The organism is Epibacterium sp. MM17-32 (assembly GCF_022348205.1).
Classification (GTDB): Bacteria; Pseudomonadota; Alphaproteobacteria; order Rhodobacterales; family Rhodobacteraceae; genus Epibacterium.
The window spans coordinates 1-115,343 of sequence record NZ_JAKRFC010000012.1 but is presented as its reverse complement, the minus strand read 5'-3'; the positions used below and the strand labels follow the sequence as shown (position 1 = coordinate 115,343).

Annotated in this window: 101 protein-coding genes and 3 tRNA genes (1 of these 104 running past the window's edge); 56 read left to right on the top strand and 48 right to left on the bottom strand. The window is 65.0% G+C overall.

Features of this window, described 5'->3' with window-relative positions:
• Positions 1 to 14, top strand: the 3' portion of a protein-coding gene (locus MHM88_RS17585; protein ID WP_239367902.1) for an iron-containing alcohol dehydrogenase. Its footprint begins 1,132 nt before the window's first position; only the last 14 of its 1,146 coding nucleotides appear in the window; its start codon lies beyond the left edge, outside the window; it ends in the stop codon at positions 12 to 14.
• Positions 15 to 77: 63 nt separating this feature from the next.
• Here the strand turns inward: MHM88_RS17585 and MHM88_RS17580 are convergent, their stop codons facing one another.
• Both MHM88_RS17580 and MHM88_RS17575 read right to left on the bottom strand, forming a co-directional pair.
• Complete coding sequence (locus tag MHM88_RS17580; protein WP_239367900.1) at positions 78 to 1,085, bottom strand: LacI family DNA-binding transcriptional regulator; 1,008 nt, start codon at positions 1,083 to 1,085, stop codon at positions 78 to 80.
• Positions 1,086 to 1,220: 135 nt separating this feature from the next.
• Positions 1,221 to 2,246 (bottom strand): LacI family DNA-binding transcriptional regulator, encoded by a 1,026-nt coding sequence (locus MHM88_RS17575; protein ID WP_370645780.1) that lies wholly within the window; start codon positions 2,244 to 2,246, stop codon positions 1,221 to 1,223.
• Between the two features lie 124 nt (positions 2,247 to 2,370).
• Between MHM88_RS17575 and MHM88_RS17570 the strand changes: the two genes are divergently transcribed.
• The 6 genes from MHM88_RS17570 (at position 2,371) to MHM88_RS17545 (ending at position 7,146) form a co-directional block, all read left to right on the top strand.
• Positions 2,371 to 2,447: transfer RNA gene (locus MHM88_RS17570), tRNA-Arg, on the top strand.
• 321 nt (positions 2,448 to 2,768) lie between these two features.
• A complete protein-coding gene (locus MHM88_RS17565) occupies positions 2,769 to 3,257 on the top strand; it encodes a hypothetical protein (protein ID WP_239367898.1) in 489 nt (162 codons plus the stop codon).
• A 444-nt stretch (positions 3,258 to 3,701) separates the two neighbouring features.
• Positions 3,702 to 4,664, top strand: coding sequence for a DMT family transporter (locus MHM88_RS17560; protein WP_239325092.1), 963 nt, complete (start codon positions 3,702 to 3,704; stop codon positions 4,662 to 4,664).
• 15 nt (positions 4,665 to 4,679) lie between these two features.
• A complete protein-coding gene (locus MHM88_RS17555; protein WP_239325090.1) occupies positions 4,680 to 5,300 on the top strand; it encodes an HAD family phosphatase in 621 nt (206 codons plus the stop codon).
• Positions 5,297 to 6,214: an ornithine cyclodeaminase family protein gene (locus MHM88_RS17550; protein ID WP_239367896.1), complete on the top strand. Its 918-nt coding sequence runs from the start codon at positions 5,297 to 5,299 to the stop codon at positions 6,212 to 6,214. Before MHM88_RS17555 ends, MHM88_RS17550 begins: the two co-directional genes overlap by 4 nt.
• A complete protein-coding gene (locus tag MHM88_RS17545) occupies positions 6,211 to 7,146 on the top strand; it encodes an alpha/beta fold hydrolase (protein ID WP_239367894.1) in 936 nt (311 codons plus the stop codon). The genes MHM88_RS17550 and MHM88_RS17545 overlap by 4 nt, the downstream gene beginning before the upstream one ends.
• A 38-nt stretch (positions 7,147 to 7,184) precedes the next feature.
• On the opposite strand, the gene MHM88_RS17540 is transcribed toward MHM88_RS17545, so the two are convergent.
• Positions 7,185 to 8,423 carry an MFS transporter gene (locus MHM88_RS17540; RefSeq protein WP_239367892.1) on the bottom strand — a complete coding sequence of 413 codons (1,239 nt, stop codon included), beginning with the start codon at positions 8,421 to 8,423 and terminating at the stop codon, positions 7,185 to 7,187.
• A gap of 165 nt (positions 8,424 to 8,588) precedes the next feature.
• Here MHM88_RS17540 and zapE point away from each other — a divergent pair, with 165 nt between their 5' ends.
• Complete coding sequence (zapE, locus tag MHM88_RS17535) at positions 8,589 to 9,659, top strand: cell division protein ZapE (protein ID WP_239367890.1); 1,071 nt, start codon at positions 8,589 to 8,591, stop codon at positions 9,657 to 9,659.
• 78 nt (positions 9,660 to 9,737) lie between these two features.
• Here zapE and MHM88_RS17530 read toward each other — a convergent pair whose 3' ends face one another.
• From MHM88_RS17530 to MHM88_RS17515, 4 genes are all read right to left on the bottom strand, one after another.
• The gene (locus tag MHM88_RS17530; protein ID WP_239367888.1) at positions 9,738 to 11,009 is read right to left on the bottom strand and encodes a folylpolyglutamate synthase/dihydrofolate synthase family protein; all 1,272 of its coding nucleotides are present in this window, start codon (positions 11,007 to 11,009) and stop codon (positions 9,738 to 9,740) included.
• A gap of 149 nt (positions 11,010 to 11,158) precedes the next feature.
• Positions 11,159 to 12,121 (bottom strand): acetyl-CoA carboxylase, carboxyltransferase subunit beta, encoded by a 963-nt coding sequence (gene accD / locus MHM88_RS17525; RefSeq protein WP_239367886.1) that lies wholly within the window; start codon positions 12,119 to 12,121, stop codon positions 11,159 to 11,161.
• 63 nt (positions 12,122 to 12,184) lie between these two features.
• Positions 12,185 to 13,066, bottom strand: a complete 882-nt coding sequence (locus tag MHM88_RS17520) for a CPBP family intramembrane glutamic endopeptidase (RefSeq protein ID WP_239367884.1) — start codon at positions 13,064 to 13,066, stop codon at positions 12,185 to 12,187.
• 83 nt (positions 13,067 to 13,149) lie between these two features.
• Positions 13,150 to 16,209: an ABC transporter transmembrane domain-containing protein gene (locus MHM88_RS17515; RefSeq protein ID WP_239367882.1), complete on the bottom strand. Its 3,060-nt coding sequence runs from the start codon at positions 16,207 to 16,209 to the stop codon at positions 13,150 to 13,152.
• A 387-nt stretch (positions 16,210 to 16,596) separates the two neighbouring features.
• On the opposite strand from MHM88_RS17515, the gene MHM88_RS17510 reads away from it, so the two are divergent.
• From MHM88_RS17510 to MHM88_RS17500, 3 genes are all read left to right on the top strand, one after another.
• Entirely contained in the window at positions 16,597 to 17,421 is an 825-nt protein-coding gene (locus MHM88_RS17510) for a hypothetical protein (protein WP_239367880.1), read from the top strand.
• A 121-nt stretch (positions 17,422 to 17,542) separates the two neighbouring features.
• Positions 17,543 to 18,304, top strand: a complete 762-nt coding sequence (locus tag MHM88_RS17505; protein WP_239367878.1) for a DUF6478 family protein — start codon at positions 17,543 to 17,545, stop codon at positions 18,302 to 18,304.
• Positions 18,305 to 18,386: 82 nt separating this feature from the next.
• A complete protein-coding gene (locus tag MHM88_RS17500) occupies positions 18,387 to 18,764 on the top strand; it encodes a hypothetical protein (RefSeq protein WP_239367876.1) in 378 nt (125 codons plus the stop codon).
• A gap of 157 nt (positions 18,765 to 18,921) precedes the next feature.
• Here the strand turns inward: MHM88_RS17500 and MHM88_RS17495 are convergent, their stop codons facing one another.
• The 4 genes from MHM88_RS17495 to gpmI form a co-directional block, all read right to left on the bottom strand.
• On the bottom strand, positions 18,922 to 19,983 hold the full coding sequence (locus tag MHM88_RS17495) for a bifunctional transcriptional activator/DNA repair enzyme AdaA (RefSeq protein WP_239367874.1): 1,062 nt from the start codon (positions 19,981 to 19,983) through the stop codon (positions 18,922 to 18,924).
• A gap of 765 nt (positions 19,984 to 20,748) precedes the next feature.
• Positions 20,749 to 22,086, bottom strand: coding sequence for a S41 family peptidase (locus MHM88_RS17490; RefSeq protein WP_239367872.1), 1,338 nt, complete (start codon positions 22,084 to 22,086; stop codon positions 20,749 to 20,751).
• Between the two features lie 7 nt (positions 22,087 to 22,093).
• The gene (locus MHM88_RS17485) at positions 22,094 to 23,245 is read right to left on the bottom strand and encodes a murein hydrolase activator EnvC (RefSeq protein WP_370687508.1); all 1,152 of its coding nucleotides are present in this window, start codon (positions 23,243 to 23,245) and stop codon (positions 22,094 to 22,096) included.
• A complete protein-coding gene (gene gpmI / locus MHM88_RS17480; protein ID WP_239367870.1) occupies positions 23,242 to 24,762 on the bottom strand; it encodes a 2,3-bisphosphoglycerate-independent phosphoglycerate mutase in 1,521 nt (506 codons plus the stop codon). Before gpmI ends, MHM88_RS17485 begins: the two co-directional genes overlap by 4 nt.
• Before the next feature lie 328 nt (positions 24,763 to 25,090).
• Between gpmI and MHM88_RS17475 the strand changes: the two genes are divergently transcribed.
• Entirely contained in the window at positions 25,091 to 25,552 is a 462-nt protein-coding gene (locus tag MHM88_RS17475) for a DUF1203 domain-containing protein (RefSeq protein WP_239367868.1), read from the top strand.
• Between the two features lie 5 nt (positions 25,553 to 25,557).
• Here MHM88_RS17475 and MHM88_RS17470 read toward each other — a convergent pair whose 3' ends face one another.
• From MHM88_RS17470 to MHM88_RS17460, 3 genes are all read right to left on the bottom strand, one after another.
• Positions 25,558 to 26,181, bottom strand: a complete 624-nt coding sequence (locus MHM88_RS17470) for a LysE family translocator (RefSeq protein WP_239367866.1) — start codon at positions 26,179 to 26,181, stop codon at positions 25,558 to 25,560.
• 120 nt (positions 26,182 to 26,301) lie between these two features.
• Positions 26,302 to 26,772 (bottom strand): GNAT family N-acetyltransferase, encoded by a 471-nt coding sequence (locus tag MHM88_RS17465; RefSeq protein ID WP_239367864.1) that lies wholly within the window; start codon positions 26,770 to 26,772, stop codon positions 26,302 to 26,304.
• The gene (locus MHM88_RS17460) at positions 26,772 to 27,701 is read right to left on the bottom strand and encodes an ABC transporter ATP-binding protein (RefSeq protein ID WP_239367862.1); all 930 of its coding nucleotides are present in this window, start codon (positions 27,699 to 27,701) and stop codon (positions 26,772 to 26,774) included. Before MHM88_RS17460 ends, MHM88_RS17465 begins: the two co-directional genes overlap by 1 nt.
• Before the next feature lie 70 nt (positions 27,702 to 27,771).
• Between MHM88_RS17460 and MHM88_RS17455 the strand changes: the two genes are divergently transcribed.
• The 4 genes from MHM88_RS17455 (at position 27,772) to MHM88_RS17440 (ending at position 31,873) form a co-directional block, all read left to right on the top strand.
• Positions 27,772 to 27,954 carry a zinc-finger domain-containing protein gene (locus tag MHM88_RS17455; protein ID WP_005679955.1) on the top strand — a complete coding sequence of 61 codons (183 nt, stop codon included), beginning with the start codon at positions 27,772 to 27,774 and terminating at the stop codon, positions 27,952 to 27,954.
• A gap of 53 nt (positions 27,955 to 28,007) precedes the next feature.
• Positions 28,008 to 28,493, top strand: coding sequence for a flavodoxin family protein (locus MHM88_RS17450; RefSeq protein ID WP_239367860.1), 486 nt, complete (start codon positions 28,008 to 28,010; stop codon positions 28,491 to 28,493).
• A gap of 217 nt (positions 28,494 to 28,710) precedes the next feature.
• Positions 28,711 to 31,518, top strand: coding sequence for a DNA polymerase I (polA, locus tag MHM88_RS17445; protein WP_239367858.1), 2,808 nt, complete (start codon positions 28,711 to 28,713; stop codon positions 31,516 to 31,518).
• A 91-nt stretch (positions 31,519 to 31,609) separates the two neighbouring features.
• On the top strand, positions 31,610 to 31,873 hold the full coding sequence (locus tag MHM88_RS17440) for a hypothetical protein (RefSeq protein ID WP_239367856.1): 264 nt from the start codon (positions 31,610 to 31,612) through the stop codon (positions 31,871 to 31,873).
• A 204-nt stretch (positions 31,874 to 32,077) separates the two neighbouring features.
• Here MHM88_RS17440 and MHM88_RS17435 read toward each other — a convergent pair whose 3' ends face one another.
• A complete protein-coding gene (locus MHM88_RS17435) occupies positions 32,078 to 32,845 on the bottom strand; it encodes a hydroxypyruvate isomerase family protein (RefSeq protein WP_239367854.1) in 768 nt (255 codons plus the stop codon).
• A gap of 278 nt (positions 32,846 to 33,123) precedes the next feature.
• The gene (locus MHM88_RS17430) at positions 33,124 to 33,705 is read right to left on the bottom strand and encodes a DUF1285 domain-containing protein (protein ID WP_239367852.1); all 582 of its coding nucleotides are present in this window, start codon (positions 33,703 to 33,705) and stop codon (positions 33,124 to 33,126) included.
• Between the two features lie 64 nt (positions 33,706 to 33,769).
• Here MHM88_RS17430 and MHM88_RS17425 point away from each other — a divergent pair, with 64 nt between their 5' ends.
• Genes MHM88_RS17425 through MHM88_RS17410 form a run of 4 tightly spaced genes read left to right on the top strand, consistent with a single transcriptional unit; the run spans position 33,770 to position 40,574 of the window.
• A complete protein-coding gene (locus MHM88_RS17425; protein ID WP_239325053.1) occupies positions 33,770 to 34,777 on the top strand; it encodes a MoxR family ATPase in 1,008 nt (335 codons plus the stop codon).
• Positions 34,774 to 35,682 (top strand): DUF58 domain-containing protein, encoded by a 909-nt coding sequence (locus MHM88_RS17420; RefSeq protein ID WP_239367850.1) that lies wholly within the window; start codon positions 34,774 to 34,776, stop codon positions 35,680 to 35,682. The genes MHM88_RS17425 and MHM88_RS17420 overlap by 4 nt, the downstream gene beginning before the upstream one ends.
• Positions 35,679 to 38,486, top strand: coding sequence for a DUF4159 domain-containing protein (locus MHM88_RS17415; protein WP_239367848.1), 2,808 nt, complete (start codon positions 35,679 to 35,681; stop codon positions 38,484 to 38,486). The genes MHM88_RS17420 and MHM88_RS17415 overlap by 4 nt, the downstream gene beginning before the upstream one ends.
• Before the next feature lie 45 nt (positions 38,487 to 38,531).
• A complete protein-coding gene (locus MHM88_RS17410; RefSeq protein WP_239367846.1) occupies positions 38,532 to 40,574 on the top strand; it encodes a hypothetical protein in 2,043 nt (680 codons plus the stop codon).
• A gap of 276 nt (positions 40,575 to 40,850) precedes the next feature.
• Here the strand turns inward: MHM88_RS17410 and MHM88_RS17405 are convergent, their stop codons facing one another.
• From MHM88_RS17405 to MHM88_RS17395, 3 genes are read right to left on the bottom strand one after another with little or no spacing between them, the layout of a single operon-like run.
• Positions 40,851 to 41,705 carry a 2-keto-4-pentenoate hydratase gene (locus MHM88_RS17405; protein ID WP_239367844.1) on the bottom strand — a complete coding sequence of 285 codons (855 nt, stop codon included), beginning with the start codon at positions 41,703 to 41,705 and terminating at the stop codon, positions 40,851 to 40,853.
• 39 nt (positions 41,706 to 41,744) lie between these two features.
• Entirely contained in the window at positions 41,745 to 43,928 is a 2,184-nt protein-coding gene (gene pbpC / locus MHM88_RS17400; RefSeq protein WP_239367842.1) for a penicillin-binding protein 1C, read from the bottom strand.
• The gene (locus tag MHM88_RS17395) at positions 43,925 to 49,372 is read right to left on the bottom strand and encodes an alpha-2-macroglobulin family protein (protein WP_370687507.1); all 5,448 of its coding nucleotides are present in this window, start codon (positions 49,370 to 49,372) and stop codon (positions 43,925 to 43,927) included. The genes pbpC and MHM88_RS17395 overlap by 4 nt, the downstream gene beginning before the upstream one ends.
• A gap of 150 nt (positions 49,373 to 49,522) precedes the next feature.
• Between MHM88_RS17395 and MHM88_RS17390 the strand changes: the two genes are divergently transcribed.
• A complete protein-coding gene (locus MHM88_RS17390; RefSeq protein ID WP_239367840.1) occupies positions 49,523 to 51,784 on the top strand; it encodes a response regulator in 2,262 nt (753 codons plus the stop codon).
• A gap of 57 nt (positions 51,785 to 51,841) precedes the next feature.
• On the opposite strand, the gene yaaA is transcribed toward MHM88_RS17390, so the two are convergent.
• The 3 genes from yaaA to MHM88_RS17375 form a co-directional block, all read right to left on the bottom strand.
• Positions 51,842 to 52,606, bottom strand: coding sequence for a peroxide stress protein YaaA (gene yaaA / locus MHM88_RS17385; RefSeq protein ID WP_239367838.1), 765 nt, complete (start codon positions 52,604 to 52,606; stop codon positions 51,842 to 51,844).
• Positions 52,607 to 52,636: 30 nt separating this feature from the next.
• Positions 52,637 to 54,676 (bottom strand): DNA helicase RecQ, encoded by a 2,040-nt coding sequence (recQ, locus tag MHM88_RS17380; protein ID WP_239367836.1) that lies wholly within the window; start codon positions 54,674 to 54,676, stop codon positions 52,637 to 52,639.
• A 106-nt stretch (positions 54,677 to 54,782) separates the two neighbouring features.
• Positions 54,783 to 55,070, bottom strand: coding sequence for a YggT family protein (locus tag MHM88_RS17375; RefSeq protein ID WP_239325024.1), 288 nt, complete (start codon positions 55,068 to 55,070; stop codon positions 54,783 to 54,785).
• A 133-nt stretch (positions 55,071 to 55,203) separates the two neighbouring features.
• Here MHM88_RS17375 and MHM88_RS17370 point away from each other — a divergent pair, with 133 nt between their 5' ends.
• From MHM88_RS17370 to MHM88_RS17320, 11 genes are all read left to right on the top strand, one after another.
• The gene (locus tag MHM88_RS17370) at positions 55,204 to 55,782 is read left to right on the top strand and encodes an acyl-CoA thioesterase (protein ID WP_239367834.1); all 579 of its coding nucleotides are present in this window, start codon (positions 55,204 to 55,206) and stop codon (positions 55,780 to 55,782) included.
• Between the two features lie 49 nt (positions 55,783 to 55,831).
• A complete protein-coding gene (locus tag MHM88_RS17365; RefSeq protein ID WP_239367832.1) occupies positions 55,832 to 57,217 on the top strand; it encodes an MFS transporter in 1,386 nt (461 codons plus the stop codon).
• Positions 57,214 to 58,137 carry a penicillin-insensitive murein endopeptidase gene (gene mepA, locus MHM88_RS17360; RefSeq protein ID WP_239367830.1) on the top strand — a complete coding sequence of 308 codons (924 nt, stop codon included), beginning with the start codon at positions 57,214 to 57,216 and terminating at the stop codon, positions 58,135 to 58,137. The genes MHM88_RS17365 and mepA overlap by 4 nt, the downstream gene beginning before the upstream one ends.
• Entirely contained in the window at positions 58,110 to 59,039 is a 930-nt protein-coding gene (locus tag MHM88_RS17355; protein ID WP_239367828.1) for an esterase-like activity of phytase family protein, read from the top strand. Before mepA ends, MHM88_RS17355 begins: the two co-directional genes overlap by 28 nt.
• A gap of 132 nt (positions 59,040 to 59,171) precedes the next feature.
• On the top strand, positions 59,172 to 59,804 hold the full coding sequence (locus tag MHM88_RS17350) for a queuosine precursor transporter (protein ID WP_239367826.1): 633 nt from the start codon (positions 59,172 to 59,174) through the stop codon (positions 59,802 to 59,804).
• Positions 59,805 to 60,277: 473 nt separating this feature from the next.
• On the top strand, positions 60,278 to 60,697 hold the full coding sequence (arfB, locus tag MHM88_RS17345) for an alternative ribosome rescue aminoacyl-tRNA hydrolase ArfB (RefSeq protein ID WP_239367824.1): 420 nt from the start codon (positions 60,278 to 60,280) through the stop codon (positions 60,695 to 60,697).
• 82 nt (positions 60,698 to 60,779) lie between these two features.
• Positions 60,780 to 61,526 carry an SDR family oxidoreductase gene (locus MHM88_RS17340; protein ID WP_239367822.1) on the top strand — a complete coding sequence of 249 codons (747 nt, stop codon included), beginning with the start codon at positions 60,780 to 60,782 and terminating at the stop codon, positions 61,524 to 61,526.
• A gap of 85 nt (positions 61,527 to 61,611) precedes the next feature.
• On the top strand, positions 61,612 to 62,631 hold the full coding sequence (locus MHM88_RS17335) for a P1 family peptidase (RefSeq protein ID WP_239367820.1): 1,020 nt from the start codon (positions 61,612 to 61,614) through the stop codon (positions 62,629 to 62,631).
• 147 nt (positions 62,632 to 62,778) lie between these two features.
• Positions 62,779 to 63,234, top strand: a complete 456-nt coding sequence (locus MHM88_RS17330) for a cytochrome c family protein (protein WP_239367818.1) — start codon at positions 62,779 to 62,781, stop codon at positions 63,232 to 63,234.
• A 177-nt stretch (positions 63,235 to 63,411) separates the two neighbouring features.
• A complete protein-coding gene (gene idi, locus MHM88_RS17325) occupies positions 63,412 to 63,966 on the top strand; it encodes an isopentenyl-diphosphate Delta-isomerase (protein ID WP_239324994.1) in 555 nt (184 codons plus the stop codon).
• Between the two features lie 60 nt (positions 63,967 to 64,026).
• A complete protein-coding gene (locus tag MHM88_RS17320) occupies positions 64,027 to 65,283 on the top strand; it encodes a flavin-dependent oxidoreductase (RefSeq protein ID WP_239367816.1) in 1,257 nt (418 codons plus the stop codon).
• A 118-nt stretch (positions 65,284 to 65,401) separates the two neighbouring features.
• Here MHM88_RS17320 and glpK read toward each other — a convergent pair whose 3' ends face one another.
• The 3 genes from glpK to panB form a co-directional block, all read right to left on the bottom strand.
• Positions 65,402 to 66,886, bottom strand: coding sequence for a glycerol kinase GlpK (glpK, locus tag MHM88_RS17315; protein ID WP_239367814.1), 1,485 nt, complete (start codon positions 66,884 to 66,886; stop codon positions 65,402 to 65,404).
• Positions 66,887 to 67,003: 117 nt separating this feature from the next.
• A complete protein-coding gene (panC, locus tag MHM88_RS17310) occupies positions 67,004 to 67,846 on the bottom strand; it encodes a pantoate--beta-alanine ligase (protein WP_239367812.1) in 843 nt (280 codons plus the stop codon).
• Positions 67,847 to 67,861: 15 nt separating this feature from the next.
• Positions 67,862 to 68,692, bottom strand: coding sequence for a 3-methyl-2-oxobutanoate hydroxymethyltransferase (panB, locus tag MHM88_RS17305; RefSeq protein ID WP_239367810.1), 831 nt, complete (start codon positions 68,690 to 68,692; stop codon positions 67,862 to 67,864).
• Between the two features lie 225 nt (positions 68,693 to 68,917).
• Here panB and MHM88_RS17300 point away from each other — a divergent pair, with 225 nt between their 5' ends.
• The gene (locus MHM88_RS17300) at positions 68,918 to 70,396 is read left to right on the top strand and encodes an ABC transporter substrate-binding protein (protein ID WP_239367808.1); all 1,479 of its coding nucleotides are present in this window, start codon (positions 68,918 to 68,920) and stop codon (positions 70,394 to 70,396) included.
• Between the two features lie 174 nt (positions 70,397 to 70,570).
• Here the strand turns inward: MHM88_RS17300 and MHM88_RS17295 are convergent, their stop codons facing one another.
• Positions 70,571 to 71,713, bottom strand: a complete 1,143-nt coding sequence (locus tag MHM88_RS17295) for an acetoin utilization protein AcuC (protein ID WP_239367806.1) — start codon at positions 71,711 to 71,713, stop codon at positions 70,571 to 70,573.
• 109 nt (positions 71,714 to 71,822) lie between these two features.
• Between MHM88_RS17295 and MHM88_RS17290 the strand changes: the two genes are divergently transcribed.
• The 5 genes from MHM88_RS17290 (at position 71,823) to MHM88_RS17270 (ending at position 77,237) form a co-directional block, all read left to right on the top strand.
• Positions 71,823 to 72,770 carry an ABC transporter permease gene (locus MHM88_RS17290; RefSeq protein WP_239324980.1) on the top strand — a complete coding sequence of 316 codons (948 nt, stop codon included), beginning with the start codon at positions 71,823 to 71,825 and terminating at the stop codon, positions 72,768 to 72,770.
• A 124-nt stretch (positions 72,771 to 72,894) separates the two neighbouring features.
• On the top strand, positions 72,895 to 73,710 hold the full coding sequence (locus tag MHM88_RS17285) for an ABC transporter permease (protein ID WP_065323419.1): 816 nt from the start codon (positions 72,895 to 72,897) through the stop codon (positions 73,708 to 73,710).
• Positions 73,707 to 75,317, top strand: a complete 1,611-nt coding sequence (locus MHM88_RS17280; RefSeq protein ID WP_239367804.1) for an ABC transporter ATP-binding protein — start codon at positions 73,707 to 73,709, stop codon at positions 75,315 to 75,317. The genes MHM88_RS17285 and MHM88_RS17280 overlap by 4 nt, the downstream gene beginning before the upstream one ends.
• Positions 75,314 to 75,787, top strand: a complete 474-nt coding sequence (locus MHM88_RS17275) for a GNAT family N-acetyltransferase (RefSeq protein ID WP_239367802.1) — start codon at positions 75,314 to 75,316, stop codon at positions 75,785 to 75,787. Before MHM88_RS17280 ends, MHM88_RS17275 begins: the two co-directional genes overlap by 4 nt.
• A complete protein-coding gene (locus tag MHM88_RS17270) occupies positions 75,780 to 77,237 on the top strand; it encodes an aldehyde dehydrogenase family protein (RefSeq protein WP_239367800.1) in 1,458 nt (485 codons plus the stop codon). The genes MHM88_RS17275 and MHM88_RS17270 overlap by 8 nt, the downstream gene beginning before the upstream one ends.
• 94 nt (positions 77,238 to 77,331) lie before the next feature.
• Here MHM88_RS17270 and pncB read toward each other — a convergent pair whose 3' ends face one another.
• The 3 genes from pncB to pncA form a co-directional block, all read right to left on the bottom strand.
• Positions 77,332 to 78,621 carry a nicotinate phosphoribosyltransferase gene (pncB, locus tag MHM88_RS17265; protein ID WP_239367798.1) on the bottom strand — a complete coding sequence of 430 codons (1,290 nt, stop codon included), beginning with the start codon at positions 78,619 to 78,621 and terminating at the stop codon, positions 77,332 to 77,334.
• A gap of 63 nt (positions 78,622 to 78,684) precedes the next feature.
• Positions 78,685 to 80,955, bottom strand: a complete 2,271-nt coding sequence (locus MHM88_RS17260; RefSeq protein ID WP_239367796.1) for a PAS domain-containing sensor histidine kinase — start codon at positions 80,953 to 80,955, stop codon at positions 78,685 to 78,687.
• 86 nt (positions 80,956 to 81,041) lie between these two features.
• The gene (gene pncA, locus MHM88_RS17255; RefSeq protein ID WP_239367794.1) at positions 81,042 to 81,635 is read right to left on the bottom strand and encodes a bifunctional nicotinamidase/pyrazinamidase; all 594 of its coding nucleotides are present in this window, start codon (positions 81,633 to 81,635) and stop codon (positions 81,042 to 81,044) included.
• A gap of 204 nt (positions 81,636 to 81,839) precedes the next feature.
• Between pncA and MHM88_RS17250 the strand changes: the two genes are divergently transcribed.
• Entirely contained in the window at positions 81,840 to 82,733 is an 894-nt protein-coding gene (locus MHM88_RS17250; protein WP_239367792.1) for a rhodanese-related sulfurtransferase, read from the top strand.
• A 30-nt stretch (positions 82,734 to 82,763) separates the two neighbouring features.
• Here the strand turns inward: MHM88_RS17250 and MHM88_RS17245 are convergent, their stop codons facing one another.
• The 4 genes from MHM88_RS17245 to MHM88_RS17230 form a co-directional block, all read right to left on the bottom strand.
• Entirely contained in the window at positions 82,764 to 83,597 is an 834-nt protein-coding gene (locus tag MHM88_RS17245; RefSeq protein ID WP_305037634.1) for a metal ABC transporter permease, read from the bottom strand.
• Complete coding sequence (locus MHM88_RS17240) at positions 83,597 to 84,457, bottom strand: metal ABC transporter permease (RefSeq protein ID WP_239367790.1); 861 nt, start codon at positions 84,455 to 84,457, stop codon at positions 83,597 to 83,599. Before MHM88_RS17240 ends, MHM88_RS17245 begins: the two co-directional genes overlap by 1 nt.
• Positions 84,454 to 85,341 (bottom strand): manganese/iron ABC transporter ATP-binding protein, encoded by an 888-nt coding sequence (locus tag MHM88_RS17235; protein ID WP_305037633.1) that lies wholly within the window; start codon positions 85,339 to 85,341, stop codon positions 84,454 to 84,456. The genes MHM88_RS17240 and MHM88_RS17235 overlap by 4 nt, the downstream gene beginning before the upstream one ends.
• 93 nt (positions 85,342 to 85,434) lie before the next feature.
• Positions 85,435 to 86,298: a metal ABC transporter substrate-binding protein gene (locus MHM88_RS17230; protein ID WP_239325132.1), complete on the bottom strand. Its 864-nt coding sequence runs from the start codon at positions 86,296 to 86,298 to the stop codon at positions 85,435 to 85,437.
• 434 nt (positions 86,299 to 86,732) lie between these two features.
• On the opposite strand from MHM88_RS17230, the gene MHM88_RS17225 reads away from it, so the two are divergent.
• The 9 genes from MHM88_RS17225 (at position 86,733) to MHM88_RS17185 (ending at position 91,500) form a co-directional block, all read left to right on the top strand.
• On the top strand, positions 86,733 to 87,143 hold the full coding sequence (locus tag MHM88_RS17225; RefSeq protein WP_239324964.1) for a Fur family transcriptional regulator: 411 nt from the start codon (positions 86,733 to 86,735) through the stop codon (positions 87,141 to 87,143).
• Entirely contained in the window at positions 87,136 to 87,630 is a 495-nt protein-coding gene (locus MHM88_RS17220; protein WP_239367788.1) for a hypothetical protein, read from the top strand. The genes MHM88_RS17225 and MHM88_RS17220 overlap by 8 nt, the downstream gene beginning before the upstream one ends.
• Before the next feature lie 109 nt (positions 87,631 to 87,739).
• Complete coding sequence (locus MHM88_RS17215) at positions 87,740 to 88,618, top strand: carbon-nitrogen hydrolase family protein (RefSeq protein ID WP_239367786.1); 879 nt, start codon at positions 87,740 to 87,742, stop codon at positions 88,616 to 88,618.
• 83 nt (positions 88,619 to 88,701) lie between these two features.
• Positions 88,702 to 88,920, top strand: a complete 219-nt coding sequence (infA, locus tag MHM88_RS17210; RefSeq protein ID WP_005620785.1) for a translation initiation factor IF-1 — start codon at positions 88,702 to 88,704, stop codon at positions 88,918 to 88,920.
• Positions 88,921 to 89,064: 144 nt separating this feature from the next.
• The gene (locus tag MHM88_RS17205) at positions 89,065 to 89,646 is read left to right on the top strand and encodes a nucleoside triphosphate pyrophosphatase (protein ID WP_239367784.1); all 582 of its coding nucleotides are present in this window, start codon (positions 89,065 to 89,067) and stop codon (positions 89,644 to 89,646) included.
• Complete coding sequence (locus MHM88_RS17200) at positions 89,643 to 90,665, top strand: ribonuclease E/G (protein WP_239367782.1); 1,023 nt, start codon at positions 89,643 to 89,645, stop codon at positions 90,663 to 90,665. Before MHM88_RS17205 ends, MHM88_RS17200 begins: the two co-directional genes overlap by 4 nt.
• Entirely contained in the window at positions 90,662 to 90,844 is a 183-nt protein-coding gene (locus MHM88_RS17195) for a DNA gyrase inhibitor YacG (RefSeq protein WP_239324955.1), read from the top strand. Before MHM88_RS17200 ends, MHM88_RS17195 begins: the two co-directional genes overlap by 4 nt.
• Positions 90,845 to 90,925: 81 nt before the next feature.
• A tRNA-Phe gene (locus MHM88_RS17190) sits at positions 90,926 to 91,000 on the top strand.
• A gap of 164 nt (positions 91,001 to 91,164) precedes the next feature.
• Positions 91,165 to 91,500, top strand: coding sequence for an Arm DNA-binding domain-containing protein (locus tag MHM88_RS17185; protein ID WP_239367780.1), 336 nt, complete (start codon positions 91,165 to 91,167; stop codon positions 91,498 to 91,500).
• A gap of 401 nt (positions 91,501 to 91,901) precedes the next feature.
• On the opposite strand, the gene MHM88_RS17180 is transcribed toward MHM88_RS17185, so the two are convergent.
• The 4 genes from MHM88_RS17180 to xylF all read right to left on the bottom strand — a co-directional run bounded on the left by MHM88_RS17180 (position 91,902) and on the right by xylF (position 95,341).
• Positions 91,902 to 91,977: transfer RNA gene (locus tag MHM88_RS17180), tRNA-Thr, on the bottom strand.
• A gap of 171 nt (positions 91,978 to 92,148) precedes the next feature.
• Complete coding sequence (locus MHM88_RS17175) at positions 92,149 to 92,931, bottom strand: ATP-binding cassette domain-containing protein (protein ID WP_239367778.1); 783 nt, start codon at positions 92,929 to 92,931, stop codon at positions 92,149 to 92,151.
• Positions 92,931 to 94,229, bottom strand: a complete 1,299-nt coding sequence (locus MHM88_RS17170; RefSeq protein ID WP_239322372.1) for a sugar ABC transporter permease — start codon at positions 94,227 to 94,229, stop codon at positions 92,931 to 92,933. The genes MHM88_RS17175 and MHM88_RS17170 overlap by 1 nt, the downstream gene beginning before the upstream one ends.
• 83 nt (positions 94,230 to 94,312) lie before the next feature.
• The gene (gene xylF / locus MHM88_RS17165) at positions 94,313 to 95,341 is read right to left on the bottom strand and encodes a D-xylose ABC transporter substrate-binding protein (protein ID WP_239322371.1); all 1,029 of its coding nucleotides are present in this window, start codon (positions 95,339 to 95,341) and stop codon (positions 94,313 to 94,315) included.
• A gap of 187 nt (positions 95,342 to 95,528) precedes the next feature.
• On the opposite strand from xylF, the gene MHM88_RS17160 reads away from it, so the two are divergent.
• On the top strand, positions 95,529 to 96,743 hold the full coding sequence (locus MHM88_RS17160) for an ROK family transcriptional regulator (protein ID WP_239322370.1): 1,215 nt from the start codon (positions 95,529 to 95,531) through the stop codon (positions 96,741 to 96,743).
• Complete coding sequence (locus MHM88_RS17155) at positions 96,730 to 98,262, top strand: CRTAC1 family protein (protein WP_239367776.1); 1,533 nt, start codon at positions 96,730 to 96,732, stop codon at positions 98,260 to 98,262. Before MHM88_RS17160 ends, MHM88_RS17155 begins: the two co-directional genes overlap by 14 nt.
• 6 nt (positions 98,263 to 98,268) lie before the next feature.
• Here the strand turns inward: MHM88_RS17155 and MHM88_RS17150 are convergent, their stop codons facing one another.
• Genes MHM88_RS17150 through xylB form a run of 4 tightly spaced genes read right to left on the bottom strand, consistent with a single transcriptional unit; the run spans position 98,269 to position 103,342 of the window.
• The gene (locus tag MHM88_RS17150) at positions 98,269 to 99,576 is read right to left on the bottom strand and encodes a cytochrome-c peroxidase (protein ID WP_239367774.1); all 1,308 of its coding nucleotides are present in this window, start codon (positions 99,574 to 99,576) and stop codon (positions 98,269 to 98,271) included.
• Positions 99,576 to 100,583 carry an aldose epimerase family protein gene (locus tag MHM88_RS17145; RefSeq protein WP_239367772.1) on the bottom strand — a complete coding sequence of 336 codons (1,008 nt, stop codon included), beginning with the start codon at positions 100,581 to 100,583 and terminating at the stop codon, positions 99,576 to 99,578. The genes MHM88_RS17150 and MHM88_RS17145 overlap by 1 nt, the downstream gene beginning before the upstream one ends.
• A complete protein-coding gene (xylA, locus tag MHM88_RS17140) occupies positions 100,584 to 101,894 on the bottom strand; it encodes a xylose isomerase (protein ID WP_239367770.1) in 1,311 nt (436 codons plus the stop codon). It abuts the gene before it with no gap.
• On the bottom strand, positions 101,891 to 103,342 hold the full coding sequence (gene xylB, locus MHM88_RS17135; RefSeq protein ID WP_239367768.1) for a xylulokinase: 1,452 nt from the start codon (positions 103,340 to 103,342) through the stop codon (positions 101,891 to 101,893). Before xylB ends, xylA begins: the two co-directional genes overlap by 4 nt.
• A 264-nt stretch (positions 103,343 to 103,606) precedes the next feature.
• On the opposite strand from xylB, the gene MHM88_RS17130 reads away from it, so the two are divergent.
• The 6 genes from MHM88_RS17130 (at position 103,607) to MHM88_RS17105 (ending at position 107,512) form a co-directional block, all read left to right on the top strand.
• Complete coding sequence (locus tag MHM88_RS17130) at positions 103,607 to 104,221, top strand: ribonuclease H-like domain-containing protein (protein WP_239367766.1); 615 nt, start codon at positions 103,607 to 103,609, stop codon at positions 104,219 to 104,221.
• 61 nt (positions 104,222 to 104,282) lie between these two features.
• On the top strand, positions 104,283 to 104,882 hold the full coding sequence (gene lptC, locus MHM88_RS17125) for an LPS export ABC transporter periplasmic protein LptC (RefSeq protein ID WP_239322363.1): 600 nt from the start codon (positions 104,283 to 104,285) through the stop codon (positions 104,880 to 104,882).
• A gap of 3 nt (positions 104,883 to 104,885) precedes the next feature.
• Positions 104,886 to 105,383, top strand: a complete 498-nt coding sequence (locus MHM88_RS17120) for an LptA/OstA family protein (protein WP_239367764.1) — start codon at positions 104,886 to 104,888, stop codon at positions 105,381 to 105,383.
• Positions 105,383 to 106,141, top strand: a complete 759-nt coding sequence (gene lptB / locus MHM88_RS17115) for an LPS export ABC transporter ATP-binding protein (RefSeq protein WP_239322361.1) — start codon at positions 105,383 to 105,385, stop codon at positions 106,139 to 106,141. Before MHM88_RS17120 ends, lptB begins: the two co-directional genes overlap by 1 nt.
• Positions 106,142 to 106,419: 278 nt before the next feature.
• A complete protein-coding gene (gene hpf, locus MHM88_RS17110; RefSeq protein ID WP_239322360.1) occupies positions 106,420 to 106,983 on the top strand; it encodes a ribosome hibernation-promoting factor, HPF/YfiA family in 564 nt (187 codons plus the stop codon).
• A gap of 64 nt (positions 106,984 to 107,047) precedes the next feature.
• Positions 107,048 to 107,512 (top strand): PTS sugar transporter subunit IIA, encoded by a 465-nt coding sequence (locus MHM88_RS17105; protein WP_239367762.1) that lies wholly within the window; start codon positions 107,048 to 107,050, stop codon positions 107,510 to 107,512.
• 143 nt (positions 107,513 to 107,655) lie between these two features.
• Here MHM88_RS17105 and MHM88_RS17100 read toward each other — a convergent pair whose 3' ends face one another.
• From MHM88_RS17100 to MHM88_RS17070, 7 genes are all read right to left on the bottom strand, one after another.
• Positions 107,656 to 108,375: a hypothetical protein gene (locus tag MHM88_RS17100; RefSeq protein WP_239367760.1), complete on the bottom strand. Its 720-nt coding sequence runs from the start codon at positions 108,373 to 108,375 to the stop codon at positions 107,656 to 107,658.
• 83 nt (positions 108,376 to 108,458) lie between these two features.
• Positions 108,459 to 109,886, bottom strand: a complete 1,428-nt coding sequence (locus tag MHM88_RS17095) for a sulfotransferase family 2 domain-containing protein (RefSeq protein ID WP_239367758.1) — start codon at positions 109,884 to 109,886, stop codon at positions 108,459 to 108,461.
• A gap of 6 nt (positions 109,887 to 109,892) precedes the next feature.
• Complete coding sequence (locus tag MHM88_RS17090) at positions 109,893 to 111,590, bottom strand: beta-1,6-N-acetylglucosaminyltransferase (RefSeq protein WP_239367756.1); 1,698 nt, start codon at positions 111,588 to 111,590, stop codon at positions 109,893 to 109,895.
• A complete protein-coding gene (locus tag MHM88_RS17085) occupies positions 111,587 to 112,573 on the bottom strand; it encodes a glycosyltransferase family 2 protein (RefSeq protein WP_239322355.1) in 987 nt (328 codons plus the stop codon). Before MHM88_RS17085 ends, MHM88_RS17090 begins: the two co-directional genes overlap by 4 nt.
• A 167-nt stretch (positions 112,574 to 112,740) precedes the next feature.
• A complete protein-coding gene (locus MHM88_RS17080) occupies positions 112,741 to 113,781 on the bottom strand; it encodes a glycosyltransferase family 2 protein (RefSeq protein ID WP_239367755.1) in 1,041 nt (346 codons plus the stop codon).
• Position 113,782: 1 nt separating this feature from the next.
• Positions 113,783 to 114,766, bottom strand: coding sequence for a UDP-glucose 4-epimerase GalE (gene galE, locus MHM88_RS17075; RefSeq protein WP_239322353.1), 984 nt, complete (start codon positions 114,764 to 114,766; stop codon positions 113,783 to 113,785).
• Positions 114,767 to 114,871: 105 nt separating this feature from the next.
• A partial coding sequence (locus MHM88_RS17070; protein WP_255734732.1) for a UTP--glucose-1-phosphate uridylyltransferase occupies positions 114,872 to 115,343 on the bottom strand: 472 nt, incomplete at its 5' end.

Genomic DNA, 115,343 nt, shown 5'->3' with positions numbered 1-115,343 from the left:
AAGCTGCACTCTGACTCAACAATCGGTCCCCGAACACCGATGCGACGGTCGCACTGCCTGTCAGTGCGGCCGTTTTTTCAAGGTGCGATCCGGGCGACGCTGCCGCGCTCGATCAGCTCCACCCCGATGGTCTCGGAGGGGCCGGTCAGGCTGCCCGCGTCAATCATGTCGAGCAACAACCGCGCTGCGCGGCCGCCGATCTCGCTGCGCCGTTGTTGGATGGTGGTCAGCGGCGGCGACAGATGGCCGGCGACTTCGATATTGTCAAAGCCCACCAGCGACACATCCTCCGGCACCCGGAGACCGCGATGCTGCACCGCCCCCATAAAGCCGATGGCCATTTCATCCGACGCGCAGAACACAGCACTGGGGCGATCTGTCAGCCCCAGCCACGCCTGCGCGGCCGCCGCGCCGGATTCCATGCTGAAATCGCCCTCAAAGATCCAGGCGGCGCGCGTCTGCGCGCCCTGCGCCTTGATGGCAGCATGAAACCCGTCAAGCCGCGTCTGCGACAGGCAGTTCCCCTGCGGCCCGGTGATGTGGCCAATCCGACGATGCCCCATGCCGACCAGATACGCCACGGCAAGCGCCCCGCCCCCGGCATTGTCGCTCCGCACCGACGGCAGATCTTCCTGCATCCACTCGCAAGCCAGCACGACAGGCGGGCGCGCGGGGCGTGTCAGCGGCGCGGCAGAGAGGGTGCCATCCAGCAGGACAATGCCATCGGCCAGCCCCGACCGCAGGTAATGGGTCAGCCGCCCCTCCGGATCCGGTTCCGCCCGGGTGTCCGCCACCAGAAGCCCGTAACCGGCCTGCCGAAACACCGCACTCATCCCGGCCAGGATCTGTGAAAAGAACGGATTGGCCAGGTTCGGCAACAGCGCGATCACGCTCCCGGTCCGCTGTCGGCGCAGGTTGGAGGCGGTGGCGTTGACCCGGTAGCCGGTCCGCTCCACCGCTGACAGCACCGCCTCTCGCGTCGCCTTGGCCACCACCGACGGTTTCGACAAGGTGCGGCTGACGGTGGCCGTGGACACCCCGGCCGCGACCGCGACATCCTGAATGGTGGCGCTCTTCCTGACCATGACCCGACCTTCCGAGGGGCGCTGGAATGCCCCAACGGCACCGGCCCGTAAACGATTGCGCCTTCAGATCCGTGCACGCCGCGTCTCTGCCGCCGGTTCGGGCCAACCCGCCCGAGGGCGCGGCCCCGCCCCGGATCAGCGGCGCTTGAGCGTATCCCCGTAGGAAATCGTCGGGGTCAGCGTGACGTGTTTTTCCACGTCGGCATCGGGCTGTTCCAGCTGCGCCGCAATGATCTGCGCCGCCTTCATACCGATCTCCTGCCGGCAGGCATCCATGGTCGCCAGCTGCCGCGGCAGCCCCGCCAGCAGCTCCACCCCGTTAAAGCCCGCAAGACCGATCTGCCCTGGCACATCAATGCCCTGGTCCAGCAGGTGCAACAGCCCGCCAGCGCCGATCATATCGTTGGAATAATAGAGGAAATCCAGCTCGGGCGAGCGTTCCAGCATGGCCTGCGTCATCTCACGCCCCTTCGCCAGGGCAGAGCCCCCGGAGTAGAATTCGCGATCCTCGATCTCGATCCCCTCCTTGGCGAGCGCCTCGGTAAAGCCCTCGAACCGTTTGCGCGCCCGGTGGTCGAGCGGCATTTTCGTGCCCATGAACCCGATATGGCTATAGCCGGCTTTGAGGATCGCCTTGGCCATTTCACGGCCCGCGCGGCGATGGGAAATGCCCACCATCGCATCCACCGGCTTGCCGTCGGTGTCCATGATCTCCACCACCGGAATGCCCGCCGCCGCCAGCATGGCGCGCGCCGGATCGGTGTGTTCAAGCCCGGCGATGATCACCCCGGAGGGCCGCCAGGACAGCATCTCATAAAGAACTTTTTCTTCTTTTTCAGGTTGATAGTCGGTAACGCCGACCACCGGTTGCAGCTCGGTATCCTCCAGCACCCGGTTGATGCCCGTCAGCACCTCGGGAAACACCATATTGGACAGCGACGGAATGATGACCGCCACCAGATTGACCCGTTTGGAGGCCAGCGCGCCGGCGATCTTGTTGGGCACGTAGCCCAGCTCCTTGGCCGCCTCCAGCACCTTTTGCCGGGTCTTTTCCGAGACATCACCCCGGTTTCGAAGAACACGGCTGACAGTCATTTCCGATACGCCGGTGGCATCTGAAACATCACGCAGCGTCAGCGGACGCTTGGAGTCGTTGGTCACGTGCTTGGCCTCTTTGCTTTGTTGCCTTGAGGTTAGCCAGTCCCGCCGGAGGACACAATGGCTCTTGGACGGCCCCACGTGGCGCTTGAGGTTGCAGGGTCGATTTGCTATCGCCCCTTTGGATGGCCCCGTGGCTCAACTGGATAGAGCAGCCCCCTCCTAAGGGGCAGGTTGCAGGTTCGAACCCTGCCGGGGTCGCCAACACCTTGCTGACGGCCAATGCCCCATCTGCTTGCACATTCTGGCGGTTTTCATGCGCACACCCTGTGAAGGGCTTTTTGCGCTGACGCAGTGTGGGGCTCGGATTTTCTCTGGCAATTGCGCAGAGTTGGAGTGAAGCGCGAAGCTGACTTTCACGCTCTGCGCGGCGAATGCATCAAATGAGACCAAAGTGCCGAATGCTGCGCGATGAACCAACGTCCGCTCCTCTGGCTGCGGGTGAAAACTGGCATTGGTCGCTGCTTGATCTCCTGTTGTCGTATCGTAGAGTGCGCGCATCACTACGAGAATTGAGGATTTACTTTGGACCGAAAATTAATCTGGCACGAGATTAGCCGAGTCCTTTTAAAAATGATGCCAATGGGCAGAACCGCCAACGACATTCTCGTCTTGGTAAGCAAAGTGAATTCTTCGCAAAGGGATCTCGATCAGCAGGTTGAAGAGGCGGTAGAAGCACTAACAACGTCTACTCAATTGATCTCAAATCTCGAGTCCTCGCTTGAGCAACGGGCCAAAAAACTCAACGAACTCAAGGAGGAATATCAGCGGGTCTCAAGCCTTGCAGAGTTGACCAAGGAGCAAGGAGACGCGGTTGCAAAGACCCTTGAGCAAACGTTAGGTAAAGGCCAAAGCCGCGAACGATGGATCGCTTTTGCGATAAATATCATTGCCGGTCTTATTATTTTCGTTCTGGGTGTATTTCTATCGGATTGGGTTCAGGAGTTACCCGGCAAGTTCGGCTTCGGAGAAGATACGGTTCAAGCGGATATCCCAGAGAACGATATCGAATGAAGCGTGACGGCACTGGAGACTAAAGTGTCAGAATTTACCTGGGACTCGTAATGCACCTTCGCTGCAGTGGAGAACCCGCCATAGCTTGGGTGTTTCTGTCTTCAGCGAAGAAGTCCATTCCTGACCTCGCCAAATCGTCAATGCAGACCTTAGCCAGCTCGTAGCGAATTCTCACTTGTCCGCTGAGCGACCATTCACGACGGACAAGATCAATGCCTCCACACATCCGATCAGTGCGTGCTTATGCGTCATTGGCAATGCCCGTTTGACCCAAGACCGCGCGGGCGCTGGTGTCCGTGCGGTCTTGCGACATCAGGATAAGCGGCCAAGACCGGCCGCGTTCGGCGCGTCTCTCTCGGTACATCCGACAAAATTGTACCTTTGTGTCATTATGATTGCCCCCGCGGCACGCATCGGCGACAACCGCCGGGGAGGCACGCGCGGATGAGCACATCTTTGGTCAATTCCAATGTCCTGGGCATTCTCGCCGCGATTGGTGCCGCGGTTGCCTTCTCCGTCATCGATGTCACCTTCAAGTTCCTCTCCGAAGGCTATCCGCTCTATCAGGTGGTGTTCATCCGCTCTGCGGTGGCGCTGGTGCTCCTGATGGCGATCATCGTGCCCATGGAAGGCGGCTACCGGATCCTGCGCACGCAAAACCTGCGCCTGCATCTGATGCGGGTGGCGGCTGTGGCCTTTGCCAACCTGTCGTTCTTTTCCGGCCTGGCGGTGCTGCCGCTGGCCGAGGCGGTCGCCATCGCCTTTGCCACGCCGCTGATCGTGACCCTGCTGTCGATCCTGTTCCTGAAGGAACGTGTCGGCCCCTGGCGCTGGGGCGCTGTGGTGGTGGGGTTCAGCGGCATCCTGGTGATCGTGAAACCCGGCGCCGATGCGTTTCAGCCCTATGCGCTGCTGCCGTTCTTCGGGTCCTGCGGCTATGCCACCCTGCATGTGCTGACCCGACGGGCCGGCGGTTCGGACAAGGCGGCGACGCTGTCGTTCTACCCCAACATGGGCTTTCTGGTGATCAGCGCGCTGGCCGGAGTGATCTTTGGCCATGGCAGCTGGGCCACCGGTCACCCGATCACCGATGTGGTGCTCAAACCCTGGGCCTGGCCGCAGGGGGTTGAGTGGGGCATCTTTGCCATCGCCGGGGTCTCCGGCGCCATTGGCGGCTATCTGGTCGGGCAGGCGTACCGGCTCTGCGAGGCCGGATTGGTCGCCCCGTTTGAATATATCGCCATGCCGCTGGCTGTGGTTTGGGGGGTACTGGTGTTTGCCGAATGGCCCGATGCGTCGGTCTGGCTCGGCTCGGCCTTGATTATCGGCGCCGGGCTTGTTTCTCTCTGGCGTGAGACCCGCACCCCCGGCCCGCCGCCACGCCCGCGGCCCCGTTCCTCCGGCTAGAAAGGCCAATAGATCATGCCCGTAACCGCCGTCGTCTTTGATATTGGCCGTGTCCTTCTTGAGTGGGAGCCGGAGCGCTTCTTTGACCGCCTGATCGGAGAACCCCGCCGCACCGCGCTGTTCAAGGAGGTCGACCTGCATGGCGCCAACCTCGATGTGGACCGTGGCCACCCGTTCCGCGACACCATCTACGGGCTGGCGGAGAAACACCCGGAGTGGGCCGAGGAGATCCGCCACTGGCACGACAGCTGGATCGAGATGGCCAGCCCCGAGATCCCCCATTCGGTGCGCCTGCTGCGGGCGCTCAAGGCCCGGGGCGTGCCGGTCTATGCGCTGACGAATTTCGGCGCCGAGACCTTTGTGATCGCCCAGACCCATTACCCGTTCCTGCGCGAATTCGATCAGGCCTTTGTGTCGGCGCATCTGCGCTGCATCAAACCGGATGCGGAGATCTACGCGCATCTGGAACAGGGCACCGGACGCCGCCCGGAGGAGCTGTTGTTCACCGATGACCGGCCCGAAAACATCACCGCCGCCGCGGTGCGCGGCTGGAAAACCCATCTGTTCGACCGCCCCGAGACCTGGGCCGCACGGCTGGTGGAAGAAGGACTTCTGACCGAAGAGGAGGCACAATGAGCCTGACGCAGATCAGCTTTGACGACGGCGAGGCGCTGCTGGACTGGCGGGCGCTGACGGAGGCGCTGGCCGAGGGGCACAGCTGCCCCAAGGCCGAGGTGGACGACACTTTCCTCTATCGGGGCAAGGATACGCTGCTGTCGCGCTCGGCCTGGATCGACGGGCTTGGGATCGCGGTCAAGACGGCGATGATCTTTCCCGACAACCCGACCCGCGACCTGCCGATGATCAACGGCGCGGTGACCCTGTTTGATGATGCCACCGGCCAGCCCGAGGCGCTGGTGGATTTCCACCTGGTGACCAAGTGGAAGACCGCCGGCGACAGCCTTCTGGGCGCGCGCCGTCTGGCCAACCCGGAGGCGCAAGAGATCCTGATCGTCGGCGCCGGCACCGTGGCCGGCAGCCTGATCGAGGCCTTTTCCGCCGTGTGGACGCAGGCGCGGATCCGGATCTGGAACCGCACCACCGCCAAGGCCGAGGCGCTGGCAGCGGACTATCCCGGCGTCACCGTCGCCACCGATCTGGAACAGGCCGTTGGCGCGGCCGACATCATCCTGACCTGCACCATGTCGACAGACCCGGTGATCCGCGGCGACTGGCTGCGCCCGGGCCAGCATCTCAACATGATCGGCGCCTATCGCCCGGACATGCGCGAGGCCGATGACGCCGCACTTGCGCGCGCGCAGATCTATTGCGACAGTTTCGACACCACCCTCGACCATATCGGCGAGTTCAAGATCCCGCTGGACTCGGGCGCGCTGCAGCGTGCCGACGTGCTGGCCGATTTCTATGGTCTTGCGGACTTTCCGACCTATGATCCTTCTGCAATCACGCTTTTCAAAAACGGCGGCGGCGCGCATCTGGACCTGATGACCAGCCGCCATATTCTGGACCTCTGGACCCGCTCTGCATGATCTGGCTGCTTGTTGTTGCCATTCTCATTGTCGGCTTCCTGTTCCTGCCCTCGGTGCAGGAAACCCTGCGCAAGCCGCTGACCGACTCGATGCGCCGCTTTGCCCCCGGCCGCTTTGCCGAGCTGAGCCAGGGGCAGACCCATTATCGCTGGATCGGTCCCGAACGCGGCCCGGTGGCGGTCTGCGTGCATGGGATCACCACCCCCTCCGAAGGGTTTGCCGGCCTGGCGGAGCAGCTGGGCAACATGGGCTACCGGGTGCTGCTCTATGATCTCTACGGGCGCGGCTTGTCGGATCATGCCACCGGCCCGCAGGATCGCGCCTTCTTTCACCAGCAGTTGCAGGATCTGCTGGCCCATGAAGGCGTGGTCGAGGATTTCATCCTGATCGGCTACTCCGCCGGGGGCTGCATCGCCACCTCCTTTGCCGCCGAGAACCTGCCGCGGGTGCGGCAGCTGATCCTGATCGCCTCGGTCGGCCTGCATGCGCCGCGCACGCCGGTGGCCAGCTTCATGGAGCGCCGCCCCGGGTTGCAGGACCTGATCCTGCGCTGGACCTATCCGATGGCGGCCCGGCGCTATATCAAGAGCCACCTGAGCGACCCGCGCAGCCCGTCAACGGTGATCCGGGCGCAGAGCGCACAGACCCGCCGCCGCGGGTTCTTTCCCGCCAATCTGGCGGCGATGCGCGGCATCCTGCGCTGCGACTTTGCCCCGGAACACCGGCTGTTTCACCGCCAGGGGCTGCCGGTTCTGGCGATCTGGGGGGGCGAGGACAAGATCATCCCCGGGCATGTGATCGGGCGGCTGGCCGAGATCAACCGCTCCGCCAAACAGGCCGTCGTGGAGGGGGCCGGCCACGGGGTGGTCTACACCCACCCGGCCGAGGTCGCCGAAATCATCGCCGAGAACCAGCGCGGCGGTTTGGCCTGAGGCGGCACACCGCCGACGCTGCGGCCTTCCCGTCCCGATCAGGCCGCCGCCTGCTGCAACGGGCGCTCGCGCACCGGCAGATGCACAATGGCGCTGAAGGCCCCGACGCCGACACCGATCCACCAGACCATCGTGTAGTCGCCGTAGATGTCGTACATCCGCCCGCCCAGCCAGACGCCGAGGAAGCCGCCGATCTGGTGGCTGAGGAACACGATACCGTAGAGCGTGCCCATGTAGCGCAGCCCGTAGATATGGGCGACCAGACCGGAGGTCAGCGGCACGGTCGCCAGCCACAGCGCGCCCATCGCCACCGAGAACAGGATCACTGACAGGGGCGTGATCGGCAGCAGGATAAAGGCCCCCGCCACAATCGTGCGCGCGGTATAGATCCCCGCCAACAGGTATTTCTTGGAATAGTGCTTGCCCGCCCAGCCTGCCAGCAGCGTGCCGCCCACATTAGCCAGACCGATCAGCGAGATCGACACCGCCCCCAGCGCCGAGGTGGTGGTGATCCCCAGCCCATGCAGCATGCCGCCCGGCATGATCGGGCCGCACATCTCGGTGACAAAGGCCGGAAAATGCGCGGTGACAAAGGCCAGCTGATAGCCGCAAGAGAAAAAGCCGAGGAAAATCAGCGTGTAAGACGGATCGCGAAAGGCTTTCTTGAGGATCGCACCCATGCTCTCTTCCAGTTCCGCCTTGCCGGCGGAGACCGGCGCGCGCATCAGCGGCAGCGACAGGATCAGCGCCAGCACCACGCCGGCAAAGACCAGGAACACCGACTGCCAGGACATCAGCCCCAGCATGTATTCCGCCGTCGGCGCGCCAAAGATCTGCCCCGCCGAACCCGCTGCGGTGACGATCGCCAGCGACATGGAGCGGTTCTCGTCCGAGCTGGCACGCCCCACCACCGCCAGCACCACGCCAAAGCCCGTGCCCGCAACGCCAAAGCCCACCAGCCATTCATAGGCCTGCATTTCAAACGGCGTGGTGGCGCCCGCGCTCAGCACCAGACCGGCGGCATAGACCACCGCGCCGATGATGATCGCCTTGCGGTCGCCGATCTTCTCGGCAACGGCGCCAAAGATCGGCTGGCCGATGCCCCAGGCCAGGTTCTGGATCGCGATGGCGAGCGAAAATTCGCTCCGGAGCCAGCCAAAATCCTCGGCGATCGGGATCTGGAACACCCCGAAGGAGGCGCGCACCGCAAAGCTCACCATGATGATCAGACAGCCCACCAGCAGGACGGGGGTGAACAAGGGGGCTGGACGGTCCATGGGCGCGCTCTCCGGCTGTGTCATTGCGCCGCAAGTGTTCCCATTCGCACGCGGGCGTCAATTCAGGAGTTTTGTGTGCATACATAAATAAAATTGAACCATCGGGTTCAGCCAGCGGACGGCTGCGGCTTTCCTTTGCAAAATCATCCGGCTATGGCTGGGGGCATGACTCATATGACCGACCTCTATCAGGCCCGTGTAGACAGTGGGCAGATCCAGCCCGACCCCGCACAAGAGGCGGTCCTGCCGGAGTTTGACCGCATCGCCGACGGCCTGCGCGCCGAGCCGGTCAAGCGCGGCCTGTTCCGCAAGGCGGTGCGCCCGGAGGTCAGGGGGCTTTATCTGTGGGGCGGTGTCGGGCGCGGCAAGTCGATGCTGATGGATCTCTTTGTCGAGAGCCTTGATGACATCCCCAGCCGCCGGGTGCATTTCCATGCCTTCATGCAGGAGATCCACGCCAGGATGCACCGCGCCCGCGAGGCCGGCACCGAGGACGCGCTGGCGCCGGTGGTGGCGGATGTGGTGGCCTCGGTGCGGCTCCTGGCGTTTGACGAGATGCAGATCACCGACATCACCGATGCGATGATTGTCGGCCGGCTGTTCGAGGCGCTGTTCGAGGCCGGCGTGGTGGTGGTGACCACCTCCAACCGGGTGCCGGATGATCTCTACAAGGACGGGCTGAACCGGCAGCTGTTCCTGCCCTTCATCGACCTCATCAAGGACAGGATGCAGGTGCATGAGATGGTCAGCCCGAAGGACTATCGACAGGACCGTCTGACTGGCTCTCGGGTCTATTTCACGCCGCTGAACGCCGACACCCGCGCCGAGATGGAAGAGATCTGGCGCGATCTCACTGGCGGTGCGGCGGAGCCATTGGTGCTGACCGTCAAGGGACGCGAGGTGACCCTACCCGCCTATCGCAACGGGGTGGCGCGGGCGACGTTTTATAACCTCTGCGGCACCATGCTGGGGCCGGGCGACTACCTCGCGGTGGCCGATGCGGTCAAGGTTCTGGTGCTGGAGAACATCCCCAGCCTTGGGCGCAACAACTTCAACGAGGCCAAACGCTTTGTGACATTGATCGACGCGCTTTACGAGGCCCGCGTGCGATTGATCTGCTCGGCGGCGGCAGAGCCGGAGTTCCTCTATATGGAGGGCGATGGCGCCTTTGAATTCGAACGCACCGCCTCGCGCCTGCGGGAGATGCAGGACAAGGACTGGGGGCGCGCGGCCTGACACCGGGGAGGGGGCGCTGCCCCCGGCCCTTTGGGCCTCCCCCGAGATATTTATGAAAAGATGAAGGCGCGGTGCGCTTTAGCCGTTTTCGCGCAGGATATTGCCCGCGAGGTAGAGCGAGCCGCAGATCAGCACCCGGCAATCGGGATCGCGGGCCAGGATCGCACTCAGCGCCGCCGCAACACTCTCGGCCTCCTGCGCTGCAAGCCCGACGGAGGCCGCCGCCGCCGCGGTGTCTGCCGCGCTGAGCGTTGCCGCTTCGCCGGGGATCGACACTGCGGTCAGACTGTCGGCCCGGGCTGCAAGGGGGCGCATATAGCCGGTCACATCCTTGGTGTTGAGCATGCCGCAGATCAGATGCGTCGGGCGTTTGGGCAGCTGGGCCAGCACATCGGCGAGCGCAATGCCTGCGGCGGCGTTGTGACCGCCATCGAGCCACAGTTCGGCCGCGCCTGCGGCCGCGACCAGCGGGCCGGTTTTGAGGCGCTGCATGCGGGCGGGCCATTCGGCGCCGGTCATCGCCGCCTCGCAGGCGGTCTCATCCGCGCCGAGGTGACGCAGCACTGCCAGTGCGGCGCCTGCGTTCTGCACCTGATGCGCGCCCATCAGGTTGGGCAGCGGCAGGTCCAGCAGGCCGCGTTCGTCCTGATAGACCAGACGGCCGCGTTCCTCGTGGACGTGCCAGTGCTGACCATAGGCGATCAGGGGCGCGCCAAGGCGCATCGCGGTGTCCTCGATGACCTCCATCGCCTCGTCGGGTTGCGGACCGACCACCACGGGCATGCCGCGCTTGATGATGCCCGCCTTCTCGCCTGCGATCTTGGCCAGCGTGTTGCCGAGGAATTGTTCATGGTCGATGGAAATCGGCGTAATCACCGAAACCTCGGGGGTGATAACATTGGTGGCGTCCAGACGCCCGCCGAGACCGACCTCCAGCAGGGTGTAATCCGCAGAGGTGCGCGAAAACGCCAAGAGCCCCGCCACGGTGGTGATCTCGAAATAGGTGATCGTCTCGTCGCCATTGGCGCTGTAGCACTCGTCGAGCACCTGCGTCAGGTGATCCTCGGAGATCAGATCCCCCGCCAGACGGATGCGTTCGTGAAAGCGGGCCAGATGCGGCGAAGTATAGGCGTGCACCGATTTGCCCATGCCCTCAAGCCCGGCGCGGATCATCGCCTGGGTGGAGCCTTTGCCATTGGTGCCCGCGATATGGATCACCGGCGGCAGTTTGTCCTGCGGGTTGTCCAGCGCCGCCAAGAGACGCCAGACCCGGTCCAGCGTCAGGTCGATGATCTTGGGATGCAGCGCCATCATGCGGGCGAGAATGGCGTCGGAGGTCTGTTCGGTCATCGGACGTGATCCAGTCTGATCACGGAGCCAGGCGGTGCCATATGCGATGAGGGCAGCGCCCGTCCCGTCGGGGTGGAAGCGAAGCGCCCGCCTCGATTGGGGCGGGCGCTGCCCGACCTTCGGTCAGGCAAAACTCATAATGAAGGGGCTCAGGCGTTTTTGTCTTCGCCCGATGCGTCCTCCTCGGGCGCTTTTTCGTCTTTTTCGCCCCCTTCGGCCTGCGGCTCAGGCTCCGGGGCGGGCAGATCGCCGTGCACCTGCGGCGGCATGTCCATCAGCATGCGGATGATGGTGATCAGCTCCTCGCGCATCTCGGTGCGCGGGGTCACCCGGTCCAGCATGCCATGGTCCAGCAGGTATTCGGCGCGCTGGAAGCCCTCGGGCAGTTTTTCGCGGATGGTCTGCTCGATCACCCGCGGCCCGGCAAAACAAATGAGCGCGTTGGGTTCGGAGATATGCACATCGCCCAACATCGCATAGGACGCGGTCACACCGCCGGTGGTCGGATGGGTGAGCACCACGATATAGGGCAGGCCCGCCTCTTTGAGCATCTCGATCGCAACGGTGGTGCGCGGCATCTGCATCAGCGACAGGATGCCCTCCTGCATGCGTGCGCCACCTGCGGCGGAGAACAGCACCAGCGGGCGGCCCAGTTTCACGGCTTCTTCGGCGGCGGCGATGATGGCGTTGCCGACATACATGCCCATGGAGCCGCCCATGAAGGAGAAATCCTGCGCGGTGGCGACGATCGGCGTGCGCCCGATTTCACCGGTGGCGACCAGCATCGCCTCTTTTTCGCCGGTGTTTTTCTGCGCCGCGCGCATCCGGTCGGGATAGCGTTTCTGGTCGCGGAACTTGAGCGGATCGGCAACCGGTTCCGGGACCTTCACCTCGGCAAAGATGCCACCGTCGAACAGCGCCTCGAACCGCGCCCGCGGGGTGATATGCATGTGGTGGCCGCAGTTGGTGCAGACGTTCTGATTGTCGGTCAACTCGCGGTGAAACAGCATGGTGCCGCATTCGTCGCATTTCTTCCACAGGTTCTCGGGGACTTCCCGGCGCGAGAAGATCGAGTTGATCCTGGGGCGGACGTAGTTGGTGATCCAGTTCATCTATTGGCCTCTGCCTGATTGGCGGTTGGAACCCCAGATAAGGCGAGTTTGCGTCAATTGCAATCAGGCCCTGATCGCAACCCGCGCCGCAAGCCACGTGACAAGGAGCACCATCAGGTCCACCAGCAGCCAGGGGCGCAGCGCCGCCACGTCATCCATTGCAAAGGGGTGCAGATAGAGCGCCAGCCCGTTGAGGCTGGAGGGCGAGGCCACCACCAGCAGGGACCAGACGTTGTTGATGAAATGCACCGCGATCGCCGGGCCGAGACTGCCGGCCCGCGCGGTCAGATCCGCCATCAGCATGCCATAGAGGGTGGCGCTCGCCACGATGAGCCAGGCATTGTCCCCGGCCTCCTGCGGCATGTAGTGGCCCATGCCAAACAGGAGCGAGGGCAGGAGCAGCCAGACCAGCGGGCTCCGGAACCGGGCGGCGAGCCCCTGCTGAAGATAGCCGCGAAACAGGATTTCCTCGGCGCTGACCTGGATCAGCACCAGCACCAGCGACAGCGGCAACAACAGCAGCCAGCGTCCAAACGTCAGCTGCGCCACCACCGGTTCGCCCATGTCGTAGGGTGGCAGCACCACCACGACGCAGACCAGCACCAGCAGGATACGCACCACCTGCCACCACTGCCGGAGCACCCGATCCCGCGGCCCCACCAGAGAGCCAAGACTGCGCCCGTGCAGCATCTGCAACACCAGCCCCACGGCAATGATGGCATAGAGGAAATTGCCCAGCAGCACCGCCATCCCGGCGGCATCATTGCCACCAAACAGATCCGCGTCGCCGGTCAGCGCCAGCACCGCCGGCAGCACCAGCAGGTCCGACAGCAGCCCCAGCGCAAACCAGGTCACGATCACCAGCACAACGCCGACCGCCAGACGCCAGAGCTCCGGCATCTTGCGGGCGTCCTGCAGCAGGATCTCGTGGGGGTGATAGCGCATTGCGGGCGGTCCTTCGGCGTTTTGCCCCTTGTAAGCGAGCCGGGCGCGCCTGACCAGCATCCCGCGCCCGAGTGGGATCAGCCCTAGCGCTGCGCGCTGTCGTCGGGTTGCGGCCCCGTCCGCGCCGCCTGCAAGGCGACGGCGGCGCTCGACAGATGTCCGGAGACCGTTTTCAGCAATTGCACCGCCACCGAGACATCGCTCTCGATCACGGTGCAATATTCCTCGGCCCCGATGCGCAGGAACACGCAGTCCTCGACCGCCAGCAGGTCGAGCTGGCGCGGCTCGCCGGTGATCACCGCCAGATCCCCGATCAGCCGCCCGGGGCCGATCTCGTCGAGCTGGCTGCCGTCTTCGGGGAATTGCAGCGCCGCACGGCCGGACAGGCACAGGTAGACCGCATCGCCCTCGGCGCCGGCGCGGAACACCGCAGTGCCCGTCGGCACCTGCACCCAGGCGGCGGAAAAGGCCAGCAGGCGCTGATTGCGGGGATCCAGTCGCGCAAACAGATCGACATCGCCGATCACCGCTAGCTTGCGATCAAAATCGCCGCCCTGTTCTGCCGTCTCGGGCCAGGGCGCAGCCACGCCCTCCTGCCCGTCCAGCCGCCCGTCCGTCAGCTCCAGATACATGTCATAGCGCGAGGGGTTCTCGAAATGGTCTTCGAGGTGGATCATCGTGGTCTTGGGCAGGAGCGCCTGCAACCGGGTGCGGGTCTTCAGCCGGTTGTCGGCGTCATGGCTGGCCAGCACGTGATCGAGGATCAGGATATCGGGCCGCTTGATCGCCGCCCGGGTAAAGGCGGCGCGTTCGCGGAACACCGGCTCCAGCAAGGCGCCGCCCAGCCCGGTCGGCAGGTCGTAGATCATCAGCGCCAGCCGCGCCTTCAGATCGTGGTCGGCCATCACCTCGGCCACCACATCCTCCACCGCCTGCGCGCGGGCACCCGCGTGGATCGACACCCGGCCAAACAGCGCGTTTTCCAGCACCGTCAGCTTGCGGGCGTATTCTTCGGAGCGCAGGCGGCGATAGACCCCGGCGCAGTCCGACAGCAGCAGATCGCCGCGCCGCGCCCGGATTTCGAGGATGCGATCCTTGTAGGCGCGCGGCAGACCGGCGCCGATCTGCTCTTCGGTCAGCAGGAAGGGCAGCGTGCACAACAGCGCATTGTCTTCGCGCCCCAGCGTGCCGCCGCCGGTGTGGTGATCGGCCGCGCGGGTGATGCGGGCATAGAGATCCTCGTCCAGCCCCAGCCGCCGGAACAGCGGGTGCGAGGTGTCGCCCTTGCCAAAGGTCCGTTGCAGCGTGTCGATCAGCGCCAGGCTGATGTCGCGGGTCTCCGCCTCCAGCCCCTCGGCCCGCAGTACCCGCTGAAACGGGCCGTCGGGATCGGTGAACAGCTCTGTCGGCACCGGCTGCACCGGAAAGGCGAACATCATGTTCTCGGCCAGCGGCAGCGTGGGATTGTAGCGCTCCGGCAGGAAGCGATAGACCACATCCCCCAGCCCCTGCGCCGCCAGCCGGGCGGCGATGCGGGGCCGCAGGGCGGTGATCTGCGCCTCCAGCGCGCGGTGATGATCCATCAGCCGGGCATGCAGGGTGCGGTGAAACAGCTGGCCGTCGATGCCCATCGCCTCCACCAGCTGGAACCACCAGTCGCGCAGCCCGTCCTCAGAGCCGAGCCCGGCCAGATCCGGGTTCACCCAATCCGCATGCAGCGGATCGGCGCTGTTGCCCGCCCGCACCGCCTCGGCGCGGCTCAGCAGTTGCAGCTCCGGCGCGGTGGCGCGGGGCCGGTTGCGCAGCGGCATCAGCACATTGTCCCCCAGCGAGCCGTCAAACAGATAGGGCCCGCTGAAGGCATAGCCGATGCGGCTGGCGATCACCCCCTGGTGCAGCTCCGCCAGGGGGCGCCCGGCCACGATGACCTCGCCCCGCGCCGGCAGCACCTCGCGGGTCAGAAGCTGCGCCAGCGCCTGACGCTCCGCCGCCGAGGTGCTCTGGATCGCCACCTGCGCGCCCGCCGGGATGGTCAGCGAGAGCCCGTCCAGGATCGGCTTGCCCTCGCCATCGCGGACGGTGACATCGCGCAGCTCGATCGCGCCGCGCAGATGCGGCAGGCTCCGGGGTTCGCCCTCGAACAGCGCCGCGTCGAGCATCCCGGGCGGGGCGAATTTCTCGCGCATGACCTGCCAGCGCAGCGACATGTCCTGCACCTGGTTGTAATAGGTCAGCAGCTCTTTCCACGGGGCCGACAGATCCTTGTAGGCCGCCAGCGCCGCCACCAGCGCGCCCACGGTGATCTCGCCCCGGATCGCCAGCAGGCCGCCCACCGAATAAAAGAAGAACGGCGTCAGATGGCCGATCAGGTTGTTGAGGAACTTCATGAAGAACTTTTTCATGAAGATGCGGCGGCGGATCTCGAACAGGCGGCCCAGCCGGTTGGAGACCTGCGCCAGCCGGTAGCGCCAGCCGCCGTTGCTGCGCAGGTCGGACAGCCCGGCGGCGGTCTCGCCGATCTCGGCAGAGAGCGCGCGCAGCTCGACGATCCGGTCCTTGTTGAGGAGGTTGATCTGGCGTTGCAGCATCGGGATCAGCCAGGCCTGCAACGGGATCAGCGCCACCGAGGCCAGCCCGAACCAGACGCTCTGCACAAACAGGAACGCCACGATGGTCAGCATCTGCCCGGCCTGAAACACCGGCTGCGCCACCGCATCCCCCATCAGCCCGCCCATCGGCTCTGATTCGGAGGTGATGAGCGACACCATCTCCCCCTGCGAGGTGGTGCGGAAGTGGCCCGAGGGGAACCGCATCATCCGCGCGATCATCTGATAGCGCAGGCGCCGCAGCAGCCGCTCCGACAGGATACCCTTGAGCGTGTTGAGCCGCATCTTCATCAGGCCGCTGGCCAGCACCGCCGCCAGGAAGGTGAAGCACAGCACCAGCAGATAGGACTCGGAACTCAGCCGCCACCCCCAGAGCATGATCCAGTCGCTCGGCGCGCCGATGGCATCGTTGACGATCCGCTTGGGCAGCTCCAACGTCGCATAGAGAAACGGAAAACTCAGCAGCGTCAGGACCAGCAGACCGAGTTGCTGGCGCTTGGAATAGCGCCAGATAAAGGCAAACAGGCTTGGCTCCACAGCCTATGTCCTTTCTGTCGGTCCGGGCCGCCCTGGTGACCGGAGCCCCCGGGCGGCAAGAGCGGCGCGGCGGTTCGCGCGTATGGGGGCGTCTGGTGCACAGGGCGCCGTCAAGGCGCGTGAGGTAAGCGTGATACCGCCACAATTCAAGCCTCGCCCGGTCACGCCTCCTTTATCCTTGTTCCGCCACGGTGCTGGGTTTAGAACTTTTGGGCAGTATTCAGCCGTGTATATATCCTTTGATCAGGGGTCTGATCCATCGATTTGTCGGGCTGAAGCAGGCTTGCACGCAGGCCATCACACACAGGTGGAACCACAGGCGAAAGCCTGCGCGACACCACGGGCGACACCATAGGCGGCACAGGCGCAGATCACGAAGGGCAGACCGTGAGGCAGACAATCGCACAGACCCTGGCGGCCGCCGGCCGCATCCGGCGCGGGATCGCCCGCAGCAGATGGGGCGGTCTCGGCGCGCTTTGCCTTGTGCTGGTCGCACCGTTGCTGCTGGCGGGCTGCATGCAGGGCAACCGGCTCGCCTTTGCGCCGCCGGGAGAGGACATCTCCCGCCCCGGCAGCGGCCGTGGTCGCGCGCTCACCGCGGTGTTCGGCGACGGGCAGCTGATCCTCGCCGCGCCCAGCGGGTTCTGTTTCGACGCGCAGATGGAGAAGCACACCGCCACCGGCGGCTTTGCGTTGCTGGCCGATTGCGCGCGCATGAGCACCTTTGGCCGCTTTCGCGGCGCCGAGGGCGCAATGCTGACCGCCACCGTCGGCGCCGTGGCCGCCAACACCCCCGCCCCCTCGGCCGAAGCCCTGCGCGCCGCCTTCACCACCAGCCGCCGCACCGCCCGGGTGCTGGAAACCCGCAGCGACCGCGATCTGCCGCTGGTGAAACTGCATATGGACGGCCATTCCGCAGAGGGCGCCAGCGGCACCCATTGGCGCGGTGCCTTTGTGGTGCACGGGCATCTGGTGTCGGTTGCGCTCTATGCGCCGGATGGCAGCACCTACCTCGGAGAGAAGGGCGCCCGGCTGATCCGCGAATTCGTGCGCGCCTCGCGCAATGCCACCCGCCTGGCGGAGACCACCACCCCGGCGGCCCCCGGCGAGTCGGCGCCGGAGCAGACCGCACGGCCCCTGTCGCGTCCGGGGGACACCGCGCCCGTCGCGACCGCCTCCGCAGCTGCGGCTCCGCAGCGCTCGGACGGCTGAACAGCCGTCACGGCGCGCCTCAGAAACACCTTTGTCTCCGGTGGCTAGTCCGTTAATATGGCGGACAAATCCGGGCGAACATCCCGGGCAGACACGCGAGAACGCGAGCCGTGGGGGCAGGATGGGCAGACTTCTGGAGCAGCTGTTGAATGCAGGCGCGCTGCGGCGCTGGCGCAGTGCGGTGCGACAGGCCCCGGGCGCGCCATTGCCGCTCCTGCGCCAGCAGCGCAACGCCGCCCGGCAGCTGCGCGCCCAGCTCGACCAGCTGATCCACATCGCCGACGGGCGCCTGGCGCTGCCGCGTGTCGGCTCCAGCGCCTTTGCCCGCCCGCATGGAACCGACTGGTCCTGGCGCCCCGAGCTCTGGCGCGGCCCCTTGCCGGTGGTGGGGGTGTCCTCGGTGCCCAGCAAGACCCGCCTCGGCCACGAGATCCAGATGTTTCACGACTGTGCCATCTCGGAACTGACCCTGCGCCAGCTGCGCAACACGCGGGAGGAGGACCTGGCGCCCTTTGGCCTGCGGATGGATGTGTTCCAGTTCGATGGGTCGTTTCTGTCGCTTGTCATCGACCTGCCGGCAGAGGCGACGCGCGGGCTGACGCGGCAGCATCTGGTGCGCATGGATTGTATCGTCGAAAGCGAAAAGCCGATCGAGATCTTCGCCCGCCTCAACATCAAGCACGGCCCCAATACCGAACAACTGGTCCGCGAACTGCCGCCGGGCGAGAAAAACATGACGGTGGAATACGATCTGGCCTATTCGCGGCTGAACGAAAAGCGGATCGAGAAAGCCTGGCTCGACCTGATCTTCGAAGCCCCCGACCTGAACCAAGTGGTGCTGCGGGATGTGACCTTCGCCCGTTTCCGCCGCGCCAACCTCTGAGGTCTGCCCCGGCCCCGTCTGCCACCTGCCCCAGCCCCGTTTGCCACCCGCCCCTGCCCTGTCCCAATCCCAGGAGATCCCCATGAGCGCCCTCAACCTACGCAAGATCCGTTTCCGCTCCGGCGTCTGGGAGGGCCAGATCGAGAACGCGCCGCACGGCGGGCCCCGGCCGCAGATCGCCGTGCGCTATCTCGACCGCGAGGTTGCCGATGTGGCGCTGACCGAGGCGGAGACGCCGGGATGCTGGACCCTGTCCATTCCGATCCCGACCGAAGCCGTGGGCGATGGTGTGCAGAGCTTTGTCATCTATGAGGCCGGCTCGGATGAGAAACTGGGCGATTTCACCCTGATCGCGGGCGAGCCGCTGGTGGATGACCTGCGGGCCGAGGTGGAGCTGCTGCGCGCGGAGCTGGACATGCTGAAACGCGCCTTCCGCCGCCATTGTCTGGAAACCACCTGACGGACCTGAGGTCATTCAACGCGCAAGGCCAGTCCAGAGGTATTGCGAGCCCTGACGGGCCCGCCGAGGGGCGCGCGCCGGGCCAAAGGCCCGGCGCGCGCGGGTCCGACCGCACAGGTCGGAAGCCCCTTCTGACACCAGGGAAACGGGGAGCGGCCTAGGCGGCGGATGTGCTCAGGCTGCGTTCGATCTCGATCAGGCGCTGCTTGCGCCACAGGCCGCCACCATAGCCGGTCAATGCGCCGTCGGCCCCCAGCACCCGGTGACAGGGGATCATCACCGCGATCTGGTTGGCCCCATTGGCACGGGCCACCGCGCGGCTGGACCCGGGGCGCCCCAGTGCCTTGGCCAACTGGCCGTAACTGCGGGTCTCTCCGGCGGGGATCTCGCGCAGGGCGCGCCAGACCTCCGCTTCGAAGCCGGTGCCGTGATAGGCCAGCGGCGTCTCAAACCGCGCCGCCTGACCCGCGAAATAGGCCGCAAGCTCCTCCGCCGCCTGGTCGATCACCGCCGGGCGGCCAAAGCCGATCCCGCCGGGGTGGCGCTTTTGCAGCTTTGCCACCTCGCGCGGCAGCGCCTTGCGATCGGCAAATTCCAGCAGGTGCAACCGATGCTGGCAGGCCACCGCCACCATCGCCCCCAGCGGCGTGTCGATCCAGTCGGCCAGCAGCTGCGCGTCCTTGCGAAACGCGCCCGGCGCCACCCCGACCAACCGTGCAAAGGCGGCGCGAAAGGCGCTTGGGCTCTCGAAACCGGCATCAAGCTGCGCCGCAATCACCGGCTCGCCCGCGCTCAGGGTGGTGAAACCGTCCCGCAACCGGCGCTGGCGGGCCATTTCCAGAAAGGTCATGCCGAACTGCCGCTTGAAGGCGCGCCGCGTGGTGGAGGGATCCAGCCCCATGGCGATCACGTCGCCCTCGCCCCAGCGATGGCCCGGGCGCGCCTCCAACGCCGCCAGCAATCGCCGCACGTTCGGATCATTGCCCGCCGCCGCATCGACCGGGTGGCAGCGTTTGCAGGCGCGAAACCCCGCCTCGATACAGGCGCCGGGCGTGGCGAAGAACTGGCAGTTCTCGAACTTCGGTTTGCGCGCCGGACAGGTCAGGCGACAGAAAATCCCGGTCGAGGTGACCCCCACATAGGCGCGCCCGTCATAGGCCGCATCGCGGGAGAGCAACGCTTGGTACAGCGTCTGTGAATCAGGCAAATCGAACATCATGGCACGAAGCTTAGCCCAGATCGCCCGGCGATGACGCCGAAAATCGGGCGTCTATTCCCCCGCCGCTGCGCGGACGAAAATGCGGTCGACACGCGGTTTCTCCCCGTAAAATCCACCAGCGCGCACCCCACACCTGTTTTGCATTGTGCAAAGGAAGCCCCATCAGGACCCAGAAAAGGACCCCCATGGCCACCAAGGACCTCGGCATGCTGGCGGCGAAATAGGCCCACCGGGGTCCGATGCGGGATGCGCCCCGCGCCGGGCCACCTTCGCACACAACGACAATGGGCCCGCGACCAGAGCGCCCGCCCCGTTGCCGGGCCCCCGCACGCGGTGGTGACCGGATCCTCAGATCCCTGTGGCAGACTGGCCGGGATCGATCACCCCTACCCGGCGCGGGCAAACTGTGTGGCTGCCCGCGCTCAGACCGGAGACCGGCCCCGATAAAAAGGGGGTCGTTCTGGCAAGCCAGCGCGAGCAGACCCCGCGGGGTCTGTCCCTCCTCCACCCGGCGGCGCCGCCCCCCTTTCGGGGCCCCAGCCACGGATCACTGGATCACCGGATCAGAGCAGCAGCCTCGGCAATGGCGATGATCCCCCGCACCCTCCGCGCCACTGCGCGGACAGACCCGCCCGGCCCCTGGCCCCGGCGGCCCTCCGTGCTTGTCCACGCTGACAGGCAAGCCGATATGCAAGCCGACATGCAAAAAGGGCCGCCCAAAGGCAGCCCTTGCGTGTTGATGTTCCCGGCGCAGCGCGCGCGGTATCAGTCCTTTGGACCCAGCGCCGACAGGCCCTTGAGGATGTCGATGGCATAGGCCAGCTGATAATCCTCTTCGCGCAGCTCGGCGGCCTTCTCGGCCTTTTCGCGGTCGGCCTCGATCTGGCGCACCTCGTCCTCGGACAGGCTGTCGTTGTTCAGACGCCCACGCAGGTCGGCTTCGGACCGGGGGCCAAAGGCAGAGCTTGCGGGCTCGTCCTCTTCGGCCTCGGGGCGGCGGCGGGGCTGCTGCACCACAATGTCGGGGCTCACACCCAGCGCCTGAATGGAGCGACCCGACGGCGTGTAATACCGCGCGGTGGTCAGGCGCATGGCGCCATCGCCGCGCAGCGGCATCACCGTCTGAACCGAGCCCTTGCCGAAGGATTTGGTGCCCACCACGATGGCGCGGCGGTGATCCTGCAAGGCGCCGGCGACAATCTCCGAGGCCGAGGCAGAGCCGCCGTTGATCAGCACCACGATCGGCTTGCCGTCGATCAGGTCGCCCGGGGTGGCGTTGAACCGTTCGCCGTCCTCGGGCTGACGCCCGCGGGTGGAGACGATCTCGCCGCTTTCGAGGAAACTGTCGGCGACGCTGATCGCCTGGGTCAGCAACCCGCCCGGGTTGTTGCGCAGGTCCAGCACGATGCCGTTGACGTTGTCCATGCCGCCCAGCGCCTCGACCTGTTCCTCGAGGTATTCCTCCAGATTGGGCGTGGTCTGTTCGTTGAAGGTGGTGACCCGCAGCACGACGCTGTCGCCCTCGGTGCGGCTGCGCACGGCGGTGAGCTTGATGGTGTCGCGGATGATGGAGACGTCAAACGGCTCCTCCTCGCCCTCGCGCACCACGGTGATGATGATCTCGGACCCAACCGGGCCGCGCATCAGCTCCACCGCTTCGTCGAGGCCGAGGCCCAGCAGGCTCTCGCCATCCACATGGGTGATGAAATCGCCCGCCTCGACACCGGCCTCATAGGCGGGGGTGCCATCCATCGGCGAGACCACCTTGACGAAGCCGTCCTCCTGCGTGACCTCGATGCCGAGGCCGCCGAATTCGCCCCGGGTCTGCACCCGCATCTTGGAGGCGTCATCGGGCGACAGGTAGCTGGAGTGCGGGTCGAGCGATTGCAGCATGCCGCCGATCGCGGCCTCGATCAGCTCGGTCTCGTCCACCTCTTCGACATATTGTGCGCGGATGCGTTCGAAGATGTCTCCGAACAGGTCGAGCTGCTCGTAGACGGTTGCCTCACTGCTTTCCTGTGCCAGCAGCGGTGCCGCCACATAGGTCGTCGCCACAAAGCCCGCGAGCGTCCCGCCCAGAGCCGCCATCGCAAATTTCTTCATCTCTTGCCTATCCACCTTGCCCGGTCCTGAACCACGTTTCCGGGTCCACGGGACTGTTTTCCATTCTGACTTCTATATAGAGCGTTTCCGAGCGGCCAGTTCCACCCCCTTCACCGCTAAGTGACAAAATCGCGCTGCTCGCGGCCGCCTCACCGCCCATCAGACCCACCGGCGTGCCCTCGGGAATGACCTGTCCGGCGCTGCCAAAGACCTCGGCAAGGCCGGAGAGGATGAACAATGTGTCCGGCTGCGGTTCCAGAATCACCACATTGCCCAGGTCCAGCAAGGGCCCGAGATAGCGGATGGTGGCCGCCGTGGGGCTGGTGACCAGCGCCCGCGGACGGGTCGCCACCAGCACCCCGGCCCGGGCCACCCCGGCGGCATCCCGCTCGCCGTAGCCACGCAGCAGCAGCCCCTCGACCGGCAGCGCCAGATCGCCGCGGCGATCGGAGACGTCGCCGCGGGTGGTCTCGATCCCGTTGGCCTCGGCAATCAGCGCCAGACCGTCCGCAAACCCGGTGAGCGTCTCGGTCGAGGAGATCAGGATCGCGGTCTGCACCGGGTCCTCGGTATAGCGCTGCGGCAGATCCTGGCGGTCGGCGATCGCCGTCGACAGCGCCGCACGGGCCGCCTGCACCCCCTGCAAGCCCTCCTCCAGTTTCTGCGCCGCGCTCTGTTGCAAGAGCCGCAGGTCGCGCACCTCCTGCACGTCGTTGCGCAGCGCATCGGCGCGCGCCTGCACCCCCGGGGTGACCTCCGCCAACATCATCGCCGACCGGGCCGCGCCCAGCGGGCCGGAGGGATGCAGCATCAGCACCGGCGGCGTCGAAGTCTCGATGGTGGTGATCACCCCGAGCAGCTCCGCCACCTCGCCCTCGCGCGCCTTCAGCTGGGTCGTCAGCTGGGTTTCCCGCCGCGCCACCCGGCGCAGCCCGTCCCGCATCGCCTGCAGCCCGGCCTCATAGGCGCGCACCGTCTCGGTGAGCGCCTTGACCCGGTCGCGCGCGCCCTCGGCCTGATCCAGACGCACTGCCGCCGCCTCAAGCGCCGACGCGGCCGATGCCGCCGCCTCGCCCGGGTCGGACGGCGCCGCCCGCACCACGCCCGCCGTAAACGCGGCGAGGCCGAGTCCCAGAACCATTGCCCATGCCCGGCTCATGCCAGCAGGCTCTCCCCGGTCATCTCCGCGGGTTGCTCCAGCCCCATCAAGGCCAGCAGCGTCGGCGCCAGATCGGCCAGACGCCCGTCCTTCAGCGCCGCCCCCTCCGGCCCGCCGACCAGCGCCACCGGCACCAGATTGGTGGTATGCGCCGTATGCGCCCCGCCTGTGTCCGGGTCGACCATCACCTCGCAATTGCCGTGGTCGGCAGTAACGATCATCGCGCCGCCCGCCTCTTTCAGGGCCGCGACAACCGCGCCAAGCCCCTGATCCACCGCCTCACAGGCCTTGATGGCCGCATCAAGGTCCCCTGTGTGACCAACCATGTCGGGGTTGGCGTAGTTGGTGACAATGAGGTCATAGCCCGCCTTGATCGCCTCAACAAATTTCTCGGTGACCTCGGGCGCGGACATCTCGGGCTGCAAATCATAGGTCGCCACCTTGGGCGATTTGGGCATGAAGCGGTCCTCGCCCTCCTCGGGTGTTTCCTTGCCGCCGTTCAGGAAGAAGGTCACATGGGGATATTTCTCGGTCTCCGCCAGACGGAACTGACGCTTGCCCTGTTTGGCCACCCATTCGCCCAGCGTGTTGACGATGGCCTTTTTGGGATAGGCGGTGGTCATATAGGCGTTGTGGCCCTGGGAATATTCCACCATGCCCAGCAGCCCCGCGAGCGCGGGCCGGGGGCCGGTGTCGAACTCCGCAAACTCCGGCTCGCCAATGGCGCGCAGGATTTCCCGCGCCCGGTCCGCCCGGAAGTTGAGGCAGAAGAACCCGTCGCCGTCCTGAATGCCATCAAAGCCGTCGACTACCGTGGCCTTGACGAATTCATCCAGCTCGTCACGCCCATAGGCGGCCTCAACCGCCTCTTTGGCGGTGGCGGCGGTGAACGGACCTTCCCCCTTCACCATCGCAGCATAGGCCTGAGAAACCCGTTCCCAGCGGTTGTCGCGGTCCATGGCGAAATAGCGCCCGGTGACGGTGGCGATCTGCGCCCCCTCCGCCATACCGGCCTCAAGCTGATCCAGATAGCCCAGCGCCGATTTCGGCGCCACGTCGCGCCCGTCGGTGACCGCATGCAGCCAAACCGGCACGCCCGCATCGCGGATCGCCTTAATCGCGGCCAAGATATGGGTCACATGGCCATGCACGCCGCCATCGGACACAAGCCCCATCAGATGCGCCGCGCCGCCCGTCTCCTTCAGCTTGGCGATAAAGGCCTGAAGCGCGGCATTGTCGTAAAAGGACCCGTCCTCGATCGCCAGATCGATCTGGCCGAGATCCATCGCCACCACCCGGCCCGCGCCAATATTGGTATGGCCGACCTCGGAATTGCCCATCTGACCGCTGGGCAGCCCCACATCGGGACCATGGGTGATCAGCCGCGCGGTGGGGCTGCTTGCCATGATCGCATCCAGCGTCGGCGTCTTTGCAAGATAGGGCGCATTGGCCGGTCCCGGCTCGGCACTGCCCCAGCCATCAAGGATGCAAAGAACAACGGGTTTGGGTGCGGGCATGTTTCGTCTCCGGTCAGCGACAGTGGTTTGACCCGGGTTCTACAGCCTGTGACGCGGTTGGGAAACCGGGGAGTGCGATCTCGGCAGTTTTGTGACAGCGGGCCTTGCAGGTTTCACGCATCGCCAGCGGCGCGCGATGCGCAGCGCGCCGCCAGGCGCGCTGCCGGGCCCAACGGGGGCGGCGGCATTTACAATGCAGACGCCCCCGGCGGGAGCCTCCCCCGGCATGGGGCGCCTGCCACCGCGGCGAAGGCGCAAGATCCGGGTCGCGGCGGCAACGCAGGGGTTGCTAGCCAGGGCGGACAGATCAACAACAGGACGATCCCCCATGCCCCAGATCATCGCCATGCCCACCGAAACCGTGCGCGCCTATCAGGCCGGCCAGCCCGACGCCCATGGCCAGACACCGGAACGCGCCACCTCTGACGGCGGTGGCAACCCCTGTCGCCACTGCCTGACCTATATCCCCGAGGGGGCCGAGATGCTGATCCTCGCGCATCGCCCCTTTCCCACAGCACAGCCCTATGCGGAAACCGGGCCGATCTTCCTCTGCGCCGATGCTTGCCCCCGGCACGAGGGCCCGGAGATGCCAGAGGTCTTCACCCGCTCCCCCGACTATCTGATCAAGGGATATGGCGCAGACGACCGCATCGTTTACGGCACCGGGATCGTGATCGGCAAGGACCGGATGATGGCGCAGGCCGAAGAGATCCTCGCCGACCCGCGCGTGCGCTACATCCACGTCCGATCCGCACGCAACAACTGCTATCAGGCCAGGATCGAACGCTGACGCCCTTAGCGCGCGGCAACGAGGCTAAGGCCACTGGCGACGAACACCCCGCCCGTGGCCTTATGCAGCCGGGACATCGCCCGGCGAGACAGTTTCAACTCGCGCACCCAAGCGCCAAGCCCGCAGTAAAACGCCGCCACACCAAATGACCCCAGTCCGACCACTGTGACCATTGTGGCAAGCTGTCCAAGTCCTGTGCCTTCAGGTGACAGGAACTGCGGAAATAACGCGGTGAAGAATATGATGGCCTTGGGATTGCTCGCCGCCACGGTGAAGCCGCTGACAAACAGGCGGGCAGAGCTGATGGTGGCTGGCCCCATCGCCTCTGCCATATCGACCCGCCGCGCAGCGTTGCGCCACATCTGGATACCGGCCCAGATCAGATAGGCAGCGCCCAGGTATTTCACCACCAAAAACAGGCTCGCGGACCCGGCAAGCACCACCCCCAGCCCGGCAGAGGCTGCAATCGCCTGCAAGATCGACGCGGCTGCATTGCCCAGCGCGGTCCAGATCGACCGCAGCCAACCGCTCCCTGCGCCATGGGCAAATGCGATCAGCGTGCTTGGACCGGGAATGAGAGAGACCCCGACAACCGCAGCTGCAAACAGGACGATCTGATGCAAATCCATTCCTAAAATCCCTCTCAGCCAAATACCGAACGCCCACCACAGCCGTGCCGCGCCTGATCGTTTCAGGAACCTTATGCGGCGCGAACTCCCGGAGCGAGCGTTCATTGCGCCAGTACGAGCCTAGGTCAGCGCCTTGGTCATCGCGTAATTGTGGATCATCACACCGCACCGTTCAAACTCGCGGCGCCCGGCCTCGGCAAAGCCCTGCCGTAGAAAGAACCGCCGCGCCGCCTCGCTGGCCTCGACATAAAGCGACGCAAGACCAAGGGCGCGGGCCTCCCCCTCCAGCCGGGCATAGAGGTCCGCACCGATGCCCGTGCCGGCCACCTTGGGGGCAAGGTAGAAACAGTCGATGTGGCCGTCGGCCTCCAGCTCGATAAAGCCTTGCGCCACATCCGCCGCATCCGCCGCGACCCAGATACGGCGGCCGTCCTGCGCGCGCTCCAGCACCCGATCGATGGGGGCGGGTTCCGGGCTCCATGCGGCGCATTGTTCGGGGGTATAATCCCGCGCGCCGACCTGATGCACTGCGGTGTGAAAGATCCGCGCCCAGTCGGCGGCGTCACGGGGTTCAAACGGACGGATCTGCATCAGCGGGACTTTGTCAGCGCGAGGAAGACATCTTCGAGGTCGGCCTCTTCGGTTTTGACGTCCCGGATGGAAATCCCGGCCGCGCGCACCGCCTCCAGCACCGCCTCGGCAGAGGTTTCGTTGCTGTGGTAGCGCAGCACCACGGCACCGTCACCGCGCAGCTCGGCCTCGATCCCGGGCCCTTGTGGCAGGGTCGTGACGGGGGCGGCGGGCTGCACCACCATCGCGCGCGCATCAAGGCGGCCCAGCAGGTTTGCAGTCGAATCCCGCGCCACCACTTCGCCCTGATTGATGATGGCGATCTCGTCGCACATCTCCTGCGCTTCCTCCAGATAATGGGTGGTGAGGATGATGGTCATGCCCTGCGCGTTGAGCTTGCGGACGTTCTCCCACAGCATCTGGCGCAACTCGATGTCGACACCGGCGGTGGGCTCATCCAGCACCAGGATATTGGGGCGATGCACCAGCGCCTTGCCCAACAAAAGCCTGCGCCGCATACCCCCCGAAAGCGTGCGGGCATAGGCTTCGGCCTTGTCCTCCAACCCGATCAGTTTCAGGATGCCGTCACTGTCGCGCTCGGCTTTTGGCACGCCATAAAGGCCCGCCTGCACCTCCAGCGCACCGCGTGGGGTAAAGAACGGGTCGAGGTTCAACTCCTGCGGCATCACCCCGATCGAGGCGCGGCTCTGACGCGGGTTTTCGTCCTGATCGAAGCCCCAGATCGTCACTTTGCCGCTGGTTTTCAGCACCAGCCCGGCAAGGATATTGATCAGCGTCGACTTGCCCGCGCCATTCGGCCCCAAGAGGCCAAACACCGATCCACGCGGCACGGTGAGGTCGATCCCCTTCAGTGCCTGTTTCTCGGGCTGGCCCTTGCGGCCCTTGTAGGTCTTGCGCAAGGCTTCAATTCGGATTGCCTCGTCAGTCATCGCGGCTCTTGCCCCCGGTATTTCCATGGCTCATAAAGCCCCTAACGCATTAGCCAGAGGATCGCCAGCGATGACCATAGAAGCGCCGGAAACCAAGATCGTGGACAGCTACCGCGTCGCCTGCGACGGCAGCGAAGGCGCGCTTGGCCACCCGCGGGTCTATCTGCAAATCCCCGAGGACAGCGGGTTTGTCGAATGCCCCTATTGCGACTGCAAATACATCCACCGGGATTTTGAGGGCAAAGTCGCCTGAACCGGGCTTGCCCGCGCTTTTGATCCGCGCCCGGGTTCGCTAGTCTGCCGGATATGGCAGAGCTGTTGATCGTATATCATTCCCGCACCGGCGGCAGCCGGCAGATGGCCGAGGCCGCTTATGAGAGCGCTTCGGACGAAGGGTCCGCGCGTCTGGTCCGCGCCGAGGACGCCGGGCCGGAGGATCTGCTGGCGGCGTCCGGCTATCTGTTCTGCGCGCCGGAAAACCTCGCGGCGCTGTCCGGCGCGATGAAAGAGTTCTTTGATCGCTGCTACTATCCGGTGCTGGGACAGATCGAGGCACGCCCCTATGCGCAGATGATCTGTGCCGGGTCGGATGGCGAGAACGCCGCGCGGCAATTGGCACGGATCGCGCAGGGCTGGCGGCTGAAGCCGGTGCAGGAGCCGCTGATTATCTGCACCCACGCACAGACGCCCGAGGCGATTCTGGCCGACAAGGTGATCCCCGAGGCGGACTTGCAGATGTGCCGCGATTTGGGTCAGGCCATGGCGGCGGGCCTTGTGATGGGCATGTTCTGAGGGATGCCCCGGTCCGACCGACAGGTCGGACAGCCCCCGACCCTCCCCGTCAAACCGCAGGTTTGCCTCCGGCAAAACGGGAGGGGGCTGTCCTATTGCGTCCCTCAACCCTGCCGATCAGCCCCCCAATCCCAAACTCCAATTGCCCTTGCCCCCCGGATCATTGATAACCCAGAAACAGAACACGAACGATTTCCCGAGAAGGAGCGCGACGGTCATGAGCGGAACGCAATTCGGCAAAGGCTGCCATCTTCACCTGATCGATGGCTCCGCCTTCATCTTTCGCGCCTACCACGCGCTGCCGCCGCTGACGCGCAAATCCGACGGGCTGCCGATCGGTGCGGTCTCGGGGTTCTGCAACATGCTGTTCAAACAGGTCGAGGACAACAAGGGCCCCGATGCGCCCACCCATGTGGCGGTCATATTCGACCATTCCGGCAAGTCGTTCCGCAATGACATGTACGACCAGTACAAGGCCAACCGCCCCCCCGCGCCCGAGGATCTGGTGCCGCAGTTCCCGCTGACGCGCGAGGCCACCCGCGCCTTCAACATCGCCTGCAAGGAAATCGAAGGCTTCGAAGCCGACGACATCATCGCCACATTGGCCTGTCAGGCACGCGAGGCCGGGGGCCGCGTCACCATCATCTCGTCCGACAAGGACCTGATGCAGCTGGTTGGCGACGGGGTCGAAATGCTCGACGCGATGAAGAACAAGCGCATCGACAGCGATGGCGTGCGCGAGAAATTCGGCGTCGGCCCCGACCGGGTGGTGGATGTGCAGGCGCTTGCCGGTGACTCGGTCGACAACGTGCCCGGCGCGCCCGGCATCGGCATCAAGACCGCCGCGCTGCTGATCAACGAGTTCGGCTCGCTGGAGGATCTGCTGGACCGCGCCGAGGAGATCAAACAGCCCAAGCGCCGCCAGACTCTGGTGGAAAAGCGCGAGCAGATCGAAATGTCCAAACGCCTCGTGCAGCTCGATTGCGACATGGAGCTGGACTTCACCCTCGACGATCTGGAGGTGCGCGACCCGGACGCCGAAACGCTCCTGAGCTTCCTCGCCGAGATGGAATTCCGCACCTTGTCCAAGCGGATGGCCGACCAGCTGGGCCGCGAGGCCCCGACCATCCCCGAAGCACCCTCCGCCGCGGCCGCCGCGCTGGAACTGCCCGAAGCGCCGGGCTTTGACAGTGCCGAATACACCACCGTGCGCGACGCCGAGACGCTGCAACAGTGGATCGACCTCATTCGTGAGCATGGCTATGTCGCGGTAGATACCGAGACCACCGGCCTTGACGAGATGATCGCCGATCTGGTCGGCATCTGCCTCTGCGTGGTGCCCGGGCAGGCCTGCTATGTGCCGCTCACGCATAAGGCGGGCAACTCCGACGATCTGTTTGGCTCTGACGATCTGGCCGAGGGGCAGATGCCGCTGGCGCAGGCGCTGGAGATGCTGAAACCGGTGCTGGAGGATGACGCCATCCTCAAGATCGGCCAGAACATGAAATACGACGCCAAGATCTTTGCCCGCAACGGCATCGACGTGGCCCCGATCGACGACACCATGCTGTTGTCCTACGCGCTGCATGGCGGCATGCACGGGCATGGCATGGACACGCTGTCGGAACGCTATCTCGATCACCAGCCGATCCCGATCAAATCGCTGCTGGGCAGCGGCAAATCCGCGATCACCTTTGATCGGGTGCCGATCGACGACGCCACGCCCTATGCGGCCGAAGACGCCGACATCACCCTGCGTCTGTGGCAGCAGTTCAAACCGCAATTGCACCAGAAACGGGTGACCACGGTCTACGAGACGCTGGAACGTCCGCTGGTGCCGGTGCTGGCGCAGATGGAGCAGAACGGCATCAAGGTGGACCGCGACACGCTGAGCCGGATGTCGAACGCGTTTTCGCAAAAGATGGCAGCACTTGAGGCTGAGATCCACGCGCTTGCGGGCGAGAGCTTCAACGTCGGCTCGCCCAAACAGCTGGGCGAGATCCTCTTTGACAAGCTGTCCTTACCGGGCGGTAAGAAAGGCAAGACCGGGGCCTATGCCACCGGCGCCGACATCCTGGAGGATCTGGCCACCGAGCACGAGCTGCCCGCCCGTGTGCTGGACTGGCGGCAGCTGTCGAAACTGAAATCCACCTATACAGATGCGTTGCAGGAACATATCCACCCGGAAACGGGCCGGGTGCATACCTCGTACTTGCAGACCGGGGCGAACACCGGGCGTCTGGCCTCGACCGATCCGAACCTGCAAAACATCCCCGTGCGCAGCGAGGAAGGCCGCCGCATCCGCGAGGCCTTTGTCGCCGAAGAGGGCAATGTGCTCCTGTCGCTCGACTACAGCCAGATCGAGCTGCGCATCCTGGCCCATGTGGCGGGAATCGACGCGCTGAAACAGGCCTTTGCCGATGGTCACGACATTCACGCCATGACCGCCTCCGAGGTCTTTGACGTACCGCTGGCGGAGATGACCCCGGAGATCCGCCGCAAGGCGAAGGCGATCAACTTCGGGGTGATCTACGGCATCTCGGGCTTTGGTCTGGCGCGCAACCTGCGCATCCCGCGCGGCGAGGCGCAGGGCTTCATCGACCGCTATTTCGAGCGCTTCCCCGGCATCCGTCAATATATGGACGACACGGTGAATTTCGCCAAGGAACACGGCTATGTGCAGACGCTGTTTGGCCGCAAGATCCACACGCCGGAGATTGCCGCCAAGGGGCCGCGGGCGAGCTTTGCCAAACGAGCGGCGATCAACGCGCCGATTCAGGGCACCGCCGCCGATGTGATCCGCCGCGCCATGGTGCGGATGCCTGAGGCGATTGCGCATCTGCCCGCCCGCATGCTGTTGCAGGTACACGATGAATTGCTATTTGAAGTTCCTCAGGATCACGTGGACGAAACCATTTCGGTCGCCCGCGAGATCATGGAAGGCGCGGCCGATCCGGCGGTGCATATGGACGTGAAACTGGTGGTGGACGCCGGTCGCGGCCAGAACTGGGCCGAGGCGCATTAACGCACGCCCTGGCCCGTTTTAGACAGAGCCCTTCCCGGCGGGCGCCCGACGTGGCCGCCGGTTTTTGACCAAACCAATTGGACGACCCGTTTTGAAACCGATCATCTTGACCGCAGTGCTGGCGGCGCTGACCGCCTGTGCCCATCACATCGACCCGCAAGTCACCGCCTATAACGGCGACAGCGTCACCATTGCCACCAAACAGAAATTCAAACGCCACTGGGCGCTGAAAGTGGCCCGGGAGGAGGCCGACCGCGTCTGCCGCGCCGGTCAGGGCAAACGCGCCGAACATGCCTCGACCGAAACCGACCGCGCCCGTGGCCGCAATCTGGACCTGTTCCTCTGCTTGCAGTGACCGGTCGCGCCAATACGCCCTGCGCCGCGCCAGCGGCGCCGGGCCCAACGCCCGCAGATCATCTGTGATGATCGCACGGGGGGCGGGAGCGCCCCCTGCCTGCAACAGTGACCCCCCCCCCCCGGAACACAGCTCAAACGCAGACCGCGCCGCCGCAAACGCCAGCCTTTCAGTCAGAAAGCCAGCCAGATCAGATCGCGGGGTTCAGGCCGCTTCCAGGCTGCGCATCCAGCTCAGGCTGTCCTCGGTCCGCGGCGTGCTGGGGGTATATTCGGCGCTGACCCAGCCCTGATAACCACTGGCGTCAATCGCCGCAAAAAGCGCGTCGAAATCCAGCGGCCCATTGCCCGGTTCGCAGCGCGAAGGTGCGGCCGCAAACTGCACATGGGTGGCGCGATCTCCAAAGGTCTCCCAGACCTTGAGCGCATCGCCGTGGATCAGCTGCGCGTGGTAGGCATCAAACTGCAGGGTCACATTCTCGCGCCCGACCTCGTCGAGGATCTCCGCCGCGAGGTTGTAATCATCAAGGAAATAGCCCGGAAAATCGCCGCTGTTCAGCGGCTCGATGGTGAACTGCTGCTGCGGCGCCGAATCCGCCGCCGCCCGCAGGTTCTGCACAAAGGTCTCGCGCGCCGCCGCGCCCTTGGCCGGGCCTGCCATCACATGGATGCGCCCGGCCTTCAGCATGTCGGCATAGCGCAGCACCCGGCGGATGTCGCGCTGGAACCGGTCGGCCAGCTCCGGCACCGCCGCATAGCCGGGATCGCCGCCGGTGTAATTCGGCGGTGGCGCATTGATCAGCAGCAGGTCCAGCCCGTTGGCCAGCAACGCGCGCTGGGTTTCCTTGGCCGCAAACTCATAGGGAAACAGCACCTCCACCGCCTCGAACCCTGCGGCGGCCGCGGCCGAAAACCGGTCCAGATAGGGAAGCTCCGCAAAGAGCATGGATAGATTGGCCGCGAATCTTGGCATTCTCACCTCCTGCTGCACGCGTGCAGTCCGGACCCGAAGTGTAGCACATTCCGCCACCGGGCGTGCGCGGGTTTTAATTTAACTTTGAACTGCATCTGCTCTGTCGAGGCCTGATATGCCGCGCCGCCACGCAGAAGAAAACGGGTTGTTTTGTGCAATTTTAATGGCCTTCCTGCCGCCGCACCGCGCGGGGGCGGCGATGGCGCTGCCACCCACAGTTCGGCCAGTCTGCCGAGGCGCGCAGCTGTCGGCAAGAGCCAGCCCCAGGGGGTGCGAGGTCAGGCGGACTCCAGCCCATCTTCCGGCAGGATCGCAAAGAACCGCCCGCCCGACCACAGGCCAAACCAGCCGTCGTGGATCTCGCCGAGCTCCATCAGCCGGTAAAAACTCTTGCGGTCGATCAGCGCCTCCAGCCCGGCCCGCACATGCACATAGGGCGACGGCTCTCCGGTGGCGGGGTCCTGCTCGACCCGGATCGCATTGTCCGCCCCTGCCGCGCTGCGGTCGCCGACCTGGGTGACAAAGGTCAGGACCTGACCCCGGCCGCTGCCGTCGACCTCGAAATCCACCGCCACAAACGGCGCATCCTCCACCGTGATGCCGACCTTTTCCACCGGGGTCACCAGGTAATAGCGACCCTCTTCCAGCTTCAGAATCGACGAAAACAGCCGGACCAGTTCGACGCGGTTGATCGGCGAGCCGAGATAACTCCAGCTGCCGTCGCGATGAATGCGGATGTCGAGGTCACCGCAATAGGGCGGGTTCCACAAATGCACGGGCGGCAATCCGCCTTTGCCAGCGGCTTTTGCGCTGGCTTCAAGGCCCTTTGCCGTCGGGGTCACAGCTTTTTGTCCACTCATTCGTTTTGCCATTCCATCTGCGCGCGATACACTCAGACCATATAAGCCCACGGAAAGGGAAGTCATGAGCGAAGCACAGGATCTGTTGTCCGACATCGAAGCGCTGGAAGCAAAGCTGCAAGAGGCGCGCGCCTCGATCACCCGCCGCTTCATCGGGCAGGAACGCGTGGTGGACCTGACGCTGGCGACGCTCTTGTGCGGCGGCCACGGGCTGCTGATCGGCCTGCCGGGCCTCGGCAAGACCCGTCTGGTCGAAGCGCTGTCGACGGTGATGGGGCTGCGCGGGAATCGGGTGCAGTTCACCCCCGACCTGATGCCCGCCGATATTCTCGGCTCCGAGGTGCTGGATACCGCACCCGACGGCACCCGCGCCTTTCGCTTTGTGCAGGGGCCGATCTTCTGCCAGCTCTTGATGGCGGATGAGATCAACCGCGCCTCGCCGCGGACGCAATCGGCGCTGTTGCAGGCGATGCAGGAAAAGACCGTGACCGTCGCCGGGGCGGATCGCCCGCTGGAGGCGCCGTTTCACGTGCTGGCCACCCAGAACCCGATCGAACAGGAGGGCACCTACCCCCTGCCCGAAGCGCAGCTGGACCGGTTCCTGTTGCAGATCGACGTGCACTACCCGGATCGCGACACCGAGCGCGACATCCTGCTGGCCACCACCGGGGTCGCCGAGGACGAGGCGCATCAGGTGTTCACCGCCGAGGAGCTGGTGGCCGCCCAGACCCTGCTGCGGCGCATGCCGGTGGGCGAGTCGGTGGTCGAGGTGATCCTCGACCTGGTGCGCGCCTTCCGCCCGCAGGAGGCCGGGGTCAGCGACCGGGTTGCCCAGACCGTGGCCTGGGGGCCGGGACCGCGCGCCGCACAGGCGCTGATGCTGGCGGTGCGGGCCCGCGCCCTGTTGCAGGGCCGCCTCGCCCCCAGTGCCGAGGATGTGATCGACATGGCCCGCCCGGTGCTCAGCCACCGCATGCAGCTCAGCTTTGCCGCCCGCGCCCGCGGCGACAGCCTGGCGGATCTGATCGACGAGACCGCCGCCACCCTGATCCGGACCGAGGCCGCCGCGTGAGCCATCCTGCCACCTCTCGCGATCTGGCCGCCCGGGGCCCCGCAGGCCAGATCCGCAGCCGCGCCGAAGAGGCCGCCAGCGTGCTGCCGCCCCTGCTGGTGCAGGCGCAGCAGCTCGCCGGGGCGGTGCTGCTGGGCGAACACGGGCGCCGGCGTTCCGGCGTGGGCGATGATTTCTGGCAATACCGTCCTGTGCAGCAGGGCGACAGCCGCCGCATGATCGACCACCGCCGCTCTGCCCGGGGCGATCAGCAATTCGTGCGCGAGCGGGAATGGCAGATCGCGCAGACCGTGCATCTGTGGGTCGATCAGGGGCAGTCGATGCGCTTTGCCTCCACCGCCGACCTGCCGCAGAAGATCGACCGCGCCCGCCTGCTGGCGCTGGCGACGGCGGTGCTGATGGTGCGCGGCGGCGAACGGGTCGGGCTGACCGGCGGGGTGCTGCCGCCCCGGCGCGGCAATATGCAGATCCTGCGACTGGCGGAGCATTTCACCACCCACGACGACATCGCCTATGCCCCGCCGGAACACCGGGCGCTGATCCCGCATGCCCGGGCGCTGTTCATCTCGGATTTCCTCGGCCCTTTCGAGGAGCTGGAAATCGCCCTCAGCAAGGCCGCCGACCGAGGCCTGCGCGGGGTGCTGTTGCAGGTGCTGGACCCGAGCGAGGAGCAGTTTCCCTTTGCCGGGCGCACCCGGTTCGAAGGGCCCGGCGACGGCGTCACCCATGAAACGCTCAAGGCGGCGGCGCTGCGCGACCGCTATCTGGAGCGGCTGGCAGAGCGCCGCGACGCCCTGGCGCGCCTGTGCCACGCCGCGGGCTGGACCTTTGGCCTGCACCACAGCGGCGAGAGCGCCCAGGCCGGGCTGCTGTGGCTTTATCACGCATTGGAGCGGCGCCAATGACCATGATCGCGGGCATAGGGTTTGCCAGCCCCTGGCTGCTGCTGGGGCTGTTGGTGCTGCCGCTTCTCTGGCTGCTGCTGCGGGCGATCCCGCCGGCTCCGAAACGGCAGCTGTTCCCCGCCGTGCGGCTGCTGCTGGGGCTGAAGGATGACGAGAGCCTGTCGGACCGCACCCCCTGGTGGCTGCTGCTGTTGCGGATGCTGGCGGTGGCGGCGGCGATCATCGGCCTGTCCGGGCCGGTGCTGAACCCGGCGCAGGACCGGAGCGGCAGCGGGCCGCTCCTCGTGGTGATGGACGCGGGCTGGGGCGGCGCGCCGCACTGGCAGCAGAACCGCACCCAGATCGAGGAAGCGCTGGCCGAAGCCGGGCGCGCGGGCCGCCCGGTGGCGCTGTTGCGCCTGACCGCGCCGGAGCCGTTGCAGTTCCTCGCCGCCGGACGCTGGGAGCGCCAGTTGCCGGGTCTCACCCCGGCGCCCTGGGTGGCCGCGCCGGATCAGGTGCAGGCGGCGCAGGAGCTGATCGCCGGGGTCGAGGGCGGCTTTGACACCCTGTGGCTGAGCGATGGCCTCGCCATGCCGGGGCGGGCGGATCTGGTCGCCGCCCTGGCCGAGCGCGGCGATATCGAGGTCTACGAAAGCGGCGCGCCGGTGGTCGGGCTGCTGCCCGCCACCTATGAGGACGGCGCCATCGTCCTGCGGGCCCTGCGCAGCGGTGCCGGGCTGGCGCAGGACCTGACGGTGCAGGCGCTGGGGCCGGATCCGAACGGCGTCGAACGGGCGCTGGCGGCGGCCACGCTGCGCTTTGAGCCCGGCGCCACCCATGCCGAGGCGCAACTGGCGCTGCCGATGGAGCTGCGCGCCCGCATCAGCCGGTTCGAAGTGCTCGAAACCCGGTCGGCGGGGGCGGTCTCGCTGACCGATGACCGGCTGCGGCGGCGCGAGGTGGCGCTGATCTCGGCCCAGAGCAGCGACGAGGGGCTGGCGCTGTTGTCGCCGCTGCACTACCTGCGCCAGGCGCTGGAACCGACGGCGGAGCTGCTGGAAGGTGCGCTGGCCGATCTGCTGCCCGCCAACCCGGATGTGGTGGTGCTGGCCGATGTGGCCCGGCTTGCTCCGGCGCAGGAAGAGGCGCTGGTCGACTGGGTGGATCAGGGCGGGCTGCTGTTGCGGTTTGCCGGGCCGCGGCTGGCGGCCAGCGACACCGCCCGCGACACCGAAGAGCCGCTGATGCCGGTGCGCCTGCGGATCGGCGGGCGCAGCATCGGCGGCGCCATGAGCTGGGGTGAACCCAAGGCGCTGGCGCCCTTTGCCGAAGGCTCGCCCTTTTACGGGCTGGAGATCCCGCCGGATGTGACGGTCAGTTCGCAGGTGATGGCGCAGCCGGACCCGGAGCTGGCCAGCCGCGTGGTGGCGGAGCTGAGCGACGGCACCCCGCTGGTCACCCGCAAGCCATTGGGACAGGGACAGGTGATCCTGTTCCATGTCACCGCCAACGCGGAATGGAGCACGCTGCCGCTGTCGGGCCTGTTTGTCGACATGCTGGAACGGCTGGCGGTGTCCTCGGCGGCCAAACCACCCGCGGCAGAGGATCTGGAGGGCACCACTTGGCAGGCGGCCGAGGTTCTGGACGGGTTTGGCCGTCTCAGCGATGCGGATACGCTCGGCGGTGTCGCCGGGCCGGATCTGGTCGCCGCCGCGGCCGGGCCGGATGTGCAGCCCGGGCTCTATACCAGCGGCAGCCGCGCCTACGCCCGCAATGTGCTGCGGGACGGTGATGAGATCCAGCCCGCCACATGGCCCACCTCGGTGCCGGTGCTGCGCTATGAAGGCGCGGAGGAGCGCCCGCTCGGTGGCCTCATGCTGAGCGCGGCGCTGGTGTTGCTGGTGGTGGATGTCCTGGCGGCCCTCGTGGTCTCCGGCCTGTGGTCGCCCGCCCGGGTCGCCAGCCTCGTCCTGGCGGCGGGCCTTGCATCGGCGCTGATCGCGACAGGCCCCCCCGCAGCGCGCGCACAGGAACAGGCACAGGCGGAGCGGGGCGCACCCGCAGCCACCGCCAGCCCGACCGAGCTGACATCCGAGCTGACCCTGGCGCATGTGCTGACCGGCGATGCGCAGGTGGACCGGGTGGCTCAGGAAGGCCTGCGCGGGCTCAGCAACGTGCTGGCCCTGCGCACCTCAGTGGAGCCGGCAGCCCCCCATGGCGTTGACCTCGAAGCGGATGAGCTGGCGTTCTTTCCCTTCCTCTACTGGCCGGTAACGGAGGCGCAGCCGCTGCCCTCCTCGGCGGCCTACAGCAAGCTGAACGCCTATCTGCGCACCGGCGGCATGATCCTCTTTGACACCCGCGATGCCGATCTGGCGCTGGCCGGGGCCACCAGCGGCGCGGCGCGGCGCCTGCAACAGCTGGCGCTGCCGCTGGACATCCCGCCGCTGGAACCGCTGCCTGCCGATCACGTGCTGACCCGGGCCTTCTACCTGTTGCAGGATTTTCCCGGCCGTCACCCGCGCGGCGAGATCTGGGTCGAGGCCGCGCCGCCGGATGCGGAGCAGGTCGAGGGCCTGCCCTTCCGCAACCTCAACGACGGGGTGACGCCGGTGGTGATCGGCGGCAACGACTGGGCCGCCGCCTGGGCGGTGGATCAGAACAACGCGCCGCTCTATCCGGTCGGGCGCGGGTTCTCCGGCGAACGCCAGCGGGAGCTGGCGCGGCGGTTCGGTGTCAACCTGCTGATGCATGTGCTCACCGGCAACTACAAATCCGACCAGGTCCATGTGCCTGCGCTGCTCGACCGTCTGGGGCAGTAACCGCATGCAACACCCTGAACCCGTGGCGCAAGGAGCCCAGCCGCAATGACGCAAACGATCCTCTTCGACCCGCTGGTGCCCTGGGCGCTGGTCGCCGGGCTGGCGGCGCTGAGCCTTCTTGCGCTGGGGCTGGCGATCTGGCGGCGCCTGTCGGGCTGGGCGCTGCGGGCGGCGGCGGCGCTGGTGCTGCTGGCAGCCCTTTCGGGTCCGGTGATCCAGGTCGAGGACCGCAGCCCGCTCAGCGACATCGTCATCGTGGCGGAGGACCGCACGGCGAGCCAGGGGCTGTCGGACCGGCCCGAGCAGATGGCCACGGCCCGCGCGGAGCTGGAGGCGGCGCTGGCTGCCCGCCCCAATACCGAGGTGCGCTGGATCACGGTCGAGGACAGCCCCGATGATGGCGGCACCCAGCTGATGGACGCGCTGTCGCGGGCGCTGGCGGATGAACCGCGCGCCCGGGTCGCCGGCCTGATCGCGCTGTCGGACGGGCAGGTGCACGACATGGCCCGCAGCCCCGATCTGCCGGCGCCGCTGCATCTGTTGATGACCGGCCGCGCGGAGGACTGGGACCGCCGCCTGATCGTCAGGAATGCGCCTTCCTTCGGCATCATCGGCGAGCCGATGACCCTGACCCTGCGGGTGGAGGACCAGGGCGCCGCGCCTGCGGGGGCGCGGCTGACCGACCTGCAGATCTCCATCGACGGAGGCCCGGCGCAGAGCTTTCGCCTGCCGGTGGGGGTGGATTTCGACCTGCCGCTGACCCTGCCCCATGGCGGCCGCAACGTGGTGGAGTTCCGCGTCCCCGAGGCCGAGGGCGAGCTGACCGCGCGCAACAATGCCGCCCTGTTGCAGATCAACGGCGTGCGCGACCGGCTGCGGGTGCTGCTGGTCTCCGGCGCGCCGCACCCGGGCGGACGCACCTGGCGCAACCTGCTGAAGTCCGACAGCGCCGTCGATCTGGTGCATTTCACCATTCTCCGCCCCCCGGAAAAGCAGGATGGCGTGCCGGTGGACGAGCTGTCGCTGATCGCCTTCCCGACGCGGGAGCTGTTTCTGGAAAAGATCGAGGATTTCGACCTCATCATCTTTGACCGCTACAAGCGGCGCGGCATCCTGCCGGCGATCTATCTGGACAATGTCGCCAATTACGTGCGCGGCGGTGGCGCGGTGCTGGTCGCGGCGGGGCCGGATTTTGCCAGCGCCGACAGTATCTTTCGCACACCGCTGGCCGAGGTGCTGCCGGCCCGTCCCTCGGCCCGCGTGCTGGAGGAACCCTATCGCCCCGCCATCAGCGAGACCGGCCTGCAACACCCGGTCACCGCCGAGCTGACCGGCGCCGAGGACTGGGGCCGCTGGATGCGGCAGGTGGAGCTGGAGACCACCGGCGGCGATACATTGATGCGCGGCATCGGCACCCGGCCGCTGCTGACCCTGGACCGGGTCGAGGAGGGGCGCGTGGCGCTGCTGGCCTCGGACCACGCCTGGCTCTGGAGCCGGGGTTATGAGGGTGGCGGGCCACAGCTGGAGCTGCTGCGCCGCCTCGCCCACTGGATGATGAAGGAACCGGAACTGGAAGAGGAGGTTCTGACCGCCGAGGCCACCGGCCAGCGCATGCGCATCCAACGGCGCACCCTCGGCGATCGCGTCGGCCCGGTGACCGTGACCGCCCCGGATGGCAGCACCTCCGAGGTGCGCCTGCGCGAGCTCCGCCCCGGGCTCTGGGTCGGGCGCTACGAGAGCGACCAGATCGGGTTGTATCACCTGGAGGAAGGCGACGAACGCGCGGTGATCGGCCTTGGCCCCGCCGCACCGCGGGAGTTCGAGCAGACGATCGCCACCGCGCGCGTGATGGAGCCTCTGGTGCAGAGCCTGCGCGGCGGTGCGATGGCGCTCGAAGACGGTATGCCCTCGCTGCGCAACATCCGCGAGGGGCGTCCTGCGGCGGGGCGCGGCTGGATCGGGCTGGTGCCGCGCGGCGCTTATGAAACCACGGCGGTGACCCAGTCCCCGGTGCTGCCGTCCTGGCTCTTGCTGCTGCTGGCGGCGGGGCTGATGATCGGGGCCTGGCTGCGCGAGGGACGCAGCTAGGCGGTTCCATCGTCCCGGCCCGGGTGGCTGCGCCTGATCCGTGATTGCCTGCCGGGACCCTGCATGGTGTCTGCAAGGTTTCCGCATCAAGGCCAGTGCCGACACTGCCTGCTGTGATCGTCACGCCGTCCGGGGGCGCTCCCGCCCAGGCTTGAGATCTGGCGATCTCATCGCCCGGTTGGGCCGCGCGCCGCGCCAAAGGCGCGGCGCGGGTCGCATCGGGCAAAGCCCGATGCGAAACCCCTCATGCCAACGATCCCCGCGCACATCCTTGCATCAGGACGTCGACCCGAAGGTCACCGCAACCTGCGGATCACCAGGCAGCCCCTCATAGGTAACCGTGGCAGCACCATGAAGATCGGCGGGCGGCACCAGGGCGCCGAAGGATCCGACCGACACCAGATCGCCGGCCTTGAAGGTCACGCCGGCGGCGTGCAGCCACAGGATCGTTTCGGCGGGATGTCCCAACACCGCCGAGCCGGGTGCGGAGACCACCACCCGCCCCTGCGCATCCCGCAGCGTGACCTGCATCTGCGCCAGGGCGGCGGTCAGCTGCGGCACCTCCGCGACCTCGATCTCCGCGCCCAAGACACCAAGGCGCGCCCCGACACCCATTGCAGTGATCGTCTCCGCCGTCATCGGCTCTCCGGGCGCGAGAGCGAGGTCCGGCAATTCGATGAAGGGGCGGATGCCGCTTATGTTCTCCATCACCTCCTCCGGCGTGGTGGCCCAGTTGACCGCGGCATCCCCGATCTCCAGGATCAGATCCGCCTCCACCATCGGCACCGCACCCCAGGGGACCGGCACCGTTACGCCGCTCGGCACCATCATATCGCGATAGAGCACGCCACGCACCGGCGCCTCGGCGCCAAAGCGCGCCTGCGCGGGCGGGCTGGTCAGCCCGGCCTTGTAGCCGATCACCGGCCCCATGTGCGCCGAGAGGGCTTCACTCAGCCGCGCCTGCGTACAGAGCGCATCCACCATGCTCCCCTCCGCGCCCAGGGCCACGGTCGGCGTGAACGCCATGTAGTCCGATACGAAGCGCGCAACCTCCTCTGCACTGGCACAATCGGCCCGCGCCCGCAGCGGTGTCACCGCCGCAATCGCCGCTACCGTAGCGATCAGGGCCAACCGCCCTGCTGGTTGCCTCAGCCGCCTCTTCTGCATGCCTTACCCCCTCTCCTCGATTTCCACCGTCACCCGCGCAGATTGCCCATCCGCATCGATCACCACAAGCGTGGCGTGGCCCGGCCCGGGGCTCGGAAGGTCGAGATCGCGGGACCGCAGACCCCGGGCCACCGGCAGACCGTTGGCCAGCACCGTAAACGGCAACCGTCCCCCGCGCAGCTTCAGCGCCAGACGGCCCTCCACCAGTGCCAGCCGGGCGCGGGCAGGCGGGAAGACCACCTCCGGCGCCCCAGCCCCCGCGTCGGAAAACACCGCGTCCCGCGCCCGGAACCGCTGCAGGGGCTGCGGCAACTCGGCCGAGGCAAGAACCAGCGCATTGGGCGGTGGCGGCGCCAGCGGGGTCAGGTCTGGCTTCAGCGCGGCAAAGGCCTCAAACAGCACCGGCGCTGCCAGTTCCGCGCCAAAGACCCCCGGCACCGGGGTGCCATCCGCCCGTCCCAGCCAGACGCCAATCACATGCTGGCCGTCCCAGCCCACGGCCCAGGCATCCCGGTGCCCGTAGGAGGTGCCGGTCTTATAGGGCAGAACGCCCGCCCGGGCGCCGCGCGGCACCGGCACATCACGCAGGATATGGCCAAGGTACCAAGCCGCGACAGGGGAGATCACCCGCGGGGTTCGGTCGCTGCCGTCGCCGGCCTGAACCGTCAGCTGTGGTCCGGCCCCGCCCGCCGCCAGCACCGCATACATCTGCACCAGATCCTGCAGGCTGACGCCAACACCCCCCAGGCTCACCGCCAGCCCCGCCTTGCCGCCGGGCAGCTGTGGCTGCATTCCCGCCTGCCGCATCGCCGCCATCAACCGCGAGGGGCCAAGCGCCTCCGTCAGCATCACCACCGGCGTGTTTAGCGACATCTGCAGCGCATCGCGCACCCGCACATCACCCCGAAACGCCCCGTCGAAATTCTGCGGCGCGTAGCCGCCAAAGGACACCGGCGCGTCGCGGATCAGCGTATCGGGATGCACCAGCCCCTCGTCAAAGGCGAGGCCGTAGACCAGCGGCTTCAGGGTCGAACCGGGCGAACGGGTGGCCGTCACCATATCGACAAAGCCGCGCCGCGCCGCGTCGGTATAGTCCGGTGCGCCAATCCGGGCGAGGACCTCGCCCGTGCGGTGATCCGCCACGATCATCGCTGCACCAAGCCGCGGCCCCGCCGCCGTCACCCGCCGGTGCAGCACCGCCTGCAGCCGCGCCTGCAGATCGGCGTCCAGCGTCACGTCAAACCGCGCCTGCGCCGGCGACGCGCTCTGCAGCGCATCGCCCAGATGCGGCGCCAGCAACGGGAACGGGCGGCGGCTGTCCGGCATGCGCGCCTGTGCCGCATCACGTGCAACCTGCGCCGACAGCACCCCGGCCTCATGGCTGCGCTGCAACACCCGCGCCCGTGCGGAGCGTGCTGCGCTTACCGAACGGTCAGGGCGGCGTGTTTCCGGCGCTTGCGGCAGCGCCACCAGCAAGGCTGCCTCGGCGGCGGTCAGGCGGTGCGGCTCCTTGCCGAACCAGGCAAAGCTCGCCGCCCGCACCCCTTCGAGATTGCCGCCAAAGGGCGCATGGGTCAGATAGAGCGCCAGGATCTCCGGTTTCGACAGCTGCCGCTCCAGCGCCAGCGCCACCCGGATCTGGCGCAGCTTGCCCACCCAGCGCCCGGTGGAGCCATCCTCCAGCAACCGCGCCACCTGCATGGTCAGCGTGGAGCCGCCGGACACCGTGCGCCCGTGCCACAGGGCCTGCCCGGCCGCGCGCAGCATCGCCAGCGGATCCACCCCGATGTGGGTGTCAAACCGCTTGTCCTCATAGGCGCGCAGCATCTGCAGATAGGTCGGGTCCACATCCCCAACCCGCACCGCCATGCGCCAGATGCCATCCGCCACCGGATAGGCCCGCAGCAAGCGCCCATTGCGGTCACGCAGCTCGACAGAGGTGTCCGCAAGTGTCTGAGGAAGCACCGTCGCATCGACCCACCGATCAAGCGCCTGGGCGGTAAGCGTCCCCACGACAAGCAGGACCAGAAGCGGCGTTCTGACGCCCGCCAGCCACCGCCGCAGGGGGCGCAGCGCGCCCCCGCCTGACCGAACGGTCAGGCCGCGCCCGGTCCCGGCAGGGGCCGGGCGCCCCCGCCATCGGCGCCGACGCGGCAGCACCCTGCCGGGGCGATCTGCCGGTGTCATTCGACCTGCAACCGCCCCGCCGCCGTGTTGGCGCGGTAGGCCGGGCGGTACATATCCTCGACCGAGGCCGCCGGGTGGTGGAAGTCACCGGGGCTGACCGCGCGCACCATATAGGCCAGGGTGATCGGATCATCCCCCCGCGAGGTTACGGCCGCGAGGAAACGATCCGAGCGGAATTCCACGTGATCGGCCTCCCAGAGGCTGAGCCAGTCCAGTTCGCGCAGATCGCCGGAGCGCAGCAGGTTGGGATTGTCGATCTCCAGCCCCGCCGGCAGCGGATCATTGACCATCAGCCGCGCGCCGATCTCCTCTTGCGGCAGCACCCGCAGCACTGTCACCAACCGGGTGCCGACCGCGACCGAGGCCAGATCCACCGGCGCCCCTTCCAAGGTGTAATACTCCCGTGTCAGGGCAAAGCCGTAGCCACGCGCCGCCGGGGGCACGACAGGCACGCCGATGCGGGTCAGGGTGATGTCGGTGCTGCGCCCGGAGGCCGCGGTGATCGACAGATCCGCCGGGCTGTCACCCTGCATCACCTCGACAAAAGCGCCGATGACCGGCTGGCCATTGACCCGCAGACCGGAGTCTTCGGGGTTGTCCACCAACGCCTGCGCCGCCATCAGGCTCCAAGCGGCTTCCTGGGTGGAACGATAGCCCTCACCGCCCGCGACCCGCGCCGTGAGGTAATCACGATTGACCGCCGTGCTGCCGGACTCCACCGCCAGCGCGAGGACAGCCGCCGAGTCGCGCAACTGAGTGCCGTAATCGACACGCCACACTGGCTTTTCAGCGCCTTGGCCTGCGATCATCTGCGCGGCGCGGGCAAACATCTTGTCCGCCCGGCGCTGATCGCCATAGGCCGCCAGTGCGGCCCCCAGTTGCGCCGCGCCCATCGGGGTGGAGAAGGCCTCCGCCTTCACATCCGCGTAATAGCGCAGATCGCCCATCGCCGCCGCACCCTCACGCGCCAGCACCAGCAGCGCATAGGCCACGTCCTCGCCACCGCTGTCAAAGTCCGGCGCGTAGTTCAGCCGATTGCGCAGATTGTCCATGGCGCGGGCAAAGGCCTGATCGGGCACCATATAGCCTTTGGCCCGGGCCCGGCTGAGGAAGTCAGACGCATAGGCATCCAGCCACAGATCGCCGCTCTCGGCGCGCCAGAGGCCAAAGGCGCCATTGGCGGCCTGCCGGGTCAGCACCTTGCGGATGGCGCCGTTGATGCGCGCGTCCACCTTGGGGCCATCGCCCAGACCGGCGGCCTCGGCCACCGACGACAGGTACAGCAGCGGCAGCGCCTTCGACGTCACCTGTTCGGTGCAGCCATAGGGGTAGCCGTCCAGTTGCGACAACAGCCCCGGCACGTCGAACTTGGCCAGCGGCCCCGCCGACATCACCGCGCGGGCGGAGCCAGGGCGCAGCCCCGCGAACACATCCGCGTTGAACAGGAAGCTGTCGCCACTCGCCAGCGAGAAGCGCCGGGTTTCCGAGACCTCCGGATCATTGGCGCGCACCGGCAGGCGCAGGGTCTGGTCCAGCACCTCGCCGCCGGGTGTGGTCAGGCTCAGACGCAGCTCGGGATCGCCCACGGCCTCTGCCGTGACCGGCAGTTCCAGCAGCACCCGGCCCTGTTCGGTGAGCGTCACCGAAGGCGGCAGCGCGCCCAGTTGCAGCCCGGCCCCGATCACCTCGGCCGCCAGACCGATCTCGCCCGCAGGCCCATCGGCGTGGGTGATATCCAGCCGGATGCGGCTCTGATCGCCGGGCGCCAGGAAACGCGGCAGTGAGGCGGTCAGCACCACCGGATCGCGCACGATCATGTCGGCCTCCGCCTGCCCGACCGATCGGTCAGTCCAGGCCACCGCCATCAGCCGCACGGTGCCGTTGAAGTCCGGCAAATCGATGGGCAGGCTCACGCTGCCATCGTTCCCGACCTGCACCGCGCCGTGGAAGACCGACATCAGATCCTGCGTCGGCGGCGGTGACTGGAATTGCGCCCCAAGCCCGGCATCGCCGCCGGAGCGCACACGTCCCAGCGCGCCATTGCCGGGATCGATGAGGCGGCCATAGATATCGCGCAGCTCCATCCCCAATCGCCGCTGACCGTGGAAATAGCCCACGGGATCCGGACTTTGAAAACCGGTGAGGTTGAGGATACCGACATCAACGGCGGCCAGCGTCAGCCAGACCTCCTCGCCCGCCTTGGCCCCGGCGACAGTCACGGTCGCCGCGACCCTCTGACGGGGGCGGGTGACCTCGGGGGTGTTGATCTTGACATCCAACTCCTGCCCCGGCTGGGTCACCGCGGCGTGGGCGATGCCCAGCGCCCGGGTCGGGGTGCGGCCCTGCCGACTGGCGACGGGTTGCACGACAGAGGCGGTCACATAGGCACCGCTGCCCCACTCGGATGTGACCTCAAGCGGGATCACGTTCTCGCCTGCCGTCACCTCGACCGCCTGACGGTGGATCAGCTCGCTGCCCATGACGGAGATCAGCGCGGTGCCCGCCGCTTGCGGCACGATCCGCAGGCGGGCGGTGTCGCCGGGGGTGTAGCTTTGGCCATCCAGCGACAGTTCCAGACGATCCGGGGTCTGCGCGTCGGAGGCGGGCACATACCAGCCGGCGTAGAAATCCTGCGCAGCGGTCACGTAGTCGCCATCCAGACGTTCCACCACCAGCTCGTAGCGGCCCCAGTCCACCGGCGCGGAGACCGCCACCGGTTCGCCGCCCAGCATCGCCTCGCCCGAGGCCACGCGGGTGCGGCGGGTGATCGGCTCCCACTGCCAGTCGCCATAGAGCTGATACCACTGATAGCGCGTCTCGACCCGGTTCAGCACCCATTGCACCTGCATCGGGGCGGGGGTGAGATCCGGTGCCAGCGAGATCAACTCGAACCCGGCCTCGGTGCCCTCGGCCACCACGTCATCGGCAAACTGCGTCTTGATCCCGATCACCGGGGTCGCAGGCTGGACCGGCACGGTCAATTCACGCTCGACCGGACGGGCAGAGCCATCCGAGAGCCGCGTGCGCAGGCGGGCCTCAAGCGGCAGACCCGCTGCCTGCACCTCGGGCAAATCACCAACCGCGACGGACTGGCCATTGGCGCCGGTGTCCTCGCCGCTGAAATAGCGGGTCTGGCGGTTGGTTTCCGCATCATAGCGCCCAAAGCGATAGCCGGGCCAATCGGCCAGCTGCCGCACCGGGGCGAGAGAGACATCACCCTCGACGCTGAGGCCAGCGCCGGGTGCGCCAAACAGGAACCGCGCGTCGATATCGACAACCAGCTGCCCGCCGGGACGCAGGCCCGCGACGTCGCGGATCTCCTGTTCAAAATCGATCCGCTCAGGCAGGAAATCCTCGACCAGTACGGTTTGCCGTGTCAGCGGCTCCGCCTTGGGGTCGGCATAGATCTCGATCGCCCAAGAGCCGCGCGGCGCGCTGTCGCCCACGGGCAGGGCGTAGACATGACCGCCTGCATCGCCCCCTTCGGAGATGTGGCGCGAATACTCCACACCGTCAGGGCGTTTCAGCACCGCGATCAGCGGCAGCCCTTCGATGGCCTGCGCGCGGGGATCGCGCGACAGGGCGGTGACGTTGATGGTTTCACCGGCACGATAAGCACCCCGATCTGTGGTCAGGAAGACATCAACCGGGCCGGGCGCGGGCCGGCCCTCGACACCACGGTCCGACAGATCAAAGGCGGCATCGCGCAGCGACAGGAAGGCAAAGTCCTCCTCTCCCGCGCGGGCCAGCAGCATTGCGGGCGCAGCACTGCCGGTGCCCCGGGTCAGCCCCGGCGCAAAATGCACATAGCCAGTGGCATCACTGGTGCTGCGGGCAATCACCGCGTTGGCCTCCGAGATCAGTTCGACCTCGACGCCGGCGCGGGCCTTGGCGTCCGACAACCCCTGCACCTGCACATGCAACCCATCGGCCCCGGACATGGAGCTGAGGCCAAGATCGGTCAGTACAAACCATTGCATCGCCGCCGGGCTGTCATAGGGATCGGCCCCCGGCACAGAGGCACTGAGCGCATAGATGCCCACAGGCTGATCGGCCAGCACATCATCCAGCGGCAACCGGGTGGTCATGTCGCGGTTCAACGCCTGCTGCACCTCGGCGGTGCCGGTCCAGAGTTCCTCGGCCAAGGTGGCGTCGAAATTCTCGCTCTGCCATTGGTTCAGCGGGCGGGCAAACAGGTCCTCCTGCATGCTGCGCAAGAGGTTGCGGTCGCTGATGTGCGAGAGCTTCAGGTCGAGCTTGTCGACATTGACCGTCTCCACCGGCAGGGCGGTCACATCGCTGCGCGCCAGCATATAGGCGCGACCCGGAAAGCGCACCGAGGGGCTGCGGTCGCGGATGTATTGGCTGAGGTCCACATCCTTGATCAGCGCCTCGCCATTGGCGGCCGGAAGACCGCGGCGCAGGGTGACCCGCAGATGCTGGCCATGGGTCAGGCCGGTGAGACAGAGCTCCTGCCCCGAGGCCTCGACCGCCAGGCCCTCGGCCTCGGATTTCAGATAGTCGCCATAGGTGACGCCGGTCTTGGCCAGATCCTCGGAGAAGACGATGCACATACGCGGGTCGGCGCTGTCGGCCTCGACCCGGGTGTCGCTGACCCGAAAGCCGTATTTCGCCACCGCACGATCCAGCAGATCGGCGATGTCCTGACGCGGCGCGATGTCCTGTGCCAGGCGCAGCACGGAGACCATATCGCGGCCCCGGCCCAGTTTCTCGAGCGCCAGCCCGGCCTCGCTGAGGGCGGTGGCCTGCAAGGGGGCGGCATCGGCACGCAGATAGCCGTTCAGCGCCGCCGCAACGGACTCGGCCCGAAGGCGACGGGTCTCGCTGCTGCTGTCGCTGGGCATGGCGCGCAGATAGCGGGCATAGTCCACCCAGAGATCCGGCGCATCGCTCAGCGCCACCGCCTCGCCCATCCAGCGCGCCGCAAGTGTGGCGTTGTTGCCGGCAAAGAACTGCCCGGCCCCATCCACCAGCGTGTCGAGGGGTTGGCCGCTCAGCGGGTAGCGGGTGCCGATCTCCTCTGCGAGCCTGCGCGCCGCGTTCAGATCCGTGCGGCCGGACAGCGACAGCCGTGCCGCACGCCCTGCCGCGCGCGCCGCCAATCCCGCGTCCACCGGAAGCTTGCGCACGCTCAGGGCGCCGACAAACCCCGAAGGGTCGCGCAGCTCGGATTTCGGGAAACAGGCATTGGATTTGGTGTTGTAGACAAAGCCGGCGCAGGCGTCCTGCGTGGCGCAAGCCTGCTGACAGGCTGACAGCGAGGTGTCGAACAGCGCTTGCAGGTCGGCGCCGAAATGATCGGTATCCGGCTGCGTCACAAACCGCATCTGCGGCAGTGGGGCATCGTCAGCGCCCTGCGCAGACACCGCAAGGCCTAAAGTATTCGAAAAAATAAAAGTCAATAAAATCAAAAGGCGCCGCATGGAATCCTCCCTGTCACCAGCTAGAAGCTGACACGCGATTAACCACATGGCAAGCATCAGCGCCATAACACCAACGCTAAAGCCAAATTAAGGATTGCCTGCGAGATTGGGGCCGCAGGTGCGGAATAGAGTAGTTTGGAGTTGGCGCGTATGTCGCTTGCTGAAAAATTGGCACAGGAACGCCGAGCCCGACTGGCGGCGGAGCGGCTTCTGGAGCTCAAACAGGCGGAATTGACGGATGCGAACCGCAAACTTGGTCGCCATGCGCTGGCGCTGACCAAGCGTATTGGCGCGACTCAGGCCGAAATCGCCACCTTTCGCGATGAGAACGAGAAGGTCAAAAGCGACCTCAACACCGCCAATGAAAAGGTGGAACAGGCCGAACGCCGCCTGTGGCACTCGATCCAGGCGTTTCAGGACGGGTTTGCGTTCTTTGACAGCAACAGCAAGCTGATCGGCGCCAATACCGCCTATCTCAACATTTTTGAAGGCGTGGAGGAGGTCTCGCCGGGGGTGTCCTATGTGCGCATCCTGCAGATCCTCACCGACGAAGGGCTGATCGACACCGAAGAGCTGTCGGCCGATGCCTGGCGCGCGATGATGACCGAACGCTGGATGTCCCCGGCGCCGGAGCCGACGGTGATCCGACTGTGGAACGACCGCTATCTGAAGCTGATCGACCAGCGCGGCCATGACGGCGATATCGTCAGCCTCGCTCTCGATATCACCACCACGGTTCACTACGAGGAAGAGCTGCGCGCCGCCCGCGAACGGGCCGAGGCCGCCAACCGCGCCAAATCCGCCTTCCTCGCCAATATGAGCCATGAGATTCGCACCCCGATGAATGGGGTCGTGGGCATGGCCGAATTGCTCAACGACACCAATCTGACCGAGGAGCAGCGCCTCTACGCCAATACGATCAAGAACTCGGGCGAGGCGCTTCTGGTCATCATCAACGACGTGCTCGACTATTCCAAGATCGAGGCGGAGAAACTGGTGCTGCATCCGGAACCCTTTGATCTGGAAGCCTGCATGCACGAGGTGGTAATGCTGCTTCAGGCTAATGCCCGCGACAAGGGGCTGACGCTCTTGGTGGATTACGACCTGTTCATGCCGACCAATTTCATCGGCGATCCGGGGCGCATCCGTCAGATCCTCACCAACCTGATCGGCAATGCGGTGAAATTCACCAATGAGGGCCATGTCACCGCCCGCGTCACCGGCGTGCCGCAACCCGAGGACAACACGGTGATGCTGCATATCTCGATCGAGGACAGCGGCATCGGCATTCCCGAAGAAAAGATCCGGCACATCTTTGGCGAGTTCAACCAGGTCGAGGATGAGGCCAATCGCCAGTTCGAAGGCACCGGCCTTGGCCTGGCGATCACCGAACGCCTGATCAAGATGATGGACGGCGAGATCTGGGTCGAGAGCGAGCTGGGACAGGGGTCCTGTTTTGGCTTCCGGCTGCCGCTGGTGGTCTCTGATGGGACTCAGATCAACGCGCCGGAACTGCCGGAGAATCTGAACTGCGTGATGATCGTCGACGATATGGAGATCAACCGCGAGATCCTCAATCGCCAGCTGCAGCGGCTGGGGCTCAAGGTGATCGCGGTCAACAGCGGTGCCGCGGCGCTGGAACAGATGTCGGCCGAGGTCGATCTGGTCATCACGGATCGCAACCTGCCTGGCATGGACGGCCTCAAACTGGCGCGCAGCCTGCGCCACGCCTGGCAGGATCTGCCGGTGCTGCTGCTGTCCTCCGACCCGACCGACACCAGCGACCCCGCCGTCGGCGCGATCTTTGCCGGCGTGTTGCAGAAACCCTTGCCACGGGGCGCGCTGTTCACCGCATTGACCAACCTCAGCGCCCCCACCGCAGCCGAGCCCCCTGCGCCCCCAGCATCGGAGCCGGAGCCTGCACCTGCCGCCAGCGTCAGCGCCCCTGCAGAGCCCGTCACCCCGTCGCCGCCGCTGGCCTCCGACCTGCGCCGCATGCGGGTGCTGGCCGCCGAGGACAACCGCACCAACCAGCTGGTGTTCCGCAAGATGGTCAAGGATCTGAACATCGACCTGCGCTTTGCCAACAACGGGCAGGAGGCGGTCGAGCTGTTCCAGAGCTTTGCGCCCGACCTGATCTTCATGGATATTTCGATGCCGAAGATGGACGGCAAGGAGGCCACGCAGGCGATCCGTGCGCTCGAAGGCCCCGAGCACCGCCGGGTGCAGATCGTGGCGCTCACCGCCCATGCCATGGATGGCGATTCCGAGGGGATTCTGGCCGCGGGTCTGGACGACTATCTGACCAAACCGCTGCGCAAGGCGCTGATCCACGACCGGCTGATGAAGAATGTCCCTCCCGGTGTGGCACCGCTGAGCACCAGTGAGGATGCGCTGCGCGCCACCGGGTAGGCAGCGGGATTTATGTGGCCGCGGCCTAGGGTCAGGATCCTAGGGCCGCGTGCGGCGTCAGGCGCGGCGCAGGAACACCGGCGCGTCAGGCTCGGACATCTCGGGCTGATAGGCATAACCGCCGCTGTCAAACCCGGTGATCGCCGCCGCATCCGTCAGCCGGTTCTGGATGATAAAGCGCGTCATGGCGCCCCGGGCCTTCTTGGCGTAGAAGCTGACCACCTTGGGGCCGCCCGGCTTGTCCTCCAGGAACACCGGCGTCACCACGCGCGGTTTCAGAACATCGAGATCCACTGCCCCGAAATACTCCTGGCTGGCGCAGTTCACCAGAACATCGCTGCCCACCACATCGGCCTGCGCATTCAACGCGTCGGCGATCTTGCGGCCCCAGTAGGCATAGAGGGTCTTGCCCTTTGCCGTCGCCAGCCGCGAGCCCATTTCCAGCCGATAGGGCTGCATCGCATCCAGCGGGCGCAACAGCCCGTAGAGCCCGGACAGGATGCGGAAGTGATCCTGCGCCCAGGCCAGTTCATCGGCGTCGAGCGAGGTCGCCTCCAGCCCCTGATAGGTATCGCCGGCAAAGGCCAGCGCGGCAGGGCGCAGGTCCGAGTCGCTGGGGTCGGCCTGAAAGCTGCGAAACCGCTCGTGGTTCAGTTTGGCCAGATCCTCGCTGATATGCATCAGCTTCATCAGATCACCCACCGACAGGGTGCGTGCCACCTCTGCCAGGGCGATGGCGTCGTCCTGGAGCGCGGGATAGGTCATCTCCACATCGCGGTCGGACCAGTCGAGTTTCTTGGCGGGGGATGTTACTACCAGCATTCTCTGCCTCCGTTTGCTCTTGGCACCGACTTAGCCCGCGCCGCGCAGGACGTCCAGAAACGCCGATGCAAAACGTTCCGCGCGGCGCTCCCCCAGCAGACGTTCCAGGCCGCTCTCATCGTCACCGCGCATCTGCGCCACCTTGGCCAGTTGCGAGGCCGAGCAGGTCAGCGGCTTCTGGGTGCCGCATGCGCCGCGTTGCAACCGCGCCTGTACTTCCAGCAACGTGTCGTAGATCGAGCCCTGTTCGCGTCCGGCCAGCTTGCGCCGCGCCGGGTGCAGCGCTTCGGCCTCGCCGGTGATCACCCCAAGGAACTCATCGCCGTAACGGTCCAGCTTTTTTGCCCCAACGCCGGAAATGCGCGCCATCTCATCCAGGCTTTGCGGGCGTTTTTCCGCCATCTCGATCAATGTGCGGTCGGGAAAGATCACATAGGCCGGGACTTTTTGCGCCTCGGCGAGGGCACGCCGCTTGGCCTTCAACGCCGACAAGAGGGGCGCATCCTCATCCGAGACCAGCGCCTTGACCGCCGGGCGGCGGGTGGCGGATTTGATGGTGTCCTTGCGCAGGGTGATGCTATCCTCGCCACGCAGGATCGGCAGCGCCGGTTCGGTCATCCTGAGCGCGCCGTGGCGCTCCGGGTCGGGCCGCACCAGATCGCGCCCCATCATCTGCCGGAAGATGGCCTGCCACTCGGGCTTTGAATGCTCGCGCCCGCAGGCAAAGACCGACAGATCGTCATGCCCCTTCTGGCGCACGCGGTCATTGGCGTTGCCGATCAGGATATCAATGAGATGCCCCGCGCCATAGGTCTCCTCGGTGCGCAGAATGGCCGAGAGCGCCTTCCTCACGGCGGTGGTGCCGTCAAACGTCTCGACCGGCACATCACAGAGATCGCAATTGCCGCAGGGCTGCGCCTCTTCGCCGAAATAACCCAGCAAGGTCTGACGGCGACAGGTCATTGCCTCCGCCAGCCCCAGCAAGGCATTGAGCCGTGCATGATCCGCACCGCGCCGCTCCGCAGGTGCAAGGCCTTCGTCAATCTGGTTGCGGCGCAGGCGGATGTCTTCGGGACCAAACAGCGTCATCGTCTCGGCGGGCGCCCCATCCCGCCCGGCGCGGCCAATTTCCTGATAATAGGCCTCGATGCTTTTGGGCAGATCCGCATGGGCCACCCAGCGAATGTCGGGCTTGTCGATGCCCATGCCAAAGGCCACCGTGGCCACCACGATCAGCCCATCCTCGCGCGCAAAGCGGGTTTCCACGATGCGGCGATCCTCGGCCTCCATGCCGCCGTGATAGTGGCAGGCCACATGGCCCGAGGCCTCCAGCGCGCGGGCGATATCCTCGGTCTTGGCGCGGGTGCCGCAATAGACAATGCCCGACTGGCCGCGCCGCGCATCGGCAAACTCCAAAATCTGTTTGCGCGGGCTGTCCTTGGCGGCAAAGGCGAGGTGAATGTTAGGCCGGTCAAAGCCGCGCAAGAAGGCGCGCGGGGCCTCGCCATCAAAGAGTTTCTGGACGATCTCTTGCTGGGTTTCCTGATCCGCCGTGGCGGTAAAGGCCGCCAGCGGCACGCCCAGCGCGCGGCGCAGCTCGCCGATGCGCAGGTAATCCGGGCGGAAATCATGGCCCCACTGGCTGACGCAGTGCGCCTCGTCCACCGCGATCAGCGACACGCCAATGCGGCGCAGCATCCCCATGGCGCTGCCTGCGGCCAGCCGTTCGGGCGCCATGTATAATAGCTTCAGCTCGCCCGCCTCGATCGCGTTCCAGACCGCCTCGGTCTCTTCCTCGGTATTGCCAGAGGTGAGCGCCCCGGCAGAGACCCCGGCCTCCTGCAAGGCGCGGACCTGATCGCGCATCAGCGCGATGAGCGGCGAAATCACCACCGTGATCCCCTGCCGCCTGAGCGCAGGCAGTTGGAAACACAGGGATTTGCCGCCCCCCGTGGGCATGATCGCCAGCACGTTTTCGCCTGCGCTCACGGCGTCGACGATCTCTTCCTGTCCGGGGCGAAAGCCGTCGAATCCAAAGATATCGCGCAACAGGGGGATTGCGTCGTGCATAGGGGGCCTGTGGGTTGGTCTGCTCAGGTTATGAGCGGCACAATCCCACAGCTGGAATCGGGGGGCAAGACCCGCCGCGGGCCGCAGCGGTCAATTGGCGCAGGCGCTAGTAGAACATCGCTGCGTTGTTCACCAAGATGATGCGCAGTGCATAGACACCGATCAGCACCACCAGCGGGGCCAGATCGAGCCCCTGCATATTGGGCAGGATGCGGCGCACCGGCGCGTAGAGCGGCTCGAGGATACGGTTCAGACCATACCAGATTTGCGCCACGAACTGCTGGTTCAGGTTCAGCACCTGGAAATTGATCAGCCAGCTCATGATCACATGGGCAATGATGAAGAACCAGACAATGTCCAGGACCAGCATCAGGATTTGAAACAGCGACTGCATCTTTGAACTTTCCTCTTTCGAACCGCAACACAGGTAGGCGGGGCGCGCGGATTTCGCAACCCTTCCGCAAGGTCCTAGGTTGACGTGTGGTGAACAGGTGGCATCAAGGGAACAAGTAAACCGGAGTGTTCAGATGTACCCGATCGTCCGCCTTTTGAAAGATGCCGTGATTGCCAGCCGCCAGCCGCGCCTTGCGCCGCTCGACACCCATGTGTCGCGTCATCACTGCTGGCCGTGGGACATCGACATCTGGATGGAGCTGAACAACGGCCGCACGCTGACGCTCTATGATCTGGGGCGCACCATGCTGACCCTGCGCACCGGGCTTGCCGGAGTATTAAAACGCGAAGGCTGGGCCGTGGCCGTGGCGGGCACCTCGATCCGCTATCGCCGCCGCATCAAAGCCTTTGAACGGTTCGAGATGAAAAGCCGCGCCATCGGCTGGGACAACCGCTTTATCTACGTGGAACAGGGCATGTGGAAGGCGAACGGCGACTGCGCCAACCACGCACTCTTGCGCACGGTGGTGACCGACAAGAACGGCATCGTGCCACCCGAACGGGTGATCAAGGCCTGGGGCCAGGACATTCCGACCCCGGATTTGCCCGACTGGGTGCAGGCCTGGTGCGCCGCCGAAGATCAGCGCCCCTGGCCGCCGATGGCGGATGCGGGCACCGGTGCCCACCACGAGAGGCTTGCAAGCGCCTCCTGACCCCTGCCATAGCTAGACCCAACGTGCAGTCGGGCATTTGGGGGCGGTAATGGCGGAACTTACGGCGGCGCAGGGCATTTCCCTGCGCAAACGCATCTGGGGCTGGTGGTTTTTCGACTGGGCCAGCCAGCCCTATCACACGCTGCTGGTGACATTCGTCTTTGGCCCCTTCTTTGCCGCAAGCGCGACCGAGTATTTCCTGGCAACGGGGCTGGAGAGCGAGGCGGCCAAGGCGCAGGCGCAATCGAGCTGGTCGCTCTGCCTGACCATCACCGGGTTGATTATCGGGCTTTCGGCGCCCTTCCTCGGGGCGCTGGCCGATATTGCCGGGCGCAAACTGCCGTGGATCATCGGGTTTTCCGTGGCCTATGTGCTGGGTTCGGCGGGGCTGTGGTTCATGGATCCGGCGGGCAGCAACCTGTGGTGGATGCTCATTAGTTTCGGCGTCGGCTTTATCGGCGCGGAGTTTGCGCTGATCTTTGTCAATGCGCAGCTGCCGTCGCTGGGAAGCAAGGAAGAGGTCGGGCAGCTGTCCGGTTCCGGCTTTGCCTTTGGCTACCTCGGCGGGGTGGTGTCGTTGTTCATCATGCTGTTGCTGTTTGTCGAACAGGACAGCGGCAAGACGCTGATCGGCCTTGACCCCATTCTCGGCCTCGACGCCAGCGCGCGCGAGGGCACCCGCGCGGTGGGGCCCTTTGTGGCGATCTGGTTTGCCCTCTTCATGATCCCCTATTTTGCCTGGGTACGCGATCCACGCGGTCCCCGACGCGGCAGCGCAAGCCTTGGTCGGGCGGTGTCGATGGTGGTCGCCTCGGTTAAGGGGCTGGCCCATCGCAAGAGCCTCACCAGCTATCTGGTGTCCTCCATGCTGTATCGCGATGCGCTTAATGGGCTGTATGGGTTTGGCGGCGTCTATGCGGGGCTGGTGCTCGATTGGTCGATCACCCAGATCGGCATCTTTGGCATTATCGCCGCGATCTCGGCGGCGCTGTTCAGCTGGATCGGCGGGCTGGCGGACACGCGGTTTGGCCCGAAACCGGTGATTGTGACCGCCATTCTGGTGCTGAGCCTGGTCTGCCTGATCGTCGTCAACATGTCCCGCACGCAGATCTTTGGCGTCGCTTTGGTCGACGGATCAAGCCTGCCGGATCAGGTCTTTTTTGCCTGCGGCGTGCTGATCGGCGGCTTCGGCGGAATATTGCAGGCCACCAGCCGCACCCTGATGGTGCGTCACACAACCCCGGAAACCGCCACCGAAGCCTTTGGACTATATGGGCTTTCCGGCCGGGCGACGGCCTTTCTCGCGCCAGCGCTGATCGGCTTGATGACAACACTCACGGGCAGCGCGCGGCTTGGGATTACACCAGTGATTGCGCTCTTTGCCCTTGGTCTGCTTTTATTGACCCGGGTGGATGGTGAAGGAGATCAGGTTTGAGGTTCATTCGACAGGTCACCCTGGCGGCGTTTGTGCTGGCCGCCTGCGCGCCGACGCAGGACAGCCCGCGCCCATCCGCCGCGTCATTTGCCAACAAGGCGGTGAACTCCACCGCGCCCGCCAAACAGCTGTTCGGCGCCAAGCGCGACGGCTCCGCCCAACGCCCGGCGCCCCTGGGGTCCTACGCCAAGGGCTGCGTCGCGGGGGCGGTGCAGCTGTCCGAGACCGGCCCCACCTGGCAGGCCATGCGCCTGAGCCGCAACCGCAACTGGGGGCACCCGGAGACCATTGATTTCATTCAGGACCTGAGCCGCGTCGCCGCGCGTCAGCCGGGCTGGCAGGGGCTTTACGTGGGTGACATCAGCCAGCCGCGGGGCGGGCCGATGCTGTCCGGGCACCGCAGCCACCAGATCGGCCTGGATGCCGATATCTGGATGCTGCCGCCGGATCGGCTCGATCTGAGCCGCGAGGCCCGCGAAAACATCTCGTCGATCTCCTTGCGGCGCGCCAGCGGGGCCTATGTGAACTCCAATTGGAGCGCCCAGCATCACGAGATCCTGAAAGCCGCCGCATCGGACCCGCGTGTGGCGCGGATCTTTGTCTTCCCCGGCGCCAAGGTGAAGATGTGCGACACCGCAACCGGCGACCGCAGCTGGCTGCGCAAGATCCGGCCCTGGTGGGGGCATCACTATCATTTCCACGTGCGGCTGAACTGCCCGCGTGGCGCCCGGGGCTGTGTCGACCAGGATCCGCCCCCGCGCGGTGATGGCTGTGATGACGCCCGGCAATGGGTCGCCAACATCCTGAACCCGCCGCCGCCAAAACCGGTTGACCCGAACGCGCCAAAGCCTAAACCGCGCAGGGACTACACCCTTTCGGATCTTCCCCAACAATGCGCCGCCGTTCTCTCGTCCGACTAGCCTCGCTCTCTGCTGCCCTGATCGTCGCGCTCTGCGCGGCGGCCTGGGCGGCATCGGCGGTCTGGAAAGTAACCCACGCCGACAGCAACAGCGCGACCCATGTCTCCAGCTATCGCTGGCAGGAGGACGCCCCGTGGTTCGGCGGCCTGTCGGGGCTGGAGCTCTCGGATGACGGCCTGCGCTTTACCGCGATCACCGACCGCGCGCATATGGTCTCTGGCGAGATCACGCGCGACAAAGGCGTCATAACAAGCCTGCGGATGACCACAAACGGACGTCTGCGCGACGCGGATGGCGCACCCGTGGCCGAAAAGGTCGAGGACAGCGAGGGCCTCGCCCTGGCCGGAGACGACAGGTATTTCGTGTCGTTCGAAAGCCCGCATCGGGTGCTGGAGTATCACGGCACGCAGGTCCGCGCCCTGTCCGAGCCCGCGGCGTTCAAGCGGTTCTATTTCAACGCGTCCTTTGAATCTCTGGCCTATGGCCCGGCGGGCGAACTGCTGCTGATTTCCGAAGCTTCCGCCCGCGACGCGCAGGTCTCCCGGGTCTGGCGCTGGCGCCAAGCAACGGGCTGGCAGGGGCTTGGCCCCTATCCCGAAGGCGACGGGTTTCTGCCGGTGGGGGCCGATTTCGGCCCCGATGGTGCCCTTTATGTGCTGGAGCGCAAATTTGTCACCGTGGGCTTTCGCAGCCGCCTGCGCCGTTTTGATCTGTCGGATCAGGGTCTGAGCGGCGGAGACGTGTTGCTGAATACGCCCCTGGCACAGCATGACAACCTCGAAGGCGTCAGCATCTGGCGCACCGCATCCGGCACGCTGCGCGCGACCATGATTTCGGACGACAATTTCTTTTGGGTGCAGCGCACGGAGCTGGTCGAATACGATCTGCCCGACCGCCGCTGATGCGGATCGCCCCATAAAAACAGGGGGCACTCTCTTGCATTTGCCCCGGGATCCGCATAAACGAAGCGATCTTTCGCGCTCCGAATGGGGTGCACAAGTCTCCGCGACCTTGTCTAAAAAACGGTAATATACATGACCCGCACCTATCTTCCTGGCGTTCTCGCCATGGCTGCCGTCGTGGTGGCCTCCAACATCCTCGTGCAATTCCTGTTCGGCAACTGGCTGACCTGGGGCGCGTTTACCTATCCCATCGCCTTCCTCGTCACCGATGTGACCAACCGCGTCTATGGCGCAGGCCCCGCGCGCAAGGTCGTGCTGGCCGGTTTCATCGTCGGCGTGATCTGTTCGCTTATTGGCACGCAGATCATGGGCGAGTTCGGCCCGCTGGTGACCCTGCGGATCGCCATCGCCTCCGGTCTGGCCTTCCTGCTGGCGCAGCTCACGGACGTGGCAATCTTTGCCAGCCTGCGTGGCGGCAAATGGTGGCGCGCGCCGCTGGCCTCCACGCTGATCGGCTCGTCGCTCGACACCGCGATCTTCTTCACCATCGCCTTCTCCGGCGCGCTGACCTTTATCGAGCCCGGCAATGACGTCTCCTGGGCCGGGGAGATGCTGCCGCTTCTGGGCGCAGGCCCGGTTGCCCCGCTCTGGGTGTCGCTGGCCGTGGCCGACTGGCTGGTCAAGCTGTCGCTGGCGCTGATCGCGCTGATCCCCTTCCGCCTGATTGTTGCCCGTTTGACGCGCAGCCAGACCGCCGAGATCTGATTTCGCGCGATTTTCATTTGGTGATCCGAGAATTCCGTGCCACTCTGAAGACAACAGAAACAGAGAGAAAAGGAGGTGATCCAGTGTCAAGAAAGGGATTGGAGCAAGGAGCAGCAACCACCGGAGCGGTCCGCCACTGAGGCAGCCCTCTCTGGCAGAGGCCAACCGGCTGGGTTTGCATAAGAATGCACCCTAACCTGCCTTTGCTCTCAAAGACTTTCGGAAGGGCCGCCCCATATGGAGCGGCCCTTTTCCGTGCGTATTCAGGGTATTGCGCGTGCCAACCGCGTGCTCTGGCCGTTGCTGCTGACAGAGCGGGATCTCAGTCCCGCGTCAGATGTAATTGCCCCGATTGCGTTTATCCGGGGGCAAAACCGGTTCCCACTTTTGCACCACATGCTCTTCTGGATGACGCATGTCTGATAGTGCAAAACCGGTTCCCACTTTTGCACGACATGCTCTATGGTCCGCCCATGCTACGCATAAACGACGATATCACCCTGCAGGATTGGGAACTGACCGAGAGCTTCATGCGCGCCTCTGGCCCCGGCGGGCAGAACGTCAACAAGGTCTCCTCGGCTGTCGAGCTGCGCTTTGAGGCCGAACGCTCGCCGCATCTGCCCGGCCCGGTCAAAACCCGCCTGCGCCGCATCGCCGGGCGGCGCTGGACCAACGACGGCGCGCTGATCCTGCAATGTGACGAGACCCGCTCGCAGGCGCGCAACCGCGAGATCATCCGCGAACGCCTCGCCGAACTGATCCGCCGCGCCCTGGTGAAACCCAAGCGTCGCATCGCCACCAAACCCTCCCGGGGCAGCGTCGAGCGTCGCCTCAAGGCCAAGAAAACCCGCGCCGAGGTCAAATCCCTGCGCGGCCGCGTCGACGGCGACTGAGCACAGATCCGGCAACGCCCCTTGCGCCGGTTGCGCCCCCGCGCCATCCTGCCGCCAATCAGCAGGAGAGGGAGGGCCAACCATGCGCCTCAAGGACAAGACCGCCATCGTGACCGGCGGCGCCTCGGGCTTTGGCAAGGGGATCGTGGAGGCGTTTCTGCGCGAAGGCGCGCGGGTGATGATCGCCGACATCAACGCAACCGCCGCGGCCGAACTGGCGGCGGCGCACGGGCAATCCGCCTGCGCGCAGACCGTGGATGTGGGGGACCGCGGCTCGGTTCTGGCGATGGCCAACGCGGCGCAAGAGACATTTGGCCAGGTCGACATCCTGGTGAACAACGCCGGCGTCACCCATCTGCCCACCCCGCTGGAAGAGGTCTCGGAAGAGGATTTCGACCGGGTGTTCACCGTGAACATGAAATCCGTCTACCTGACCGCCCAGGCGCTGGTTCCCCACATGAAAGCGCGCGGCGCCGGTGCAATCCTCAATGTGGCCTCCACCGCCGGCGTGTCACCGCGCCCGCGGCTCAACTGGTACAACGCCTCCAAGGGCTGGATGATCACCGCCACCCGCACCATGGCCGTCGAACTGGCCCCGTCGGGCGTGCGGGTCAATGCGATCAACCCGGTCGCCGGGGAAACGCCGCTGCTGAAGTCGTTCATGGGCGAGGACACGCCGGAGGTGCGGGCCAGGTTCCTCTCGACCATTCCGCTGGGCCGCTTTTCCACCCCGGAGGACATGGGCAACGCCGCGCTCTATCTCTGTTCGGACGAGGCCAGCATGGTCACCGGCGTCTGCATGGAAGTCGACGGCGGCCGGTGTATCTGACACCTGCGGCCGCCCCCAATCCGCGCGCCAGCGCTCAACCTGTGCGCCCCGTCAGGGGCGCTCCGCTTTGCAACAGGATGTCGCAATGACCCCAGGCCCCCGCAACCTGATCACCGATGTCGCTGGCCTTCGGGTCGGCAATGCCGCGGATCACGCCCTCAAATCCGGCACCACGGTGCTGACTGCCGATCAGCCCTTTACCGCCGCCGTCCATGTCATGGGCGGCGCGCCGGGCACGCGGGAAACCGACCTGCTGGCCCCGGACAAGACCGTGCAGGCGGTGGATGCGCTGGTGCTTTCGGGCGGGTCGGCCTATGGGCTGGATGCCTGTTCCGGCGTGGTCGCGGGGCTGCGCGCGATGGGGCGGGGCTTTCGCCTCGGCCCCGCCGTGGTGCCGATCGTGCCCGGGGCGATCATCTTCGACCTGCTGAACGGCGGTGACAAGGACTGGGACGACAGCCCCTACCCCGCCCTGGGCCGCGCCGCGCTGGAGGCCGCCGCTGCCGAGTTCACCCTTGGCAGCCACGGCGCCGGCACCGGCGCGCTGACCGGCATGCACAAGGGCGGGTTGGGCTCCGCCTCGCTGCTGCTCGACAGCGGCCACACCGTCGGGGCGCTGGTGGTGGCCAACCCGATCGGATCCGTCACCACACCGGGCGAGCGCCATTTCTGGGCCGCCCCGTTTGAGATCGACGGCGAGTTCGGCGGTCTTGGCCCCGACCCCGCATCCGGCCTCGGGCGCAGCCTGCGCAGCCGCAAGATGGAGGCGATGGCCGCGCTCGCCGGGGCGCCGGTGTCCTCGGACGGGGCCAATACCACCATCGCCATCGTCGCCACCGATGCTGTGCTCACCAAGGCCGAGGCCCAGCGCATGGCCACCGCCGCCCATGACGGCATGGCCCGGGCGATCGTCCCCTCGCACGGGCCGCATGACGGCGATCTGGTCTTTGCCGCCGCCACCGGTGCCGTGCCGCTGGGCGATCCGGCAACCGACATGCTGGGCCTGTGCCATGCCTCTGCGCTTTGCCTGTCCCGGGCGATCGCCCGCGCCGTCCACGCCGCCACCCCCGCAGCCGGAGACATCCTTCCCTGCTGGTCGGCCTGATCGGCAAGTGTTTTGGCACCATTTGCCCCTGCCCTTTGCGCCAAAGCACACCACATACTCCGCCTAGGACCAGAATGTCGCGTTGACTCCACCTCGGCGTCCGACAGAACCTGCGACCAGCGACTAGAACGCATAGGAGCCAGTTTTATGAAACCCATTCTCACCACAGCCCTGCTTGCCAGCCTTGCTGCCGCCCCGGCCTTTGCCGAGGGCGACGCCGACAAGGGCGAGAAAGCCTTCAACAAGTGTAAATCCTGCCACCAGATCGTCTCTGACACCGGCGAGAGCATCAGCAAGGGCGGGCGCACCGGCCCCAACCTCTGGGGCATTGTCGGCCGCCAGGCGGGCACAGTCGAGGATTTCCGCTATGGCGATGATCTTGTCGCCGCCGGCGAAGCCGGGCTGGTCTGGGACGAAGAGCAGTTTGTCGCCTATGTCGAGGATCCGCGTGATTTCCTTAAGACCTATCTCGACGATGGTGGCGCCAAGTCGAAAATGTCCTTTCGCCTGAGAAAGGGTGGCGAGGACGTCTATGCCTATCTGGCGCAGTTCGGCCCGGCCGCAGCGGAGGGTGAGGCGGACGAGAGTTCTGCCACCAACTGACGCTGCCCGGACGGCACAGACTGGCACAGAGCTGCCAACGCGCCGCAGCCACAGGGGTCTGCCCCAGGGTTGCGGCGCCGTGTAGCAAGGGCCCGCTCTTGAGATATCGCCGCGCATGGCTTAAATCACCGGCTTTCGACAGTCGCCCGACCGGGCCCATGTAGCGTCAGGAGAACCATGCCAGAGCGCCGTCCCGATTTGATCCCCGCCTGGGTCGATGACCGGCTGACCCCGGTGGACAAGCTGCGCGCCCATCAGGACGGGCTGCGGCACAAGGCCGTTTCGGTCTTTGTGGTGCAGGGGCGCAAGATCCTGATGCAGCGCCGGGCGATGGGCAAATACCACACCCCCGGGCTCTGGGCGAATACCTGCTGTACCCATCCGATGTGGCGCGAAGCCTCCGACCATTGCGCCGTGCGCCGCCTGGAGGAGGAGCTGGGGCTGACCGGCCTCTATCCGCAGTATCGCCATACGCTGGAATATCGCGCCGACGTCGGCGACGGGCTGATCGAGCATGAGGTGGTCGATGTCTATCTCGCCCATATGCTGGCGCCGCTCGGGCTGGCGCCGAACCCGGCCGAGGTGATGGAAACCCGCTGGGTGGATTATCACGACCTGCTGGCCGAGGTCGCACGCCATCCGGAGCGCTTCACCCCCTGGCTGAAGATCTATCTGGCGGACTATGCCGATGTGATCTTTGGCCCCGAGTTGATCGTCACCTCGCGCGGCTGAGCCCGGCTTGCCTTTTGCGCCGGGGCCATGGTCTTATGCGGCGCGGGAGGACATATCACGATGACAGTTTTGATTGCGGGCGGCGGGATTGCCGGTCTGGCCCTGGGGCTGACGCTTCACCAGATTGGCGTGCCGTTCAGGGTCTTCGAGGCCACCCGGGCGCTGAAACCCATGGGTGTCGGCATCAACCTGCAACCCAACGCGGTGCGCGAGCTGTTCGACCTCGGGCTGGAGGCACAGCTGGACGCAATCGGCGTGCGCACCCGCAGCCTCGGGTTCTTTTCCAAACTGGGCAAGACGATCTGGGAGGAACCGCGCGGGCTGGAGGCGGGCTATGCCTGGCCGCAGTTCTCGGTGCATCGCGGGGAATTGCAGATGCTCTTGTACCGCACCCTGCTGGAGCGCGCCGGACCGGAGGCGATCGAGACCGGGGCGCGGGCCGTGGGCTGGGCGGAGACCGATGCGGGCGCGACCTTGCAGCTGGCGGACGGGCGCAGCATCAGCGGCGCCATGGTGGTGGCGGCCGACGGCATCCACTCTGCGCTGCGGGCCTGCCAGTACCCCGAGGAAGGCGCCCCGATCTGGGACGGGCGCATCCTGTGGCGCGCCACCACCCGCGCGCCGCTGTTCCGGGGGCCCGGCGCGATGGTGATGATCGGCCATGACGCCCTGCGGTTTGTCTCCTATCCAATTTCCGCCGCCGATGCCGACGGCATCGCCACGCTGAACTGGATCGCCGAGAAACGCTTCGACCCCGATCAGGCGTTCCAGCGCGAAGACTGGAACCGGGCCGTGGACATTGACCGGTTTGTCCATGACTTCGCCGCGTGGCAGTTTGACTGGATCGACGTGCCGGCGCTGATCCGGGGCGCGGAGGTGGTCTATGAATACCCGATGGTGGATCGCGATCCGCTGCCGCGCTGGACCTTTGGCCATCGGACCCTGATGGGCGATGCCGCGCATCCGACCTATCCCATCGGGTCCAACGGCGCGAGCCAGGCCATTCTGGATGCCCGCACCATTGGCGCGCAGATGCTTGCCCATGGGGTGACGGCAGATGCCCTGGCCGCCTATGAGGCCGAGATGCGCCCGGCGGCCACCAAGATCGGGCAGGCGAATCGCTCGGGCCAGGGGCCGGACGCGGTGCTGCAACAGGTGGAGGACCGCTGCGGCGGCGCCTTTGAGGTGATCGACGAGGTCATCCCGCAGGCGGAGCTGGCCGCGCATGCGGCGAAATACAAGGCGATCTCCGGCTTTTCGATCGAGGCCCTGAACGCACAACCGCGCCGGATTGCCGAGGGGCATCGCCTGGCATGACGCTGGCCGGGGAAGGGGGCGCTGCCCCCGGCCCTTTGGGCCTCCCCCGAGGTATTTCTAAAAAGATGAAGCCGAAGGGCCCGCGCCAGAGCCGCGGCGCCCTCTGCCAGTGGCGCGGTCAGACCCCGATCACCGCCTGCACGGCCCGTTTCCAGCGGGCGTAGGCCTCTTCCCGGCGGCCGGCGTCCAGCATCGGCTTGAACTCCCGGTCCAGCGCCCAGGTCGCGGCAAAGCCGTCCTGATCCGGATAGACCCCCGCCTTCATCCCCGCGAGCCAGGCCGCGCCCAGCGCGGTGGTTTCCTGCATCACCGGCCGGTCCACGGCGGCGCCGAGGATGTCCGACAGGCTCTGCATTGCCCAGTCGCTGGCGCTCATGCCGCCATCGACGCGCAGGGTGACATTGGCGTCGCCCTCCCAGTCGGCCCGCATCGCTTCCCAGAGGTCGCGGGTCTGGTAGGCCACGCTTTGCAGGGCGGCACGGGCAAATTCGGCAGGACCGGAACTGCGGGTCAGGCCGAACATGCCGCCGCGGCAGTCGGGTTCCCAGTAAGGGGCGCCGAGGCCGGTGAAGGCGGGCACAAGGATCACGTCCTGGGTTGGATCGGCCTTGTCGGCCAGCACTCCCGATTCGCTGGCCTTGCCGATGATGCCAAGCCCGTCGCGCAGCCATTGCACCGCCGCACCGGCGATAAAGATCGACCCTTCAAGCGCATAGGTCGGTTTGCCATCGAGCTGATAGGCGATGGTGGTCAGCATGCGGTTCTTTGACAGCACCGGCGTCGCCCCGGTGTTCAGCAGCGCAAAGCAGCCGGTGCCGTATGTCGATTTCATCATCCCCGGCTTGAAACAGGTCTGCCCCACCGTGGCGGCCTGCTGGTCCCCCGCCACGCCGAGGATCGGAATCGCGCCGCCAAGATGATCCTCCGCGGTGGTGCCGAAATCTGCCGCGCAGTCCCGGACCTGCGGCAGCATCGCCTGCGGCACCCCGAGCAGGGCGCAGATCTCCTCGCTCCACTGGCCCGCCTTGATGTCATACATCAGGGTGCGGGCAGCATTGGTGGCATCGGTGACATGCGACGCCCCGCCGGTCAGACGCCAGATCAGGAAGCTGTCGACGGTGCCAAACAGCAGCTCGCCCGCCTCGGCGCGGCTTCGGGCGCCCTCGACGGTGTCGAGAATCCATTTGACCTTGGTGCCGGAGAAATACGGATCCAGCAGCAGGCCGGTGGTATCGCGCACCATGTCCTCGTGACCGTCATCGCGGAAGCCTTCGCAGATCTCGGCGGTGCGCCGGTCCTGCCAGACGATGGCATTGTGGATGGCCTTGCCGGTGGTCTTGTCCCAGACCACGGTGGTCTCACGCTGGTTGGTGATGCCGATGCCGGCAATGTCGGAGGCCGAAATACCCTTGTCAGAGAGCACCTTGCGGCAGGTGGAAAGCGTCGTGGACCAGAGATCCTCCGGGTCGTGTTCCACCCAGCCCGCCTGCGGATAATGCTGCGGGAACTCCTCCTGCGCCACGGCGGCCACCTGCATATCGGCATCGAACAGGATTGCGCGGGTCGATGTTGTCCCCTGGTCGATCGCAAGAATGAATGTCATGAGCTCCCCCTCCAAATCTGTCTTGAGGCGGAGATTAGACATAAATCCGTTAGCGCGACCAGCCCTTACTAATAAATTAGTAGAAACGGCGCGGAGATCGGCCTGCCTCAGACGGTGTCAGACCGCGATATTGTCGATCAGCCGCACCCCATCGAGCCAGGCCGCCACGAACATGCGGGCGGGGCGATCCAGCCTGTCCAGGGACGCGAGGGTTTCGGCGCAGCGCAGGTCGATATACTCCACCTCGCCAAAGCCAAGCTCCTGGAGCCGGGTCCGCATCCCGGCCTCCAGCGGGGCGTAGGCGTCACCGGCGCGCAGGCGGGCGGCGGCGGCTTCCATCATCGGGTTCAGCTGGCCGGCACGTTCCACCGCCTGTGGCGACAGGCGCATATTGCGCGACGACAGCGCAAGCCCGGAGGCCTCGCGCACGGTGGGGCAGCCGATGACCTCGATGGGAATGTCCAGATCGCGGGCCATGCGCCGCACCACCATCAGCTGCTGATAGTCCTTCTCGCCAAAAAAGGCCTGATCAGCGCCCGATTGCAGGAACAGCTTGGCGACGACGGTGGCGACGCCCTCGAAATGGCCGGGACGATTGGGGCCTTCCATCACCTCGGTCACGCCGTCGAGGCTGACGGTGGTGGCGTAGCCTTCGGGGTAGATCTGGTCCGGGTCCGGCACATAGATCGCATCGACACCAAAGGGGGCGAGCTTGTCCGCGTCCTCATGTTCGGTGCGCGGGTAGTTGGCCAGATCCTCGGGGCTGTTGAACTGTCTGGGGTTCACGAAGATCGTCACCACCACATGGTCGCAGGCGGCCTTGGCGGCCTTTACCAGCGACAGGTGGCCCGCATGCAGGGCCCCCATGGTGGGCACGAGGCCGAGGGTTTCACCCTTCAGCATCCAGGCGCGGCGCAGCGCGCGCAGGTCATCCAGACGGCGCAGGATCGGGGTCGTCATGTCGGGCGTGGTCCTTCAGTCTGTCTTGGGCGCCAGGTCGGCGAAGGTGTGTTCCGGGGCCGGAAAGCGGCGGGCGCGGACCTCGGCGGCATAGTCGGCGATGGCCTCTTCGGCGGCGGGGCCAAGTTCGGCGTAGCGTTTCACGAACTTCGGTTTGAAGGCGGTAAAGAAGCCGAGCATGTCATCCACCACCAGCACCTGCCCGTCGCAGCCCGCAGAGGCGCCGATCCCGATGGTAGGGATCGGAACGATCTCGGTCACCTGATCGGCGAGGCTGGCGGGGACCTTTTCCAGCACGACGGCAAAGGCGCCGGCATCGGCAACCGCGCGGGCATCGGCGATCAGCGGTTTGGCGGCCTCGTCGCGGCCCTGCACCTTGTAGCCGCCGAGCGTGTTGATCGACTGCGGCGTGAGGCCGATATGCGCCATCACCGGGATGCCGCGCTTGACCAGGAAACGGATGGTCTCGGCCATCTCCACCCCGCCTTCCAGCTTGACGGCGGCGGCGCCGGTTTCGGCCATCAGGCGGGCGGCGTTGCGAAACGCCTGCGCGGGGCCCTCCTCGTAGGCGCCGAACGGCATGTCGATCACCATCATCGCGCGGCTCAATCCGCGGGCGACGGCGGCGCCATGCATCACCATCATGTCCATCGTCACGCCGAGGGTGGAGGGCAGACCGTGCAGCACCATGCCGACACTGTCGCCGACCAGTACAAAGTCGCAATGGGCATCCATCAGCCGCGCCATCGGCGTGGTATAGGCCGTGAGGCTGACAATGGGGCGATCGCCTTTCATCGCGCGGATATCCTCGGCGTTGAGGGCGGTCTTTCGGGCGGTGGCGCTCATGTCTCGGCTCCTCGGCTGGACGGGCCACGGATGCGGGTCGCACGGGCCAAAGCGGGCAAAGTTGCACGTGTCTATCACTTGCCGCTGCGGCTTACCAGTGATGCGGCGATGCAGCAAAGCTTGATTACGCGGGGAAAACCGGCAAGCCTGTGGGCAATGCCCGGTGCACACGGGCGGCATGACCCCGGTGGCATAGAGACCGCCGACAGAGGAGGATATTGGACGATGACATTCAAGACGCCGATCGTGGCGGCTGTCTCCGCGCTGGCGCTCTGGGCCGGTGCGGCGGTGGCCAAGGAAACGGTCACCTATGCCACCCAGCTGGAACCGCCGCATCTGGACCCGACCGCGGGCGCGGCGCAGGCCATCGATTCCGTGGTCTACCTCAATATCTTCGAGGGGCTGACGCGCTTCACCCCGGATGGCGAGGTGGTGCCGCTGCTGGCCAAGGACTGGACGATCTCCGACGACGGGCTGACCTATACCTTCACGCTGCGGGAGGGGGTGACCTTTCATGACGGCAGCGCGATGGACGCCGAGGATGTGAAATTCTCGCTCGACCGGGCGCGGGGCGCGGACAGCACCAATGCGCAGAAGGCGCTGTTTGCCGATATTGCCGAGGTCACCGTCACCGATCCGCAGACCGTCGTGATCACCCTGTCGGCGCCCAATGGCAGCCTGCTGTTCAACCTGGCCTGGGGCGATGCGGTGATCGTCGCGCCCGAAACCGTCGAGACCCTGAAAACCGCCCCCGTCGGGACCGGGCCCTATCGGTTCAACGAGTGGGTGCAGGGCGACCGCGTGGACCTGGTGCGCAACCCCAATTACTGGGGCGAGATGCCGGCGCTGACCGGCGCGACGATCAAGTTCATCTCGGACCCGACCGCCGCCTTTGCCGCGATGATGGCCGAGGACATCGACGCCTTTGACAATTTCCCGGCGCCGGAGAATGTGGTGCAATTCGAGGCCGATCCGCGGTTTCAGGTGATCGTCGGCTCCACCGAGGGCGAGACCATCCTGTCGACCAACAATGCCCAGGCGCCGTTTGACAACCCGAAGGTGCGTGCGGCGATCGCGCATGCCATCGACCGGTCGGCCCTCATCGACGGGGCGATGTTTGGCTATGGCACCCCCATTGGCACCCATTTTGCACCGCACAACCCGGCCTATGTGGATCTGACAGACCAGTCCGCCTACGATCCGGAAGCCGCCCGCGCCCTGCTGGCGGAGGCGGGGCTGCCGGACGGGTTCGAGACCACGCTGCACCTGCCGCCCCCCGCCTATGCCCGGCGCGGAGGCGAGATCGTGGCCGCTCAGCTGGCCGCGGTCGGCATCACCGCGGAGATCATCAACGTCGAATGGGCGCAGTGGCTGGAAACGGTGTTCAAGGGCAAGACCTACGGGCTCAGCATTGTCAGCCACACGGAACCTATGGACATCGGCATCTATGCCCGGCCCGACTATTACTTCCAATATGACAACCCGGATCTGCAAGGGCTGATGACGCGCCTGAATGCCACCACCGACCCGGAGGCGCGCCGCGAGATCCTGCAACAGGCGCAACGGATCATCGCCGAGGATCACGTCAACGGCTATCTGTTCCAGCTGGCCAAGCTGGGCATCGCCAAGGCCGGCCTTCGGGGGGTCTGGGCAAATGCGCCAACGGCGGCCATCGAGATCGGCGCGCTGAGCTGGGCCGAGTGACACGCAGCGGGCGGGAGTCCCTTCGGGGCGGGGGAGGCTCCCGCCCGCTGTGGCTGCATTGAAAATGCATCCCCATCCGTTGGGCCCAGCGCCGGGCCTGCGGCCCGGCGGGCGCAGCGCGTCACGGCAGGTCGTGGCAGGTCATTACAGATCACGGCAGGTGATCGCCCGGGATCAGGCGCGCTGCCAGCGCTCTCCCGCCTGCTGCCATCGGCGGCGCAGGACCGCGACCCGATCCACGATGGAGGGCCGCAGGGGGCCGTCGCGCGGCGCATCGCGGAGTGTGGTGAACCAGTGTTCGGGTGGATTGCGGCCCAGCCTGTGGCCCTTGAATTCCAGTCGGCGCAACAGCTCTTCGGCCTCTGCTGGCACCCGGTCGGGAATGTCCTGCCCGTTGAGCGTGCCCCAAACCCCGGTCCAGAGCCGCCCCACCGACCACGGGTTATACCCGCCGCCGCCCAGCACGAGATAGCGCGGGGTCAGCGGTTTCAGCGCCGCAACGATGGCCCAATGGGCGCTGTTGGACAGGTCGAGATGGGCCAGCGGGTCCTCCGTCACCGCATCCGCCCCGCATTGCAGCACCACCGCATCGGGCGCAAAACCCGCCACCGCCGGCAGGATCAGCGCCTCGCGGATATGGGCCATTTCGCTGTCGTTGAGACCGCGGGGCACCGGCAGGTTCAGGGCTGAACCGCCCGCATCGTCCTGCAGGAGGCCGGTCCTGGGCCAGAGGTTTTCCTCATGCACCGAGATCATCAGCACATCCTCGTCCCCGTGAAAGGCCGCCGCCACCCCGTCGCAGTGATGCGCGTCGATGTCCACATAGGCAATGCGCCGCGCCCCATGGTGGCGCAGCGACAGCATCGCCAGCACCGGATCGTTGAGATAGCAAAAGCCGTTGGCCCGGTCTGGCATGCCGTGGTGGGTGCCGCCCGCCGGGTTGTAGACAACGCCGCCCCGGGCCAGGAGCTCCCCCGCGAGGATCGACCCGCCCGCCGCGGTGGCCGGGCGGCGAAAGATCTCCGGGTAGACCGGGTTGGACACGGTGCCGATATGGTGGCGCGCCCGGATCTCGGCACTGACCGCCTGCGCGTCCTCGGCTGCCTGCAATGCCGCCACATAGGACGGCGTGTGCCAGGCGTGCAGCGCGGCGGGTTTGGCCCGGGGCGAGGTCACGAAGGCCGCGGGCGGCAACCAGCCCAGCGCCCGGGACAGGTCCATGGTGGTCGACACACGCGGCACCCGCAGCGGGTGCCAGCGCCCGTAGGAGGAGCCGCGATAGATCTCGTGTCCGATAAACAGGGGGCGGGTCAGCATGGCTCAAGAGCTAGCGGATCTGGCGCGCCGCACAAGGGGGACGGGGCGCAGGGCGGTTTTCTCATGCTGCCACTGGACGGCTGGGCTGCTGCCGCCTAACCTGCCGCCAATGCTGCACTATCTCGTCAGACGCCTCCTCTCGCTCGTGCTGAGCCTCGCCGTCGCCTCGATGGTGATCTTTGCCGTGATCGAAGTCGCTCCGGGCGATCCTGCATCATTTATGCTGGGCACCGGCGCACAAGAGGAAACCGTCGCCGCCCTGCGCGAGGAGCTGGGCCTCGATCAAGGCAAGGTCAGCCGCTATCTGGACTGGGTCGGCGGCATGCTGACGGGGGATTTCGGCACCTCTTATACCTACCGCACCCCGGTGGCCAAGATGGTGGGAGAGCGGCTCTGGGTCTCTTTGCCGCTGGCGATCTATGCGCTGACGCTCTCCACATTGATTGCGCTTCCGGCGGGGATCTATGCGGCCTCGCGGCGTGGCAAGGCTGGCGACATGGCCGTGATGGGGGCAACACAGCTGGGCGTGGCGGTGCCGAACTTCTGGTTTGCGATGCTTTTGGTGCTGGTTTTTGCCATCAACCTGCGCTGGTTTTCTGCCGGGGGGTTTGTCGGCTGGGACAAGGGGCTTTGGGCGGGGCTTCATGCGCTCACCCTGCCCGCCGTGGCGCTCGCGCTGCCGCAAGCGGCGATTTTGGCCCGGGTGATGCGTTCGGCGCTTCTGGAGGTTCTGGGCGAGGATTTCATGCGCTCGGCCCGCGCCAAGGGGCTGAGCCAGAAACAGGCGATCCGCCGACACGGGCTGCGCAATGCGCTTATTCCGGTGCTGACCATCATCGGGCTGCAGTTCTCATTCCTGCTGGCGGGGGCGATCATCATCGAGCAGGTGTTCTACCTACCGGGCCTTGGACGGCTGGTGTTTCAGGCAATCTCGGCGCGCGATCTGATCGTGGTGGAAAGCGTCGTGATGCTGTTGGTCTTTGCGGTGATCCTTGTGAATTTCCTTGTCGATATGGCCTATGCGGTGGTCGATCCCCGGCTTCGGAGGGCGGCATGACGGGCATCAACTCTGAAGTTAAGTGTCCGGCCCTGCCGGACAGCGCCCGACCCTCCCCACGGGAGGGCGCTTCGCACCCACCCAGGGTCGAGCGCTGTCCTCATATCCTGCACGCGAGGGCGTCATGAACCGAAGCCTGTTTCTTGGCGGTCTCCTCTCTGGGATCATGCTGCTTCTGGCCATTATCTCCTTTGTGTGGACGCCGTTTGATCATGCGGTGATGAACATCCCCGACAAGCTCCAGACGCCAAATGGCACGCATCTGTTGGGCACCGATCATTTTGGCCGCGATATCCTGTCGATGGTGATGGTCGGCGCGCGCACCTCGCTGGCGGTGGCCCTGCTGGCCGTCGGCATCGGCATCGGTCTGGGTGTGCCGCTTGGACTGGCGGCAGCGGCAACGCGCGGCTCCTGGCTGGATGAGGTCATCATGCGTGGCAATGATCTGGTCTTTGCCTTCCCCTCGCTGGTGATCGCGATCCTGATCACCGCCGTCTTCGGCCCCAGCGCGATCAATGCCATCATCGCCATCGGCATTTTCAACATCCCCGTCTTTGCGCGCGTGGCGCGGGGTGGCAGCCTCAGCCTCTGGGCGCGGGAGTTCATTCTGGCCGCGCGGGTCGCGGGCAAATCGCGCGCGCGGATCTCCGCAGAGCATATCCTGCCCAACATCGCCAACCTCTTGATCGTGCAGGGCACCATCCAGTTCTCGCTTGGCATTCTGGCCGAGGCGGGGCTGTCCTACGTGGGTCTTGGCGCCCAGCCCCCGACCCCCAGCTGGGGCCGTATGCTGGCCGAGGCCCAGACCCTTGTGAGCCTTGCCCCGCATCTGGCGATTGTGCCGGGCTGCGCGATCATCGTCACCGTGGTGGGGCTGAACCTGCTCGGTGATGGCCTGCGCGACCGCTTTGACCCCCGCCTGATGGAGGGGCGCGCATGAGCCTCTTGGATGTGTCCAACCTCTCGGTCTCGATCGGGGCGCTGCCGATCCTGCGGGATGTGACCCTGTCGATTGCCGCTGGCGAGATCCTTGCGGTGACCGGCGAGAGCGGGTCGGGCAAGTCCATGACTGCCTTTGCGGTGATGCGTCTGCTGCCGCAGGCCGCCGTCACCCGGGGCGCGATCTATCTGGAGGATGAGGACCTCTGCGCCCTCTCTGAGGACGAGATGTGCCAGCGGCGCGGGCGCGACATCGGCATGGTGTTTCAGGAACCGATGACGGCGCTCAACCCGGTGATGACCATCGGCGCGCAGGTGATGGAGACCATCCTGCTGCATACCGATACCAGCGCGGAAGATGCAAAAGCCGAGGCCGCGCGCGTGCTGACCCGTGTTGGCCTGCCTCCCGAACGGTTTCCGATGGACCGCTACCCGCATGAGCTGTCGGGTGGCCAGCGTCAGCGCGTGGTGATCGCCATGGCGATTGCGCTCAGGCCCAAACTGCTGATCGCGGATGAACCCACCACCGCGCTTGATGTGACCACGCAGGCGCAGATTTTGGATCTGCTGCGCGATCTGGTGCGCGAATACGGCATGGGGCTGATGATCATCACCCATGACCTCGCGGTGGTCGCGGACCTTGCCGACCGCATCGTGGTGATGAGCAAGGGCGAAGTGGTGGAGCGCGGCCCCACCCTGAGCGTGCTGACCCATCAGCGCCACCCCTACACACGCATGCTGTTTGAAGCCTCCGCCCATAAGGTCGCCCTGCCCGCCGCACCCGAGGCTCCCGCGCCCCTGCTAGAGGTCCGCAACGCCGTGCGCGACTACACCACGCCGCGCAAAGGCTGGCTTGGCAAACCGGGGCGGTTTCGCGCGGTGAACAACGTCAGTTTCACGCTTCACAAGGGCGAGCGGTTGGGGCTGGTGGGCGAGTCGGGCTGCGGCAAATCCACCCTGACCCGGGCCATTTTGGGTCTCGAAGAGCTGCAAGGCGGAGAACTGCTGCTGAACGGTCAGCCGCTGTTGCAACAGCGCAGCCCCGCCCAGCGGCAAGCGATGCAGGTGGTGTTTCAGGACCCCTATGGCAGCTTTAATCCCCGCCACCGGGTGGAGCGCCTGGTCACCGAACCGTTCCACCTGTCGCCGGACGCCCCAACGGGCCGCGCCCGGCAGGATCTGGTGGGTCAGGTGCTTGAGGACGTCGGCCTGTCGGCGGCGGACGCGCAGAAGTATCCGCATCAGTTTTCAGGCGGGCAACGTCAGCGCATCGCCATTGCGCGCGCACTGATTACCCGGCCCGAACTCATCATCTTTGACGAGGCGGTCTCGGCGCTCGATGTCTCCGTCCGCGCCCGCATCCTCGACCTGATTGCCGAGCTCTGCGACGCCTATGGGCTGACCTATCTCTTTATCAGCCACGATCTGAGCGTGGTGCGCGAGGTCTGCGACCGCGTGCTGGTGATGCAAAAGGGGGAGATCGTCGAGCAAGGCCCGGTGGAACAGGTCTTTACCGCGCCCAAACACGCCTACACCCAGACGCTGCTGGCCGCCGCCCCCGTGCTGCCGGACATCACGCCGACCGAACCGCTTGAGGCCCCGGCATGAGTGTCACGCTCTCGCTGATCCTGCCGCGAGAGCGGGGACGGCTTGCCAGCCTGCTGGCACCCTATTTTGCCGAGGTCGCCCCCTTGGCGCGCATTGATCCGACGGAACGGGCGGGTCAGTTGCTCAACCGCAAGGATGTGACGGCCTTCTGGATCCATGACGCCGCCACGCGCGTCGGCTTTGCCATCGTGCTGAACCTGCCCGATAACCGGCGGGAGTTTTCTGAATTCATGATCCTGCCGCAACACCGCCGCAAGGGGCTTGGGATGGAGGCCGCCGCGCTGATCCTCAATGAATTTCCCGGCTTCTGGCGCATGGGCATCTCGCGGCATTCGCCGGCGGCGGCGGCGTTCTGGGGCACCCGGCTGACCCTGCTGCCAAACGTCCGCGCCCTGCGCGAAGGCGCGCCCTTCACCGACCACCAGGTCAAGAGCTTCACCTTTGAGATCGAAGGACCCCCGCATGGCTGACACCTCCCCCCTGTGGTTCGACCCGGCGCTTTGCCTGATTGGCGGCACATGGCAGGCGCCCCTGAGTGGCGCCACCTTGCCACTGGTAAACCCCTCCGATGGCAGCGAAATCTGCCAGATCGCACGGGGCACCGACGCCGACATCGACGCAGCAGTCCACGCCGCCCAGGCCGCGCAGGAGGGCCCATGGGGCGAGATGAGCGCCACCGAACGCGGCCGCATCCTGACCCGCCTCGGACAGGTCATCGCCGACAATACCGACAGGCTGGCAGCGCTGGAAGTGATGGATGTGGGCAAACCCCTGACCCAGGCGCGCGCCGATGCAGTGGCGCTGGCGCGTTACTGCGAGTTTTACGGCGGTGCGGCGGACAAGGTCATGGGCGAGAGCATCCCCTATATGAACGGCTACACCGTCTACACCCTGCGCGAACCCTTTGGCGTCACCGGCCATATCGTGCCCTGGAACTATCCGATGCAAATCATCGGACGGTCGGTTGGCGCGGCGCTGGCGATGGGCAATTCCTGCGTGCTGAAACCCGCCGAAGAAGCCTGCCTGACGGCGCTGGCCTTTGCCCATCTGGCAGCGGAGGCCGGCCTGCCCGCCGGGGCGCTGAACGTGGTGCCGGGGCTGGGGGCGGAGGCCGGGGCGGCGCTTTCGGGCCATGCGGGCGTGCAGCATATCTCCTTCACCGGCTCGGTCGCCACCGGCGCGCTGGTGCAGGCTGCGGCGGCAAAAAACGTGGTGCCGGTGACGCTGGAGCTGGGCGGCAAATCCCCGCAGATCGTCTTTGCCGACGCCGACCTCGACGCGGCCCTGCCGTTCCTCGTCAACGCCGGCATCCAGAACGGTGGCCAGACCTGCTCTGCCGCCTCGCGGATCCTGGTCGAACGCCCGGTCTATGAGGCGGTCAAGGCGCGGATGGCTGCGGCCTATGCCGATCTCACCGTCGGCCCGGCGGCAGAGGACCTGCGCCTCGGCCCGCTGATCTCATCTCGCCAGAAAGAGATCGTCGAAGGCTTCCTGGCCAAAGGCGCGGACCTCGAAATCGCCGGTCAGGGCCGGATCAGCGCCACCGCGCCCGCAACAGGCGCCTATGTGCGCCCCACCCTGTTTGCCGATGTGCCCCCGGATCATCCGCTGGCGCAGCAGGAGATCTTCGGCCCGGTGCAGGTGCTGATCCCGTTTGAGACCGAGACCGAGGCGGTCAGGATCGCCAACAGCACCGACTACGGCCTTGTGGCCGCCCTCTGGACCCGCGACGGGGCCCGGCAACTCCGGCTGGCCAAGCGGCTGAAAGCGGGACAAGTCTTCCTCAACACCTATGGCGCGGGCGGCGGCGTGGAACTGCCATTTGGCGGCATCGGCAAATCCGGCCATGGTCGCGAGAAGGGCTTTGAGGCGCTCTATGGGTTTTCACAATTGAAAACCGTGGCCGCGCATCACGGCTGAGCATTTCATCTTCTCCGAAATATCCCGGGGGTGAGGGCCCAATGGCCCGAGGGGGCAGCGCCCCCTCCCTCCGCTGTCACCGTTCACCGGGCCGTCAGACGATCACGTCGATGCTCTCCTGCGTCCCGACGCCAAAGACCCGCTTGTAGCGCGCGATCTCATCTGCCGGTCCCATCGCCTTTTCCGGGTTGTCCGACAGTTTCACCGTGGGCCGCCCATTGGCCGACACCGCCTTACAGACCAGCGAGAACGGCGCCAGACCGTCATCGGGCACCAGCCCGCGAAAATCATTGGTCAGCAGCGTGCCCCAGCCAAAAGACGCCTTCACCCGGCCCGAGAACTGCCGGTGCAGTTCGGCAATCTTGTCGACATCCAGCCCGTCAGAGAAGATCACCCGCTTGTCACGCGGATCCTCGCCCCGCTCCTGCCACCAGCGGATGGCGATCTCCGCCGCTGCCGCAGGATCGCCGCTGTCGACACGGATGCCGGTCCATCCGGCCAGCCAGTCCGGCGCATTGTCGAGAAACCCTTGGGTGCCATAGGTGTCGGGCAAGATGATGCGCAGGTTGCCGTCGTGCTCCTCGTGCCAATCCGACAGCACGTCATAGGGCGCCTGTGCCAGCGCCGCATCATCCTCTGCCAGCGCCGAATAGACCATCGGCAGCTCATGCGCGTTGGTGCCGATCGCCTCGACCTCGCGGCGCATGGCGATCAGGCAATTCGAGGTGCCGGTAAAGGCATCCCCCAGCCCCTCCATCATCGCCTGCACGCACCAGTCCTGCCACAGGAAGCTGTGGCGCCGGCGGGTGCCGAAATCGGCAATGCCAAGACCGTCGACCTGCCGCAGCCGCTCGATCTTCTCCCAGACCTTGGTCATCGCCCGCGCGTAGAGCACCTGCAATTCGAACCGCCCCATGTCGTTGAGCACCGCGCGGGAGCGCAATTCCATCAGCACCGCCAGCGCCGGGATCTCCCAGAGCATGACCTCCGGCCAGGAGCCCTCAAACGTCAGTTCGTATTGGTCGCCCTTGCGCTCCAGATGATAGGGCGGCAGGCGCAGCCCCTCGAACCACTCCATGAAATCGGGCCGGAACATCTGCCGCTTGCCGTAGAAGGTATTGCCGCGCAGCCAGGTGCTCTCGCCGCGGCTGAGGCTCAGGGACCGGATGTGATCCAGCTGTTCGCGCAATTCGCCCTCGTCGATCAGCTTTGCCAAGGGCACCGACGTGGTCCGGTTGATGAGCGAAAACGTGACCTGAGTGTTGGGCTTGTTTCGAAACACCGATTGGCACATCAACAGCTTGTAGAAATCCGTATCGATCAGGGACCGGACGATCGGATCGATCTTCCACTTGTGATTGTAGACGCGGGTTGCAATGTCCACGGGCAGACCTCTTCCGATTGTTCACTGATTGATAGGACAGGCTGCAACCATTCGGCAAGCGGTTCAACCGCCCTGGGTTTCCCGCATGGTCTGCGCAAAATTCAGCAACACGGTCAGCAGTTCGTTGCGCGACAGCGGTTTGCTGAGGAAACAGTCCATCCCGGCCTCCAGACAGGCCTGACGGCTGGTCTCGTCCGCATTCGCCGTCAGCGCCGCGATGAAGGGTTGCGCTATGTCGAGCTTCCGGATCGCGCGCGTCGCCTGCAACCCGTTGACCTCCGGCATCGACATATCCATCAGCACCACCTGCGGCTGCTGGCGGCGGACCAGCGCCTCGGCTTCGGCACCGTTTGTGGCAAACTTCAGATCAACCGGCGCATCGGCCAGGAACTTGCTGATCAACAGCCGGTTGACGCGATTGTCCTCGGCCACCAGCAAGCGCAGGCCGCGCAGGTCCTGCAACAGGGCCGGTGTCAGCGCCGGCGGATCCGTCACCGCCTCGCCAGCCGGGGCGGAGGACACGGCCAGATCGATGCGCAGGGTAAAGCAGGAGCCCACATCCGGGGTGGAGGTGACCGATATGTCACCGCCCATCGCCCGTGCCAGCCCGCGCGAAATCGACAGGCCCAGCCCCGTGCCACCGTGGCTGCGCGAGATCGCGGTATCCGCCTGGGTGAACCGTTCGAAGATATAGTCCAGCTTGTCGGCGGGGATGCCGATCCCGGTATCCTCGACCGAGACCACCAGTTCGATCTGCTCCGCGCGCAGCTCGGCACGGGCCCGCAGGGTGACCCCGCCCTGTTGCGTGAACTTGACGGCATTGCCCACCAGGTTCATCAGGATCTGTCGCAACCGCCGGTCATCCCCCGTCACCCAGACCGGCAGATCGGGATCAAGATCGATGTCGAAGGACAGCCCCTTGTCGCTGGCCTGCCCCTGCAGCAGGAGCGCCGTGTCCCGGATGCAGCTGTGCAGGTCGAAATCCACATCGAACAGCGAGACCCCGGCGGCATTCATCCGCGACAGGTCGAGCACATCGTTGATCAGCGACAGCAGCGCGCGGGACGAACTGAGGATGGTTTCCGTATAGAGTTTCTGATCCTCGCTCAGATCGGTGGCCTGCAACATCTGGGCCATGCCGATGACCCCGTTCATCGGGGTGCGGAATTCATGGCTCATGGTGGCCAGGAACTCTTCCTTGATGCGGGCGCCCTCTTCGGCGGCATGGCGGGCCTCTTCCAGCTCGCTTTCATGCTGCTTGGCCGCGGTCACATCGCGTTCCACCGCGATATAGGTCTCGATCCGGCCATTGTCGTCAAAGATCGGCACCTGATTGGTCTCGATCCAGATGTCCTGACCGTCCTTGCGCCGGTTCACCAGCTCGGCGCGGAAGGGTTTGCCCGCAGCCCGCCCCTGTTCGATCAGGCGCAGGGCCTCGGGGTCCGTTTCCGGGCTGTTCAGCAGCGCTCCGGGGGAGGATCCGACCAGTTCATCGAAGGAAAATCCGGTCATCCGGACAAAGCCCTCGTTGACCCAGCGCACGATGCCATCGCACCCGATCAGCATGACCCCGTCGTTGGCGTGTTCGGCGATCATCGCCAGCCGGCGCGCCTCCTGCTTCTGGTCGAACAGGCGCATGTAGGCGTCTTCCAGCGCTTGCCGCTGGAGCGCCTGAGACCGCATCGCCCGGCGCGAGTGCTGGTGCCGTTTCTGCACAAAGACCAGGAACCAGATCTGGGCGATGTAATAGGCCAGGAACCCGGCGCCGATCAGTTGCAGATCCGGCCCGATATTGGGGTGGTCGCTGAAGAAATAAGCCACCATCAGCAGCGGCATCAACGCAAAGATCGCCAGCCTGACCATCGCCGCCGGAGGGTTGTAGCGATAATCGAGCGACGCGCTCAGCGACGGGCCCAGCACCACACAGAGGGCAAAGAAGGGCTCTGCCAGGATCAGGTGGCCGTCCGTCGGGTCCAGGGGATGCAACAGCGGTACGGTGGCAAACCCGCAGACCGCGACCGCATAGAGCGCCGAGAACAGCGTCGTCAGCCCCCGGGCCTGCGCCACGCTCTGGCCCGCCTGCAACCGGGCCGAGAGCCGGCGCAGGTAGAGGGTTTCGCTGCCGTCGGCGACAACATAGGTGAGAAAGGTCAGCGCGGCCCAGAATAGGCCGACAATCAGGGCAAGCGCCGCCGCCGTGGCAAAGGCAATCGCCGCGCGGGCCGGAAACAGATCGCTGCGCGCAGTGGCATAGCGCTGCAATAGCCCCTCAGAGCTGAATTGCGCGTTGTGCTGCGCCAACGGCCCGTCTGTCGTGCGGTTTGTCTGCTCCATTCCCTGCGAACCCGGTTATATCCGCTCCGTCATCTGTGGATCGGCCTCTGTGTACAGGTTTGAGATTAACAAATTGGGTGATGCTTTCAGGCAAATTCCACGCCGCATTGACGCATATTCTCAATTTGTGCCTCCAGTGAGCCCTCGAGGTCGATCGCCCGGCAGGCCTCTGGCACAACTCTGACGGAGAACCCCAGACGCCGGGCGTCGAGCGCCGAGAAGGCAACGCAGAAATCGGTGGCAAGCCCCACAAGCGTCAGGTCGGTGATACCGCGCGTGCGCAGATACCCTTCGAGACCGGTGGGCGTGGTCTGATCGTTTTCGAAAAAGGCGGAATAGCTGTCCACTTCGGGGCGAAACCCCTTGCGGATAATCAGGTCGCCATCGGTGCGCAGATCCGGGTGAAACGCCGCGCCGTCACTGTCCTGCACGCAATGGTCGGGCCACAGAACCTGTTGTCCGTAAGGCATTTCCTGCGTGTCGAAAGGTCCCCGCCCCGGGTGCGTGCTGGCAAAGGAGGAATGTCCCGCCGGATGCCAGTCCTGGGTCAGGATCACGGTGTCGAACCGCGCCATCATCGCATTGATCGGCGCCACCACCTGATCCCCGTCCGGGACCGCCAGCGCGCCACCCGGACAAAAGTCGTTCTGTACATCGATTACGATCAGCGCCTCGGTCATCTCGGCCTCCTGTGTCCTGTCTCCGCCCCGGTCGAGTGTGCGTCGAAACCCACGACAAGTGCAATCAACCTTAAATTGAAAACCGCCGGGCCGGCCTGTGACACATTCGCAAACATTTTATGTATTTCACATACTTATTACAACGCTGGCGCTTGACATCTTCGCATCTTGCAAAACCCTGCACGAGGCTCTATGCGCGCTGGCATGTATACCATCGCCGCGCTCTATCAGTTCACCCGCTTTCCCGATCCCGCCGCACTGAAACCGGCGCTGCTGGATCTCTGCGTCGCGCAGAACGTCAAAGGCTCGCTGCTGCTGGCCCATGAAGGGATCAACGGCACCATCGCCGGGCCACGGGCGGGGATTGATGCGGTGCTGGCCCATATCAGATCCCTGCCGGGCTGCGCCGGGCTGGAGTGGAAAGAGGCGACCGCCGCGGAGCCTCCCTTCGGCAAGATGAAAGTGCGGCTGAAAAAGGAAATCGTGACCATGGGGCAGCCGGATGTGGATCCGCGCGCCTCTGTCGGCCACTACGTGGAGCCGGAAGACTGGAACGATCTGATCCGCTCTGAAGATGTGGTGCTGATCGACACCCGCAACGACTATGAGGTGGCGATCGGAACCTTCGAGGGCGCGATCGACCCCAAGACCGAGAGCTTTCGCGAATTCCCGCAGTGGTGGGAAGAGAACAAGGACCGGTTTCACAACAAGCGCGTCGCCATGTTCTGTACCGGCGGCATTCGCTGTGAAAAGTCGACGAACTACCTTCTGTCGCAGGGGGTGGAGGACGTCTATCACCTCAAGGGCGGCATCCTGCGCTATCTGGAGGAAACGCCCGAGCAGGACAGCACCTGGCAGGGCGAGTGTTTCGTGTTCGACAACCGGGTGTCCGTGGGGCACGGCCTGGTCGAAGGCCCGCACCACCTGTGCCACGGCTGTCGGCGTCCGATCCTGCCGGAGGACACCGCCCGGCCCGAGTATGAGGCCGGGGTCTCCTGCCACCAGTGCATCCATGAAACATCCGATGCGGACAAGGAACGCTTTCGCGAGCGCCAGAAACAGATCCGCCTGGCCCGGGAACGCGGCGAAACCGTCTGAGACCGCCCCGGCTGTCCCGGGGCGGAGGTCTCATACCGTGGCCGAGGCCTGACGATTCTGAATGCTCCGGCGCAGGAAGGCGATCACAAAGATCCCGGTCAGGATCAGCACGATCGTCGGTGCCGGGGCGCTGTCGATGAAGAAACTGAGATAGACACCGCCCAGCATCGAGATCATGCAGACCAGAACCGCGACCGGCAGCATCCGCTTGAGGCTGCGCACCAGCAGAAAGGCGATTGCCCCCGGCGCGATCAGCAGCCCGACCGCGAGGATCAGCCCGGTGGCCGAGAGCGTCGCCACGATGGTCAGCGACAGGATCGCCAGCAGACCATAGTGCAGCAGCCCCACCGGCAGGCCGGAGACCTTGGCCTGCGCGGGATCAAAGGCATGCAGCATGAAGTCCTTCCACTTCATGCCCAGCACCGCCGCGACGCAGACCGAAATGATCCCTGCCGTCCACAGGTCCTGCGTGCCCACCCCCAGCATGTTGCCGAACAGGATGTGATCGAGGTGCACATTGGTCTGCAACCCGACATACATCACGATGCCAAGCCCGAACATGCCGGAGAAGACCACGCCCATCACGGTGTCCTGCTTGATGCGGCTGTTTTCCGACAGGTAGCCCGTGGCCACTGCCGTCAGCATGCCCGCGGCAAAGGCCCCGAGGATGAGCGGCAGCCCGAGAAGATAGGCCAGCACGATCCCCGGCAGCACCGCATGGCTGACCGCGTCGCCCATCAGGGCCCAGCCTTTCAGCACCAGGAAACAGGATAGCAGCGCCGTGGGGACCGAAACCATCACCGCGATCCAGAAGGCGTTCTGCATGAAGCCGAACTGGAAGGGCATCAGAAGCGTATCAAGCATCAGACCAGCTCCTCCTGCATCGCGGCGGCGGCCTTCCTGCGGGCGGCGAGCAAGCCGTGCTTGGGCGCCAGCACAAAGGTGGTCAGGAAGATCGCCGTTTGCAGCACCACGATCACCCCTCCGGTAGCACCATCGAGGAAATAGCTGATGTAGGCACCGGCAAAGCTGGTCACCGCGCCGATCGCCACGGAGGTCAGGATCAGCCGGGGGAAGCGATCACACAGCAGGTAGGCGGTGGCCCCCGGTGTCACCACCATGGCGATGACGAGGAACGCGCCAACCGTCTGCATCGCCGCAACCACGCTGGCCGACAGCAGCATGAAGAACACCGCCTTCAGGAGCCCCGGGCGCAATCCGATCGACCGCGCGTGGCTTTCGTCAAAGAAGGTGACCATCAGGTCTTTCCACTTTGCCAGCAGGATCACCAGCGACACCAGGCCGATGATCGCCAGCTGCAACGTGTCCTCGGGGGTGATCGCCAGGATATTGCCCATGGTGATGGTCTGGATCGACACCGACATCGGATTGACCGAGACCATGAACAGCCCGAGGCCAAAGAAGGAGGTGAAGATGATGCCGATGATGACATCGACCTTCAGGCCCGACCGGTCCGACAGGAACAGCATCGCCGCCGCGGCCAGCCCACCGGAAAAGAACGCACCCAGCGCGAAGGGCAGACCGAGCACATAGGCCCCGGCGACACCCGGCACCACGGAATGGGCCAGCGCATCGCCAATCAGTGACCAGCCCTTGAGCATCAGATAGGACGACAGGAAGGCGCAGACCCCGCCCACGAGGGCCGACACCCACATGGCATTGGTCATGTAACCATAGGCAAAGGGCTCCAGCAGAACGCTCATTTCCGGCGCTCCGTCTTGCGGGTCTTTTCACCGTATTGCACCAGCGGGCGCTCATCATCGGTGAAGATCGACACCTGCCGTTCGTCGTCATCCTCGTGCAGGTCGGCCCCGCCAAGGGTGAAATGTCGCAGCACGCCGCCAAAGGCCATTTCCAGGTTCTCGCGGGTGAAGGTGGTCTCGGTGCGGCCATGGGCGAGCACCGTGCCCTTGACCAGCACGGTGCGGTCGCAGAACTCGGGCACCGAACCGAGGTTGTGGGTGGAGACCAGCATCACCCGGCCCTCGTCGCGCAAGGCGCGCAGCAACGCGATGATCTGCTCCTCGGTCTTCACGTCGACGCCGGTAAACGGCTCATCCAGCAGGATCACCTTGCCATCCTGCGCCAGGGCCCGGGCCAGGAAGACGCGTTTTTTCTGCCCGCCGGACAATTCGCCGATCTGACGATACCGGAACTCCAGCATGTTCACCCGCGCCAGGGCGGCCTCGACCGCCTCGTGATCGGTTTTGGACGGGCGGCGCAGAAAACCCATATGGCCATAGCGCCCCATCATCACCACATCCTCGACCAGCACCGGAAAGGACCAGTCCACCTCTTCGGACTGCGGCACGTAGGAGACCAGGTTGCGCTTCAGCGCCTCCTTGACGCTGAGGCCCAGCAGGCGGATGTCGCCCCGGGCCACCGGCACAAACCCCATGATCGCCTTGAAGAGTGTCGATTTGCCGGCCCCGTTCACCCCCACAAGCGCCGTCACGGTGCCGCGCGGGATCTGGAAACTGGCGTTGCGCAGGGCGGTGTGACCATTGCGGTAGGTGACGGTGACATCCTGGGCCGCGATGCCGTCTGCGGCCTCTTGTGCCCGAACCATATGGCTTTCGTCTTTCATAACACTCTTTCTACCGGAAAAGGTCGGTGCCTGAAACGGCCGTGACCCGCCGGACGACGATACGCCCGACGGGTCCAACGGCAAGGGGAGTCTTTAGTTGGTGCCGGTGGTGAGCCCGTCCGCCACGGTCTGCGACGTCACCTTCAGCAGGTCGAGATAGGTGGGCACGGCGCCATCGGGTTCTGACAGGCTGTCGACATAGAGCACTCCGCCGTAATGCGACCCGGTCTCGCGGGCGACCTGTTCGGCGGGGGCGGTGTTCACCGTGCTTTCGCAGAAGACCACCGGGATATCGTTGTCCCGCACCCCGTCGATCACCGCGCGCACCTGTTGCGGCGTGCCCATCTGGTCGGCGTTCATTGGCCAGAGGTACAGCTCCTTCATGCCGAAATCCCGCGCCAGATAGCTGAACGCCCCCTCGCAGGTCACCAGCCAGCGCTGGGCCTCGGGGATGGTGGCGATCTCCTGCCGCAGCGGCTCCAGCGTGGCGCGCAGCTCATCCTTGTAGGCGGCGGCATTTGCCACATAGGTCGCGGCATTCTCCGGATCGTGCTCGGCAAAGGCTTCGAGGATATTGTCGATATAGACCAATGCGTTGTCGAGACCCATCCAGGCGTGCGGATTGGGTTTGCCCTCATAGGCACCCGAGGCGATCGAGATCGGGTCGATCCCGTCGGTCAACGTCACGGAGGGGACGTCGCCGAGGTTGGTCAGGAACTGCTCGAACCACAGTTCGAGATTCATGCCGTTCCACAGGATCAGATCGGCGCCCTGCGCCCGGACAATGTCCTGCGGTGTCGGCTCATAGCCGTGGATTTCCGCGCCGGGTTTGGTGACCGAGACCACCTCGGCGGCGTCGCCGGCCACATGCTGCGCCATATCGGCCAGAACAGTGAAGGTGGTGACGACCTTCATCTTGTCGTCCTGCGCCATCGCCCCACCGGCGGAAAACACCATGGCAAGCGCCGTGGCGGCCGGCAGCAACATCCGTTTGGTTTGCGTCATCTGTTCACTCCTTGTCTCGAATCAGCCCCTGCGGGGCCGACAGCTTGCCCTTGTGATAGTGCGACGGCTGTGCAGCGTCAATGCAATTGCGAAGCATTCTCAAAAGCGTTGAAATCGCAAACTGCCTCGCTTAAGACCTGAGCCATGATGAATGGTTCTGACGGTTTCGCATATTCCACAGCAGCACGACGCCCGCCGAGGCGGCGCATCTGCGCCTTCGCCTGCCGGACAGCGGGCCGAATGCGCGCCCCATGGGCAGGCCGGGCGATGGCGTGGCATGCGCACAGAGGGATCGGCCGGCGCAGGAGCGGCACCGCATCAAGGCCGGGCCAGCACCTGCCGGCAAGACCCCAACCCGCCATGGGTGCAGGCAAGGGCGCTGGCACATGAGGACCCCGGCCCGCCTGTCACCCGAAGACCTGCTCTGCGCCCACGGCCTGCGCCCCACGCGCCAGCGCCGCGCCTTGGCAGCATTGCTGTTTACCGGGGCGGGCCGCCACATCGACGCACAAACCCTGCATGCAGAGGCAACACGCGCGGATGAAAAACTGTCCCTGGCAACGGTCTACAATGCGCTGCGGGCATTTGAACAGGCGGGGCTGATCCATCGCGTTGCCGTACCCGGTGAACGCGTCTGGTTCGACACCGGCACCGGCGCGCATGGGCATTTTTATATCGAAACCGAAAACCGTGTGCTCGACATGCCCAAGGGCGCACCGATCCGCCCCCCTGCCGGGTATCGGGTCACGCGCATTGAAACCGTTGTGCACCTTGAAAGGGCCGCAGATGATGACTGATCCCCTCCGCCGCACCACCCCGGGACCCGATCACATCGACGCGGTCTGGAAGCGGCTGACAACACAGGCGAATGCCGCCTTTGATGCCAATGATCTCTCGCGTGCACAGCCGCTTTATGACCGGGCCCTTCAAGAGGCGCAGTGGCGGTTTCGAACCGACCGGGACAGCGCCACGCTGGCCGGTGCGCCGCCGATGCTGGTGGCCGCCAGCGCCAATGCGGCGGACTGCCATGCCCGCGCGGGCATGCTGACCAAAGCCGCGCAGCTGACCTTTGACACGCTGGATGCCTTGCGCGACGCGATGAGCTCTGTCACCGAGCCGCCTGCCTTCCGCCTCGCCTGTTTCCAACACCTGAAACCAGCCCTGTGCGACTACGCCCATTGCGCCGGAAGCGCCCGGGTCGCCCCCGCCCTGATCCGACAGACGGCGCTGCGCACGCGCGACGCCGCCCTTGCCTTTGTGTCCGAGAACCGCACGCGCCACTGACACGCGCGGCGCGCCCGGCAGAGTTTTCTGCACGCAATACCCGCGACGAGATGGCAGTGCGCCCTGCTGCGTGATAGCCATATGCGCAGGTCACGACTGGAGAGAATGCATGAGAATTGCCACTGCCGCTTACCCGCTCGACTGGCTCGACAGCTGGGCCCACTATCAGGACAAGCTTGCGGACTGGGTGGCGACGGCTGCCGGGAACGGTGCGGATCTGCTGGTCTTTCCCGAATACGGCGCGATGGAGCTGTCGACGCTGGATGGCACGGCGATCGCCGGCAACCTGGAGGCGTCGATCCAGTCGGTGTCGGAAAAGATGGAAGACGCCGCGGCACTGCACCTGCAGCTGGCGGCGGAGTACAAGGTTCACATTCTCGGCGCATCCGCGCCGGTGCATGCGGGGTTTGCACGCCCGGTGAACCGGGCGGAGTTCTATACCCCCACCGGCCTGCGGGACTCCCAGGACAAGCAGATCATGACGATGTTTGAACGCGACCCGTGGGACATTGCCCCTGGCGGCCCGCTCAAGATCTTTGACACCGCGCTGGGCAAGATCGCGGTGCTGATCTGCTATGACAGTGAATACCCGCTGTTGGGGCGTGCCCTGGCAGAGGCGGATGTCATCCTTGTCCCCTCCTGCACCGAGGCCCTGGCCGGCTATTGGCGCGTCCGCATCGGCGCCATGTCCCGCGCATTGGAACAGCAATGCGTCACCGCCATGTCGTCGATTGTGGGTCCGGCCGAATGGTCCGAGGCGGTGGACGTCAATACCGGCATGGGTGGCATCTTTGGCCCGCCCGACACCGGCTTTCCCGCGACCGGCGTGCTGGCAGAAGGCCAGCTCAATCAGCCGGGATGGACCTATGCCGATGTGGATCGTTCGGCCATTGAACACGTGCGCCGGGAGGGCGTCGTGCGCAATCGGTCCCATTGGGAAGAACAGGAAACCCGCACGCAATCTGTCGTTAACCGAGCCATGATATAAATGCGCCCTTGAAAATCAGGAGAAATGCGCTCATTTAAGCGCACGTCCCGGGTCATCCGGGGAAACACAAATATGGAGACAACATGGCCAAGGAAGATACGCTCGAATTTCCCGGTGTCGTGAAGGAACTCCTGCCAAACGCGACGTTTCGGGTCGAGCTGGAAAACGGCCATGAAATCATAGCACATACGGCAGGCAAGATGCGCAAGAACCGCATCCGCGTCCTCGCTGGTGACCGGGTCCAGGTGGAAATGACACCTTACGACCTCACCAAGGGGCGGATCAACTACCGCTTCAAGTAAGCGCGATTCGCCTCAGACGAAAGAGCCCGGCCCGGTGCCGGGCTTTTGTTTTGCTACGGCTTTTGGTTTCATGGCCCGCCCGTCCCCACCCCGCAGGCCGGGCACGGATCAGGAACCGGGGCGGCAAACCGCAGGAGTGCAAGCATGGGATTTATTCTTGGCTCGGGCAGCCCGCGTCGGCTGGAATTGCTGGCGCAGCTGGGGATCACCCCGGACGACATTCGCCCGCCGGACATCGACGAAACCCCGCACAAGGCGGAGCTGCCGCGCGACTACTGCGCCCGGGTGACCCGCGAAAAGGTCCAGGCCGTGACGTCCGCGCCCGATGATCTGGTGCTCTGTGCCGATACCACTGTGGCGCTGGGGCGTCGCATCATGGGCAAACCCCGTGACGCCGGCGAGGCCGCGGAATTCCTGCTCGCCCTCTCCGGCCGCCGCCACCGCGTCATTACCTCGGTGGCGCTGCGCCGGAACGACCAGCTGTGGCAACGCGATGTTGTCAGCCAGGTCAAGATGAAACGCCTCTCGGACGCGGAACTGAACGGCTATCTTGCGACCGGAGACTGGGACGGCAAGGCCGGCGGTTATGCCATCCAGGGCCCCGCAGGCGCATTGATCCCGTGGATCAGCGGCTCGTTCACCGCTATTGTCGGCCTGCCGCTGGCCGAGACCGCAACCTTGCTGCACGCGGCAGGATACCCTCTCTACAAGGACCAAGCGCCATGAAAGGCACCCAGATCATTCTCGATCACATCGCAGGGCGCGAGGCCGCGGCCCTGATGGTGGACGGCACGCTCGAAGATTTTCTGATCGCAGGTGACGCGCCCCTGCCCGGCACCATCTACCGCGCCCGCGCCGACCGCCCCGTCAAGGGTCAGGGAGGCATGTTCCTCAGCACCCCCGACGGCCCCGCCTTCCTGCGCCAGGTCAAGGGTCTGGCCCCCGGGCAGATGCTGCTGGTCCAGGTCACCGGCTATGCCGAACCGGGCAAAGCCCTGCCGGTGACGCAAAAGCTCCTGTTCAAGAGCCGCTACGCCATTGTCACGCCAGAGGCGCCGGGGCTGAATATCTCTCGCGCGATCCGGGACGAGGATGAACGCGACCGCCTGCTGGAAATCGCCCACACCGAGATGGAGGGCGAGGACTTCGGACTGATCCTGCGATCTGCCTGCGCCGGGGCCGACCCCGAGGACATCGCCGAGGATGTCGCCACGATGGTCGCAGCCGCGCGCCAGGTCCTAGAGGATCCCTCCGACACCGCCGAAGTGCTGCACGAAGGCGACACGCCCCATCTGCAGGCCTGGCGCGAATGGACCGATCCGGCTCAGGTCGAGCAGACGCCCGGCGGATTTGAGCGCTGCGGCGTTCTGGATGCGCTGGAGACCCTGCGCAGCGGCAAGATTGCCATCGGTGCGGGCGCGTTTCTCTATGTGGAGCCCACCCGCGCCCTGGTGGCGGTGGATGTCAACACCGGCAGCGACACCTCGCTGGCGGCCGGCACAAAGGCCAATATGGCCTGCGCCCGCGCCCTGCCCCGCGTCCTGCGTTGCCTTGGCCTTGGCGGTCAGATCGTGATCGACGCCGCCCCGATGCCGAAGAAGGACCGCCGCACCTTCGAAACCGCCCTGCGCGCCGCCTTCAAATCCGACCCGGAAGAGACCACGCTGGCCGGCTGGACCACGCTTGGCCATTTCGAGTTGCAGCGCAAACGCGCCCGCCTGCCCTTGTCGGAGGTTCTCTCATGAGCTGCCCGATCTGCGGCGCACCCGGGCTGCGCGCCTATCGCCCCTTCTGCAGCAAGCGTTGCGCCGACCTCGACCTCGCGAAATGGCTGAACGGAGGCTATTCCGTCCCCAGCGCAGATCAGGAAGACCTTGAAAACGCGCTGGAAGAACACGAGACCCGCCCTCCCACGGAACATTAGAGATTTTCTTTGAAAAAGCCTCTGGACACTGCATCACACAGCGCATAGAAGGCCTTCACCCAAGGCAACACGCCTTCCCGTGCCCGGGTAGCTCAGGGGTAGAGCAGTGGATTGAAAATCCTCGTGTCGGTGGTTCGATTCCGCCCCCGGGCACCACAATCAATTCCAGTTGTGGTTTGTAATTTCTTCTAATTGCCTGAATTTCGTCGATAATGCCGGACCCTTTGTCCGAGTTTGTCCGAAGCGATCCAGCCCACTCTACCCTCAATGGGGGTATGGGTCGGGGTACCGCCGAGGTCGTGAAATGAGGGTACCCCCAGATGCCTGTTCTGAGCGATGCCAAAGTCCGCGCTCTAAAGCCGAAAGAGAAACCCTATAAGCAGGCCGACTTCGACGGCTTGTTCCTCTTGGTCAATCCCGGTGGCTCCAAACTGTGGCGGTTCAAATACCGCTGGATGGGGAAAGAGAAACTGCTCTCTTTCGGAAAATACCCTGATCTGAGCCTCAAGCAGGCTCGGGACCAACGGGAAAATGCACGCAAGCTTCTTAACGAAGGTAACCCCACAACCCGGCGCTCAAGGTCGATGTGCCCCCACTTCATGCCGACAATTTCTCCGGCACGCACTGCGGTTTCTCCCGCAAACAAGAATGCATGAAACGCGCGCGCCGTCGCTTTTTTGAGGTCATTGCCTGCGGAGAGCACAAGCCGCTCCAGCTCCGCGTTCGTCGGCAAGCGATCCCGCGCAGCTGACTCTTGCGGCTTGCGCACATCGGTCAGAGGTGAATCTCCCATCAATCCCCACTCCCGCCGAGCCACGGAGAACACAGACCCCATGAGAGTCATTTCTCTCCGCACTGTGGAGGGTGCCACCTTTTGCAACCGGGCGTCACGCCACGCGGCGAAATCTGCCGGCGAAAGTGCGGAGGGGCTCTTGTCGCCAAGATCGGATTGACCCCACCGGTCCAAGCAGAGCGTTTCCCGTTTATTGCCGCGCTTCTTCGAGATCACCTCGCGGGCACACCGCTCAAAGAAATCGCACACCATCAAAAGTGTGAGTGGTGCCTCAAGAGGGACTCGAACCCCCGACCTTGTCCTTACGAAGGACCTGCTCTACCAGCTGAGCTATTGAGGCGGATCGACGGTGGATTTAAACCCAACGGAGCCTGCTTTCAAGCTTAGAATTCAGCGCTCTGGGTGAACTCGTGTGTTCCCTTTCCGATGGGCAACCGCGCTCCGGCTTGGCGATGCGCCAAACACAAAAGGGCGCGGATGCGCCCCTTTGCAAACCTCGGACATGCCGGGATCAGGCCGCAGCTTCGCCCGGTGTCTTGCCAAGAATGATCATCGACAGAAGATCATCATCGGTCACATCGTCAATGTCGACGGTGCCCACAAGCTGGCCGTTCTTCATGACAGAGGCCCGGTCGCAGAGTTCCATCACCGCATGCACATCGTGGTCGATCAGGAAGATCCCGATGCCCTGCGCCTTCAGCTGCTGGATCAGTTCCGCCACCATCTGCGTCTCATGCGGACCCAGCGCCGCGGTGGGTTCGTCCATGATCAGGATCTTGGCGTTGAAATAGACCGCGCGCGCGATCGCCACCGATTGCCGCTGCCCGCCCGAGAGCGCCGAGACCGGCTCGTTGAACTTGCGGAAGTTCGGGTTGAGGCGGCCCATGATCTTGCGGCATTCGGCCTCCATCGCAGCGTCATTCACCAGACCGGTGCCAGTGACGATCTCACGCCCCAGAAACAGGTTGGAGGCCGCATCGAGATTGTCCGCCAGCGCCAGCGTCTGATAGATCGTCTCGATATTGTGGCTGCGGGCATCGCGGGGGTTGGTGATCTCTACCTTGTTGCCGTTGATGCGGATCTCGCCCGAGTCCATCTTGTAGGCGCCCGAAAGCACCTTGATGAGGGTCGATTTCCCGGCGCCGTTATGGCCCAGCAGGCCCACAACCTCGCCCGGGTGCAGATCGACCGAGACGTCGTCCACCGCCTTGATGCCGCCGAACGAGATGGAGATGTTGTTCATCTCCACCATCGGAGTTGCGCCCTGGGCGCGGAGTTCCTTGGGAGTGGTCATTATTTGGCCCCCACACGTTTGCGATAGACGATGTCGATATAGACGGCGGCGACGAGCACGGAGCCGACAACGATGTTCTGGAACGGTGCATCGACGCCCACCATGGCCATGCCGGACTGAAGGCTCTGCATGATCAGCGCGCCGAGGATGGCGCCGTAGATGGTGCCAAATCCGCCAGAGAGCGCGGTGCCGCCAATCACGGCCGCCGCGATCACCCGCAGTTCGTCCAATGTGCCGATGTCGTTGGAGTGGTTGGCCAGACGGGCCGAGGCCACAACCGCCGACAGCGCACAGAGGAAGCCCATGATGGCAAAGATCTTTACCGTCAGCAGACGGGTGTTGATGCCCGACAGCTCTGCCGCGTCCGGATTGCCGCCGGTGGCAAAGATATAGCGCCCCAGACGGGTGCGGCGGGCCACAATGGTCATCACCACCGCCACTGCGATCAGGATCAGCACGGAAATCGGCAGGCCATAGCCTTGGGTAAAGCCTTCGGGCATCACCTCGCCGCGAGCCTCGAACATGCGTTCCAGACGACGGGTCGGGATCTCATAGGCATTCAGGGTGCCGACAAACCCGAGAATGGATGCGGCGATGATTGCGGCCAGCACGCCCTCGGCCCAGAGAGGTTTCACCGGGAAGTCATGCGCCAGCTTGGCGCGGCGGCTGTTCCACAGCGTCAACAATGCAAGCGCGGTCGCCACGAGCCCCAGCACCCAGCTTGCGGTGATCCCGAGGGTGCCGTTGGTGCCGCCAAACATCAGGAAGGTGGAATCGAGCGGGCCGATGGTCTGACCGTCGGTCATGTACCAGGCCACGTTGCGCCAGACGAGAAACCCGCCCAGGGTCACGATGAAGGCGGGGATTGTCAGATAGCCGACCATCCAACCGTGAAACGCCCCGATCAGGGTGCCCGCGACCAGGCCGACCACAACCGCAACCGCCCAGGTGATCGGATGGTTGAGGCCCAGCCCCAGCACATTCGGCACAAACTCGGTCTGCGTCATCGCCATGATGGCGGAGCAGGTCGCCAGCAGCGCGCCGACGCTGAGGTCGATGTGGCGGGTGACGATTACAAACACCATGCCGGAGGCCATGATCGCCACGGAGACGGTCTGGATCGTCAGATTGAAGATGTTGCGCGGCGTCAGGAAGCGCCCATCGGTCACCAGGTTGAACCCGATGCAGAGAATGATGAAGGCACCAATCATACCCAATAGCCGCACATCCAGCTCAAGCTGCTGGAAGACATTGCGCTTGGTTTGGGGGGTGATTGGCTGAGACGTGGTGTCGGTCATATCCGGCTCCAGTATTCAGCGAAGTATATCAGAAAAAGGGGGTGGATGGTCCGAAAAACTCCGGACCATCCGATTTGGTTAGATCAGTTGCAGGGGGCCGGGCCGTTTTCCACGCCCTGGCAGAGCGCTTCCTGGGTGATCCAGCCAGCATCCACAACAGCCGACAGGTTGTCCTTGGTCACCGGAACCGGCGCCAGGAATTTGGCGGTCATGGTGGTGCCCGCCGGCGAGGTCCAGGACACGGCACCGTCGATGTTTTCCATCGCTGTGCCGCCGGCCATGGCCACGGCGATCTCGCCTGCGGCATGGCCGAGGTCACGCGCGTCCTTCCACACCGACACGGTCTGGGTGCCCTTGGCAACGCGGTTCAGCGCAGCGTGGTCGCCGTCCTGACCGGAAACCGGGATACCTTCCATGCCTTGTGCGGTCAGCGCCGCCACGACACCGCCCGCGGTGCCGTCATTGGAGGCCACAACCGCGTCGACATTGTTGTCGTTGGCGGTCAGGATCTGCTCCATGTTGCGCTGCGCGTTGGCGGGCAGCCAGCCATCGGTGTAGGCCTCACCCACGATATTGATGTCGCCCGCATCAACCGCGGCCTGAATGATCTCCTGCTGACCACCGCGCAGGAAGTCCGCGTTGGGATCGGTGGGCGAGCCCTTGATCATCACGTAGTTGCCCTTGGGCATCGCCTCGAACACCGCGCGCGCCTGCATGCGGCCAACCTCGACGTTGTCGAAGGTCAGGTAAAAGGCGCGGTTGTCCTCGATCAGACGGTCATAGGCGACCACCGGAATGCCTTCATCGGCGGCAGCCTGCACGGCCGGGCCGATCGCCTGTGAATCCTGGGCGAGGATGATCAGCGCATCCACGCCCTGGGCGATCAGGCTTTCGATGTCGGAAAGCTGCTTGGCAGACGAGGACTGCGCGTCGGCGGAAATATATTCAGCACCGGCTTCCTCCAGGGCGGACACGATGGCCGCTTCGTCGGTTTTCCACCGCTCTTCCTGAAAGTTTGACCAGCTGACGCCGACGGTCAGATCCGCGGCAAAGGCCGAGGATGCAGCAAATGCACTGAGTGCGATAACGGAAAGTCCGTTCAAGAATTTCATGTCTTCCTCCCTTGTCATGCAGGCCAATTGCTTTGCCGGGCCCACACTGTGAGTCGTGTGTAGCAATATTTTTTTTGAGTTTCAAATTAAATCATGTAGGCTGCGACGAGGGAGAGATTGCCGGAGGCATTTTATGGTGCCATAACGCGGCGCTGCCGCGTGGAGACGGCATCGGAGGAGGATCAATTTGGCACGATCAGGACGGCTGTCGTCGGGCAGCGACCAGCGTGAAAGCGGACGGCAGCAGATCCTGGACGTGATCCGTGCGGCCGAAAGCATCGCCCGCATCGACATCGCCAAGGCAACCGGCGTCAGCCCGGCAACGGTCACCGCCATCACCGCAGAGTTGCTGGCTGCCGGTCTGATCGAGGAAATCGCACCGGACGGATCTTCGGAAACCAAGCGCGGACGCCCGCGCGTCGCGCTCAAGATCCGCGGGGATGCGCATCGGATTGCCGGTTTGAAGGTCTCGCACCATGTGATCTCCACCGTCATCACCGACTTTGTCGGCACGGAACTGGCCAGCCACGAGATGCCCCTGGTCAAGGGCAACATGCCCGTCCCGGACCTCTGCGCCCAGATCCGGCGGGCGCTGGAGTATACCTGCAAGAAGGGAGGTTTCGGGATCGACGACCTGTCCGGCGTCGGGCTGGGCATGGCCGGCATGATCGATGCGGAACGCAGTTTCATTTACTGGTCGTCCTCGCTCGAGGAGCGCAACGTGCAGTTTGGTGCGGCAATCGCCCGGGACCTGCCCTGCCCGGTCTTCCTCGACAATGATGCCAATCTGGTCGCCAAGGCCGAGCACCTGTTCGGCGAGGGCCGCACCTGCGATAATTTCATCGTCATCACCATCGAACATGGCGTCGGCATGGGCATCGTGATCGACGGGCAGATCTACCGGGGCACCCGCGGCTGTGGCGCTGAATTCGGGCACACCAAGGTCCACCTCGAAGGGGCGCTGTGCCAATGTGGGCAGCGCGGCTGTCTGGAGGCTTATGTGGGTGACTATGCGCTCCTGCGCGAGGCCAATATCTCCAGCGGCAGCGAGCGCCACAGGACCATCGCCTCTCTGTTTCAATCGGCCGAGAATGGAGATGCGATGGCGCAATCGATCCTCGACCGGGCGCGGCGCATGTTTGCCATGGGGCTGGCCAATGTGGTGAATATCTTTGATCCCAGCAAGATCATCCTCGCAGGCGCACGGCTGTCGTTCGACTATCTCTACTCCGACAAGCTGATCGAGGAGATGCGCCAATGGGTCGTTCAGGTGGATGCGCCCCTGCCCGAGGTGATCGTCCACGATTGGGGCGATCTGATGTGGGCCAAGGGTGCCGCCGCCTATGGCATCGAGGAAGTCACATCACAGACAGTGAAGGAGTTGGCCAATGCTGCGGCCTGACGCGTGTGCCCTCGCCCTGTTGATGCTGGCCCATCCCGCCCAAGCCGAACCAACGGTGCCAGAGTTCACACCGGTGCCCATCGCAGAGCATGTCTATGACGGCGGATGGGAGCATTACGTGGGCGGCGGCCTTGCGGTGTTCGATTGCAACGGCGACACGCTACCGGACCTTTATGCTGCGGGCGGGGCCAATCCGGCAAAGCTCTTTGTCAATGCCACGGCTGAACCTGGCGCATCATTGGCGTTTTCCCCACAAACACCCCCGGCGCTGGCGCTCACGGGGGTCACCGGCGCCTATCCCCTGGATATCGACGGCGATGAGCTGGGCGACCTCGTCATCCTGCGCGCGGGGCCGGATGTGCTGATGCGTGGCCTCGGACAGTGCCAGTTCGAACCCTTCGACACGCTGGGCTTTGTCAGTGGCGACCATTGGACAACCGCGTTCTCCGCCACCTGGGAAGGAGACAACGCTCTGCCGACGCTGGCCTTTGGCACCTATGTGGACCGCACAGATCCGGAGGGGCCATTCGGAACCTGCGACGACACGCTGCTGTTTCGTCCCGCCGGAGCATCCTATGCCCCGGTGCAACGGCTGACGCCGGGGTACTGCGCGCTCTCGCTCCTGTTCAGCGACTGGAACCGAAGCGGTCGCGCCGATCTCAGGGTGTCGAACGACCGGCATTATTATGTGCGCGGCGGACAGGAACAGATGTGGGCGATGGAGGCAGCGCCCCGCCTTTATGACGCCGAGGACGGTTGGCGCGAGTATGCGCTCTGGGGCATGGGAATCGCCTCCCGGGACATGAACGGCGACGGGTTTCAGGACGTCTACCTGACCTCGATGGGGGACCAGAAGTTTCAGCTGCAAACCCCCGACGCGGACGGCCCGGTCTGGGAAGACGTGACCTATGGCTTTGGCACCACCGCCCACCGGCCCTATACCGGCGGCGATGGGCGCCCCTCGACCGGGTGGCACGCAGCATTCGGGGATGTGAACAACGACGGGCGCGATGACATCTTTGTCACCAAGGGCAATGTCGAGCAGATGCCCGATGCCGCCCAGAAAGACCCAAACAACCTGATGCTGCAACGGGCAGACGGTAGCTTTGTCGAGGTTGGCGCGACGGCGGGTATCGACAGCCTGCATCGCGGGCGCGGCGGGGCTTTGGTGGACCTGAACCTGGACGGCCGCCTCGATATTGCGGTGGTCAATCGCCGTGCGCCTCTGGAGGTCTGGCAGAACACAAACTCCGCAGGTGGCAACTGGCTGCTGCTGCGCCTCAAGGGCGCGGCGCCAAACACCCATGCCATTGGCGCCTTTGTCGAGATGGAACTGGGCGATACGGACGTCAGCCGCGAGGTGACCGTGGGTGGTGGCCATGCGGGTGGTGATCTCGGGGCCTTGCACTTCGGTCTGGGACCTCACGCCCGTGTGCGGGTCCGCGTGAACTGGCCTGATGGGTCGACCTCTGACTGGCACACTGTCGATGCCAATCAACAGATCACCCTGACGCAATAGCCCGATCTAACGATCCACCGGCAGCCCGCTTGGGACCTGTTCCGGCACCCCAAGACGACCCGCCGCGGCGACATCGTCCGTCAACGCATGCAGGAACGCGACAATATCCGCGATTTCCGCTGGCGCGAGGTGCACCGGCGCGTAGCTGACCGCTTGTGCAAGCGCCTGGCGTTCGGATGCGGACTCGTGCACAGCCCAATCCTGTTGTCCGGGCAGGTCAGGCAGGATCGCGGCTGACGTGTCGTAATTATTCAATGACTCCCCCGGCCGCAGGTGATGCACCACAATGCCCTCCAGCGTGGCAAACGCACCGGAATGGCCATAAGGCGCGGTCAGGCCAATGTTGCGCAAAGACGGCGTGCGAAAGGCAAAGGCATCCTGTGATTTGCCTGTGACGCGGATGCGGCCTTCGTCGCGGTTGTGGGTCTCAAACCGAGCGGCCTTGCCCGGCCCGATCTGCGGCACCGCCAGCGCGTGAAAATCATGATCGGTCTGGAACCAGCCGGAGTGGCACTGGCTGCAATTGGCCTCGCCATAAAACAGCTCCATTCCGCGCAGGGCGGGCGCAGGCAGATCGCCCTGCCCCAGCATATAGGTATCAAAGGGGCTCATATCGGCGCGCCACTCGAACCGGATGAAATCCGCAAGCACATTGCCGATGTCGGCAAAGGTGATTGGCGCGCCCTCCCCCAGCACCGCATCAAAACCAGCGCGATAGGCGGGGATGGCCTCGACACGTGCGGCGATCCGGTCCCATGCGCCGCCGGGTGTGGACAGTTGCCCCAGCCGCACCGCCTCTGCGACCTCGTTCTCCGAGTAATGCCCGGCCATCTCATCGGCAGAGAGCACCGGGAACATCGCCTGCGCGGCAAGCGCGTCGTCAAAGCCCGCAACCATATCCTCGCCCAGGGGCGTGCGGATACCGCCGGGGTGGTCGGGGTGATCCTCCAGCCGTCCATCGTGGAACATCACGGTGAATTCCGGTGCACCAAGGTTCCACAGACCCGGCGCATTGCGCGGGATGCGCTGCTCGGGCAGATTGGCAGGATCAGCGCGGCGCTCGGGGCCAAGGCCGATACCGCCCTCGCCCAAGCCCAGCGACAGACCGTCGCCGGTGCCAAAGCGCGGGTGGTGGCAGGTGGCGCAAGAGATGTTGCGATTGCCCGATAGGATCGGATCGTAGAACAACAGCTGCCCCAGCTCCACCGCCGCCATATCCGGTGCCGGAAACTGCGGGCGCGGGCCAAGGTCAGGGCGCATCTCCGCCTGTGCGGCCGTGGCTCCCAGCAGGGCAAGCGCGATCATCCGGTGCATCAGATCCTCCCGAGTTCAAGGCGCAGGCGTTGACGGTAGGGGTGATCCGGGGTCGCGATCACGCTGGGGAACTGCGGCAGGTTCACCGCGTTGGGAAAGCCCTGCGGCTCAAAACAGACTCCCATGGCGGGGCCGATCTGCTGTCCTGACAGCGCACCGGACTGGGGCGGCAGGGCGGCGGCGGTATAGATCTGCGCGCAGGGCTGATCGCTGACGATCCGCATCTGCAGCCCATCCGGTGCGGTCAGTGTCGCCACCGGCAATTGCGGATCACGACAGGTGTCGAACACAAGCGCCACATCGCTGCCTCGGTGTTCCGGATCAACGTCGGCAAAACTGCGCCCCAGACGAAGGTCATGATGGCTGCCATCCAGCGCTGCGATTTCACCGGTCGGGACATTGGCGTCGTCCAACACGAGAAAGCTGCTGGCGTCCACTTGCAGGCGGTGATCGCGGATCGGCTGCGTACCGCCCGTCAGGTTATAATAGTTGTGCTGCGCGAGGCTGATCGGGGTTGGTGCGCTCACGTCCGCCCGCATGTCATAGGTGATCGCCAGCCCGTCCAGCGTCACGGTCAGCGACACATCCACTGCACCGGGGAACCCCGCCTCCCCCTCCGGTGAGTGGTAGCGCAGGCGCGCGCTGGCGTCAGAGAGCAGTTCAAGCTCCCAGAACACATGAGAAAACCCCTGTGCCCCGCCATGCAGCAGCGTATCGCCTTCATTGGCGTCGAGTTGGTAGCTCTGCCCATCAAGGGCAAAGCGCGCGTTCTTGATCCGCCCGGCCACGCGCCCCGCAATCACGCCGAGATAGCCCGGGTTGTACAGATAGGCGGCCGGGTCCTCAAACCCGAGGATCAGCGGGCGGTCGTCGTACAACAGGCGCAGATCGCGGGTTACGGCACCAAAGTTCAGCAGGCTGACGGAAAGGCCCGCGCTGTGCAGCCGCGCCTCTTTCAGCATGTGGCCTTGGTGAAGGCCGTGATCCACGATCTGCGCGTTGCTCATTCAGACAAACCGGTTGATGACGTTTTCCAGATATTCCTGCCGCCCGGACCGGGGTTTGGGGTTGATGTCTTCGGCTTCGACCCGGTGTGCGATGTCGTCCAGTGACAGCTTGCCCGAGAGCATATCCTGCGCGTCGTCCCGCTGCCACCCGGCGTAGCGGTCGGTGACAAACTGATCCAATGTGCCGTCCTCGATCATCGCGGCAGCGGCCTTGAAACCGCGCGCACAGATGTCCATGCCGCCGACATGCGCCATCAGCAGATCCTCCGGGTCGATGGACTGGCGGCGCAGCTTGGCGTCAAAATTGGTGCCGCCCGAGGTAAAGCCACCGTGTTTCAGGATGTGGTAATAGGCCAGCGCCACCTCCGGCGTGTTGTTCGGGAATTGATCGGTGTCCCAGCCGGACTGGTAATCGTTGCGGTTCATGTCGATGGACCCAAAGACGCCCAGCGCCTGTGCTGTGGCAATTTCATGCTCGAACGAATGTCCCGCGAGGATCGCGTGGCCCTGCTCCAGGTTCAGTTTGACCTCGTTTTCCAACCCGTGGCGCTTGAGGAAGCCATAGACGGTCGCTGCATCGTAGTCGTACTGGTGTTTGGAAGGTTCCTGCGGTTTCGGCTCCACCAGGATCGCGCCCTTGAAGCCGATCTTGTGTTTGTATTCGACCACCATATTGAGCATCCGGCCCATCTGCTGGTCTTCTTGCGCAAGATCGGTGTTCAGCAGCGTTTCATAGCCCTCACGACCGCCCCAGAGCACATAGTTCTCGCCGCCCAGACGGTGGGTTGCGTCCATGCAGGTCTTGATGGTCGCCGCCGAGAAGGCAAAGACATCCGGGTCCGGGTTGGTCGACGCCCCCGACATGAACCGCGCGTTGGAAAACAGGTTGGCGGTGCCCCAGAGCAGTTTGACCCCGGTTTCTTCCTGCTTTTGCGCGAAATACTCGACGATCTCATTCAGGTTGCGGGTGTTTTCCGCAAAATTCGCCCCCTCCGGCCGCACATCCGCGTCATGGAAACAGTAGTAGGGCGACTGCAACAGGGTGAACATCTCAAACGCCACATCGGCCTTGAGCTTGGCGGCCTCCATCGTGTCCTTGAACCACGGGCGGTCAAAGGTCTGGCCGCCAAACGGATCGCCGCCCGGCCATACGAAGTTGTGCCAGTAGCAGGTGGCAAAGCGCAGATGCTCTTCCATCCGCTTGCCGAGGATCACCTCGTCGGGGTTGTAGTGGCGGAAGGCCAGCGGGTTGGTGCTGTCTGCGCCTTCATACTGGATTTTGGAAACGTCGCCAAAGAAGCCGGTGGTCATGTCATCAGTGCCTTCATGTTGGGATAGAGCGCGCGATACCTTGCGTATGAGGCATCATAGGCCTCGGTCAGGTCGCGGCGTGGATCAATGGTGTGGGCGATGGGCGGTGCAGTCATCACGGCGGAAACGTCGGCGCCTGTGGCTGTCATCGCCAGACGGGCGGCGCCCAATGCCGCGCCAAACTCGCCCTTGTCGGGAATGTCGAGGGACACGCCAAGGACAGTCGCGAGGGTTTCCACCCAATAAGGCGACCGGGTGCCGCCCCCCACTGCAAGCAGGCGCGTGAGGTTGGTGTCGGTGCCCTTGAGCGCCTCAAGGCAATCGCGCAGCGCAAAGGCCACACCCTCCATCACCGCCTGTGTCAGCTCTGCCGGGCCATCGCCAATATCAAGCCCTGCAAGCGTGGCGCGAATGCGGGCATCGTTATGCGGTGTGCGCTCGCCAGAAAGATAGGGCAGGAACGTCACCGAAGACGGACCCGTGACCTGATCCGGCAGCAGTCCCGCCAGCGTCGCCGGGGTCTGCCCAAGCGTGCGCGACAGCCAATTGAGACAGTCCGTCGCCGCAAGGATCACCCCCATCTGATACCACGTATCCGGCACCGCGTGGCAGAAGGTATGCACAGCCGAGGCCGGGTCAGGTTTATAAGCAGATTTGGCGGCCAGGAGCACGCCGGAGGTGCCAAGGCTCACAAAGCCCTCACCCTCACGGAAACACCCGGCCCCGCAGGCGGCAACCGCGTTGTCGCCACCGCCCCCGGCGACAACCACCGCACCGTCGATGCCCCATTCATCGCGAAGCGCGTCACGCAAGTCGCCACCGGCGGCGGAACCTTCGACCAGGTCGGGCATCTGGTCGCGGCGCATGCCGGACACTTCCAGCAGCTGCTCCGACCAATCCCGCGCGCCCACATCAAGCCATGACGTCCCGGCGCTGTCTGACATGTCAGAGACGTAGGCGCCGGTCAGCCAGTAGCGCAGATAATCCTTGGGAAGCAGCACCTTGGCGACCTGCGCAAAGATCTCCGGCTCATGCGCCTTGACCCAGGCCAGTTTCGGCGCGGTGAAGCCGGGAAACACGATATTGCCCGACAGATCCCGCACGCCTTTTGTGCCATCCAGCTGGGCCGCCTCGGCAGCCGAACGCGTGTCGTTCCACAGGATACAGGGGCGCAGAACCTTGCCCGCCGAATCCAGCAGGGTGGCCCCGTGCATGTGGCCGCTGAGGCCGATGCCGCGCAACGCGGCGAGCTCGGTCGGGTGGTCCCGACGCAGCGCTGCAATTGCGGTCTGACAGGCGGTGATCCAGTCCTGCGGGTCCTGTTCGCTCCACCCGGTATGCGGGTGTGAGACCCCATAAGCTGCATCCGCCACGCCAATGACATTGCCACCCTCATCGGCCAGCAACGCGCGCAGCCCCGACGTCCCCACGTCAAGACCCAGAAACATACGATGTCCTCCCAATCGCCCGACGCGCACGACCGCTGGGGTCGTACACATATTTATTTCGGCGATTAAAATAAAACAGAATCTCCGCGCGCTGTCAATCGCGATAGCCGACGCGCCCGATCGACCTGGCCGGATGCCCCCCGGCCGTGATCGCCAGACGCCAACCGGCGCCGCCTCCGCAGGGCAGCAGCGGTTGAGTTCGCATCTCAAAGCGCCTATGTCGAAGCCAGCTCGCCAGAACCAACCGCAACCAAGGATCGCCCCGTGGCCACGCATCTTTATCCGCAAGACCTTCCGGACGGACTCGACCTTGGACCGGTTGTCGCCATTGATTGTGAAACCATGGGGCTGAACCCCCATCGGGACCGTCTTTGCGTGGTGCAGATGTCGGGCGGCGACGGCAATGCCCATATCGTGCAGATCGCAAAAGAGCAGACGTCCGCGCCGAACCTGACCCGGATGCTGGCCGACCCGAAGGTTCTGAAGCTCTTTCACTTCGGGCGCTTTGACATCGCTGCCCTTTATCATGCCTTTGGGACATTGGCGGCGCCGGTCTATTGCACCAAGATCGCCAGCCGTCTGGTGCGAACCTATACGGATCGCCACGGCCTGAAGAACCTGACCCAGGATCTGTTGGGGCAGGATATTTCCAAACAGCAGCAAATGAGCGACTGGGGCGCCGAGACCCTGACCCAGGCTCAGCTGGATTATGCCGCTTCCGACGTTCTCTATCTGCACCGCTTGCGCAAGGAACTGGACAAGCGCCTGGCGCGTGAAAGCCGCACGGAGATCGCTCAGGCGTGTTTTGACTTTCTGCCGGTGCGCGCGCAGCTTGATCTGGCTGGCTGGCCGGACACGGATATATTTGCCCATTCCTGACGGTGCCCGCCGCACCCCGCCGACGCCCTGATCCGCAACCCCAACACAGGAAGGACGAGCCATGGATCGCTATTCGCGCACTGTCGCCTACCTGAAGGTAGTGCTGCCGCTGGCGTCGCTCGGGCTGCTCTCCACCCTGTTTCTGATTTCGCGCGGCGTGGAAAACGAACCTGCGATCCCCTTTGCCCAGGTCGACATCGAAAACCGGCTCCGGGGACAGCAGGTGACAGCGCCGTTTTTCACCGGCACCACGGACTCGGGTCACGAAATCACCATTGCCGCTGCAAAAGCCCTGCCTGATGGCGATCAGGGCACGGCCTCTGCCACCGATCTAGAGGCCGAAATAAAGACCACGGAAGGAAACAGCATTCTGCTGCTGTCCGACTCCGGGTCGATCCGGCCCGACAAGGGAACCGCCACACTCACTGGGAACGTGCGTATCCTGACCGCAAACGGCACCCGGGTCGAAACCGACACCCTGGAGGCGCTGCTGAGCGGCATCGAAGCCCGCAGCCCCGGCGCAATCACCGCCACTGGTCCTTTTGGTGACTTTTCCGCTGGCGCCATGCGGATCTTCACACAATCGAAGAACAGTCCCGTACATATAGAGTTCACGGACGGCGTGAAGCTGGTGTACGATCCTGCAAAAGTAGAAAGATAACCCGTGCGACGACTGACATTTGTTATGCTCTTTGGTTTGATGGCCCTGGGACAGGCCCCCGCCGGTATGGCGCAGGGGACCGGGGTGTCCTTTGGGATCCTGCAGACGGACACGTCGCAACCTGTCGACATCACCTCCGACAGTATGCGGGTGAACCAGGAAGACGGCTCTGCCTTGCTGACCGGCAGCGTGTTGATCATTCAGGGTGATATGCGGCTGAGCGCGGATAACGTTCTGGTCATCAGACGGGCCGAGGGCAACGGGATCAAACGGCTCGAGGCGCGTGGCAATGTCGTGCTTGTGAGCGGCGAGGATGCCGCCGAAGCGCGCGAGGCCGATTACACCATCGAAAGCGGCACGGTGGTGATGCGGGGGGATGTGCTGCTGACCCAGGCCGGCAACACCCTCGGCGCAGAGACCATGACGGTCGATCTTACCACCGGCAACGCGACGCTCAGCGGCCGGGTTCGGACCACCCTCGGCGGCGGTAGCGATAACTGATGACCCATCCAAATCTGACAGTCACCACCGGGTCGTCGGGGCTGCGCGTCAACAAGATGCGCAAGAGCTACCGCAAGAAGGTCGTCATCCGCGATGTCTCGATGGAGCTCAACCGGGGCGAGGTCGTCGCACTGCTGGGTCCAAACGGATCGGGCAAAACCACGAGTTTCTACACGATTGCCGGGCTGGTGTTTCCCGAGGCCGGCAGCGTCACCATCGACGGGCAGACCGTGACCTCGCTGCCGATGTACCGGCGCGCGCGCTTGGGGATCGGATACCTGCCGCAGGAAATGTCGATCTTTCGGGGTCTCTCGGTCGAGGACAATATTTCCGCGGTGCTGGATATTGCGGTTCGCCACGAACACAAACGGCGCGAACGCCTGGAGGAGCTGCTGTCCGATTTCTCGATCGAACATTTGCGCCGCGCGCCGGCTCTGGCGCTCTCTGGTGGTGAACGTCGCCGGGTGGAAATCGCCCGTTGCCTGGCGGCAGATCCGAAATATCTGCTGCTTGACGAACCCTTTGCCGGGGTTGATCCGATTTCGGTCGGCGACATCCGCAATCTGGTTGCCGAGTTGAAAACGCGGGGCATCGGCGTGCTGATCACCGATCACAACGTGCGCGAGACCTTGGAAATCGTTGATCGCGCCTACATCCTGCACGACGGTCAGGTGCTGATGTCCGGCACCCCGGAAGAGGTCGTTGAAAATGAAAACGTCCGCCGCGTGTACCTGGGCGATAACTTTCGGATTTCCTAAACACCCCTGACGCAAGACATTCCGGCAAAGGCTCGCCGACTGGTTGTTTCAACCAACGCGATGCACGTGGAATTGCATTGACTCCGTGCCGGGTTTGTCATCGAATTGTGTCATGGCAAACATGCGTCCCGATGCAGTCCCTCCTTTGACCCTGTGTTCAGGGTCCGGCGGGCTGCACGCTGCAGGGTTTGCCCATCCTTCCTGGCGATCCTGATACCGACACCACAGCCCTGCTGTGTCCATTGGTGCGGGCCCAGGCAACACAAAAAGGAGATCACATGCGTTACAAAGTCAGCGGAAAACAGATCGACATCGGCGAATCTCTGCAAACCCACGTAGAGACGGAACTGAGTGCGATCCTGGAGAAATACGCAGGCCGACCGACCGATGCACAGGTCGTCTTCTCCCGCAGTGCGCATGAATATGTCTGCGAAGCAATCGTCCACCTGTCCACCGGGCTGACATGCCAAGCCAAGGCCCATGCCACTGAAATCTACGCCTCTTTCGAGGCCTGTCTGGAAAAAATGGACAAGCAGCTGCGGCGCTACAAGCGTCGTCTGAAGGACCATCACCGGGATCGGGCCGAACCGGTTGAACTTATGGGAGCCAGCTCGTATATCCTCGCGTCTGAACAAGCGGAGTCCGCCGACGAGCCGGACTCACTGCAACCGATTATCGTCGCCGAGATGGAGACAAAAATTCCCTCCTTGTCTGTTGGCGAGGCGGTGATGCAGATGGAACTGGCTGGCTCACCCGTGCTGGTCTTCCGCAATGAAGGCAAGGACGGGCTGAACGTGGTGTATCGGCGTGAAGATGGCAACATCGGCTGGATCGATCCCTGATCGAGAACTGAATGACCAGAGGGGGCCGGCGACAGGCCCCTTCGCCCTGAGTGGAGCAGAGGCAATGCAGATTTCCAACATCCTCACGCAGGAGGCCGTCCGGGTCATTGGTGCGGCATCGAGCAAGAAACGCCTGTTTCAGGAAATCGCAGAAGTCGGCCAGGCCGCCTACAACCTGGATGCGCCGGCTACCGTCGAAGCCCTGCTCGACCGCGAAAGCCTCGGCCCCACCGGCGTGGGCCATGGGGTCGCCCTGCCCCACGCACGGCTGAGCGACGTGGATCGCGTCGTGGGGGTGTTTGTCTCGCTGGAAAAGCCACTTGATTTCGGCGCTGTGGACCGTCAGCCGGTCGACATCGTCTTTGCGCTGTTTGCACCTGTGGACGCGGGTGTCGAACACCTCAAGGCGCTTGCACTTGTCTCCCGCACCCTGCGCGAACAGAGCTTCTGCACCAAGCTGCGGGCCAACCCCGACCCGGCCACGCTGCACACCATCCTCACCGAAAGCCAGTCGGTGCAGGCCGCCTGATCACCGCAGCGGCATCGGACTGACAGGACAAGCCTGATCTGCAGCCCCCCGTGGCAGGCGCCCTGTGGTAGGCACCCTGTGACCTGCGACCACATCGCGGAGCGCTCCCCATGCGCGCAAAGGGAGCGCATCCGCCGAGAGCCTCAGATACCGTAGGCCTTGCGCACAAATCCTGCGCCGAATTCCTGCCCCATCAATCGGTCGCAAATCCCGCGCATCAGTTTGAAACTGTCTGCGCGCAGCGTCTTCTCGCCATCCTTCAGGGCTTTGTCGGTCACCGTCGCATCCTTCTTCACGTAATGCGCAACCAGCGCCTTGTTGGCGTGGTGACCGATATTGTAGTCGTTCCTCGGCCCGTATTTCTTGACGGCCTCGGCGATCTTATTTTTCTTGTGAACCAAGATGTAGGTATCCAGAAACGGCTCGTCATGGGTCGCCTTCAGCAATGCCGACAGGGCATTGGCCAGCTTGCTGTCCTTCAGGATCATATCCACCGTCGGCTTGTCGGACAACTTGCTCATCTTGCTTTCGAAGGCATGCCGCTTGAGCAGATCGCTATGCGTGTCATCCGCGACCTTCAGGTAGTTGTCCAACCCCGCAATGGTTCCCTTGTGATCGCCAATCTGCTTCTTGCAGACCTTGATCGCCCCCATGATCTTCAGCTTGAGCTTGCCCACGACCATGATCGCATGTTCGACATCCTTGAGGATCGCGGCAAATGTCCCCACCGAATAATTGGCCTTGGCAATGTGTTTCTGCCAGTCATCCAACGCCGCGCCCACACCAAGCCCCTTGAGGAACAGCGGCCGGTTGTCCTGCCACTCCTTGCGGGTCATCTTCTTTGGTTTGAATGATTTGTCCATTGTCTGTCCCCATTGCAGTCTGCAGGAATGATACGATCCCGCGCGATGGTTCCGACGCTAAAATCACAGAAAATTCGAACAGATCAGGCCCAGTCGCCAAACCCCAGCGTCATGTAATCCCGGGCATAGATCGAGCGGCTCAGGGACTCGAGCTTGGCGTCGTAAATGTCCTGCAGGCTGTAGGGGCGGTCAGCCGCAACCCGTGGCACCGGCCCCGGCGACAGGCGCCCCAGCTTTCTGGCCAACCAGGGCAGATCATCGGCCATCTCGTGATCGCGAATGATCAGATCCGGCGAACCGAGCTCGGCAAAACCAGCGATCACCTGTGTCTGGCTGGCCCAGCGCGCATCCACGCGGATCGCCGTTTGCCCTGCCAGGTTCGCCTTCAGAAACAACAGGAACTGCTCGAATGCCGCCCGATGATCATCCCGCGTGTAGGTGTCATCCGGTTCTGTCGCCGGAATCTGCAGGTCAAACCGACGGCGCAGGGTCTTGCGGATCTGTCCCAGACTGTCAGCCCCGGTGCTGAGGATGCTGCGGCAGAATATCGAATGCGCCCGCGCCAAAGGGTGCCGCACCACGGTAAAACTCCGGTGTGCCGGATTGTGCTTGCGCCATTGCCGCAACTGCTTCTGGCTCATTCCCGAGATCAGCCCATCGGGTTCGACCTTGTCCAACGCGCCGATCCAGCGGGTGACATCGGCCTCCACCCCGCATTTGATCGGCATATAGAGGATTGGCGTCACCACCCCCGCCACATAGCCCGGCACCGCCGGACCACGCCGGGGTTCGAAATTCGGCGTTCGGGTCAGATTGAACCGATCCAGCCCGGCCACGGCCTCCATCATCTCCTCCGGATTGCTGACCTTTGACACCACCGGCGCCGGGTTCTGGCGCTTCAGACTCTCGTCCAGCGCCTCCAACCGGGCGGGCGTGCCCAGCCATGCCGCAAGGCCGTTCATCACGTCGAGATCCTGAAGATCCTCATAGGCAATGTAGAACGCGGTCTGCCCGCTCCGCTGCAGGCGATTCAGGATGGTGACCTGAAACTCCTGGACCGCCTCCACATAGGCCCCGAACTCGGCGCCATCAAATTCGGCTTTGGCGTCCTTGCGACGGGCAACGTTGGTCAGCTTCCACTGACCGGTGCTCCGCGCGATCTTGAGCGACACATAGCTGTCGAGCGGGTTGCGGGTGAGGACAATCTTGGCGATCCGGGGATCGTCCAGAATGCAATCCAGCACCCGGGGATCATGATCGTGAAAATAGCGAAACCCGCCGAGCACGCCCGGCTGGGATCGAATCGCCGTCAGCACCTGCATCGGGTCGCTATCGCGCACATGTTGGGACACCCCCAGAATGTCATCCTTGTTGGGATAACCGATGAAGTGCGGATTGAATGCCTCCCCATGGCAGGTGACACCCTCCAGTGCATTGAGGTTGGCCTCGAGGAAATTCGATCCCGTGCGCATGTCAGCAAGCACGACAAAGGAGTGGAAGGCACCAGTCATCGGACCTCACTTCACCAGATAGGGTTTGCGGCGCGGGGGCGCACTCTGCTGCGCAAGGCTCTGAACCGGGAAGTCCCCCATGAGATAGGGATGCATGCCCTGGTTTTTCAGGTTTTGCAGGAACTGACCAAACCCGCTCAGGTCGACCAGGCGCGGCGCGGCGCTGAGATGGCCGCCGGTCGATCCGATTTCATCAACAACTGTCTGCAGGTTTTCCATCGGCGCCTCGATGAATTCCGCCATCGACCAGATGCGGATACGCGCCTTGGCCCAGTGCGACCGCAGGATCTTCAGATGCTCCGACTCGATCCGCTGCAACCGGGCGGCCTCCCGCCTCAGGTCGGCAAAATTCCGGTTGGACTTGAACAAGGGCACCGCCCACGCGCCCGAGATCACCGAAATCTGCGCGTTGGTATCCCGCGCCATGAACCAATTCGCCTGCTGGGTGTCGCCCGGGCCAAACTGAAAGCACTGCCGCTCTCCGCGGGTGTTCCAGATCAGATTGCTCAGATAGCTCTCGGGATTGTAGTCGCGCAGCGCCGCCGTATCGCTGAGGCAGCCATTTATCAACTCCTGCCCGCCCGCGAGTTCGGCCCGCCCGGGCGCAAACACGTGGCCATGCACCCTGGCCCCCGTGGCACGCGCCAACCAGGTTTCGAAATCCTCGAACAATTCGGTAAACCCTTGCAGCACCGAATAGGGCCCCGACGTGAGGCCGTTTTCCTCGCCGTGCCGCGGATAGCGGCTTTGCATATAGAGCCCCTTGCGCCCCCGGGTGCGACGTTCGACCGCTTTGGCGAAAATGCGGTCGATCTTGCCCGGATTGGGTTCTTTCCGCGTGCCAGCGCCAGCCCCATCCGTCAAAAACGCCTGATAGAGCCGTTCCGCATGTGGCCAGATCTTACGCGCCACAAAACAGTCCGATCGACGCAAAAGCTGCAAATGGTCATCGTAGAAAATATGCGGTTTGCCCTGGTAGTCGAACTTCGACAACGTCAGCGAGCGGCTCTCGATCTGATCGGAATAGAGCCGCGCAAGTGTCTGATAGTAGCTCTCGTCAGGGATCCACACATGCCGGAAATAGGCATCATGCCGGGGCCGCTCCGGATCCTCCAAGATCGCCGACAGGGTTCTGCGCGTCAGGCACCACCATTGGCTGCCCATATGCGGCACCAGCCCCGCCGGTACACGACGGCGCAGTTTGAACCGGCGCTGCAGCGCGACATAGGCGTCAAACAGCTTGCGGTGCCGGCGCCAGGAAAACGGAAACCTGAGGGTAAACCGCTCTGCACTGAGCCCGCCCACGATCCACGGCACATCCGCAGTGGTGGCACTTTCGATGAAATCCGTGGCCGGGCGTGCATCAAGATAGTCGATCAATTCCTGCACGGGCCGCAGCGGCAGGCACGACCCGGACGCCAGAAAGACATGACGCACCTCCGAGAACTCCGACAACATGTATTCCGAGGCAGCTTGGGATGCGGCAACGATGCCCCAGGTTCCCCATTCGCAGCGGTGGCGCCGGCTGAACCGGATCAGCGGATCATCGGCAAGCGCCCCGCGGAACGCCTGAAAGGTCTTGCGCGGGACATTGCGATCCACATGCAGCACAACCGGGCACCCGGCGGCGGTCCAGTGGCGCGCCACCTGTTCGGCGCGCTCCAGTGCCGTATGCACAAGCATCACGATGCCGACGGTGCTCATGCCCAGTTCCCCTTGGACATCAGCCCCATGATCTCCAGCTGGCGCCAGTTGATATATTTCTCGCTCCACTTGCACCAAAGCTCGGGGCGATCCTTGAGCGAATTGGCATAGGCCGTGTATTCAACCGACCTGCCGTAGTGTTGCCGCCGCTTGATCTCCTCCGCGGCCTTTTCGCCGAAGGTATCGAGAAACTTGGTATGCAGGAGTATTCCGCTCGCCTTCTCGCCACCATTGGTTTCATAGACCTGGTTCAACCCGCGCGGCAGCAGCATGTGCGTCGAGCTCACAAAAGCATATTTGCGATGCCATTTCACCAGCGGGATCTTGTTCAGCGCTGGGGCGAGCTTTGGCTTGTCGGCAAAAAACACCCGTGCGCGCGGGCCACCCTGTATCCACAGGTTGCCGTAGCGATTGTTCCGCTTGATCGTGTAGTTGCCACCATCGAACCAATGCGCGATCTCCAGCGGATCCTGTCCCGCCTGATAGGGCACCTCGTCGATCCGGCCCTTGGGATACATATCCAGCAACATCGCCGCAAAGCTGCGGATCTGCGATGTATCAAGCCAATCCGTCAGCGCGCGGATCGGGCGCGTATCGCAGAACGGGTAGATAAAGAACTCATCCGGATCAACGACCAGCGACCAATGGCCGTGCGCGTAGCGCCGCAGCAGGTAGTTGATCCAGTCGACGCCATAGGTTGCGCGTTTGTAGCTGCCGCGCGTGTGCCACACCGAGACATCCGGCATATCGGACAGATACCCCTGCACCCCATCGGTCGAGTCATTGTCGACAAACAGAAAGTGATTGACCCCCAGGCTGCGGTAATACTGCAGGAAATAGGGCAGGCGGATTTGCTCATTCCGGACCGTTGTCGCCAGCAGGATGTCACCGGGGCGGATCCGGTGGGTATTGTCCTGCATGCAGCGCAACTCTCGCGACTTTCGCAAGGCGCGCAGGACCCGACGCTTGCGCCTGATCCGCATCTGGTAGGAATCCCAAAGCCCCAAATAACTGCCCTCAAGTTTCAGGATCGGCCCCACGACCCTGGCACAGGCTTAATGCGCCCGCACAGGTGCAGGCAATATGTCATGTCCACGTTATCGAAACAATGCGTTTAGAAATGGTTACATAGTCGACGAACCGATCAGCATCACCAGGCGATGCGGCCGCACAATCCCAGATCGACCAGCTGCTCCGGCCCCTGATACCGAAGCGCACCCGGATGCCACAGGTCCGGGTATTTTTGAATTCCGTTATAATAGTCATCAAAGAGGTCGGGCATGTGAAAATGCTGGCGACGTCCCTGTTCAATCCCGGACTTCTGCACGACCTCCGGCAGGAACTTGGTATGCAACAACACGCCGGACGGCCCGGGGGCACCTGGACCTCCGTAGAGCATGTTCAGATGGCGTGGCAGCAGAGCATGGGTGGAGTTGGTATAGGCATACCGCCGGTTCCAACGGATCAGGGGGATCTTGTTCAGCGTTGGCGCACGATCCGGGCTCTGCGCAAAAAAGACCCGGTCCCGCGTACCGCCCTGTACCCACAAATTGCCCCGCGGGGCCTGCCGCCGAGACCGGAAGGGACCGGGATCAAACCAGTTCAGCAGGCTGGTCGGATCCTGCCCGGGCGCATAGGTTTGGCGCCCCAGCGGACCCTTGGGAAACAGGTCCAGCAACAAGGCACCAAATCCAATCTGCCCCCGGCGCTCCAGACAGGCCGCCAAATCCCGCAGATCATGGGTCTCGATCCCGTCATAGGTCAGCAATTCGTCCGCATCGACGGTCAGGCACCATCTGCCATGGCCGTAGCGCATCAACAGCCAACCGGCCCAATCCACGCCAAAACGGCTGTCGCGGTAGCTGTCAGCCGTCCGCCAGATCGAGATATCGCCCGTGCCGGCCTGTTGCCGCACATAATAGCTGCTGCCATCCGTGCTGTTGTTGTCGACGATCAGGAAATGGCCCGCGCCCAGATCCCGATAATACTGCAGGAAATGCGGGAGACGCTGGTGCTCGTTGCGCAGCACCACCACGACAACAACATCCCCCGGCTTGATATTCCGCGTATTGTTGACAACCTGTTGCAAGCGATGTCGCGCCCGCAGCGCGCGCCACAGACAGCGCCGCCGCTTCCAGCGCAGCCGATAGGCCGCGCCTACCGAGATGCGGGGCAGCGCATCAGCTGACACGTCAGCGCTCGTAGGCACCAGTCTGGTGCCAGCGCCAGGCGTCCGCAATCATCTGGTCGAGCGAGGAGCGGACCGGCTCCCAGCCCAGCTCTTCGCCGGCGCGACGTGACCCGGAGACCAGCTTGGTGCAGTCACCGGCACGCCGCGCGCCGATGGTGTAGGGGACATCCGTATTGGTCACCGCCCGCGAATGCTCAATCACCTCCATCACCGAAAAGCCGGTGCCGGTGCCGAGATTGAAGACACGGCTGCCCTTGCCCTCCTGCAACCACTTCAACCCGAGAACATGCGCATCCACCAGATCGCAGACATGCACATAGTCGCGAATGCAGGTGCCATCAGGCGTCTCGTAGTCGGTTCCAAACACGGTGAGCGCATCACGCTCGCCGCGGATCGCCTGGATCATCAGCGGGATCAGGTGGGTTTCGGGCTGGTGACATTCCCCCACCTCCGCCTCGGGATCGGCGCCGGCCACGTTGAAATACCGGAAAATGACCGCGCGCAGACCATGCGCAGCTTCGAAATCCTTCAGGATGTCCTCAACCGCGCGCTTGGAGGCCCCATATGCGTTAAGCGGCTGCTGGGGTGTATGTTCATCCAGCACCACATTGTCATGCTCCCCATAGGTCGCACAGGTCGAAGAGAACACAAAATCGAGGCAGCCCGCAGCCACCGCAGCTTCGATCAGGCACAGTGAGCCGCCCACATTGTTGGCCCAGTACCGACCAGGCTGGCTCATCGCTTCGCCGACCTGGCTGAGGGCGGCAAAATGCATCACGGCAACGGGCTCGTATTTTTCAAATACGGCATCAAGGCGCGCCCTGTCGGTCAGTTCGCCGTGCTCGAAAGGCCCGAACTTCACCGCATCCTGCCATCCGGTGACCAGATTGTCATAAGTGACCGGCGTATATCCCGCCCGCTTTAGCGCCTTGCAGGCGTGCGATCCGATATAACCGGCGCCGCCGGTCACGAGTACATTGGTCACGGTGCTTCCCCAAGTTCGGCTTTGCAAGTGAGAGTGGACTGCTCACCGGGAGTGAAGCAACTCCCTGCTATCGGAGCAACCTCAATCCCATTTGACGCTGGCGGATTATTCCGCCGCACGTGTGACCTGTGCCACGTCCTGGATATAGTCCATCAGATCGTCCCGAAGGTCCGGCCGCGCCAGGGCGAAGGCGACGGTGGCCTGCAGGAACCCGGCCTTGGAGCCGCAGTCAAACCGCTGGCCTTTGAACCGGTAGCCGTAGACGGGCACATCTGCGGCGATGTCTTCCGCGATCGCGTCGGTCAGCTGGATCTCGCCGCCCGCCCCTTGCTTGCGCTGGTTGAGGTTACGCAGCACCGAAGGGGACAGAATGTAGCGGCCGATCACCGCGAGGTTCGAGGGCGCATCCTCTGCCTTGGGTTTTTCGACCATCCCGTTGGCAGAAATCACCGCGCCCTTGTCCTCTTTCACATCGAGCACACCATAGGATGAGGTCTTCTCGGGCGCGACTTCCATCGCCGCCACCATATTGCCGCCGGTTTCCTCATAGGCTTCGACCATCTGCTGCAGGCAGGGT

Coding starts and splice junctions, on each gene's coding strand:
- MHM88_RS17580 (WP_239367900.1), bottom strand. CDS start 1,085: ATGGTCAGGAAGAGCGCCACCATTCAGGATGTCGCGGTCGCGGCCGGG.
- MHM88_RS17560 (WP_239325092.1), top strand. CDS start 3,702: ATGAGCACATCTTTGGTCAATTCCAATGTCCTGGGCATTCTCGCCGCG.
- MHM88_RS17555 (WP_239325090.1), top strand. CDS start 4,680: ATGCCCGTAACCGCCGTCGTCTTTGATATTGGCCGTGTCCTTCTTGAG.
- MHM88_RS17550 (WP_239367896.1), top strand. CDS start 5,297: ATGAGCCTGACGCAGATCAGCTTTGACGACGGCGAGGCGCTGCTGGAC.
- MHM88_RS17545 (WP_239367894.1), top strand. CDS start 6,211: ATGATCTGGCTGCTTGTTGTTGCCATTCTCATTGTCGGCTTCCTGTTC.
- MHM88_RS17540 (WP_239367892.1), bottom strand. CDS start 8,423: ATGGACCGTCCAGCCCCCTTGTTCACCCCCGTCCTGCTGGTGGGCTGT.
- zapE (WP_239367890.1), top strand. CDS start 8,589: ATGACTCATATGACCGACCTCTATCAGGCCCGTGTAGACAGTGGGCAG.
- MHM88_RS17530 (WP_239367888.1), bottom strand. CDS start 11,009: ATGACCGAACAGACCTCCGACGCCATTCTCGCCCGCATGATGGCGCTG.
- accD (WP_239367886.1), bottom strand. CDS start 12,121: ATGAACTGGATCACCAACTACGTCCGCCCCAGGATCAACTCGATCTTC.
- MHM88_RS17520 (WP_239367884.1), bottom strand. CDS start 13,066: ATGCGCTATCACCCCCACGAGATCCTGCTGCAGGACGCCCGCAAGATG.
- MHM88_RS17505 (WP_239367878.1), top strand. CDS start 17,543: ATGGGCAGACTTCTGGAGCAGCTGTTGAATGCAGGCGCGCTGCGGCGC.
- MHM88_RS17500 (WP_239367876.1), top strand. CDS start 18,387: ATGAGCGCCCTCAACCTACGCAAGATCCGTTTCCGCTCCGGCGTCTGG.
- MHM88_RS17495 (WP_239367874.1), bottom strand. CDS start 19,983: ATGATGTTCGATTTGCCTGATTCACAGACGCTGTACCAAGCGTTGCTC.
- MHM88_RS17490 (WP_239367872.1), bottom strand. CDS start 22,086: ATGAAGAAATTTGCGATGGCGGCTCTGGGCGGGACGCTCGCGGGCTTT.
- MHM88_RS17485 (WP_370687508.1), bottom strand. CDS start 23,245: ATGAGCCGGGCATGGGCAATGGTTCTGGGACTCGGCCTCGCCGCGTTT.
- gpmI (WP_239367870.1), bottom strand. CDS start 24,762: ATGCCCGCACCCAAACCCGTTGTTCTTTGCATCCTTGATGGCTGGGGC.
- MHM88_RS17475 (WP_239367868.1), top strand. CDS start 25,091: ATGCCCCAGATCATCGCCATGCCCACCGAAACCGTGCGCGCCTATCAG.
- MHM88_RS17470 (WP_239367866.1), bottom strand. CDS start 26,181: ATGGATTTGCATCAGATCGTCCTGTTTGCAGCTGCGGTTGTCGGGGTC.
- MHM88_RS17465 (WP_239367864.1), bottom strand. CDS start 26,772: ATGCAGATCCGTCCGTTTGAACCCCGTGACGCCGCCGACTGGGCGCGG.
- MHM88_RS17460 (WP_239367862.1), bottom strand. CDS start 27,701: ATGACTGACGAGGCAATCCGAATTGAAGCCTTGCGCAAGACCTACAAG.
- MHM88_RS17455 (WP_005679955.1), top strand. CDS start 27,772: ATGACCATAGAAGCGCCGGAAACCAAGATCGTGGACAGCTACCGCGTC.
- MHM88_RS17450 (WP_239367860.1), top strand. CDS start 28,008: ATGGCAGAGCTGTTGATCGTATATCATTCCCGCACCGGCGGCAGCCGG.
- polA (WP_239367858.1), top strand. CDS start 28,711: ATGAGCGGAACGCAATTCGGCAAAGGCTGCCATCTTCACCTGATCGAT.
- MHM88_RS17435 (WP_239367854.1), bottom strand. CDS start 32,845: ATGCCAAGATTCGCGGCCAATCTATCCATGCTCTTTGCGGAGCTTCCC.
- MHM88_RS17430 (WP_239367852.1), bottom strand. CDS start 33,705: ATGAGTGGACAAAAAGCTGTGACCCCGACGGCAAAGGGCCTTGAAGCC.
- MHM88_RS17425 (WP_239325053.1), top strand. CDS start 33,770: ATGAGCGAAGCACAGGATCTGTTGTCCGACATCGAAGCGCTGGAAGCA.
- MHM88_RS17415 (WP_239367848.1), top strand. CDS start 35,679: ATGACCATGATCGCGGGCATAGGGTTTGCCAGCCCCTGGCTGCTGCTG.
- MHM88_RS17410 (WP_239367846.1), top strand. CDS start 38,532: ATGACGCAAACGATCCTCTTCGACCCGCTGGTGCCCTGGGCGCTGGTC.
- pbpC (WP_239367842.1), bottom strand. CDS start 43,928: ATGACACCGGCAGATCGCCCCGGCAGGGTGCTGCCGCGTCGGCGCCGA.
- MHM88_RS17395 (WP_370687507.1), bottom strand. CDS start 49,372: ATGCGGCGCCTTTTGATTTTATTGACTTTTATTTTTTCGAATACTTTA.
- MHM88_RS17390 (WP_239367840.1), top strand. CDS start 49,523: ATGTCGCTTGCTGAAAAATTGGCACAGGAACGCCGAGCCCGACTGGCG.
- yaaA (WP_239367838.1), bottom strand. CDS start 52,606: ATGCTGGTAGTAACATCCCCCGCCAAGAAACTCGACTGGTCCGACCGC.
- recQ (WP_239367836.1), bottom strand. CDS start 54,676: ATGCACGACGCAATCCCCCTGTTGCGCGATATCTTTGGATTCGACGGC.
- MHM88_RS17375 (WP_239325024.1), bottom strand. CDS start 55,070: ATGCAGTCGCTGTTTCAAATCCTGATGCTGGTCCTGGACATTGTCTGG.
- MHM88_RS17370 (WP_239367834.1), top strand. CDS start 55,204: ATGTACCCGATCGTCCGCCTTTTGAAAGATGCCGTGATTGCCAGCCGC.
- MHM88_RS17365 (WP_239367832.1), top strand. CDS start 55,832: ATGGCGGAACTTACGGCGGCGCAGGGCATTTCCCTGCGCAAACGCATC.
- MHM88_RS17355 (WP_239367828.1), top strand. CDS start 58,110: ATGCGCCGCCGTTCTCTCGTCCGACTAGCCTCGCTCTCTGCTGCCCTG.
- MHM88_RS17350 (WP_239367826.1), top strand. CDS start 59,172: ATGACCCGCACCTATCTTCCTGGCGTTCTCGCCATGGCTGCCGTCGTG.
- arfB (WP_239367824.1), top strand. CDS start 60,278: ATGCTACGCATAAACGACGATATCACCCTGCAGGATTGGGAACTGACC.
- MHM88_RS17340 (WP_239367822.1), top strand. CDS start 60,780: ATGCGCCTCAAGGACAAGACCGCCATCGTGACCGGCGGCGCCTCGGGC.
- MHM88_RS17335 (WP_239367820.1), top strand. CDS start 61,612: ATGACCCCAGGCCCCCGCAACCTGATCACCGATGTCGCTGGCCTTCGG.
- MHM88_RS17330 (WP_239367818.1), top strand. CDS start 62,779: ATGAAACCCATTCTCACCACAGCCCTGCTTGCCAGCCTTGCTGCCGCC.
- idi (WP_239324994.1), top strand. CDS start 63,412: ATGCCAGAGCGCCGTCCCGATTTGATCCCCGCCTGGGTCGATGACCGG.
- MHM88_RS17320 (WP_239367816.1), top strand. CDS start 64,027: ATGACAGTTTTGATTGCGGGCGGCGGGATTGCCGGTCTGGCCCTGGGG.
- glpK (WP_239367814.1), bottom strand. CDS start 66,886: ATGACATTCATTCTTGCGATCGACCAGGGGACAACATCGACCCGCGCA.
- panC (WP_239367812.1), bottom strand. CDS start 67,846: ATGACGACCCCGATCCTGCGCCGTCTGGATGACCTGCGCGCGCTGCGC.
- panB (WP_239367810.1), bottom strand. CDS start 68,692: ATGAGCGCCACCGCCCGAAAGACCGCCCTCAACGCCGAGGATATCCGC.
- MHM88_RS17300 (WP_239367808.1), top strand. CDS start 68,918: ATGACATTCAAGACGCCGATCGTGGCGGCTGTCTCCGCGCTGGCGCTC.
- MHM88_RS17295 (WP_239367806.1), bottom strand. CDS start 71,713: ATGCTGACCCGCCCCCTGTTTATCGGACACGAGATCTATCGCGGCTCC.
- MHM88_RS17290 (WP_239324980.1), top strand. CDS start 71,823: ATGCTGCACTATCTCGTCAGACGCCTCCTCTCGCTCGTGCTGAGCCTC.
- MHM88_RS17285 (WP_065323419.1), top strand. CDS start 72,895: ATGAACCGAAGCCTGTTTCTTGGCGGTCTCCTCTCTGGGATCATGCTG.
- MHM88_RS17280 (WP_239367804.1), top strand. CDS start 73,707: ATGAGCCTCTTGGATGTGTCCAACCTCTCGGTCTCGATCGGGGCGCTG.
- MHM88_RS17275 (WP_239367802.1), top strand. CDS start 75,314: ATGAGTGTCACGCTCTCGCTGATCCTGCCGCGAGAGCGGGGACGGCTT.
- MHM88_RS17270 (WP_239367800.1), top strand. CDS start 75,780: ATGGCTGACACCTCCCCCCTGTGGTTCGACCCGGCGCTTTGCCTGATT.
- MHM88_RS17260 (WP_239367796.1), bottom strand. CDS start 80,955: ATGGAGCAGACAAACCGCACGACAGACGGGCCGTTGGCGCAGCACAAC.
- pncA (WP_239367794.1), bottom strand. CDS start 81,635: ATGACCGAGGCGCTGATCGTAATCGATGTACAGAACGACTTTTGTCCG.
- MHM88_RS17250 (WP_239367792.1), top strand. CDS start 81,840: ATGTATACCATCGCCGCGCTCTATCAGTTCACCCGCTTTCCCGATCCC.
- MHM88_RS17245 (WP_305037634.1), bottom strand. CDS start 83,597: ATGCTTGATACGCTTCTGATGCCCTTCCAGTTCGGCTTCATGCAGAAC.
- MHM88_RS17240 (WP_239367790.1), bottom strand. CDS start 84,457: ATGAGCGTTCTGCTGGAGCCCTTTGCCTATGGTTACATGACCAATGCC.
- MHM88_RS17235 (WP_305037633.1), bottom strand. CDS start 85,341: ATGAAAGACGAAAGCCATATGGTTCGGGCACAAGAGGCCGCAGACGGC.
- MHM88_RS17230 (WP_239325132.1), bottom strand. CDS start 86,298: ATGGTGTTTTCCGCCGGTGGGGCGATGGCGCAGGACGACAAGATGAAG.
- MHM88_RS17225 (WP_239324964.1), top strand. CDS start 86,733: ATGAGGACCCCGGCCCGCCTGTCACCCGAAGACCTGCTCTGCGCCCAC.
- MHM88_RS17220 (WP_239367788.1), top strand. CDS start 87,136: ATGACTGATCCCCTCCGCCGCACCACCCCGGGACCCGATCACATCGAC.
- MHM88_RS17215 (WP_239367786.1), top strand. CDS start 87,740: ATGAGAATTGCCACTGCCGCTTACCCGCTCGACTGGCTCGACAGCTGG.
- infA (WP_005620785.1), top strand. CDS start 88,702: ATGGCCAAGGAAGATACGCTCGAATTTCCCGGTGTCGTGAAGGAACTC.
- MHM88_RS17205 (WP_239367784.1), top strand. CDS start 89,065: ATGGGATTTATTCTTGGCTCGGGCAGCCCGCGTCGGCTGGAATTGCTG.
- MHM88_RS17200 (WP_239367782.1), top strand. CDS start 89,643: ATGAAAGGCACCCAGATCATTCTCGATCACATCGCAGGGCGCGAGGCC.
- MHM88_RS17195 (WP_239324955.1), top strand. CDS start 90,662: ATGAGCTGCCCGATCTGCGGCGCACCCGGGCTGCGCGCCTATCGCCCC.
- MHM88_RS17185 (WP_239367780.1), top strand. CDS start 91,165: ATGCCTGTTCTGAGCGATGCCAAAGTCCGCGCTCTAAAGCCGAAAGAG.
- MHM88_RS17175 (WP_239367778.1), bottom strand. CDS start 92,931: ATGACCACTCCCAAGGAACTCCGCGCCCAGGGCGCAACTCCGATGGTG.
- MHM88_RS17170 (WP_239322372.1), bottom strand. CDS start 94,229: ATGACCGACACCACGTCTCAGCCAATCACCCCCCAAACCAAGCGCAAT.
- xylF (WP_239322371.1), bottom strand. CDS start 95,341: ATGAAATTCTTGAACGGACTTTCCGTTATCGCACTCAGTGCATTTGCT.
- MHM88_RS17155 (WP_239367776.1), top strand. CDS start 96,730: ATGCTGCGGCCTGACGCGTGTGCCCTCGCCCTGTTGATGCTGGCCCAT.
- MHM88_RS17150 (WP_239367774.1), bottom strand. CDS start 99,576: ATGCACCGGATGATCGCGCTTGCCCTGCTGGGAGCCACGGCCGCACAG.
- MHM88_RS17145 (WP_239367772.1), bottom strand. CDS start 100,583: ATGAGCAACGCGCAGATCGTGGATCACGGCCTTCACCAAGGCCACATG.
- xylA (WP_239367770.1), bottom strand. CDS start 101,894: ATGACCACCGGCTTCTTTGGCGACGTTTCCAAAATCCAGTATGAAGGC.
- xylB (WP_239367768.1), bottom strand. CDS start 103,342: ATGTTTCTGGGTCTTGACGTGGGGACGTCGGGGCTGCGCGCGTTGCTG.
- lptC (WP_239322363.1), top strand. CDS start 104,283: ATGGATCGCTATTCGCGCACTGTCGCCTACCTGAAGGTAGTGCTGCCG.
- lptB (WP_239322361.1), top strand. CDS start 105,383: ATGACCCATCCAAATCTGACAGTCACCACCGGGTCGTCGGGGCTGCGC.
- hpf (WP_239322360.1), top strand. CDS start 106,420: ATGCGTTACAAAGTCAGCGGAAAACAGATCGACATCGGCGAATCTCTG.
- MHM88_RS17105 (WP_239367762.1), top strand. CDS start 107,048: ATGCAGATTTCCAACATCCTCACGCAGGAGGCCGTCCGGGTCATTGGT.
- MHM88_RS17100 (WP_239367760.1), bottom strand. CDS start 108,375: ATGGACAAATCATTCAAACCAAAGAAGATGACCCGCAAGGAGTGGCAG.
- MHM88_RS17095 (WP_239367758.1), bottom strand. CDS start 109,886: ATGACTGGTGCCTTCCACTCCTTTGTCGTGCTTGCTGACATGCGCACG.
- MHM88_RS17090 (WP_239367756.1), bottom strand. CDS start 111,590: ATGAGCACCGTCGGCATCGTGATGCTTGTGCATACGGCACTGGAGCGC.
- MHM88_RS17085 (WP_239322355.1), bottom strand. CDS start 112,573: ATGCGGATCAGGCGCAAGCGTCGGGTCCTGCGCGCCTTGCGAAAGTCG.